The following is a 96,342-nucleotide window of genomic DNA, read 5'->3' as shown; positions in this document are numbered from 1 at the left end:
GGCTCTTCGGACATCTGGTGGGGTTCAGGCGTTGAGGCCGCCGGCGGCGAGGAGCATGCGGAGTCGGTAGTTGTCGCGGTTGCGGTAGCCGCGGGCGATGCGGCGGTGGAGTTCGATGATGCCGTTCACGGCTTCGGTGCCGCCGTTGTTGGCGCGGTCGGTGGTGAAGTAGGCCAGAAACGCTTGTTGCCAGCGGCGCAGGGTCCGTCCCAGGCGGGCGACCTCGGCGATGGGGCAGGTGTGGAACGAGGCCAGGATCTTCTCGGCGCGGCGCCGTCCCTCGGCGGTGTCCTTGGTGCGGTAGGCCGCGCGCAGGTCCTGGGCGCACCGCCAGGCGATGTAGACCTCCTCGTGGGCGTCATCGGCGGTGATCGCGACCTCGAGGCGGTGCAGCTGCTTGTCGGTCAGGTTCTCGGCGCCGGCGCGCAGGAGGGTCTGGATGCCGTACAGGGGGTCGCCCTTGCGGCCGCGGTGCCCGGTCGTGGCCTGCTGGACGCGGCGGCGGACTTCGTCGACGACCTGGGTGCCGAGCTTGACGACGTGAAACGCGTCCAGCACGGCGACCGCGTCGGCGAGCTCGGCGTCCAGGGCGGCCTTGTAGCCGCCGAAGGGGTCTAGCGCGGCGACCTGGACCCCGTCGCGGAAGGTGGCTCCGCGGTCGGTGAGCCAGTCGGCGTAGGCCTTCTTGGACCGGCCCGGGACCAGGTCCAGCAGGCGGGCACGGACCCGCCACCGTCCGTGTTCGTCCTGATGGCGGGTCAGGTCGACCATCCCGGTGAGCTCCTTGGGCCCACGTCGGCGGGTGTCGCCGTGATGCCAGATGTGCTCGTCGACGCCCAGAGAGGTGACGCCGGTGAACCGTGCCGGGTCCTCGGCCCGGGCCTGCAGCCGCGGCCGGACCGCGCGCCACAACGTCTTCCACGCCACCGCGAGCCGGCGCGCCAGACCCGACACGCAGGCGTGCTCGCGGCGCAGCTGGGCGATGGCCCAGGTCACCGCCCGGCACGTCAGCGACCCGCGGGCGGGGACCAGGTCGGGCAGCTGCTCGGTGAACGACCCGACCGGGCAGCCGGGGTCCGGGCACCGCCAGGTCCGCTGCCGCCACCGCAGCACGACGGGCACCTCGCCCGGCACGTCGTGCAGCACCCGGATCTTGCGGCCCCGGCCGACGGCGACGACGCCGCACCGCGGGCACCCCATCAGACCGGGCGGGGAAGAGACCGTCACCGTCAGCAACGTCGGTGATCGTTCGACGGCCTCGACCTGAACGACGTCCAGGCCCAGCAGCACGTCACATCGCGAACAGGGGTCGGTAGAAGGCGCGCTCGAGCACGCCGTAGCGTTGGACACGGTCGAGGTCTCCGCAGGGACGGTTTGCTTGGTCGCTGCTGATCCTCGGGGACCTCGACCCCCTCACCCCTGCACCTGACTCACCGGCGAGCCGTCACCCCCACCGGATGTCCGAAGAACCACCAAAGCAGGCGCGCCGGCCAACGAGAAGCACCAGCTCTGCTTCCGTGCCGAGCCCAGTCGTGCGACGACCGCCTTCACCGGCGCCGTCAGCCCATATTGCAGGCGGTCCCGGCGGCGTCTTGAGTACGCGTCGGCCAAGCTGGCATGAGCGAGTCACGTTGCACATGGCGGTGACGAGGGTCGCGCCGGACCCCCTTGCCACGCTCACAAGTGGTGCCATGATGCGCGGAACGGATCCATTCGAAACCGCATTGCGAGCCGATCGCAGTAGCGCGGTTCCGCGGCGCCTGTCTTTTGCGTCCGTCAACGTCCCTGTATCGCCCCTACTCCGAGCCGCTAGCAGCAGGGCTCGCGCCCGCCATCGTCGGCTATAGTCTTCGCGTGACCATAGTGGCGATCCCACACCGCATCACTGATTCGACTGTCGACTTCGATGCAGCGCGGATGTCGCCGGAGAGTCTCATCCTTGCCGTGCGGCACGCATCGGGCGATAGAAACAAGGTCGCAGCGGAAGAGTTCGAACTGAATCTCACTTTCGGCAACCGCTGGGCCGACGACCTCAGCGAACAGCCGCCACGCTTCTACTCGATCGATGGGGATGAATTAACCATTCCTCCTCGGTCTAGCGTGATCGTCGAATCGGCTGAAGAGATTGGCTTGCCCAATAACCTCTTCGGTCTCATCTTGCCGAAAGGCACGCTTTTCCAAGCACAAGGCGTCTATCCTTTACAGGCGAAGATCGATCCAAGATGGCGCGGACGATTGTGGTTGCTGATCATAAATTCCTCGAATGAACGTCGAGTCATCAAGCGTGGACAGGCACTTGCCGCCGTTCTCTTTCTCGAGACGAACCGCACGGTCAGAGGCTCCGAAGAGTTGCGCGACAGCGTGCCCGCTCCAAATCGGCCCGCGACGACTCGTCAGCGAGTCCTGAGGAGACTTTCCTCTATCCCCGTACCACTTTGGGCGGCGGCCATAAGCGCAGCAACCACGCTCCTGGTCAACCTGTTGGCAAACTAGATCGACCGTATAGGACCACCATCATGTTGATCGTTGGCGAAAACCTCCAGACACTCATGAACCAGAAGCAAATTGCGGCCGCTGCCTTGTACGATGTGACGTCGATTCGTGTGCAGCTTGGCGACTCTGTGTCGTGGCCAAATTCGTCTGGCGTTACGATAGGTCTTGACGACGTCGACTTCGACAGCCACTACGTCGAACAGGACATTTCCAGATCAATCCTGACCCTCGAGCCCGGCGCTGCTGTGCTCGCGTGCAGCCAGCACCGTTACACAATCCCACTCGGCTACTTCGGCACGGTGCACACTAAAGGCACTCTTGCGCGACTTTTTGTGTCGATTCACCAGAACGATCCGCAGGTCGATCCCGGCTACACCGGCCGAATCACCTTCGAGGTAGTAAATTCTGGACCGCTGACTGTAGCTATCAAACCTGGGGCCGATATCGGACGCCTCTCGCTATGGCGATGCAGTTCTGACAATTCGGCACCTTACGACGGGCGATACCAAGATGCGAACGGTCCCACGATCCCGCGACGCCCACGAACCTGAGATGACTGCCAAAAGCGACCTCGACTGGCCTGACTACTGTTGCGTTGCCGCGTTCTTGTCGACTTCGGCCTCTCGGCTCGGACTCAAGACGCCAGACCCGGCTCTGTTAGCTCGCACGTTGGGGACACAAGTACCGCGGGGTGAGCCGAATCCCTTTAGTCTTCCGACGGCGCCAAACGCCGAAGAGTCAGGGGTGCGACCAGAAGCGATCGGTCCACGCCTTCCCCAACTTCGGATCCTATTCGGTCACACGTTCGACTTTGAACACGTTCGTTTCAGTCAGGTTCCACTATTTGATTTTGAGGGTCAGTATGCATTGTTTCGCAAATCCAAATACACCGTCGGCGTCGGGGTAGATTGGTTAAGCCTTTTTGGACAGCCAGGGCACGCGTTGCATGTGGCGACGATACGCGCCTATAGTGACACTTCCGTGGTGATCGTAGATTCGCTAAACCCTCGGACGGATCCAGTGACCGTCGGTTCAGCACGGCTGGAGTCCAATGTTAGAAGTATCGACGACGGCTTCTGGGTCGTAAAGGGGTGACGCAGTGAGTCGGGACGAACATGTTCTCGTCGTACCGAACGGCGCGGCTGAGTTGCTGTTTGCAACTCTTACAGAGGAGGGGTTGTCGGCGGCCGATCGGGACGCTTACAGCTTCGTTAGTCGCATAAAGGCGGAGGTGGATCCGTCAATCCGGCAGGTAATCCCTTATGTCGCCATGCGGTTCGGGGACGAGGTGTTGGCATACACGCGTTTGGCGTCCGGCAACGAAGGTCGTCTGCACGGCAGAATTTCTATTGGTTGGGGCGGTCACGTCGGGCTCGTCGACGCTAAGCTCGATTCCGCCGGCCTGCTGGACCCTGGCGCCACCATCGGGGCAGCAGCACAGAGAGAGGTCGGCGAGGAGCTAGGGCTGCTTGCGCCCGCAAAAATTATTCCTCGCGGAGTGATTTTGCACAGCGATTCGGCGGTCGATCGTGTGCATGTTGGGCTCTTGATTGAATGGCAGTTCGATCAACGGCCAAAGTTCAGTGCAGATGCCTCCAGCGGTGATGTCGGCTGGGTTGCGTTACGCGATCTGCGCCGCACAGAGGCGCGTTTGGAGACGTGGAGTCGCTCCGCAGCACGCATTCTGAGTGAGCTCGCCGAGGAAGCCTCCAACACGTACTGCTAGTCAACCGTCTTTGGCAGCTTGTTGAGCGGAGCCTTCGGCCGCCGCAGGCGGTTCAGCAAAGTGTACAGCTCGCAGCCCAGGCACAGGCCGAAGGCGGCGTTGAGGAAGGCGGCCGCGAGCGCGCAGCCGACGGCGACGAGTCCGACGACGGGCGCGCCGAGCAGCAGGCCCGCGAGCCCGACGACCGCGAACACCAGGCCGACGCCCTGCGCGAAGCGCGGGGGCCGCGGGTCCTCGAGCTCCTCCGGCGGCGCGAGCCGCGGCCGCACCACCCGCCGGAACAGCCAGGAGTACGGCGTGCGGGTGATCCCGGCCAGCGCGCCGACGGCGAAGACGAGCGTCTGCAGGGCCAGCAGCCAGGCCCAGCCCGTGACGAGCACGACGGCCAGGACGACGGCGGTCAGCGCGGCGACGAACCGCGGACCGCGGGGGTCGATCCCGCCGGGGGCGCTCACGCCGCCACCCGCAGCGCGTCGAGGCCCGCCCGCAGCTCCGGCAGGCGCGGCACCCCGGACACCCGGTGCACCACGCGGCCGGCGGCGTCGAGGACGAGGACGGTCGGGGTGCGCAGCACGGACAGCCGCCGCGTGAGCGCCAGGTGCTCCTCGGCGTCCAGCTCCACGACGCGCACGTCCTCGTCGTCCAGCGGGGCGAGCAGGACGCGGGTGGCGCGGCACGGGGAGCACGCGACGGACGAGAACTGCACGACCGTGGCGCGGCGACCGAGCCCGCCGACCTCGTGGGCGGCGAGCGCGTCCGCGCCGACGACCGCGCGCACCCGGCCCGAGCGCCGCGCCCGCACGACCCCGGCCACCGTCGCCAGCGCCAGCACGGCCACGACGACCGCCAGGCCGACGAGCGGGTCGCCGGTCACGAGGCCCTCCGGGTGAGCGAGACGCGCGCACCGCGGACCCACGGCGCCAGCTCCTGCGCCATCTCGCGCAGCACCTCGCCCAGCTCGACGAGCTCGTGGTCCTGCGGGTAGCCCGCGCCCTCCGGGACGTCGAGGACGACGGACACCGCGCGCTCGCCTCCGGCCGCGGGGGCCACGCGGCGCAGGCGGGCGTCGTCGGGCAGGACCGCGGGCGCGACCCGGCGGGGCGACGGCACGGGGGTACCGGTGGGCCGGGGGACGGGGGTGCTGCTCATGGCGGGCTCCGGGGCGGGGCGAGGGGTGCCGCGAGGGCGGCGGGGACGACGGGCTGCGGGGGTCTGCGGGTGCTCAGCGAGACCGATGACAGCGCGTGCGGCGGGCCGTGGCGCGATAGGCCCCCGTCGTCGCGGGCGCACGGAGGCCGGCCATGACGGCGGCGATCGGCGTGCGCATGACGCCGATGATGCCGTCACGGCCGGCCCCGGGCCAACCGCATATCACGTGCTGGGCACCACACCGGGCCCGGCACGCGACCGACGCACCCGCCCTAGGCGCGCGTCACCAGGTGCTGCGCGTAGGCGGGGACGGTGAGGAAGGTCGGGAACTCCTCCCCCAGCGCGACCTCGCGGAAGAGGTCCGCCGCCTCCTCGACGCGGTCGCCGGCGCCGCGCGGGAGGCCGGACACCACGTCGGTGAGGACCTTCTCCACGTGCGTGCGCGTGATCCGGCTCCCCTCGGCCGTCACGACGCCGGCGTGCAGCCACTGCCACACCTGCGACCGCGAGATCTCGGCGGTCGCCGCGTCCTCCATGAGGTCGTCGATGGCGACCGCGCCCAGCCCGCGCAGCCACGCCTCGAGGTACCGCACGCCGACGCTGATGTTGGCGCGCAGCCCGGCGTCGGTCACCGCGCCCGGCTCGCCGCCCCCGGCGCCGCGCACGTCGAGCAGGTCGCGGGCGCTGACGTCGACGTCCTCGCGCAGGCGGTGCCGCTGGTCCGTGCGGCCGCCGAGCGCCCCGTCGAACACCGCGCGCGCCACGGGCACGAGGTCCGGGTGCGCGACCCACGTCCCGTCGAAGCCCTGCCCGGCCTCCCGCTCCTTGTCCGCGCGCACCTGCGCCAGCGCCCGCGCGGTGACCTCCGGGTCGCGCCGGTTGGGGATGAAGGCGCTCATGCCGCCGATGGCCTGGGCCCCGCGACGGTGGCACGTGGCGACGAGCAGCTCGGAGTACGCCTTCATGAACGGCACCGTCATCGTCACGCGGGAGCGGTCGGGCAGCGTGAAGCGGGACCCGCGGTCGCGGAACGTCTTGATGATGCTGAACAGGTAGTCCCAGCGGCCGGCGTTAAGCCCCGCGCAGTGGTCGCGCAGCTCGTAGAGGATCTCCTCCATCTCGAACGCCGCCGTGATGGTCTCGATGAGGACGGTCGCGCGGATGGTGCCGTGCCGCAGGCCGAGGTAGGCCTCGGTGAACCGGAAGACGTCGTCCCACAGCCGCGCCTCGCGGTGGCTCTCGATCTTCGGCAGGTAGAGGTACGGCCCCCGGCCTCGCTCGACGAGCTCCCGCGCGTTGTGGAAGAGGTACAGCCCGGCGTCGACGAGGCTCGCGGAGGCCGCGCACTCCTGGCCGCCGCGGTCGGTGACGACGAGGTGCTTCTCCGTCAGGTGCCAGCCGCGCGGGCGGAAGACGATCGTCGGCGTCGTCGCCCCGACGCGGTACTCCTTGCCCTCCGGGCTCGTGAAGTCCACCTGGCCCCGGATCGCGTCGTAGAGGTTGCCCTGGCCGGTGAGGACGTTGGCCCAGGTGGGGCTCATGGCGTCCTCGTGGTCGGCGAGCCACACCTGCGCGCCCGAGTTCAGCGCGTTGACGGTCATCTTGCGGTCGGTGGGGCCGGTGATCTCCACGCGGCGGTCCTCCAGGCCGGGGCCGGGGCCGGCGACGCGCCACGTGCGGTCGGCGCGGATGTGGGCCGTGAGCGGCAGGAACCGCAGGTCCTCGCCGTTGGAGACCGCGTCGCGGCGGCGCTGCCGGGCCGTGAGGAGCTCGTGCCGCGTCGCGGCGAAGCGGGCGTGCAGGTCCCCGAGGAACGACAGCGCCTCGTCGGTGAGGATCCGCGGCGTGTCGGGCAGGGCCGGGCCGACGACGGCGATGCCGACGGGTGCGGGCAGGCGGGTGCGCGTCCGGGAGGCGGTGCCGGTGCCGCTCAGGGTCGGGTCGGGGGACAGGCGGGGCGTGGTGGTGGTCATGGCGGGGCTCCTGGAGAGGTGCGGCGGTGCACGTGTCGGGGGCGCGTCGGGTGGTCGACGCGGACGGCGGGTCAGTGGGTGAACTGGGCCGTCTCGGTGGAGCCGGCGAGCGCGAGGGTGGCGCTGGCGGGGTTGAGGGCGGTGGCGACGCGGTCGAAGTAGCCCGTGCCGACCTCCCGCTGGTGGCGCGTGGCGGTGTAGCCGCGGGCCTCGGAGGCGAACTCGGCCTCCTGGAGCGCGACGTACGCGGTCATGCCCTCGCGGGCGTAGCCGTGGGCCAGGTCGAACATCGAGTGGTTGAGGGCGTGGAAGCCGGCCAGGGTGATGAACTGGAAGGCGTACCCGTGGCCCGCGAGCTCCCGCTGGAACCGCGCGATCTGCGCGTCGTCGAGCGCCGCCCGCCAGTTGAACGACGGCGAGCAGTTGTACGCGAGGAGCTTGCCGGGGAACCGCTCGTGGATGCGCTCGGCGAACTCGACCGCGAGCGCGACGTCCGGCGTGGCCGTCTCGACCCACAGCAGGTCCGCGACCTCGGCGTAGGCCATGGCGCGGGACACCACCGCGTCGAGCCCCGGCCGCACGCGGTAGAAGCCCTCGACCGTGCGCTCCCCCGTGCAGAACTCGGCGTCGCGCGGGTCGACGTCGCTGGTGAGCAGGTCCGCGCCGAGCGCGTCGGTCCGGGCGATGACGACCGTCGGCACGCCGGCGACGTCCGCCGCCAGCCGCGCCGCGTTGAGCGTGCGCACGTGCTGCGACGTGGGGACCAGCACCTTGCCGCCCAGGTGCCCGCACTTCTTCTCCGACGAGAGCTGGTCCTCCCAGTGCACCCCCGCCGCGCCGGCGGCGATCATCGCGTGCATGAGCTCGTAGGCGTTGAGCGGTCCGCCGAAGCCGGCCTCCGCGTCCGCCACGACCGGCGCCATCCACTCGCGCGTCGGGCGGCCGTTCTCCGCGACGTCGATCTGGTCGGCGCGCAGCAGCGCGTTGTTGATCCGGCGCACGACGGCCGGCACGGAGTTCACGGGGTACAGGGACTGGTCGGGGTAGGTCTGGCCCGACGAGTTGGCGTCGGCGGCGACCTGCCAGCCGGACAGGTAGATCGCCTCGAGCCCGGCCTTGACCTGCTGCACCGCCTGGTTGCCGGTCAGCGCCCCGAGGGCCGGCACGTGCGTGCGGCTGTGCAGCAGCTCCCACAGGCGCTCGGCCCCGCGGCGGGCCAGCGTGTGCTCCTCGCCGACCGACCCGCGCAGCGCGACGACGTCCTCCGCGGTGTGGGCGCGGCTGATGCCGGCCCAGCGGGGGTCGGTGTCCCACTGCGCCGCCAGCTCGAGCGCGGTCTGGGTCCGGTCACCGGTCTGCGTGCTCATCGGGTGCCTCCATCGGCTGCCCCGGCCTGGCCGGGTGGTCGTGTCCTGCACCGGCGTCGGTGCCGGCACGAGCAAGACTGGCTGCGGTTGCGCGGTTCTTCCCCGGCCTCGGCCGCGGAAGATCAGCCCTTCTTCTCCTCGACAGAAGGGGTGGCCGCTGCCAGCGTTGCGCCATGCCGACGACGACGACGCGCATGCCCGGCCCCGTGCCCACCACGACCCGGCCCGCCCCTGCGCAGCCCCCCGCTGGAGCCCCGACCACCACCGCCCGCGCCACCCGCGTCGCACGCCCCGCGACGCACGTGCCGCCCCCCGCGCCGGCCGCGCCCGGCCGTCTCACGGTCCCGACGCGGGGCCGCCCGGACCCGTCCTCCCCGCCCGCGGCCGGCCCGGCGCCCGACGAGCGCGCCGGGGCGCCCACCAGCCTCGACACCCTCGTGCTGGGCCGCCGGGTGCGGCACCTGCGGACCGCGCGCGGCATGACGCTCGAGGACCTCGGGACCGCCATCGGGCGCGCCCCGTCGCAGGTGTCGATGCTCGAGAACGGCCACCGCGAGCCGAAGCTGTCCCTGCTGCAGACCATCGCGGAGGCCCTCGGCGTCCCGCTCGCCGAGCTGCTGCGCACGGAGCCGCCGAGCCGCCGGGCGGCCCTGGAGGTCGAGCTCGAGCGCGCCCAGCGGGGCCCGCTGCTGTCCTCGCTCGGCGTCCCGCCCGTGAAGATCGGCCGTTCCGTGCCGTCGGACGCGCTCGAGGCCCTCGTCGCCCTGCAGGCGCACGTGAAGCGGCTGCTGACCCAGCGCGCGGCCACGCCGGAGGAGGCGCGGCGCGCGAACGCGGAGCTGCGCCGCCAGATGCGGGCCCGCGACAACCACTTCCCGGAGCTGGAGGAGCACGCCCGTCGACTGCTGGCGGCCGTCGGCCATGAGGGCGGCCCGCTGAGCCAGCGCGCGACCGCGGACATCGCCGCGCACCTGGGCTTCACGCTGCACCACGTGAGCGACCTGCCGCACTCGACGCGGACGGTCACCGACCTCGCGCACGGGCGCATCTACCTGCCGCAGCACGGCCTCGGCACCTCGGACTCGCGGTCGCCGCTGCTCCAGGCCCTCGCCAGCCACGTGCTCGGGCACGGCGAGCCCGACGGCTACGCCGACTTCCTCCGCCAGCGCGTGGAGGCCAACTACATGGCGGCCGCGCTCATGCTCCCCGAGGCGGATGCGGTCCGGCTGCTGAAGGAGCAGAAGGCCGAACGCCGGGTGTCCGTGGAGGACCTGCGCGACGCCTTCGCGGTGCCGTACGAGACCGCCGCGCACCGGTTCACCAACCTCGCGACCCGGCACCTGGACATCCCGGTGCACTTCATGAAGGTCCACGAGGGCGGCACGCTGCACAAGGCCTACGAGAACGACGGCGTGCGGTTCCCCAGCGACCCCTTGGGGGCGATCGAGGGCCAGCCCGTCTGCCGGCAGTGGACCGCACGCGTGGTGTTCACCCGCGAGGACCGCTTCAGCCCGTACTACCAGTACACCGACACGTCATCGGGCACGTTCTGGTGCACCTCGCGCGTGCAGCCGTCGTCGCAGGGCGCGTTCTCCGTGAGCGTCGGCGTGCCGTTCGCGCACGTGCGGTGGTTCCGCGGCCGGGAGACCCCGGAGCGCTCGGCCTCGCGCTGCCCGGATCCCACGTGCTGCCGCACCCCGCCCGACGAGCTCGCCGCCCGGTGGTCGGACCGGGCGTGGCCCAGCGCCCGCCCGCACTCCTCCCTGCTGGCCGCCCTGCCGGTCGGCGTCTTCCCGGGCGTGGACACCACGGAGGTGTACGAGTTCCTCGACCGGCACGCGCCGCGCCCGTCCTGAGCGGCGCCGGGTGACCCGGCCGGGCGGGGGCCCTCAGGCGCCGGGGGCCCCCACCGGTCCGCCCGACGAGGCGCGCGGCAGGAGCGTCGGCATCGTCCGCTCGATGCGCGGCGTGGCCCCGCCGACCAGCATGTCCAGCGCCGTGCTCGCGATGAGGTCGTAGGGCACGAGCACCGACGACAGCGGCACGGGCATGCGCCGGGCGAGCGGGATGTCGTTGTAGCCGACGACGGCCACGTCCTGCCCCGGCACGAGGCCGGCGCGGTGCGCCGCCGACATGACCCCGACGGCCAGGTTGTCGTTGGCGGCGAAGACGGCGGTCGGCCGCCGGTCGGGCGGCAGCGCGAACAGGCGCTCGCCGGCCGCGACGCCGTCGTCGACGCCGTAGGTCGCCGCGTGGCCGACCAGCCCGGGCGCGACCACCATCGGGCAGCTCTCCTCGGTGTTCGAGCCGCTCGCGGGCCCGGTCGGGACGTGGATCTTCTCGCTCGGCTTCTTCGCCGCGGCGTTCTCCGCCATGACCGCCAACGCCACCGCCGGCGGGACGATGCTGTCGGACGCCTTCGGGCACGGCGCGTCGGCCGGCACGAAGGCCGCGCGGACCTTCTCGGGCACGATCCTCGCGGTCGGGCTGGCCGTCACGGCCGTCTTCCAGGCCTCGCCCGTGCAGCTCATCGTCATCGCGCAGTCCCTCACGGTCCTCACCGCGCCGGTGCTGTGCTTCCTGCTGGTGTTCATGGCGACGCGTGCCGACTTCATGGGCCGCCTGCGCAACCGGTGGTGGCAGGTCGCCCTCGGCGTGGTGGCGTTCGCGGTGCTGGGCGTGTTCTGGGTCCAGCTCGTGATGGGGCTGGTGTCCTGACCCACGGCTGACGACGACGGGCGGTGGGCGCCACAGGGGGGTGCCCACCGCCCGTCGTCGTGCGAGCTGGAGGTCAGAGGTAGCCGCCGGGCAGCGTCCCGCCGTCCGTCCCGGCGGGTGCCGGACGGGTCGGGCGCCCCGTCGCGTCGTCGGACGCCGCGTGCGGGGTCGGGACGGCGGCGGGGGCCGCCGGCGCGCTCGACGGCGCCGCGGGCAGCGGCTCGGACGGCGGGCCGTCGAGCAGGAGACGGACGGGCTCGCCGTCGCGGGCCACGGCCAGCCAGACCCGCGCCGTGACCGGGCACCGCACCGCCCGCACGACGAGCCCCGCCAGCGCGGCCGCCCCCTCCACGGCGGGGCCGAGCACGACCCGGGCGGGCCGCAGGTGACGTGCGGCGTAGGCCTGCGCGGACACCCCGTCGAGGACGGACCGCTCCCAGCAGGTGCACACGAGCGCGGCGTCGTCGTCGCCCGCGAGCAGGCCCACCGGGTCGGCCACCGGCAGGCGCGGGCCGCGGGTGCCGGGGCGCAGGCGTCCGAGCGCCCGCTCGTCGGCGTCCCTGTGCCCGAGGAGGGGCCCGGCCAGCGGCCCCAGCACGAGGGTCCACGGCGTGGCCGGCACCCAGCGGGCGACGACGGCCGCCCAGGCGGCGCGGTCCGGCACACGACGCGCGGTCGCGGCGACGAGCAGGGCCGCACCGGGCGCGTCGTCCCGCGCGGACAGCCGGGCGGCCCCCTCGGCCACCATCCGGACGCGCTCGGCGACGGTCAGGTCCGTCTCGGCGACGACCTCCGCCGCCACGCGAGCGGCCTCGGCGACACCCGCGACGTCCCCCGCCGGCCGCGCGGACAGCACGGCGACGAGGAGCCGCACGAGGACGGGCGTCGACCGCACGCCGTGCTCGCGCACGAGGGCCCGCCACGCCTGGTCCGCCAGCTCGTGCTCGGCCCGCTGCTCCGCGGCGGCACCCACCAGCCACACCCACTCGCGGGCCGCCTGCCCGTGCAGGGACGAGCCCGCGGCCAGCAGCCGCGGGAGCGCCGAGGCGTCCGTGCCGAGCGCGGCCACGGCGGCGAGGTCGACGAGCCCGGCCCAGTCGGCCGGCGGCACCGCGACGGCGTGGCCCGCCCCGCGCAGCGCCGCCCGCGCCGCCCCGGGGCGTCCGGACAGGACGTCCGCGCGGGCGCGCAGCACCGCCGCGTCCGGGTCGGCGGCACGCAGGACCGCGACGAGCTCGTGGTCGCCCGCCGTGACGGCGCCGGCGGACCACGCGTCGAGCTGCGCGGCGCCGGCCATCGCGGTCGCGGCGTCGGGGCCGGTGGTCAGGACGTCGGTCACGCCCGACCCATCGGGAGCGGAGCCGTCCGAGTGAGGTGCCAGCACCCAGACCACCCGCTGCGGCGGCGACCGTGGGCGACCGTACGCCGCCCCGGCGCGACGGGCGGAGGACCGAGGACGGGCAGGTCACGGGCCGGTCACGATCGGTGGTGATCGTGTGCAGAGGGGGCGGCGGCCGGACGAACCGGTCCCGCGCGCCCGGGGCGTTCCCTACACTCGGCCCGTGATCTTCAAGGCGGTGGGCGACGGGCGCCCGTACCCGGACCACGGCCTGGAGACGGTCAAGCAGTGGGCGGCCGTCCCGCCCCGCCAGGTGCGGCTCGACGAGCTCGTCACCACGAAGCGCACGCTCGACCTCGACGCCCTGCTCTCGGAGGACTCGACCTTCTACGGCGACCTGTTCGCGCACGTCGTGCAGTACGGGGGCGTCCTGTACCTCGAGGACGGCCTGCACCGGGCGGTGCGGGCGGCGCTGCAGCAGCGGCCCGTCCTGCACGCGCGCGTCCTGGTGGTCGGGTGAGCACCCCCGAGCGCGCGCGCCAGCTGCGCCGCCGGCACATGCACGAGCGGCAGGCGGCCATCTTCGGCGTCCTGGTCGCCGCGCTGGCGGTCGCGGGGCTCGGCTCGGCGGCGGTCTACACGGGCACCGTGACCCTCGGCTGGCTCGACCGGCCCTTCTCGACGCCCACCCCCTCGGCCTCCGCGGTCGCCGCGGTGTACTGCCCGCCGGCCGGCGCGCTGCCGGTGCCCTACGGTCAGGTGACCGTCAACGTCTACAACGGCACGGGCCGCACCGGCCTGGCCGCCACGACCGCGCAGGAGCTGACGGCGCGCGGGTTCGTCGTCGCGACGACCGGCAACTCCGACACGGTGACCAACGCGGCTCGCATCACCTACGGCGCCGCCGGCTCCGCGGCCGCCTACACCCTCGCCGCCCAGCTCGACGGCGAGTCCATGGTGCTCGACGCCCGCGCCGACGGCACCGTCGACCTCGCCCTCGGGCGGGAGTTCGAGGCGCTGGCCGACCCGGCGACGATCGTGCTCGACCCGGCCGTGCCGCTCGTCGGGCCCGAGGGCTGCGTGCCGCTCGAGCAGGCCCTCGTCGGGCCGACGCCGGCCCCCACCCCCGCGCCGACCGCCTGACGGGTGGCCGCCCTCCTCGGCTCGCGGCGCGCCCTGTGGGCGGCGTTCGGCCTCGTGCACGGCTGGCTGCTGCTGCTCGGCGTCGTCCTCGTGCCCGACCGGGCCTTCTGGGACCTCTCCCTCTACCGCTACTGGGTCGGCACCGGGCTGGCCGGCGGCGCGTGGCCCGTGCTCGACGACCCGTGGGTGTACCCCGCGGGCGCGCTGGTGCCGATGCTCGTCGCCGCGCTCGGCGGGACGGGCGACGGGCCGGGCTACGGGCTCGCGTGGTCGCTGATGGTGACCGCGCTCGACGCCCTGGCCGTGCTGGCGCTGCTGCGCGTGGGGCGTCGTCGCGCGACCGGCCTTCGTGGCGCCTGGTGGTGGGTCGCGTTCCTCGCGCTGCTCGGGCCCGTGGCGATGGGGCGGCTCGACGCGGTCGTCGCCCCGCTCACCGTGCTGGCGCTCGTCGGGGCCGCCCGGGCACCCGGGGCGGCGTCGGCGCTGCTCACCGCCGGCGCCTGGGTGAAGGTGACGCCGGGGGCGCTGCTGCTCCCGCTCGTGCTCACCGTCCGGCGGCCCGTGCGGCAGGTGGTGCTGCCGGCGCTCGCGGCGTGCGCCGTCGTCGTCGGGGCGGTCGCGGCGGGCGGCGGGCTGCCGCGGGTCGCGACGTTCCTGTCCGCGCAGGACGGCCGCGGCCTGCAGCTCGAGGCCGTCGGCGCGACGCCCTGGGTGCTCGCCGGCCTCGTCACCGACGCGGTGCACCGGTACATGGACCAGGGCCTGGTCACGTGGCAGCTCGAGGGTGGAGGGGCGGAGGCGGCGGCGGGCGCGCTCGGCGTCCTCATGGCCGTGGCGGTGGCCGCGGCCGCCGCCCTGCTCGTGCGGGCCCGGCGGCGGAGCGGGGACGCCTTCGCCCACGCGCGCGTGCGGCTGGCGTTCGTCCTGCGCGGGTCGATGCTGCTCACCCTGCTGCTCATCGTGACGAACAAGGTCGGGTCGCCGCAGTACGTGGGCTGGCTCGCGGCACCCGTCGCGGTGGCGCTGACCGTGGGCCTGCCGCGGTGGGGGCGGACCGCGGCGGTGCTGCTGGGCACCGCCGCGGCCACGCAGGTCGTCTTCCCGTGGGTCTACACGTCCATCACGCAGGGCGCGGTGGCCGGCACCCTCGTGCTCGCCGCGCGCAACGTCGCCCTCGTGTGGCTGACGGCGGAGACAGCTCTCGAGCTCGTCGCGGACGTGCACCGGGCGCGCGGCCCCGGCGCCCTCACCGCAGGTGCGGCGCCACCTCCGCGGCGACGAGCTCCAGGTGCTCCCGGTCCGTCAGGTCCAGCACCTGCAGGTACGCCCGGCTGATCCCCTGCTCGCGCAGGCCGGCCAGCCGGTCGACGACCTCGGCCGGCGTGCCGGCCAGGCCGTGCTCGCGCAGCTCGTCGGGCTCCCGGCCGATCGCGGCGGCCCGGCGCGTGAACTCGGCCTCGTCGGACCCCACGCACAGGACGAGCGCGATCGACTCGACGAGCGTGCCCGGGTCGCGGCCGATCTCCTCGCACGCCGCCCGGACGGTCCGCAGCTTCTCCTCGACGACGCCGAGCTCCGGGAAGGACAGGTTGAACTCGGCCGCGAACCGCGCCGCGAGCGCCGGCGTCCGCCGCGGGCCCAGGCCGCCGACGATGACCGGCACGCCCGCGCGGGACGGGTCGAGCGGTGAGGTCTGCACCGGCTTGGGCAGCGCCGGGGAGTCCTCGAGCGTGTAGTGCGCGCCGTGGAAGGAGTAGCGCTCCCCGATCGGCGTGCCCCACAGGCCGGTGACGAGCTCGAGCTGCTCCGTGAGCAGGCCGAAGCGCTTCTCGGGGAACGGGATGCCGTACGCCGCGTGCTCGGCGGCGAACCAGCCCGCACCGAGCCCCAGCTCGACGCGCCCGCCCGACATCTGGTCCACCTGCGCCACCTGGATCGCCAGCACCCCGGGGTGCCGGAACGTGGCGGAGGAGACGAGCGTGCCGAGCCGGATGCGGGAGGTGTCGCGCGCCAGACCGGCGAGCGTCGTCCACGCGTCCGTCGGGCCGGGCAGGCCGTCGCCGCCCATCGTCAGGTAGTGGTCGGAGCGGAAGAACGCGTCGAAGCCGAGGTCCTCGGTGGCCCGGGCCACCGCGAGGAGGTCGTCGTACGTCGCGCCCTGCTGGGGCTCGGTGAAGATGCGCAGCTGCATGCGGCCAGCCTGCCAGGTGCCGGCCGCCCCGCCGCCGTCGGCGCCGTCACCAGGGGACGTACGACGTCCCGCTCGGGTCCCACTCCTCCTCGGGCAGCTGCAGCAGCGTCGCCCGGAAGTGGATCGCGCCGACGGCGGCGGACGCGCCGTCGCACTCGTCGGAGAAGAAGGTCAGGGACTTCTCGGGCACGCCGTCGTTGCTGCGCCGCTTCAGCGTGAGGCTCGCGGTGCCCCCGCTGCCGACGAAGGGCGTGCTGTCGATGGTCACGTCGACCGGCGCGGCGTGCAGGTCCTCGAAGGGCAGCTCGTCCTCGAGGTCCGTCATGACGAACTCCACGACCGGCGACTCGATGAACGCCGCCCCGAGCAGGCCCTCGTTCGACGCCGTGGTGTAGCCGCGCCACGTGCCGCCCGTCGGGCGCAGGAACACCTTGAACAGGGTGAAGGACAGGCCCAGGTCCGTCCCCGGGATCTTCGCGCCCTCGCCGCCGAACACGAACTTGCCGTCCATGACGTGCTCCTCGCCGCCACCTGCGTGGCCGTCGTGCCGGCGGCCCTGCGCCACCGGCTCACGACCCCCAGGAGCGGGCGGCGGCCGTCCTGATACGTCCCGGCGTCAGCGCAGGTGCGGCACCCGCAGGTCGCCGTGGGCGTCCTCCGCGGCGCGCAGCACGTCCGTGATCTCGCGCCCGACGAGCTCGTGCCGGTCCAGCAGGGCGTCGCGCAGCGCCTCGACGAGGTGGCGGTGCTCGGCCAGCAGCCGGCGCACGGCGGTGCGGGCGTCCTGCAGGACGGTCTCGAGCTGCTCGCGCGCCTGCGGGTCGGCGAGCACGGCCGGCACGAGGTCCTGCCCGGTCGCGGCGAAGGAGACGAGCGTGCCCGCCATCCCGGCGGCGCCGACCATCTCCGCGGCGGTCCGCGTGGCCGCCGCGAGGTCGGAGGCCGGCCCCGTCGTCGTCTCGCCGAAGAACAGCTCCTCGGCCACCCAGCCGCCCATCGCGATCTCAACGAGCGCGCGCAGGTCCGTCCGCGAGCGCGTCCACACCTCCTCGCAGTCGTCGTGCGCGAGCAGGCCGAGGGCGCGTCCGCGCTTGACGATGGTGAGGACCTCGAGCGTGCGGTTGGGGGCGACGAGCCAGGCGACCGCGGCGTGCCCGGCCTCGTGGGTGGCGATGAGCCGCTGCTCCGCGAGCGTGTACCCGACGGGCTGGCCGAGGCCGACGAGCTCCGTCAGGCGGGCGGACTCGACGTCGGCCGCCGACATCGCGCGGGCGCCGCGGCGCAGGGCGGCGACGAGCGCCTCGTCGAGCAGGTGCTCGACCATGACCGGCGTCCAGCCGTTCGTGGCCGCCGCGACGCGGTCGCGCGCGCGGGGGTCGTCGAGCGTCGCGTCGTGCGCCCGCCGGGCCAGGAAGTGGTCGACGAGCGCGCGCCGCCCCGCAGCGTCCGGCGGGTCGAAGGTGAGGCGCCGGTCGAAGCGGCCGGGGCGCAGCAGCGCCGGGTCGAGGTGGTCGGCGCGGTTCGTCGCCGCGATGAGCAGCACCGGCACGCGCGGCGGTCGACGGAGCGGCACGCGCCGGTGGGACGGCAGGAACCGGTTGAGCACGCCCAGGGCGGCGTTGGCGACGCGGTCCGCGCCGGTCGGCTCGTCGAACGACTGGAGCTGGACGAGCAGCTCGTTGACCACGCCGCCCGTGCCCTCGCTGATGGCGCGGGCGACGACCGCCCCGCGGGAGGTGCCCGTCGCGGACGCGAGCAGGCCGCCGCGCGCCATGGCGATCGCGTCGATCTCCTCGATGAAGCCGATCGCCCCGCCCTCGGCCCGCGCGGTGCGACGCAGGGCCCGGAAGTACGCGCGGATCTTCTTCGCGGTGGCGCCGTAGTACATGGACTGGAACGACGTGGCCGACACGAACAGGAACGGCACCCCGGCCTCGGCCGCCATCGCCTTGGCCGTCAGCGTCTTGCCGGTGCCGGGCGGCCCCTCGAAGAGCAGCCCCCGCCGCGGCGTCCCGCCCATCTCCGCCGCGAACTGCCGGTGGGCGTGGAACAGGTCGAGCGAGCGCCGGACGTCCTCGACGACCGGGTCGATGCCGATGACGTCGTCGAGCCGGACGTCCACCTGGTCCGGGCGGTACACCACGTGCGGCGAGCGGGACGTGCCGACCTGGGTGAGGACGAGGACGCCCAGCAGGGCGACGAAGAACAGGACCGGCACGGCCACCAGCGGGTCGATCGTCGGCAGCGCGGGCAGCACCGGCCGGCCGGTGAGCTGGCGGCTGACCACCCACGCCTCGGCCGCGACCACGGCGAGCAGCAGGCGCACCACCCGGCGCCGGCGCAGCCGCTCGCGCTCGAGCGCGACGTCCTGACCGCCGAGCAGCCCGACGAGGGCGGGTGCCGCGAGGGCGTGCGCACGGGCGCCGGCGCCGCGCAGGGCGGTCACGGCAGGCGAGTCGGCGGGGTCGCGATCGACGGGCATCCGCCGATGCTCGTCGGCAGCGAGCGATCCGGACAATGCGGGACGACCCGGACCACCCGTTCGGCCCTGCTGCCGGGCGTCCGGCACCCGACGCGCGGGCGGGACGTGGCGCGACGAGGATCGCGGGGTGAGCACCCCTGCCGGTCCCTGGTCGATGGACGACGCGATGGCCTACGGCCGCAGGCTGCTGCGCGGCGAGCAGGTGACCCTGCGGCCGACGGCGGAGGAGGACCTGCCGGCCCTCGTCGCGTTCTGGACCGCCCCCGACTTCGCGGTCCTGCAGACCGGTCCGTACCGGCCGCGTCCTACCGCCGCGACGGTGGCGCAGTTCCGTACGTGGAGCGCCAACGAGAGCCCCGCGTCCGTCGGGTTCAGCGTGGTGACGGACGACGACAGGCTGGCGGGGCACGTGACGCTCAGCGGGCTCGAGCTGCCGACGCGGATCGTCACCCTCGGCGTCGTCATGGGCGCCGAGCACGTCAGCCACGGCATCGGCACGGACGCGGTGCGCGTCGCGGTGCGGTACGCCTTCGCGGAGATGGGCGCGCACAAGGTCGAGCTGCAGGCGTGGGCGTTCAACGACCGGGCGCTCGCCGCCTACGAGAAGGCCGGCTTCGTCCGCGAGGGCGTGCGCCGCGCCGCCGTGCTGCACGACGGGCGCTTCCACGACGAGGTGCTCATGGGCCTCCTCGCAGAGGAGTGGTCCCCGGCCTGAGGGGCCGCCCGCCACCGTCAAACACGCCGCCGCGCACGCGGGGCTGGCGCTCCCCCGGCTCACGGGGGCGCTGACGCTGCGGCGGCGGCTCGTCGGGTTCGTCCTCGCGCTGGTCGGCGGGCCGGCGCTCACGTGGGCGCTGGCCGGGGCGCGCGACGAGGGGTCGCTCGCGGGGGACGTGCTGGCCTACCAGGTCCTCGTCGTGGTGATCGCGCTGGTCGGCGGGCTGTGGCCGGCGCTGTTCACCGCACTCATGTCGGGGCTGACCCTCAACTACGTGTTCGTCGAGCCGGTCGGCACGGTCACCGTCGCCGAGCCCGCCCAGGCCGTCGCGCTCGGGCTCTACGTCGTCAACGGTGCCCTCGTCAGCCTCGTCGTGGACCAGGCCGCGCGGCGCAGCCGGATGGCCCAGCGCGCCGCCGCGGAGTCCGAGCTCCTGCTGGCCGTGGCCGGCGGGGTGCTGCGGGGGCAGGACGCGCTGGGCGCCCTCGTCGCCCGGACGCGCGAGGCCTTCAGGCTCTCCGCCGTGCGGCTGCGGACCGGCGGCACGACGCGGGCGGAGGAGGGGCAGGTGCCGGCGGGCACGGGTCCCGGCGCCGTGAGCGACGACGTGCCGGTCGTCGTCCCCGTCGGCGACGACGCCGCGCTCGAGCTGTGGGGGCCGCCGCTGGACCGGTCCGCGAGCCGCCTGCTGCCGGTCGTCGTCGCCCAGGCCGCCGCCGCCCTCGAGCACGAGCGGCTCACCGCGGCCGCGCGGGAGGTCGCGCCGCTGCTCGAGACGGACCAGGTCCGCACGGCGCTGCTGTCCGCCGTGGGCCACGACGTCCGCCGTCCGCTCGCCGCCGCGACGACGGCCCTCACCGGCCTGCGCTCGCGCGACGTCGAGTGGTCGGCCCAGGACCGCGACGAGCTGCTGGCCACCGCGCACGAGAGCCTGAGGGACCTGTCGTCCCTGCTCACCGACCTGCTCGACGTCAGCCGGGTGCAGGCCGGCGCGCTCGGCGTCTCCCTCGCCCCCACGGACGTCGAGGGGGTCGTCCTCCCCGCCCTCGACGAGCTGCGGCTGGGCCCCGACGACGTCGACCTCGACCTGGACCCGGACCTGCCGCCCGCGCTCGCCGACCCGGCGCTGCTGCGGCGCGTCGTCGTCAACGTGCTCGCCAACGCCGTCGCCGTCAGCCGGGACCGTCCCCGCCCCCGCCTGACGACGAGCGCCTTCGCCGACCGCGTCGAGATCCGCGTGGTCGACCACGGGCCGGGGGTCGACCCGGCGCGGCGCGCGGAGATGTTCGTGCCCTTCCAGCGGCTCGGCGACACGGACAACACGACGGGGCTCGGGCTCGGCCTGGCCCTGTCGCGCGGGTTCACGGAGGGCATGGGTGGCACGCTGACCCCCGAGAGCACGCCGGGGGGCGGGCTGACGATGGTCGTCGCGCTGCCGGTGGCGCCCGGCCACGTGCGCGGACCAACCGACGACCACCGCGAGGACCCGGCCGGCGAGCACGCCGACCGGACCGGCGACCGGACCGCCGACCGGACCGCCGACGGGAGGGGGACGCGCGCGTGAAGATCCTCGTCGCCGACGACGACCCGCAGATCCTGCGCGCCCTGCGGATCACGCTGCGCGCCCGCGGGTACACCGTCCTCACCGCGACGGACGGCGCCGACGCCCTCGCGCAGGCAGCGGCCCAGCGCCCCGACCTCTACCTCGTCGACCTGGGCATGCCGCGGCTCGACGGGCTCGGGCTCATCCGGTCCCTGCGGGGGTGGACGCAGGCGCCGGTCCTCGTCGTGTCCGGGCGCGCCGGGTCGGACGACAAGGTGGAGGCCCTCGACGCCGGGGCCGACGACTACGTCATCAAGCCCTTCGACCTCGACGAGCTCCTGGCCCGCCTGCGCGCGCTGGCCCGCCGCTCGGCACCGGCCGAGGGCGACGCCCCCGTGGTGACGTTCGGCGACGTCACGGTCGACCTGGCGCTGCGGCTCGTGACGCGGGCGGGCGTCGGCGCGGTGCACCTGACGCCGACGGAGTGGCAGGTCCTGGAGATCCTCGTCCGCAACCCCGGCCGGCTCGTCACCCGGCAGACGATCCTCACCGAGATCTGGGGCACCCAGCACCAGACGAGCGCGGGGTACCTGCGGCTGTACCTGTCGCAGCTGCGCAAGAAGCTCGAGCCCGAGCCGTCCGCGCCGCGCTACCTGCTGACGGAGCAGGGCACGGGCTACCGGTTCCGGCCCGACCCGGCCTGACGGCCACGCGGACGGCCACGCGGTCGGCGCGCGTCAGGGCACCGGCAGGGGCGCCGTGCTGCTGCCCGGACGCAGGTGAACCTCGACGTAGGTCCCGGCGGTCGCGTCCGGCAGACCCTCCACCGCGCGCAGGCAGGCGTCCACCGCGGTGCGGGCCATGAGGTCGTGGTCGACGGTGAGCGTGGTGAGGGCCGGGTCGAGCATCCACAGGAGCGGGTCGAACCCCGTCACCGACAGGTCGGGGCCGACCACCAGGCCGGCGCGCGCGCAGGCCCGGTAGACCGGCACGGTCGCCGCGTCGCCCGGCGTCACGACCGCGGTCGGCCGGTCCGGCCGTGCCAGCAGGTGCGTCGCGACCGCCTGCAGCTCGTCGTCGTCCCCGGAGGCCACCCAGCCCGGCGGGACGGGCAGGCCGTGGCGCGCCATCGCCGCGCGGAAGCCGTCGACGCGCTCCGCCCACCAGTAGTGCGACCGACCCGGCCCGAGGTAGGCGATGCGGCGGTGCCCCAGGGCGACGAGGTGGTCGACGGCGAGGCCGATGGCCGCGGCGTTGTCGATGTCGACCCACCGCTGTGGGAGCGCTCCCGACGTGCGGCCGATGGAGGAGAAGGGCATGCCCACCGAGTCGAGGTAGCGCGCGCGGGGGTCGTCGACGGCGGAGTCCGTGAGCACGAAGCCGTCGACGGCGTGCGCCGCGACGAGGTCGGCGTAGCGGCCCACGGGGTCGGTGCCGCCCGTGAACGTGACGACCTGGCACCCCCGTTCCTCCGCCGCGTGCAGCAGCGGCTGGAGGTAGGCCAGCCCCACGGGGAAGTGCGCGTCGAGGTTCTCGTCGGGGACGTACAGGCCCAAGGAGCCCGTGCGCTGCAGCCGCAGGTTCCGGGCGAGGCGGTTGGGACGGTACCCCAGGGAGGCGGCCGCCTCGAGCACCCGCGCGCGCGTGCCCTCCGGGATGCCCGAGTTGGGGCGGTCGTTGAGCACGAAGGAGACCGTGGTGCGCGAGACGCCGGCGCTGCGCGCGACGTCGTCGAGCGTCGTGCGGCCCCTCGTCGTGCCCGCCGCCGGTGGCAGACCTGCTCCCCCCATGGGGCGAGGGTACCGCCGAGCCTGCCGGCGTTACCAAAACGATATAGCGCCGGCTTGACGCGCCTGACCAGGCGCGCGAGGGTGGGACTAAATCGGTGTAGTCGCAGGCCGGCGCGCAGGGACGCGCGCCGCGGCGGGCAGCCCACCGAGCCGGCACCACCACGAGCACGGACCCGTCCCGCGCGACGCAGCGCCCGACGGGATCTCCTCAGCGACGATCGGAGATGCACGATGCGGTTCCGCACACCCTTCCTGGCCACGACGACGGTCCTGGCCGTCGCCGCCCTGACGACCGGATGCCTCGCGTCCGAGGGGGACGGCGGCGGTGGCGGCGGTGGCGGGGGGAACGCCGGCGGTGACGGCGGCGACAACACCGTCGAGATCATGCTCGGCTTCACCGGCGCCCAGCTCGAGAACTTCCAGGCGTCCGTGGACCCGTGGGCCGAGGAGAACGGCATCACCATCGAGTGGTCGCCCTCGGACAACTTCAACCAGCTCATCAACACGCGCGTGCAGGGCAACGACCTGCCCGACATCGCGATGTTCCCGCAGCCCGGCGTGCTGATGGACCTCGTCGACCGCGGCTCGGTGCTGCCGCTCGACGACGTCGTCGACGTGCCGGCGCTCGAGGAGGTCTACACCGCCGGGACCCTCGACGTGGGCACCCGCGACGGCAGCCTCTACGGCCTGCTGGTCTCCATGAACGTCAAGAGCCTCGTGTTCTACCCCAAGGGCCCGTTCGAGGAGGCCGGCTACACCGCGCCGGAGTCCATCGACGACCTGCTGGCCCTCACCGACACCATCCGCGAGTCCGGCACCGCCCCCTGGTGCCTGGGCATCGAGTCCGGCACGGCCACGGGCTGGCCCGCCACGGACTGGATGGAGGAGCTCGTGCTCAAGTACGGCGGGGTCGAGCAGTACAACCAGTGGCTGACGAACGAGATCAAGTTCGACTCCGACCTCGTCCGGCAGGCCGCCGCGACCTTCGAGCAGATCGCCTTCACCGAGGGCAACGTGCTCGGCGGGCGCCAGTCCATCGCCTCGAACAACTTCGGCACCGCCGGCAACCCCATGTTCGAGACGCCCCCCGGCTGCATGATGTACAAGCAGGGCAACTTCATCGCCGCCTCGGGCTTCTTCCCCGACGACGTGCTGGCCGACATCGACAACCGCGTCGGCGTCTTCGGGTTCCCGCCGGCCGAGGCCGGCGGCGACAACCCGGTCGAGGGCGGTGGCGACCTCGCCGCGATGCTCGTCGAGTCCGACGCGGCGAAGCAGGTCATCGAGTACATGAGCTCCGAGGGCTTCGGCGCCGAGGCGGCGCAGGCCGGGTCGTTCATCTCCCCCCGCACCGACTTCGACCCGAGCAACTACCCCTCGCAGACGGTCGCGGACATCGCGCAGGTCGCCTACGACGCGACGGCGTTCGCCTTCGACGGCTCCGACTCCATGCCGGGCGCGGTCGGGTCCGGCTCGTTCTGGCGGGACATGACGTCCTGGATCAGCGGGCAGCAGGACCTCGACACCACGCTGACCAACATCGACCAGAGCTGGCCCACCAGCTGACGGCACCCGCCGGGGCCCGGAGCGCGCACGCAGACGCCGCCGCGCCGGGTCCCGGCGTCCGTCCGTCCCCACGTCCGAAGGGAGGCGCCCTGTGACCATCAAGATCATCAACGCCCTGCTCACCGTGATCTACGGCATCGGTGGCGCGCTGGTCCTGTACTACGTCCTCAACAAGATCGCGGAGCTGCTCCCCGGGAAGTGGGAGCACCGCGTCAAGCCGTACCTGTACATCCTGCCCGCGTTCGCCGCGATCGGGCTGTACCTCATCTACCCGACGGTCCAGACCATCGTGTACAGCTTCGCCAACGCGAGCTCGACGCAGTTCGTCGGGCTCGACAACTACACGAACCTGCTGAGCAGCAACGCGTTCCGCAGCACCCTGCTCAACACGCTGCTGTGGATCGCCTTCGCACCCGTCATCACGATCATCGCCGGCCTGCTCATCGCGGTGCTCACCGACCGGTTCCGACCACGGGCCGAGAAGAGCGCCAAGACGATCTTCTTCCTGCCGATGGCCATCAGCGCCGTCGGCGCCGGCACCATCTGGCGGCTCATGTACGCCGCCAACCCGCCCACCCAGGACCAGGTCGGCCTGCTCAACGGCGTCGTGACCGCCTTCGGCGGCACGCCGGTGGCCTGGCTGCAGCTGTCCCAGGGCCGGCTCAACAGCTTCCTGCTCATGGTGATCTTCCTGTGGGCGCAGGTCGGCTTCTCCATGGTCCTGCTGTCGGCGGCCATCAAGGGCGTCCCGGGCGACACCCTGGAGGCGGCGCGCATCGACGGCGCGAGCGAGGTGCAGGTGTTCTTCCGCGTCGTGGTGCCGCAGATCTGGGGCACCGTCATCACCGTCTACATCACGGTCCTCATCGGCGTCATGAAGATCTTCGACATCGTCTACGTGATGACGAACGGCAACTACAACACGAACATCATCGGCACCCAGTTCTTCAACGAGCTGTTCACGAACTTCAACAACGGCCACGCCGCGGCGATCGTCGTCATGCTGCTCGTGGCGATCCTGCCCGTGCTCGTGTTCCAGATCCGCCACGCCCGCAGCGAAGGAGCGACCCGATGAGCACGACCGTGCAGGTCCCCCCGCGGCTGCCCGACCAGGTCCGGCGCGGCGGAACCGCCCGCCGGCAGCGCCGCTCGAAGGGCGGCGACGAGCAGGGGCGCGCCAACCCGCTCGCCAAGCTCGCGGTGCTGGTGCTGGCCCTCGCGTGGTTCGTCCCCGTCCTCGGGCTGCTCATCACCTCGTTCCGCACGCGGGACGCGGCCAACAGCAGCGGCTGGTGGACGGTCTTCCTCGACCCGTCGACGTGGGGCGCGTTCACGCTCGACAACTACGCCCAGGTGCTCGACCAGGCGAACCTGGCGCGGGCGTTCACGAACAGCTTCGCCATCGCGCTGCCGGCGACGATCATCCCGATCCTCATCGCCGCGTTCGCCGCCTACGCCTTCGCGTTCATGGAATTCCCGGGCCGGGACGTGCTGTTCTTCGTCATCATCAGCCTGCTGGTGGTGCCGAACTTCGTCGCCTTCGTGCCGCTGCTGCGCCTGTACGGGGAGCTCGGCATCAACGGCACGTTCCCCGCCGCGTGGCTCGCGCACATCGGGTTCGGCATGTCGTTGGCGGTCTACATCCTGCGCAACTACATGGCCACGCTGCCGCGGGAGGTCATCGAGTCGGCGAAGATCGACGGGGCCAGCCACTTCTCCACGTTCTGGCGGCTCATCCTGCCGATGTCGGTGCCGGCGCTGGCGTCCTTCGCGATCTTCCAGTTCCTCTGGGTCTGGAACGACCTGCTCGTCGCCCTCGTGTTCCTCGGGTCGGGGGAGAACGCGCCCATCACGATCGCGGTGAACAGCCTCATCGGGCAGCAGGGCCAGGGGTGGCAGCTCGTCACCGCGGGCGGCTTCCTGTCGATGATCGTGCCGATCCTCATCTTCCTCACGATGCAGCGGTTCTTCGTCCGCGGCCTCACCGCCGGCGCGGTCAAGGGCTGACGCCCCGGTCGCTGCCGCACCACGACGGCGCCGGTCCCCGCGGGGGCCGGCGCCGTCGGCGCGTCGGGGGTCAGCCGCGCAGGAGCGCCCGCAGCGCGGCGACCTCGTCGTCGGACAGCCCGAGCCCCTCGGTGAGGTACCCGTCCGCCGTGCCGTACCGCTCGGCGCGCACGGCACGCGCCGTGTCCAGGTACTCCTCGCGCACCTCGACCATGGGGGCGACGAGCGCCGGGTCGAGCCCGGCCGCCGCCACGCGCTCCAGCAGAGGCGCGAACATCGTCGCGACGGCGGGCCGCACCGCCAGGTACTCCTCGAGCACGCCGGCCTCGTCGACGCCCGCGAGCTCGAGCACGAGCGTCACCGCCCACCCCGTGCGGTCCTTGCCGGCGGTGCAGTGCACCAGCACCGGCCGCCCGTCCGCGCCGAGCAGCGTCCGCAGGAACGCCGCGTAGCCCCGGCGCGCCGAGCCGGACAGGACGAGGTCGCGGTAGGTCTCGCGCATGTGCGCGGCGGCGTCGAGGACGACCGGCTCGGCGGGTGCGGCGCCCGGGGCGCCCAGGAGGTGCGCGATCTGCGCGGCCGCGTCGCCCGGCTGGTCCGCCAGCACGTCGAGATGCGTGCGGGCGACGCCGGCGGGCACGTGGTCCGGGCGCTGCGCCACCTCGGCGGCCGTCCGCAGGTCGACGACGACCGCCAGCCGCAGCGCCGCCACGGCCTCGTCGGCGGCCACGCCGGGGTCCGCGAGCTCGCCCGACCGGAACAGCAGACCGGTAGGGACCGCGCCGCCCCCCGCCGTCGTGCGACCGCCGACGTCGCGCAGGTTCGGCACGGTGGCGCTGGTGCGGGCGTGCGGGTCCGGGGCGGGCGATGTGCTGGTCACGCGCCCAGGCTGGCACAGGACCAGAGGAGGCAGTCCCTTGCCGACGGGTCACGTCGCACGTCTCGCACCCGATGGGTCGACCGTGCCACCCCGCCTGCGCCTCGCGCCCGTCGCTCTCGCCGTCCTCGGCGTGCTCGCCCTCGTCGCGCCCGTGGCGGCGCTGCCGGCGAGCGCCGAGCCCGACGGGGCCGGCCCGCCCGCCGTCGCGGGGACGTCAGCCGACGTCGTCGCCACCACACCGGCGGTCGTCGGCAGCACCCTGGTGGGACGCCGTGCCGAACGGCGGTGGACGACGGCCGGCGGCCGCGCACTCCGGGCGCCGCGCTCCGCGACGGTGCAGTTCGCGCTGCCCGAGGACCTGCACACCCTGCCGGTGGCCGGGCCGGCCCCCGGTCAGGTCCGCGTGCTCGGGGGTCAGCACCCCACCCTCGAGGGGGCGCGTCGGGAGGACTGGACCGTCGTCGTCGACCTCCCCGCCGCGCTGGCGGACCTCGCCCGGTACGGGACGCCGACGCCGAGCAGCGTCCAGGTCGACGTCCGGCTCGCCGACGCGACGGGGTCGTGGACGGTCGATCTCGTCGTCGACGTCGTGCTCGAGGCGGCGACGGCGCCCGCCGTGGTGGACCGGGCGCTCCCGGCTCCCGACGTGGTCCGGGACAGCGCGGCGCTCCGGGTGCCCGACGTGCCGTACGGGACGGACGCCGTCCTCGTGGCCCCGCCCGGGACGTGGACCACTCGCCTCCGAGCGCCGCTGCTGGTGCAGGGCTGGAACGTGGGCGGCGGGTCGTCGGAGACCACCCTCGGCACGGGGCCGCGGACGTCGCCCGACGGCGCCCGGCTGGAGGTCCCGACGACGGGCTGGCAGGTGGGCCCGCCCGGCTACCTGACGGTGGAGGCGGCGCTCACCGACGGGACCTCGCTCGCCGTGCGCGCAGCGGTCGTCGCGACCGCCGACTCCCGCGCCCGTGCCTACGTGCGCGCCGTGTACCTCGCCATCTTCCGCCGGGACGCCGACGAGGCGGGCCTCGACGGCTGGGTCCACGCGCTGCTCGGCGGGATGACGCCGAGCGCGGTGGCCGACGGCCTGACCGCCTCCGACGAGTTCCGGACCCGGCTCGTCCGTCAGGCGTACGGGCACTACCTCGGCCGCGAGCCCGACGACCCCGGTACGGCAGGGTGGCTCCGGGCCATGCGGTCCGGCATGCCCATCCAGCAGATGGAGTCCGGCTTCATCGCCGCACCCGAGTACCACCTGCGCGCCGGCGGCACGGACGCCAGCTGGGTCCGCGCCCTCTACGAGGACGTCCTGGGTCGTCCCGCGCGGGCCGACGAGGTGCAGTGGTGGACCGCCGTGACGGCCCGCGCCGACCGGTCCGAGGTCGCACGGGGCTTCCTCTACTCCACCGAGCACCTCACCGACGTCGTGGACGGGTACTACCGCGAGTACCTGCACCGACCGGCCGACCCCGCCGGAGCGGCGGGTTGGGTCCGCGCGATCCAGGCCGGCGAACGCAGCGAGCGCATCATCGCGGGGATCCTCGCCAGCCCTGAGTACCGCGCGACGGTCGCCGACATCTGAGCTCCGGTCGGCACCGTCGTACCGGGCCTGGACCGTCAGGGCGCTCCAGGCCGAGGGCGTGCGGCGGCCAGGACCGGCCCCGCGAGGCGGACGAGGACGGCGGCGGACACCGCCTCGGCCGCGAGCATCCCGGCGAGGACGAGCACCTGCAGCTCCGCCGCCTGCCACGGGCTCGCGCCGCCGAGCAGCAGCCCGACGAACGCGCCCGGCAGGGTGACGAGGCCGGCGCTGCGGGTCTGGTCGACGGCGGGCACGAGCGCGCGCGCCGCGGCCCGGCGGGCGAGCGGGGCCACCGCCTGCCCGGGCTGCGCCCCCAGCGCCAGCCAGCCCTCGACCTCGTCCCACCGGTCGCGGACGTCGTCGCGCAGCCGCTGCCCCGCCAGCGCCGCGGCGACCATCGCACCGCCGATCACCTGCGCCGCGTAGGGCAGCAGCGTCGGGGCGTCCAGCGGCACCTCGCCGGTGCCCACGGCGACGACCACCACCACCGCGGCACCCGACACCACCGCCGCCGCGACGTGCGGCGCCAGGGTGCGACCGTGCCCGATGCGCCGCGTGGCGGTGGCCGTCGCGACGACCACCATGACGAGCAGGTACGGCGCCACCGCACCCGGGTGGCGGAACACCCAGCCGATGACCGCCGCGACGAGCGCGAGCTGCGCCGCCCCGCGCACCACCGCCACGACGAGGTCGCGGACACCGCCCGTACGGGCCCCGATCGCCGCGGCCACCGCCACGAGCAGCAGCAGTGCCGTCGTCCCGGCCAGCCGCAGGACCTCCGGAGCGGGCACACGCCCATCCTGCCGCGCCCGGGGTGGCGCCGGCTCGGCGGCCTCCTGTGCGCCGATCCCCCGAGGGCCTGACGCCCTGCCCGGTCTCGCGTGCCGGATGGCGTGCCGGGATCGCCCGACCGGGCGATCCCGGCACGCGGTCGTGGTGGCGCCCGCCCCTCCCCTCAAGTCCCGGCGGCCCGGCGGTCGATAGGTGGTCGCAGGGGGTGCGACGGGTGCGCGGTACGGGACGGCGGTGGCGCCGGGGACCGGTGGCGGGGGTGGCGGCTGCGGCCGTGGCCCTCGTCTGCCTGTGCCTGCTGCGCTGGCGCGTCGGCGCCGGGCCGGCCGGGCTCGCCCTCGACGCCGGCGCCGCCGTCGTCGCGGTGCTCGCCGCGCTCGTGGCGTCCCGCCGCGCCGGTGGGCCGCGCAGCCGCAGCGCCTGGCAGGCCAACGCGGTCGCGAGCGCGGCGTGGCTGCTCGTCCCGGTCGTGGCGGCCGCCGGGTGGCCGGCCGCCCTGGCCGCCGTCGGCGCGGTCGCCTTCCCCGTCGGTCACGCGGCGGCGTGGTGGCTCGCCTCGCACGCGAGCAGCACGCTCACGCGGGTGCGCCTGGCGGTCGACGGCGTCGTCGGGGCGGCCAGCGTGTTCGTCGTCGCCTGGGCGGCCGTGCTCGGCGGGGTGTGGCCGACGCCGGACCACGGGATCCCTGGTCTGCCGGCGCTCCTGGGGGCCGCCTTCGGGACCGTCGCCGCGGCGTCGATGTGCGCCGGCGTGGCGCTGAGCGAGATGCCGCCGGACCGGCGCCTCATGCCCGCCCTGACGGCCGCGGGCATCCTCCTCGTCGGGGCGGCCGGCGTCGCAGGGCTCGTCGGGGCCCCCGCGCTCGGGGCGGCGCCCGGGTTCGCCCTGCTGGCGCTGGCGACCGTCGTGTACGACGGCACGAGCACGCGCCACACCGTCAGCACGACGCGGTCGACCGTCCTGTACACGCCCTACGTCCTCATCGGGCCCGCCGCGGTGACCCTCGCGGTCCAGGAGTGGCGCGGCACGGTGCCCCTCCCCGAGGCCGTGACCGCCGGCGTCGTCGTCGTCCTGGTCCTGCTGCGGCAGAGCCTGACCCTCGCCGAGAACCGCGCCCTCGTCCGCCGCCTGGCCGCGACGGAGGCCCGGCTGCGGGAGCAGGCGTGGCACGACGCCCTCACCGGACTCGCCAACCGCGAGCGCCTGCGCGAGCGCCTGGCGGCCGCCCTGGAGGCGCACGGGACCGACGGACGCGCCCTGGCCGTGGTCTTCCTCGACCTCGACGACTTCAAGGACGTCAACGACTCGCTGGGCCACGCCGCAGGCGACGAGGTGCTCGTCGACGTCGCCGGACGCCTCCGCGCGGTGCTCGCCCCGCACCGGGGCGACGCGACCCCCGTGCGGCTGGGCGGCGACGAGTTCGCCGTCCTGCTCCTCGGGTCCGCCGCCCGCGACGCCGTCCGCACGGCCCAGCGCGTGCGCGAGTCCCTCGCCGCGCCGTTCTGCGTCGGCGGCCGGCGCCTCGCCCTCGGCGCCAGCGTGGGCGTCGCCCTGCTCACCGGCGACGAGGCCACGCCCACGACGACGGAGCTGCTGCGCGCGGCGGACGTCGCGATGTACGCGGTGAAGCAGCACGGCAAGAACGGCGTCGAGGTCTTCAGCCCGGCGCTCCGGCAGTCGACGTCGGCGGACCTCGAGCTCCGCGCGGCCCTCGTCGTGGCGCTCGACGAGGGCCAGGTCGAGCTGGCGTACCAGCCCATCGTGCGCGTCGCGGACGGTGCGCTCATGGCGTTCGAGGCGCTGGCGCGGTGGGACCGCCCCGGCGTGGGGCCGGTGCCGCCGACGGTCTTCGTGCCCGCGGCCGAGGCGGCGGGGCTGTCGCGGCGCCTGACCGACGCGGTGCTGGAGCGGGCGTGCGCCGACCTGGCGGGCTGGGTCGCCGCGGGACCGGTGCCCGAGCGCATCCGCGTCGGCGTCAACGTCGCGGCGTCGGAGCTCGCCGACGAGGGCCTGGCGGGGCGGGTCGAGGCCGCCCTGCGCCGGCACGGCCTGCGCGGCGACCGCCTGGCGGTCGAGGTCACGGAGACCGCGCTGGCGCAGGACGAGGGGCCGGCGGCGCGGGAGGTGGGGCGGCTGGGCGCGCTCGGCTGCCGGATCGCCGTCGACGACTTCGGGACGGGGTACTCCTCCCTGTCCCGGCTCGGTGCCCTGCCCGTCGACACGGTCAAGATCGACATGCTCTTCGTGCGCGCCGCGGTCACGCCCCAGGGCCGGGAGGTGCTGGACGCGGTCGTCGCCCTCGCCCGTGCCTTCGGGCTCGTCACCATCGCCGAGGGAGTGGAGACGGAGGCGGAGCTGGCCGCCGTCCGCGCCTCCGGCTGCGACCTCGCCCAGGGCTACGGCATCGGCCGCCCGACGATCGCGGCGCACGCCGGCGGGCTGGTCAGGCTCGCACTGCGGCGAGATCTCGTGTCGACGGTCTCACCTAGGCCATGACTCCGTCCTCGGGCGGTACAGGCGGCTCGGCGCCAGAGCGCGACGACGTCAGGACAGGGAAGTTGATGCGGGCGTAGATACCAACCCCCCTCATGGCCGTGACGTTGACGCCGGCTCCGACACCCGCGCCGACGAGCGGGATGAAGCGAGCGAGGTTGATCACACCCCGGGTGCCGAACTTAGTGAGGAGTCGGAATCCGACGGCCTTGTTGATTTCGATCAGGACCTTGCCGGGCAACTTCTTCAGAGCCGCGATCGCCGCTTTGGTACCGAGTTGCACCCCGAGGTCGGCCACGATCGACGCACCCGCTGAGCCAAGGAGCGTGAGAAGGACGACGGATCGGACTTCGTCGGAGTTGATGTCGTACCCCCGGAGAGCGGCCACGGCAGCCGCGCACCGCGCGGCGTTGACGTAGAAGGCCGTGACGTCGGCGGGGATCGTGACAGCCGCGACCGTGATCCCGCCGAACCCTGACGCGAAGCCGGTCGCGGCAACGATGCGTGTGTGGGTCGCGATGATGCGTCGGATCGCTACCTCTGCGTCGCCGTGCGTGGCGAGGTGCTCGTCCGCGATCTGCTGCGCGCCCTTGATGGGGCCGAGCCCGTCTACTCCCCATCCGATGATCTGGTCGAGGATCTTCTGGACGACGGCCTTGTCGTCGGGGGTCTGGCTCATAGTTCCTGCTCTCGTCGGAGGGACAGTGGGACGGTAACCGCGAGAGACGGTTCCGATGCGGGGCTCGACCGGGTGATTCCTGAGCGTGCGGCCCGCCCCCCTGCGGCAGGCCGCACGCGGATCAGGTCACTGCTTGACGAAGGTGCCGCACCCGTTCTCGAAGTCCTGGCCCTCCGCGAGCGTGACCGTCGGGTGGCCGCCGTTGACGATGTCGTTCTGCAGGATGTCCTCGCCGTTCGTCCCCGAGCGGTAGATGCCCCAGTAGCAGGTGCTCGTCACGGGCTCCGCCGTGCGATAGGTCCCGGGCTCCAAATCGACGCCGACGGTCCAGGTGCCGATGCCGATCTGCGAGGCGGCGACAGTCTGCTCGATCTGGACGACGGCGTCCTCCCGCGCGTGGAGCGCGGCCTCACGGGCATCCAGCTCCGCGGACCGCTCGCCCAGCGCGCCCTGCTCGTCGGCCGTCGCACCCTGCGCGTCCTGCACGGCGGCGGTCGCCACGGCGAGCTGGTCCTCGAGGTCGTCACGTTCGGCGACGACCGCGTCGTATCGGCTGGCGCTGACCCCGGCGTCGCCTCCACCGATGCTGATCCCGACGACGAGGCAGAGGACCGCTGCTGCCGGCCAGAGCCACCGCCGCCCGCGGCGGCGGGAGGGCGCACGTCCGCCGCTCTCCGGCGAGGACGGTGCGTTGTGGTGCTGGGTCATGGCGCGCTCCTCGATCTCTCGGCTCTCGATCACGAAGGAAGCGTGGTGCAAGTGGACTGCCGTTGTCAGAGGATGGTTGATAGACCCCCTTATCGGTCCTACGACACTGACGAGCACCATGCAGCGCTATCGTCGCCGCGCCATCAAGGAGGTGAGCGGATGCCGGACCTGCAGCAGCTGGTGACCATCGCGGACGTCGCGCACCTTGCCCGCGTGCGCAGGCCCGTGGTGTCCGTGTGGCGCACCAGGCACGCCGACGGCTCGATGCCTTTCCCCTCCCCCGCCGGCCGTCGCCAGGGGCGCGACGTGTTCGCGCTCGACGAGGTCGTCGCGTGGCTCGAGAGCACGAGGCGTGGCAACAACCCCGAGGTGCGGCAGGACGCCGCAGGTGATGCGGCGCTCGACCTCCTGCCCGACGAGCGCCGGGGCACCGACGTCACGGGCCTCCTCGCCCTGCTGACGCTGCGGTCGACGGTCGGCGCCGCACTCGGCGCGCGGAGCACCGCGGACCTGCTCGACCTCGCCGACGAGGTCGACCCGGACGACCGGCTGCTGTACCGCGAGCTCCGCGCGCTATGCGACGACCTGCCGCAGTGGGCCGCGCACGCCGACGCGCTGACGACCGCCCGTTACACCGCCCCGGCGGCGGCCCACGCCCTGGTGGCGTCGCACCGCCGGCTCGGGCTGGACGACGTGACGGCGCACAGCCCGTCCCCGGCCGTCCTCGACCTCGTCGCGCGCCTGGTCGTGGACCTGCTCGATCCCGACGACACGCCCGTCCTCGCGGCGCCGTTCGGCGAGAGCGACCTCCTCCTGCCCCTGAGCAGCCGGCTGCGCGACGACCGGACGGTGGCCCTCCCGCCCGACGACTCCCCCGCCGCCCGCCACGCCCGCCGCCTGCTGGTGCTCGACGGCTGGCTGCTGACGGACGCGACCGTGGACGACGACGGCCTCGTCGCCCCTCCCCCCGGCGCGACGAGCCTGGTCCTGCTGCCGAGCACGACGAGGCCCGACGCCCGGGTGGCCGAGCTGGTCGACGCGCTCGCCGCGCTGGAGTCGACCCTGCCGCGTGAGGCGCGGGCGGTCGTGCTGGCGCCGGCCGCCGTCCTGTGCGACCGCCTCCCTCGCGCGCTGCAGTCGGCGCGTGCGACCCTCCTGCGCTCCGGCCGGGTCCGCGCGGTCGTGCGCCTGCCGGCCCGGTTGCGCCCGACGCAGCCGAACCAGCGGCTGGGCCTGTGGCTCCTTGGACCGGGTCCGTCCGACGTCCGAGCCCCCGACCACCGCACTGCGATCGCCGACCTCCCGGGGACGCACCTCGACGCCGCGGCGGCCGAGGACCTGGTCACGGACCTCGTTGCCGCCGACCCGACCGGGACGGGCGCACGGGGGCACGCGTTCCGCTTCACGCGCCTGGTGCCGACGCGGGACGTCCTCGCCACTTCCGGCGCCCTCGTCACGGCGCGTCCGGTCGTCGCCCGTCCCCGCAGCGACCCCGCCGCCCAGGCCCACGAGCTCGCCGCTCTGCTCGCGCAGCTCGCCGCCGACGAGCGTCACCAGCCCGCGTGGGCACCGGTCCCAGGAGCGCAGGGCGGACCCGCCGTGGTCACCCTCGGCACGCTCCTGGCTCGCGGTCACGTGCGCCTTGTCCGCGGCACCCGCATGGAGGCCGACGACCTCGGCGACCACCCCGGGATCGTCGTGCGGACCGCGACCTCGCTCACGACGCCGGCGGAGGTCGGAGCACGCACGGCCGTCGACCGCCTGGTGCTGGCCCGCTCCTACCCCCGCAGCCGGATGACCGAAGCCGGTGACGTCGTCTTCTGCACCGCGCCGCGGCCGGCCGCGATCGTCGAGCCCGAGGGGCTGACCGTCCTGGCCGCGCCCGTGCGCGCCCTGCGCCTGACGGACGACGCCCCGCCCGGCCTCGTTCCGCACGTGCTCGCGCACGCCATTGCCGGCGCCACCCGCGGGCACCGCTGGCAGGACTGGCCGGTCCCCCTCCTCCCGACGGGCCAGGCCGCGGCCGTGGCCGCCGCCCTGGCCGACCTCGCCGCCACCCGCGCCGCCACCGCGGCACGGCTGCGCACCATCGACGCCCTGACCGCACGCCTCGTCGAGGCGACGACGACGGGCTCGGTCCACCTGCTCACCACTGACACCTCCCCGATGGAAGGCTGACCCGTATGCCACCCCGCTCCCGGCGTCCCGACCCGTCCGCACCGATGACGATGAAGGAGCTCAAGGACACGCTCTGGAAGGCCGCGGACAAGCTGCGCGGTTCCATGGACGCGTCGCAGTACAAGGACGTCATCCTCGGTCTGGTCTTCCTCAAGTACGTCTCGGACGCGTTCGACGAGCGCCGCGAGCAGATCCGCACCGACCTGGCCGCCGAGGGCTTCCGCGAGGACCAGATCGAGAGCCTGCTCGACGACGTCGACGAGTACACCGGTCACGGCGTCTTCTGGGTGCCGGCCACCGCCCGCTGGGGCTACCTGGCCGAGCACGCCAAGGGCATCGCGGCGTCGGCCGGTCAGCCGTTCCAGCCGATCGGCGAGCTCATCGACGGCGCGATGTCGCACGTCATGGGCGCGAACCCGAGCCTCGCCGGCACCCTGCCGCGCATCTTCAACCGCGACAGCGTCGACCAGCGGCGCCTCGGCGAGCTCGTCGACCTGTTCAACGACACCCGCTTCCGCGGCAACGGCGCGACCCGCGCCCGCGACCTGCTAGGCGAGGTCTACGAGTACTTCCTCGGCAAGTTCGCCGCCGCGGAGGGCAAGCGCGGCGGCGAGTTCTACACGCCCCCGGGGGTGGTCCGCGTGCTCGTCGAGGTGCTCGAGCCGTACGCCGGGCGCGTGTACGACCCGTGCTGCGGGTCGGGTGGCATGTTCGTGCAGACCGAGAAGTTCCTCGAGCGGCACGACGCCGACACGCAGGCCATCGCCGTCTACGGGCAGGAGGCCAACGAGCGCACCTGGCGCATGGCCAAGATGAACCTCGCCGTCCACGGCCTCAACGCCAACCTGGCGTCGCGCTGGGGCGACACCTTCGCCCGCGACCAGCACCCCGACGTGCGCATGGACTACGTGCTGGCCAACCCACCCTTCAACATCAAGGACTGGGCCCGCAACGAGGACGACCCGCGCTGGGTCTACGGCGTCCCGCCGGCCGGCAACGCCAACTACGCCTGGATCCAGCACATCCTGTCCAAGCTGGCACCCGGTGGCTCGGCCGGTGTCGTCATGGCCAACGGCTCGATGTCGACGACGAGCGGCGGCGAAGGCGAGATCCGCGCCCGACTCGTCGAGGCCGACCTGGTGACCTGCATGGTCGCCCTGCCGACGCAGCTGTTCCGCTCCACCGGCATCCCGGTCTGCCTGTGGTTCTTCGCGACCGACAAGTCTGCCGGCCCGAGGGGCGCGACGGACCGGCGCGGCGAGGTGCTCTTCATCGACGCCCGCGAGCTGGGCCACATGGTCGACCGCGCCGAGCGCGCCCTGTCCGACGAGGACATCGCCCGCATCGCCGACACGTTCCACGCGTGGCGCGGCACCCCGTCCGCCCAGGCGGCGGACCTGACGTACGACGACGTGCCGGGATTCTGCCGCTCGGCGCCGGTGTCTGAGATCAAGGAGGCCGGCTACGCCCTGACCCCGGGCCGCTACGTCGGCGCGGCAGCCGCCGATGAGGACGCCGAACCCCTGGAGGCGAAGATCGACCGCCTCCGCACCGAGCTGCTCGCCGCCTTCGACGAGTCCGCCCGACTGGAGCAGGTCGTGCGCGAGCAGGTGGAGCGCGTACATGCCTGAGTGGCGATCAACGACGCTAGGAACCGTGTGCCACATCGAGCACGGTTGGCCATTCAAGAGCTTGGAATACACGGACGAAGCCGGGTATCCGATCGTGACCGCGATCGGGAACTTTGACTATTCTGGCGGGTTGCGATTACACTCGTCCCGCATCAATCGATATCGCGGCGACTATCCGTCATCCTTCCGACTCTCGCCGGGCGATCTGCTGCTTGTTATGACCTGCCAGACCGAGGGCGGCGAGATTCTCGGCATCCCGGGTTTGGTCCCGGACGATGCCGAAACCTACCTGCACAATCAGCGTATCGGCCGCGTCGTCATCGATCGTCCGGACGAAGTTGATCGAGATTTTCTTTTTCAGTATGCGCGCACGTCGCTCTTCAACAGGCAACTCGTTCTGACCGCGACAGGATCGAAGATCCTACACACCTCACCTAGAAGGATCGAATCAACCGTCGTTCGATTACCCCCCCTGACCGAGCAGCGGGCGATCGCCGAGGTGCTCGGCGCCCTCGACGACAAGCTGGCTGCGAACGTTCGTCTCATGAGGGCCGCCCACGCCACGGCACAGCTTCTCGCCTCGCGGACCACCACCACCGTCACACTCGACGCGGTAGCGGTCACGACTCGCACCATGGTGGACCCTGTGTCGCTAGCGGCCGACGCCGTGCGCCTCTACAGCCTCCCTGGCTTCGACGCGGGAGGAGGGCCAGAGTTGGTGGATCCAAAGACGATCAAGAGTGGCAAGTTCAGGATCACGAGCCCCGCGGTGCTCGTGTCGAAACTGAACCCGCGCATCCCCCGCATATGGGAAGTGCCAAAGGTCGGCGACACGTCGGCTCTCGCCTCCACCGAGTTCGTGGTCCTTGCGCCGACCTCGTGCTCGACCGCGCTGCTGTGGTCGCTGCTCGCGCAACCTCGGTTCAGCGACTCGTTGCAGTCGCAGGTTGCCGGCACGTCGGGCAGCCATCAGCGCGTGAAGTCGGGCGACGTCCTGTCGGCGCAGATCGGGGACCCAGCCACGCTGCCTGCGAGGGTGGTCGCAGAGATCGATGCTGTCGTCGCCCGCGCGCACGCCGCGTCCGCCGAGAGTCAGTGCCTCGCGGCCACACGCGACGTCCTCCTCCCCGCGCTCATGTCCGGCCGCCTGCGCGTCCGCGACGCCGAGCGCGTGATGACAGAGGCGCTCTGATCGATGACCAGGCCGATCGCGCCCCAGGTTCGCGTCTCCGAATCGACTGCTGTGCCGGCGGATCGGCCGCCACGCACCGCGCTACGCCCGGTGCTGTGTGGCTCGCCGCTACGCCGGACGGTGGACGAGGGCTGGAACGGGCCGCAGACGAGTAGCGAGCGTGGTAGCGTGCCGGGAACCAGATCCCCCTCGCCTCTCCACGATGCGCACTAGGGGGATTTTTCTATGGTGAACCGCGCGCCGCGCCCTCGTGGCACGAGTCGCTACACCAAGCCGGCGCTGACGCACGACCTGCTCGTCGAGCGGCTGCGCTCCCGCGGCCTGGTCGTCCCCGATCAGGACCGCGCCCTCCGCTACCTGCAGGCCATCGGGTACTACCGGCTCTCGCCCTACTTGATCCCGTTCCAGGTACGGCAGGGTGACCACACGCTGAGGCCGGGGACCTCGTTCGACGACGTCCTGCGGCTCTACGTCTTCGACCGGCGGCTTCGCCTGCTCGTCATGGACGGGTTGGAGCGCGTCGAGGTGGCCGTGCGGGCCAACCTCACGGACACGATGGCGCTGATCGGCGGGCCGCACTGGTACGTCGAGCCGCAGTGGTTCTCAGCAACCAAAGAGCACGAGGGGTTGCTCGCCGCCGTGCGCCGGCAGTGCGACGACCAGAGCGGCAGGCGCGCGGAGACGCCGAGCGACGTCGTGGTGCACCCCTCAGCGCTGGAGCACTACCTCACCCACTACGGCGAGCCGGAACTGCCCCCGTCGTGGGTCATGGTCGAGCTCCTCACGATCGGCCAGCTCGAGCGCGTCGTCCGCAACCTCCGCGAGCGCGCGCACCGCACAGCCGTCGCCGCGGGTCTCGGGATCAAGGAGCCGCTGCTGGCGTCGTGGTTGCGGACCTTCACGCGGGTGCGGAACGTCTGCGCGCACCACGGCCGGCTGTGGAACGTCGGCCTCGGCGTCTACCCGAAGCTGCCCGCGGCGCGGGACGTCGCCTGGCTGCACGACCGGGACGAGCTGTCGGCGCATCCGGAGCGCGCGCAGCGCCTCTACCCCGCCCTGGTCGCGATCCAGAGCGTCCTCTCCACGGTCTCCCCGGGCAGCAGCTGGTCCAGCAGGCTCGTCGAGCTGGTGCGCGAGCACCCCGAGGTGCCGTTGCAGGGCATGGGCATGTTCGAGGGTTGGGCCGCCGATCCGTTCTGGACCAGCGGACGGACCGGCTGACGCTTCGATCGCAAGAGCACCGGCCAGCACGAGCACGCGCGCAGAGGAGCAAGCATGACGACGCAGTACGGCTGGAACTCGCCGCCCACGTGGCCGACACCGCCGCCGGGGTGGTACCCGCCGGAGGGCTGGCAACCCCCGCCCGAGTGGCCCCCAGCTCCGGATGGCTGGCAGTTCTGGCTCCCGGTCAACGTGCCGACGCCGGCCCTGCCCGCTCCGCCGACAACTGTGCCAGCACCGCACCTCGTCGCCGACGCCTCACCCGCACTCTCAGAGGCGACCAGGCGCGCAGTCCCTCTGTTCGGTGCCCGGCGGAAGGCTCGGGAGCTGGCTGGGGAGGCCGACGTCCTGCGTGCCGAGCTGGCGCGCGTCGGTGCGCTCGATGCCGTCACCCTCGAGGAGGAGCGCCGGGCGGCGCAGGATCGGCTGGACAACGACGTCGTCGCGCACAAGCAGGCACGCAACGCGCTCGACCGCGAGCTCGCGGACGTGCGGCGCCAGCACGAGGCCGAGGCGGCGCGGCTCGAGGCCGAGCGCACGGCACTCTCGGCTGAGATCTCGGAGCTGCGCGCCCGGGTCGTCGAGCTGGAGGAGACGGCCCTGCTGCAGGAAGTGGGCCTGTACGTCTACCAGCACCCCTTGGCCAACGCAGAGGCCTACAAGGAGCGCCTCGGTTCGCTGCGGGCTCGTATAAAGCAGATGGGCCTCAAGGACGGCGGCGCCATCGAGGCAGCGACGGGCTGGACGGTGAACGGTTCGGCAGCGGAGGGCCGCCGGATGGTGAGCCAGACGTCGAATCTCATGCTGCGTGCGTACAACGGCGAAGCGGACGCCCTCGTCCGCGGCCTGAAGCCGCACGCGCTGGTTCGATCCGTCGAGCGGCTGGAGAAGACCGCGACCGCTATCGAGAAGCTTGGCAGGTCGATGAGCATCCGCATCGCCCCGGCGTACCACCGGCTGCGCATCCAGGAGCTGGAGCTGACCGCCGACTACGTGGCGAAGGTTGCTGCCGAGAAGGAGGCCGAGCGCGCCGCGCGGGAGGCGCTGCGTGAGCAGCGCAAGGTCGAGGCCGACATCGCGCGTGAGCGGGAGAAGCTGGCCAAGGAGCGCGAGCACTACCTCAACGCGCTGGCAGCCGTGCGAGCCACGGGTGACGCGGGGGCCATCTCGCGGCTCGAGGCGCAGCTCGCCGACGTCGACCGGGCCATGGACGAGGTGGACTACCGGGAGGCCAACCAGCGGGCCGGCTACGTCTACGTCATCTCGAACATCGGTGCCTTCGGTGAGTCGATGATCAAGGTCGGGATGACGCGACGCCTGGACCCGCTCGACCGCGTCCGGGAGCTCGGGGACGCGTCCGTGCCGTTCGGCTTCGACGTGCACGCGCTGTTCTTCGCCGACGACGCGGTGGGCATCGAGTACCAGATGCACCAGCGCCTCGCGGACCGCCGCGTCAATCGCGTGAACCTGCGTCGCGAGTTCTTCTACGCGACGCCGGACGAGGCGCTCGTCCACCTGCGCGACCTGGCCGGCGACGTGCTGCAGTACGAAGCCGTGCCGCAAGCTCTGGAGTACCGCCAGAGCAGGACGATGGCCGGCACAGCAGGTCCCGAGCCTCTGATGAACCCCGCGGAGCCGCCCATCATGGATCGACTGCCATAGGTTTCCCGCGGGAAACCTATGGCTTCCGCTCGACACCGGCACGAGGCATGGGTTTCGTGCCGCACCGAGGAGGACAGATGACCGGCACGATGTCCGAGGACGAGTGGGAGCAGCTCGCGCTCGAGGACCTCGGGGAGCTCATGTGGCGCCCGCTGCCCGGCGCGGCCATCGCGCCTGGCTCCGGGGAGCGCGAGAGCTGGGACGAGCTGGCCATCCCGGCACGGCTGCGGGCCGCGCTGCGGTCGCTCAACCCGACGGTCCCGCACGAGTACCTGGAGCAGGCCGCGGCGGAGATCCTGGCGCCCCGCTCGCAGGACGCGGTGACGGAGAACCACCGCGTGCACGGCTACCTCACCGAGGGGTACCGGGGCATCACCTACATCGACGGCGACGGCCAGGAGCAGACGCCGACGATCCGGCTGGTCAGCACCGAGCCCGCCGAGAACGACTGGTTGGCGGTCAACCAGGTCACGATCGTGCGCGGGGACCGCGAGCGCCGCTTCGACGTGGTGCTCTACCTCAACGGGCTGCCGGTCGCGATCATCGAGCTCAAGCGCGCCGGGTCGGCGGGGGCCGACGTCGCCGCCGCGCACGCCCAGCTGCAGACGTACCTGCGCGAGTTCCCGCTGGCGTTCCGGTCCTGCGTCCTCGTCGTGGCGACGGACGGCATCGCCGCGCGCTACGGCACCCCCTTCACCCCGCTGCATCACTTCTCCCCCTGGAACGTCGACGACGAGGGCGTCCCCCACGACCCGGCCGCGACGGCCGACGGGACCACCGCGCTGGACCTGCTCCTGTTCGGGGTCTTCAACCAGCTGCGCTTCCTGCAGCTCATGACCGGGTTCGTGGCGTTCGACGAGGGCGACGACGGCCTCACCAAGCGCATCGCCAAGCCGCACCAGTACTTCGCCGTCACGAAGGCCGTCGGGTCGACCGTGCAGGCGGTCGCCAGCCACAGGCGCGCGGGCGTCGTCTGGCACACGCAGGGGTCGGGCAAGTCCATGGAGATGGAGCTCTACACCAACCTCGTGCTGCGCCACCCGCGCCTGGCGAACCCGACGATCGTCGTCGTCACCGACCGGACCGAGCTCGACGGGCAGCTCTTCCGGGGCTTCGACCGGAGCCTCCTGCTGCCGGAGAAGCCGGTGCAGGTGACCCGACGTGCCGAGCTGCGCACCGAGCTCTCGGGCCGGAGCTCGGGCGGCATCTACTTCACGACCCTGCAGAAGTTCGGAAGGACCCTCGCGGAGCGGGAGGCGGGGACGGGGCATCCGCTTCTGTCCGACCGGCACAACATCGTCGTCGTGGTCGACGAGGCGCACCGCAGCCACTACGACGACCTCGACGGCTACGCCCGGCACCTGCGGGACGCCCTGCCGCACGCCACGCTCATCGCCTTCACCGGCACGCCGATCTCCTTCGCCGACCGGAACACGCAGGAGGTGTTCGGCGACTACATCGACGTCTACGACCTGACGCGGGCCGTCAAGGACGGCGCCACCGTGCCCGTGTACTTCGAGTCGCGGCTGGTCAAGGTGACGCTCGCCGACGACGTCACCGAGGACCTCATCGACGCGGCGGCCGACGAGGCGACGGCAGGCCTGGACGACATCGAGCGCGACCGCATCGAGCGGTCCGTCGCCGTCGTCAATGCGGTATACGGCGCCCCCGCCCGCCTCAAGGCGCTGGCCGCGGACGTCGTCGCCCACTGGGAGACCCGGAGGGCCGCGATGGCCGCGGCGCTGAGCACGGCCGACCGGCCGCAGGTGCACGGCAAGGCGATGATCGTCGGCGCGACGCGCGAGATCTGCGCCCGCCTGTACGACGCGATCGTCGCCCTGCGCCCGGAGTGGCACTCGGCGGATCTCGACGCCGGCGTCATCAAGGTCGTCTACTCCGGGACCGCGTCCGACGTCCCGCCCGTCGTGGACCACGTGCGGCGGGATTCCGACAACGCCGTGGTGAAGCAGCGCCTCAAGGACCCGGACGACCCGCTCGAGCTCGTCATCGTCAAGGACATGATGCTGACGGGCTACGACTCGCCGCCGCTCCACACGCTCTACCTGGACCGGCCGCTGCGCGGCGCCCTGCTCATGCAGACGCTCGCGCGGGTCAACCGCACCTTCCGCGGAAAGCAGGACGGGCTCCTCGTGGCCTACGCGCCGCTCGCCGACAACCTGGCGAAGGCACTGGCGGAGTACTCGCCGACCGACCAGGAGACGCGGCCCGTCGGCAGGAGCGTCGAGGACGCCGTCGCCCTGGTGCACGAGCTGCTCGGCCGGATCGGGGCGCTGCTCGAGGGGTACGAGTGGGAGGCGGCGCTGGCGCGGTCCGGCCCGCGGGCCTACGTGCAGGCGGTCTTCGGCGCGGTGAACCACCTCCGGCAGGTCAAACCCGAGGAGACGGCGGGTGACGACGCCCCGGCCGAGACCGTCGCCGTCCGCTACCGCGTCGAGGCGGGCAGGCTGTCGCGGGCGTGGGCGATCGCGGGCCAGTCCGACGAGCTCGCCGCCGTCCGTCCGCAGGCGCAGTTCTTCGAGGAGGTCCGCGTCTGGATGGCGAAGTTCGACGCCGAGGACCGCCAGGCGCGCGGCGAGGCCATCCCCGAGGAGGTGCAGCGCGTCCTCAACGCGCTGGTCGCCGGTGCCGTCGTGTCCGGCGAGGTCCTCGACATCTTCGACGCCGCCGGCATGCCGCACCCCGACCTCAGCGCCCTCGACGAGGACTTCCTCGCCCGTGCCCGCGAGGCCGAGAACCCCCAGCTCGCCGTCGAGGCGCTGCGCGCGCTCATCGAGTCCGAGAGCCGCGGCGCGACGCGGCACAACCTGGTCCGCCAACGGGCCTTCAGCGAGCGACTCCTCGAACTCATGCGCCGGTACACGAACCAGCAGCTCACGAGTGCGGAGGTGATCGCCGCGATGATCGAACTGGCCCGTGAGGTTGCCCACGAGAAGAACCGGGGCGCGGACTTCCAGCCGCCGCTCGACAGCGACGAGCTCGCCTTCTACGACGCCGTGGCGACCAACGAGTCCGCCGTCGAGGCGCAGGGCGACGAGGTCCTGGCGGCCATCGCCCGCGACCTGGTCGCCATCATGCGCCGGGACGTCAAGACCGACTGGACGGTGCGGGACGACGTGAAGGCGAAGCTCCGCTCGTCGATCAAGCGCCTGCTCATGAAGTACGACTACCCCCCGGACAAGCAGCCGACGGCGATCCGCTTGGTCATGGACCAGATGGAGTCGATGGCCCCTCGCCTCGCTGCTTGAGCACGGACACCCGAGACGGCCGACGGACACCGAGGACACGACACGTGAACTTCCCGAGCTACGGCGAGATACAGTTGATGCACTACAACCTCCGTGCCAGCAGCATCGCAGCGGCTATCACGAAGGCCCGACCGGGACTGACACCTCTGGTCAACCTCGCGGATGGCGTGAGGGCTCGAATCGAGGTCCCGGACGCGGACCGTCGCGTCGTGTGCGGCATCGGCAGGTCTGGCGACGTCGTGGGAGTGATCATCGCCGGCGCGACGACCACTCGGCTCGTGCACACTGTCTGGCCGCTTTCGACGGACGACGAGATTATTGCCTCGAGCGCCATCGACATGTGGGAGCACTGCGCTCACGGGACACCCCTCTCGTCGCCCCTGAAGTGGGGCGAGGAGACGACTTCGCTAGCCGTCCAGTTGGCCGACTCGCTTCTCCAAGCCGGCGTGGCAGTGGAGGCGGTGGCCGCGGGTAGCGGCTTCGTCGAGAAAGGTGTTCCTGGTGGGCCGAAGACGAGGCTCTTGCCCTCACGGGCGAGTGCCGCAGTCCTGGTGTCGACGGAGGACCACACTCTCACCTTCTGGGAGTCCGATGACGCGACCTGGCATCTCGACGCCTGCGACTACCTCGATGCCTATCGCCTACGACGGCTCCGTCCGGCTCAGATCGAGGCGCTGACGAGCGCCTGCCTCGGGGCGATCGCGGCTTCCAGGAGTATGAGCGCGCCGTCGCTGCTGACGGCTGACAACGGCAGGGATACTGCAGACGCCGCCGTCGAAGTCGCCCTCAACCTCCTAGGCCTGGAGACGAGGTGGGACCACGAAGGAACGCTGTGGTCGGTTCTCGATCCGCTGACCGAGCAGACACCCGCCCGCGTGCATCGCGAGGGCGAACGCCAGATCTCTCTATCCACTCTTCGCCGACGCGGCCGTGGCCCGTCACGGTCTGCTCGTCTTCGGGTGGTGCTCGGAGCCGGCAGCGAAGTGGCTGAGTGCAGCGGGCGTACCGGTGTTCGGGCATCGAGTAGTTGACGACTACCGGGTCATGGTGACCGGCCGCAACGACCTCGGACGCATCCTCGAGCCGCTCGCTCTCTAGTCACGGCAGCAGGCAGGATCCCGTACAGCGAGACGCCCCGCCCGGGGGACCCGGGCGGGGCGTCGGTGGCGGTAGCGGTGGGATTTGAACCCACGGTGGACTTTCACCCACACACGCTTTCGAGGCGTGCTCCTTAGGCCGCTCGGACACGCTACCTCGGCGCGCGATGCTACCCGCTCGGCGACGCCGGGCCGAATCGGACCTGTGGGACCCGTGCGCGACCTGCCCGTCGACACCGCGACGGGATCGGTGAGCGTTGCTACGGTCCGTGCTGCGACGTACAGTCGCGAGCAGCGTGGCAACGATGCCACACGTCGGCGTCGACCGGGCCACCATCCCGGGCCCGCTGGACGCGGTGACCCGTGCGAGGAGGCCCGATGACCGAGCTGAAGGCCGACGCCACCACGACGTCGGCGACGGACCGAGGGCGGGTGGCGGCCGGCGCGACGCGGGCGGCACCGCTCCCGGAGCGCGGCCGTCGCAAGGGGCGCTGGGGGCGCCACGGGCAGTACGACCGCCGCGAGGCGATGGCGGGCTACCTGTTCATCTCGCCGTGGATCGTCGGGTTCCTCGTCTTCACCGCCGGGGCGATGATCTACAGCCTCGTCATCTCCTTCAGCCGCTACAACCTCGCGACGAACGTCGCCACGCCGATCGGCACGCAGAACTACGAGAACCTGTTCACCGACCCGCGGGTCGCGACGTCGCTGGCCAACACGTTGTTCTACGCGGTGCTGGCCGTGCCGCTGGAGATCGCCTTCGCGCTGTTCCTCGCGTCCCTGCTGAACCGGGCGACGAAGGGCGCGGGCTTCTTCCGGACGCTGTACTACCTGCCGAAGATGACCCCGGCCGTCGCCACCGCGGCGGTGTTCTTCCTGCTGCTCAACGGCAACACCGGCGCGATCAACCAGGGGCTGGGGCTCATCGGCATCCGGGGGCCGCAGTGGCTCGTCGACCCCGACTGGGTCAAGCCGTCCATCGTCCTCATGACGCTGTGGGGCGTGTCCGGCACGATGGTCATCTTCCTGGCGGCGCTGAAGAACGTGCCGCGCGAGCTCTACGAGGTGGCCGAGCTCGACGGCGCCGGCACGTGGCGCAAGTTCCGGTCCATCACGCTGCCGATGATCTCCTCCGCGATGTTCTTCAACGTCATCATCCTCACCATCGCCGCGTTCCAGATCTTCGACCAGGCGTACCTGCTGTTCTGGCGCGACCAGTCCAACGCCTCCCCCGAGGCGTCGCTGTTCTACGCGATCTACCTGTTCCAGCAGGCGTTCCGGCAGTTCAACTTCGGCTTCGCGGCGGCGATGGCCTGGCTGCTGTTCGTCATCATCATGATCATCACGTTCATCCAGATGAAGTTCGGCAACCGCTTCGTCTACTACGAGGGGGACAGGGACTGATGGCCGTCATCGGCAGCACCACCCCGCTCCAGCCCGTCCCGGGCACCACGAAGGACACGCGCGGCCGGACGGCCCGGGACCGCACCCGCGGGTCGGCCTCACGTCGCCGCGCGGGCCAGGTCGTCGTCTACGTCCTGCTCGGCCTGTTCTCCCTGCTCTTCCTCTACCCGTTCGTCTGGCTGCTGGCCGCGAGCCTCAAGGGCCGCGGGCAGGTCTTCGACAACAGGCTGTGGCCGGAGACGTTCAACTGGAGCAACTACGTCCAGGTCTTCGACGAGCTGCCCGTCACGAGCTGGATGGTCAACAGCGTCCTCATCGCGGTGCTCGCGGCGGTGACGGTGGCTGTGTCGAGCTCGCTGGTCGCCTTCGGGTTCGCCTACTTCCGCTTCCCGGGGCGCAACATCCTCTTCGGCCTCGTGCTGGCGACGATGATGCTGCCCGGCGCGGTGACGATGATCCCGATCTACCTCATCTGGAAGGAGCTCGGGTTCCTCGGCACGTGGGTGCCGCTGTTCGGCGCGAACCTCTTCGGCTCGGCCTTCTACATCTTCCTGCAGCGGCAGTTCTTCCTCGGCCTGCCGCGCGAGCTGTTCGAGGCGGCGCGCATCGACGGCGCCTCCTACTGGCGGCTGTTCTGGAAGATCGCGATGCCGCTGTCGATCCCCTCGTTCATCATCGTCCTGCTCTTCGAGTTCCAGGCGTCGTGGAACAACCTGCAGGCCGCGCTCATCTACCTCAACGCCGGTCAGCCGAGCGACTTCACCGCGCCGCTGGGCATCGCGTACGCGATGACGCGCTACAGCCCGACGGCCGGCGGGCAGGGCGACTACCAGTTCGTCATGGTCGCCTCGCTGCTGGTGACGCTGCCGATGCTGGCGCTGTTCGCCTTCGGGCAGCGCTACTTCATCGAGGGCGTCGCGACGCAGGGCCGCAAGGGCTGAGCCCGTCGTGACGGCGACGCCCGGTCGTCGCCGTCACGACGCCGGCGGCGGCGCCGTGGACCCCCGCTCGGCCACCCGGGCGGCGAGCATGACGGTGCGGGCCGGCGCGTCGGCCTGGTCGATGCGCTCGAACAGCGCGGAGACGGCCGCCTCGCCCAGCGCCACGACGTCCTGCGCGACGGCCGTCACGCCCGGACCGACCATGCTCATCCAGGCGGCGTCGTCGAACGAGACGAGGCTGAGGTCCTCGGGGATGCGGCGGCCGAGGTCCTGCGCGGCGCGCCACGCCCCCTCCGCCAGGACGTTGTTCGCGGCGAACAGCGCGGTGGGCGCGGACGGCCCCTCCAGCAGCGCGCGCACCCGCTCGCGCGCCTCCTCCACGTGCCAGCCCGCGCGCACCACGAACGCCTCCACGGGCCGGCCCGCGTCGTCGACCGCGCCCGCGAAGCCCGCCGCGCGGTCGCGGCCCGTCGTCCAGTCGGCCTCGTCGATGAGCAGCGCGATGCGCACGTGCCCCTGCGCCAGCAGCCCCTCGGTCACCCGCCGCGCGGCGCCGCGGTTGTCGACGACGACGGCGTCGCAGCGGCCGGGGCAGAACTGACGGTCCACCTCCACGACGGGCACGCGGTGCCGGTGCAGGTACTCCGACACCTCGGCGGACAGCGGTGTGAGGATGACGCCGGCCACCCGCAGGGCGACGAAGGCCTCCGCCGCCTCGAGCTCGCGCTCCGGCGAGCCGTTGTCGTCGCTCAACATCATCGCGTAGCCGCGCCGCCGGGACTGCTGGCCGACGCCGGCCGCGAGGTCCGCGTAGAAGGAGTTGCGCAGGTCGGAGACCAGCACGCCGACGGACCGGCTCACCTGCTGGCGCAGGTTCCGGGCCCCGGCGTCGGGGACGTAGCCGAGCGCCTGCGCGGTGCGCCGGACGCGCTCGCGCACGCCCGGCGCGACGTAGCCGCGACCGGTCAGCGCGCGCGAGGCGGTGGAGCGGGAGACCGCGGCGCCCTCGGCGACGTCCTTGATGGTGGCCCGGCGGCCGGGCGGCAGGGCCGGCAGGTCCGGCGCGTCGGGCGCGACGGTGAGGCGTTCCATGTCCGGGCCTCTCAGTCCTGGTCCTCGGCGGGGCCCGCGACGACGTCGACGAGGGCCTCCGCGTGCTGGCCGAGCCGCAGCGACCCGAGGGTGACGTCGACGGCGAGCCGCTGCCGACGGGCCGGCGGTCCCGCCGGGACGACCTCGAGGACGACGTCGCACCGCCCCCGGGCCGGGACGTCGACGACGACCTCCCCCCGGGGTGCGCGCCAGCCTAGTGGCAGCACCGGGACCACCCGGGCGGCGCTCACCTGGTCGAACGGGTTGTGCACGGCCGCGGTGAACCGGACGGGCGCACCCGCGCTCGCCCGGGAGAGGTAGGGCGTCAGCCGCACGAGCTGGGAGTCGGCCGGCAGGTCGAGCGCGTCCAGCGGCAGGAGCTCGCGGTGCAGCCGGGCGACCTCCTCGCCCGCGTCGGCCACCATGTCCAGCCACGCCTCGTCGACCCAGCGGGGCTCCCAGTGCCCGGTCACCACGACGCCCGGCGCGACGCGGCGGATCAGGGCGGCGCTCGCGCGGTAGTCGTCGACCCGGAAGAGGTTGCGGTACTGGTAGTTGAGCACCTCGCGCCGGACGCCCGGGATGCCCATGCCGTCCTCGAGGTCCCCCGTGACCAGCACCGTCACGCCGTCCACGTGCAGCTCGTACCCCGCGTGGTGGAGCGTGTGGCCGGGCAGGTCGTGCACCGTGATCTCGTGCTCGCGCCAGCGGAAGGACTCCCCCAGCGGCAGCACGCGGTCCACCGGCACGGGGTCGTACCACTGGCACGGCAGGTCGTGGACCATCGGCGCCTCGAGCACCGGTGCGACGTTGGCCGGCGCCCACACCTGCGTGCCCTCCACGTCGCGCAGCAGGTTCAGGCCGGCCACGTGGTCGTCGTGGTAGTGCGTCGGCAGCGCGACCTCGATCTCCGTGACGCCGAACTGCTCCCGCAGCGCCGGCAGCGACGCCAGCCACGGCCGCCGGGACGCGCGCCCGCCGCCCGACGGGATGCCCGTCGTCATGTCGTAGCCGTAGTCGATGACGAGGGCGGGGCCGTCGTCGCTCACCAGCACGTAGCTCGTCGAGAGGCTGGAGAGGTTGATGAGCAGGTGGTCGGTGATGCGGGCGTAGGGCTCGGTGAGGCGCGTGCGCAGGTCCCACGGCTGGGGGCGGCGCGAGTCGACGTAGGCGCGCATCCGCGTGGCCAGCAGGCCCAGCGCGTGCTGCGGGTCGTCCATCGGCTCGCCGTGCGACGGCAGCAGGAGGTCCAGGTGCTCGGCCATGAGCAGGTAGCAGGACAGGACCGTCATGGCCGGCCCCTCGTTCTCCGTGTAGCTCCACTGCGTGGCGGCCAGCGACCACACCTTGCCCGGCGAGTGGACCAGGTCGCCCGTGAAGGCCAGGCGCCGGCCCCCGCGCTCGACGAGGTACGTCACCGACCCGACGGTGTGCCCGGGCGTGGGCAGCGTCCGCACGTCCACGGCGCCGTACGTGCGGGTGCGGTACTCGGCGACGACGTCGTCGACCGGCACGGGCTCCAGCAGGGAGAACCGGTCCTGACGCAGGTCGTAGTCGTTGACGACCGTGCGGGTGCGCCACATCTCCCCCACGTCCTCGACGAGCTCGCGCTCCACCGGCGGGACGTGGACGCGCACGCCGGCGGCCACCGCGCGCGGCAGGCCCTGGGCCTGGTCGCGGTGGTGGTGGGTCAGCAGCACGTCGGTGAGGACGTCGACGCCCATCGCCGGCAGCGCGTCCAGCACGTCGCCGGAGCCGAAGTCGATGGCGACGCCCGTCCGGCGGCCCTCGTCGTCCGGGGCCTGGGCGCGCACCACGTAGACCGCGCACGTGTCGTCGACGCGGAAGACCCCGGGCGCGACCTCGACGACGGCGCTCACGCGGCCCGCCCCCGCCCGGCCAGCGCCGCCTGCAGCGCGACGACGTCCACGGCCTGCACGTCCCGGCCGTCGGCGGCCGCCAGCGCGGCGGCCACCCCCGCGGCCTCGCCGAGCATCTGGTACTGCGGCTCCATGCGGACCGACGAGAACGCGACGTGCGAGGCGGACAGGCACATGGGCACGACGAGGTTCGTCGCGTCCTGGGCCCGGGGCACGAGCGCCCGGTAGGGGATGGGGTACGGCGGGACGGCCACGCTGTAGTAGCCCTCGGTGACCACCTCGGCGACGGGGCGCGGGTGCTCGGGCAGCCAGCGCCAGGTGCGCTGCACCTCCCGGACGTCGAGGTGGTAGGAGCCGTGCGCGACCGTGTCGTGCTGGTGCGCGGGAGCGCGCAGGTCGTGCTCGGCGAGCACGTGCGCGCCGACCATGCGCCGCCCCTCGCGGACGTAGAGCTGGTGGGGCAGGTGCCCGGTGTCGGCGAACTCGTCGTGCGGCAGGCCCCAGCGCCGCAGGTCGCGGCGGACGGACGCGGGCACGAGCGGGTCCGTGGCCAGCCAGCGCAGGAACCCGGCCGCGTGGTGGCGGTGGTGGGCGCGCAGGGCCTCGCGCTCGTCGAGCCCGGCGCCCGGGAAGGCCCACGCGGACCCGTCGAGGACGCTGAGGGAGAAGGGGCCGAGGGAGTTCGCGTCGCACTTGCCGCCGGGCAGGTTCGGCTCGAGGCCGAGCAGCTCGCCGGCCGTGGGCGTGGTGCCGGTCCGGGCCCAGTGGTGCAGCAGGCGCCGGCCGAGCTCCCACGCGGGGCCGTCGCTCGCGTACGACGCCGGCACCTCGAGGTCGGCCAGGTCGAGGCGGTCGGCGGCGGTGGTGAGGCACACGCGGTAGCCGTAGGACATGACGCCGCCGTCCCCGGTGCCGACCTCGGCGAGCGGCACGTCGCGCACGCCTGCGAGCACCGGCCCGGGGACGAGGCCGGCGGGGTCGTCGACGAACGGGGAGAGGCCCGCGGGCATCGCGTGCCGCCCGGGCAGGACCTCGCGACGCCCGGCGAGGGTCTCGCCGTGCAGCGCGCGGTCCTCGCGGCCGGTGCGGGACGGCACCCCGGCGGCGGCCAGGAGGTCGCCCTCGTAGGTGGCGTCGACGACGACGGCCGCCTCGAGGGCGGAGGGTCCCGCGCCCGCGGCCGGCCCGACGCCCGGGACGGGTTCGGCTCCCGTGCCCGTGCGGCCCGCGGACGGCTCGACGAGCAGCGCCGTCACCCGACCGTCCTGCCGCCGCACGCCGACGAGGCGCTCGCCGAGGCGCACCTCGATGCGGGGGTGATCCAGCCACGAGCGCAGGATCTCCTCGGCCACGTGCGGCTCGGGGCCGGCCCACCGCCTGACGGCCACGCCGTACCGGTCGGCGACGGCCCGGCGGAAGCGGGCGGCCGCCCCGCGGACGACGCGCTCGTCGCCCAGGTCGGTGTACCCCAGCCCGCCGGACGTCATCCCGCCGACCTGACCGCCCGGCTCGACGAGGACGACGCGCGCGCCCGCCTCCGCCGCCGCGACGGCCGCGCAGACGCCGGCGGCGGTGGCGCCGAGGACGGCGACGTCGGCCGCGCCGCTCACCAGGCACCACCGGCGGGAGCCGCTGCTCGTGGTGGTCGTGCTGCTCGTCGCGACGCCCGGTACTCCGCCCAGGTCCGGGCGACGAGCGCGAGGTCGTCCGCCGTGAGTGGCTCGCCCGAGCGGTCGATGCGCTCGGCGTAGTAGAGCGCGTGCACACCGAGGCCCGCCTGCGCGGCGACGTACGCCCGCCACTGCGCGCGGTCGAGCATCGGCCACTGGTCGGTGTCGACGAGGTGGTGCGGCAGCACCGCGGCGACGACCGCGGCGCGCGCGCGGAGCTGGTCGGCCAGCGGCGCGACCGCCCCCGCGGGGTCCCGCTCGAGCACGTCGTTGAGCCGGACCATGTCGGTCACGTCGGCGAACCCGGGGTGCGGGGTGTGCGTGACGAGCAGGGCGTCGGGTTTGGCGGCCTTCGCGGCGTCGTGCAGGAGCGCCAGCAGCGCGTGCAGACCGGCGACGCCCCACGGCGCGTCGGGCCCGACGCCGGCGGCGCGGCGCAGACCGTGCCCGGCGGGCGACCGCTGCGTGAAGTCGACCTTGAAGCCGTCCGCGTCGACGCCGTCGGGGCCGAGCAGCGCGGCGACGGTGGCGCGGACGCGCGCGGCGTAGGCCGGCGACGAGGGATCGGCGGCGACGGCCCGGCCGCGGGCGTCGGTGACGCACTCGTCGACGGGCAGCCCCTCGGGGTCCCACGCCTTCCACCACAGCAGCACCCGGCGGCCGGCGGCGTGCTGCCCGGCGACCCAGCCCCGCAGGTCGGGCCACCGGTCGGGGTCGGGCTCGGCGGTGCCGTAGGCGGCCTGCCACCGGTCGTCGACGACGACCGTGCCGGGGTCGACGTCGTGCGCGGCCAGGTGCGCGAGGAGCTCGTCGTACACGTCCTGGCGGGCCAGGTCCGGCGCGACGACAGCCCCGGGCGGGACCACCTCCGGGCCGAGGGCGTCGAGCGTCGTCGGGTGGAGGGCGGGCGCGCCGGGCAGCGGGGCCCGGGCGCACTGGGCGCCCCATCCGCAGAACAGCGGCTCGGACCACCAGTCCACCGGGGGCGACGAGGGTCCGGCGGGCGCCCACCCGCGCACCACGTGGTCCTCGCGGTGCTGCCGCAGCGCCGCGACGGGGTCGGGCACCGGCCGCAGGTGCAGCTCGGGGCTCGTCCACGTCCCGTCGACGTGCGTGTGCCCGTCGTGGTCGAGGACGAGGTGGAAGCCGTCGTCGAGCGGCTCGTAGCGCAGCTCCGTGAGGCGCAGGTCGACGACGGGGGCGACGAGGCCGACCGACAGCCACTCCTGCCCAGACGTGGCGACCGGCACCTGCGTCGGTCCGGCCGGCACCGCGCGCCCGAGGACGAGGCACAGCGGCGGCGGGGAGAACACGGCGTGCAGGCGCCCAGCGGTGGCGTCCCCGACGACCCCGAGGCTCGCGGCCGCGGTGGCAGCGCGCACCACCTGCACCGGTTCCGTCGGGGTCGGGACGTAGACGCAGCGGTGCTCCCCCAGAGACCGGAAGGACCCGCACGCACCGGTGTCGAGGACCGCCCGCCCGCCGAGCAGGCGGACGTCGGCGAGCGTGCCGCGTCCCTCGACGGTCACCGTGAGGACGAGGTGGTCCTCGTGGCAGCGCAGCCGCACGCGCGTGCGCTCCCAGGCGGTCGTCGCGACGACGAGCTCGACGTCGACGACGTCCTCGTCACCCGGCCCGCCCGCGGCCGCCGCGACGACGTGCTGCCGCACGGTCGGGGCCCCGACGGCGAGCGACTCGTCGACGAGGTCCGTCCGGTCGACCGACGCGAGCAGGCTCAGGTGCGCCCAGATGCGCCCGTCCGTGCCGGCCAGCACCGCGCGCGGCGGGTGGGCGCGCACCTCGAGGAGGTAGGCGGCGGCGGTGACACGGTGGATGTCACGGTGGGTGCCGGGGCCGGGCTGCACGTGCACGGGGGCCTCGTTCAGATCTGGTACGGAGCGTCTGGCATCGATGCCACATGCTCACGCTGTCATCTTCTCCGGGTCCGCGTCCACCGATCAGCACGGCGTCGGCTACGGAGCGGCGCGGGCCAGGTCCGCGACGGAGGCGTACGTCGTCGGGGTGCCGTCGGAGGTGGTGACCTCGACGTGGAAGCGCGGGGCGCCCGGGGTGCCGTCGACGGTGCACACCGCCGTGTGCGGGCCGGACCGCCAGCTCAGCTCGAGGCCCGACGGGCCGGTGGTCCGGCAGCCGAACGTGCCGTCGAAGGCCGGATGCGCGCGCAGTGCCACCAGGGCGAGCTGGGCCCGGGTGACGTCGGACGTCAGGGCCGCCGCGACCTCGTCCGGCGTGCAGTGGTGCCGGTTGAGGTCGCGGCCCTGGCCGGTGCGCGCGTGCAGGGCCACGTCGTCGTGCCCGCCGAGCAGGCCGACGTAGTAGAGCTGCGGCTCCCCGGGCACGAACACCTGCACGCACCGGGCCAGCAGGAACGCGGTCTCGTCGCCCCCGAGCACGTCGAGGAACGTCGCGTTGACCTGGTGCGGCAGCCGCAGGAACGCCGGCACACGGACGCGGCCGCCGAGCGGCCGCCGGTCGCGACGGCGGCGCGCGCGAAGATCCCGGCCATCTCCTCCTCGTCGAGCAGGCCGGGCAGGTCGCCGGACGGCCCCGCGTCGACGACGCCGATGCCGTCGTGCGTGTCGAGCACGGTGACGGCGTTCGCCGGACGGATCCGCAGCCAGCGGTCGAGGCGGTCCACGGTCCCGGTGCCCAGCGCGTGCAGCAGCAGCGGCGGCAGCGCGAAGTCGTAGACGAGGTCGACCAGCGGCGCGACCGCGAGCTGCTGCGTGTGGTGGGCGTGCACCTCCACCAGCACGCGCAGGCCCTCGTCGTGCGCGAGCGCGGCGGCCTCGGCGACGAACGCGAGGGTCTGCGGCGTCATGAAGGAGTCGGTGCCCGGCGTCTTCACGGCGTAGCCGACGGCGTCCATGCGCACGGTCCGCACGCCGCCGGCCGCGAGCGCGCGCAGCACCCGGCGCAGGTAGGCCCGTGCGACGGGGTGCTGCACGTCGAGGTCGACCTGGCTCGGCATGAACGTGGTCCAGACCAGGCGGCGCGTGCCGTCCGCCCGCCGGACGGCGGTGAAGGGCAGCCCCGGGCGCGGCCGGTAGAAGGCGGTGAGGTCCTCCTCGCGCGCGCCGTCGGGGAACACCGTGCCGTAGGTGAGGAACATCCCGTCGTGCGGGGAGGCCGGCCCGCGCTCCAGCCAGTCGACGAACTCCGCGGAGCGCGCGGAGACGTGGTTGACGATGAGGTCCGCGGTCACCTCGAGCCCCGCGTCGGCGAGCGCGCGGACGTCCGCCCACGTGCCGAGCCGCGGGTCGACCGTCGCGTGGTCGACGGGGTCGAAGCCCGTGTCGTCGCCGTCGAAGGGGACGAAGAACGGCAGCAGGTGCACGCCGGCGAACCCCCGCAGGGGGCCGTCGACGAGCAGCGCCCGCACCTCGGCCAGGTCGCCGGCGAGCCGGTCGGCGTAGGTGAGGAGGGTGACGCCCGCGGCCACGGGTCAGCCCTCGCCCCGGCGCGCGGCGGCGACGAGGTCCGCGACCCCGCCGGCGGGCGACGTCAGCACCGGCACGTCCACCTGGGCGCGAGCGGCCGCCCCCGCCATCGACGCCTGCGCGAGGACGACGACGTCCGCCTCCTGCGCGGCCTCCCCCACCGCGGCGGCGACGAGCGCGTCGGCGCGGTCCTCGTCGCCCGCGGCCCGGGCCTCCGCCGCACCGGCGACGACCCGCGCGTCGACCACCACCCCCGACCCGAGGTCGGCGCCGGCCGCCGTGCGCTCCACCAGCCGGCCCGTCGGCCCCAGCGTCGAGGCCAGTGTGGCGAGCACCGCCACCCGCCCTCGCGCGCCCGGCGCCGATGCGCGGGCGACCGCCTCGCGCGCCATCGCCGCGTCGACGCGGACCACCGGGACGTCGACCGCCCCGGCCGCCTCCTCCGCGGCCTCGCCGATCGACGAGCAGGTGACCAGCACCGCCGCCGCTCCCCGCGCGACGAGGTGCGCCACGTGCGCCCGCATCGCCGACCGGACCGCCGGGGTGACGCCGCTCACGACGGCGGTCGCCAGGAGGTCCGCGTCGACGACGTGCACGCGCGGGGTGCCGGGCAGCGCCCGCTCGAGGTCCGCGTCGAAGCGGGCCGCGAGCGCGGGCACGGTGTGGAGCAGGCCGACCGGCGCGCTCACCGCCGTGCCCACGGCGTCGCCTCCGCGTCGACGACCTCGACGAGCCGCTCCAGCCGCGCCACCGACACCGCACGCAGCGCGGCCGGCACGTCTGGCCGACCGACGACGTCCGACCACAGCGCCCGCCCCGCGAGGAAGCCGCTCGCGCCGCCACGGCACGCCGCCCGGACCGCGCCGAGGAAGGCCTCGTGCCGCACGCCCTGGGACAGCACCACCCACGGCCCGATCACCGCCTCCCCCAGCGCGACGCACGCGCGCTCGAGGTCCGCGACCTCCCCCCGGCCCTGGCTCGGCACCTGCGCCTTGTACAGGCTCGGTCGCAGCGGGGACAGCTCCCGCGCGGCCTCGCGGATCGCCGCGTCGAGGTCCCACGTCCCGGCGGCCGTCTCCTCGGGCGTCGCCCGGACGACCGGCTCGAGGACCGACAGCACGCCGCGCCGCGCCGCCACCTCGACGAACCGCCGGGCGAGCTCCACGCGGGCCTCGCGCCGGTCGTCGCGACGCCACACGACGAGCAGCTTGAGCGCGACGGCCCCGGCCAGGTCGGCGTCGGGGGCGACGACGAGCTCGTCGAGCCCCGTGTCCTCGACCGGTCCGCCCGGCTCCTGCTCGAGCGCGTCCGCCGCCAGCACCAGCCCGCACGTCGCGGGCAGCAGGTCCCGGAAGCGCCCCGGCTCGTGCTCGCGGTCGACGAGGAAGCCGCTGGCGAGCGGGCCCAGCGCACGGGCCACCTCCGTCTTGAACGCCACCATCCCGGCGTGGTCGACGTCGGTCCCCGCCTCCACGAACATCGTGCGCAGGCTCTCGCGCTGGTCCATCGCGACCATCGCGAGCGTGCCGCCGGGGCGGGCCAGGGCGTCGAGGGTGGGAGCGGGAGCGGGAGCGGGCGTGGTGCCGGGCGCGGGCGTGGTCATCGGACCTCCATCGGTCGGTCGAGCACGGTCGTCGGGTCGTCGTCGGGCACGGGCGCCTGCGCCACGGCCACGAAGCGGTCGAGCGCCGCGTCCTGCACGGCGCGGGGCAGGGGCGGGCCCACCGGGCGCGTGGGCACCGCGGGGACGGGCCCGCCGACGCCGGCCCGGTGCAGCGCGAGCAGGGCGGCGCCGACGGCCACGGGCTCGGCGACGTCGGCGACGCGCAGCGCGGCCGGTGTGAGCCGCGCCTTCGCGTCGAGCCAGCCGGCGTTCGACGCGCCCGCGCCGCCGAGGACGACGACCTCGTCGGCCGGCACGCCCGCGAGCCGCCCCTGCTCCCGCAGCATCCACGCGGCGTGCAGCGCGAGCCCCTCGAGGACGGCCCGCGGCAGGTCGGGCCCGGGGTCGCCGACGACCCGCACGCGCGCGGCGGGGTCGCCCGCCGGGCCCTGCCGCCCGGCGGGGTAGGGCAGGACGACGGCGTCCACCGGACGGGCCGGACCGCCGTCGGACGCGGCGGCGACGCCAGACGTCCTCAGGTCCACGCCGCGCTCCTGCGCCCACCACCGCACGACGGCCCCGCCGGCCGCGCCGGCGACGAGGCCCGGGAGCCCCTCGACCGTGCGGACGGCGCTCATGCCCGCGGCCGCCGCGGCCAGCGGGTCGACGGGTGCCGCCAGGACCGCGCACAGCGCCTCGGCGGTGCCGAGGGAGTCGGCCGTCGTCCCCGGCGTGCGCACGCCGGCACCCCACGCCCCGACCGGGTGGTCGTGCCCGGCGACGACGACGGGCGTGCCGGCCCGCAGCCGGGGCACGGGTCCGCCGGTTCGCACGGTGCCGGCGACCTCCCCGGGCCGGGCCACGCGCGGCAGCGCCTCCGGCCGCAGCCCGACCTCCGCCAGCAGCGCGGCGTCGAAGCCGGCGGGCAGGACATGGTCGGCGCCGGGCAGGAGGTACGCGCCGGTGCGTCCCGCGAGCGTGTGGTCGGTGACGAGGGCGCCGGTGAGGAGCAGGGCGACGAGGTCCGCCACCCCTGACCAGCGGTGCAGGGCGGCCCACCGCGCGGGGTCCTGCGCCCGCAGCCGCTCGAGGGCGACGAGGGGCACCTTCGCCGCGAGCCGCACGCCGGTGGCGGCCGCGAGCGCCGGCGCGCCGACGCGCAGGGCGAGGCCGCCCACGGGCGCCGCCGCCCCGGCCCGGTGCCCGTCCCACCGCACCCACCCGCCGACGGGCCGGTCGTCCGCGTCCAGCGGCACGCCGGTCTCCGCCATGGAGGCGATGCCCACCACGTCCGGGTCCGCACGGCGACCGCGGAGCGGCCCCTCCGGCACCTCGGCCGCGTCGAGCACGCGGTCCACGAGGTCGCGCAGCGTTGCCGCGAGCCCGGCCGGGTCGGGCGTCGACGCGGCGGCGCCGGCGAGCACGACGACGCGCCGCCCCGGGGCCGGGGCGCCGGACGCCGTCCCGTCGTCGGGTGCGTCGTCCGTCACCGCGACGAGCACCGCCTTCGTGTTCGTCGTCCCCACGTCCAGGCCCAGCGCGAGCGGGGTCCCCGGCGGCAGGGGCGGCGTCGTCGATGGCGGCGTCGTCGGTGGAGGCGTCGTCGGTGGCGGCGTCGTCGGTGGCGGCGTCGTCGGTGGCGGCGTCGTCGGTGGCGGCGTCGTCGGTGGCGGCGTCGGATGCACCCCCCAACTGTGTGCGACGTCGCGCACTTTTTCTACGGACTGCGGCCCCTGTGTGCGGCCCGGCACAGCCCTGGTTGACTACGGCCCGTGCGCTACTCCGCCGCCCCGGCCCGCCGCGAGGCCCTCTTGCGTCAGCTCGCGGAGAGCGGCTACGTCTCCTCCAGCGGCGCGGCGGCGGCCATGGGCGTGTCGGAGATGACGATCCGGCGGGACCTGTCGCAGCTCGCGGCGGAGGGCCGCGTCCGGCGCGTGGTCGGCGGCGCGAGCCTGGCGACCGGCCCCGAGGGCGGGCCCGGCGACGAGGCCGGCAGGGGCACGGGCGATGACGTCCCCGGCGTGCCCTTCGACGAGCGCCGCACACGGGCGACCGAGGAGAAGAGGGCGGTGGCCGCGGCGGCGGTGCCCCTCGTCGCCGGCGACGCGGTCCTCGCGCTCGACGCGGGGACGACGGTGGCCGCCCTCGCGCGCGCCCTGCCCGCCGGCGTCACCGTCGTCACGCACTCCCTGCCCGTCCTCACCGCCTGCGCGGCGCGCGAGGACCTCGACGTCATCGCCCTCGGCGGCGCCTACCACCGCCAGACCCGCTCGCTGACCGGGCCGCTCACGCGCGCCGCGCTCGGTGACCTGGCGGTCGAGGTGGCCGTGCTGTCCGCGACCGCCGCCGGACGCGCCGGGGTCTTCTCCGCCGACCCGTGGGACGCGGACACCAAGCGCGCGATGGCAGCGATCGCCGCGCGCGTCGTGCTGCTCCTGGACCACTCGAAGCTCGAGGCCCGTGCGCCGATGCGGGTGCTCGGGCTCGACGAGGTGCACACCGTCGTCGTCGACGACCGGGCCAGCGCCGAGCAGCTCGCCCTGCTGCACGACCTGGTCGCGCACGTCGTCGTCGCCCCGACGCCCGGGACCGCGGGGTAGGACCCCGGCAGAGGGGCGCTCAGCCGGCGGGGACGCCGCGCCGTGCCCCGACCCGCCCGGACTGCGCGTGGGGCAGCACGAGGGAGCCGCCGAACTCGCGGCAGTGCCGCGCGACGGCGTCGAGCGCCGCGCGCCCCGCCTCGTCGGCCACCTCGAGCTCCGTGGCGTCGACGACCACGCCGCCACCGGCCGCGACCACCAGCGAGCGCAGGGTCTCGCGCAGCGTCGGGCACGAGTGCACGTCGAGCACCCCGCGGACGGCCACCGCGGTGGGCCGGTCGCCCCGGCCGAGCCCGATGACCACGTCCACGCCCCGCAGGAGGGGGCCGACCGCGGTGTCGCTCACCCGTCGCACGCTAGACCGCTTCTCCCGGGGTGCCCAGCCGTGCCCGACGCCCGACCGACGACCTCGACCGACGACCTCGACCGACGACCTCGACCGACGACCTCGACCCCTGGTGTCCGGCGACGAGCAGAAGTTTGCGTGCCGCAGCCGACGACGTGCGGAGTCGAACACCGACGGCGCGTGCCGGCCGATCCCGAGGAGCGCCCCCGTGCACCGCAACCTGACCGAGCAGTCCGCCCGCACCACCCGGGTCCCGACGCAGCGGATCGTCCCCGCCACGTGGTCCCACCGCACGCCCCTCCAGGTGACGGTCACGCACCTGCCGGGCGAGCCCGAGCCCTTCGCCGAGGCGGTCCGGCGGCCGTTCGTGCCGACCGCCGTCGGCGAGCCGCGGGGCCGTCCGTGGTCCACCTCGTGGTTCCACCTGCGCGGCCGGGTTCCGCAGGAGATGGCGGGGCGGCGCGTCGAGCTCCTCGTCGACCTCGGGTTCACGCACGGCGGGCCGGGGTTCCAGTGCGAGGGCCTCGTCTGGACGGCCGACGGCGTCCCGCTCAAGGGCGTCGAGCCGCGCAACGCCTGGGTGCTCGTCGCCCGCGAGGCCCAGGGCGGCGAGGAGGTCGACCTCTACGTCGAGGCGGCGGCCAACCCGCACATCCCCGGGCCGGCGCCCACCGACCTCGGCGACCCCGCGACCCTCCCGACGGCGCCGCTGTACCGCCTCGCCCGCGCGGAGCTCGCGGTGCTCGAGGAGGACGTCCACGGCCTCGCGCTCGACGTGCAGGTGCTGCACGGGCTCGCCGCGACCCTGCCCGAGCACGACCCACGGCGCGCCGCGCTCGAGCGCGGTCTCGGGCACGCGATCGACGAGCTCGACGTCGCCGACGTCGTCGGCACGGCCGGCAAGGCCCGCGCGCACCTGGCCGACCTGCTCGCGCAGCCGGCCACCGCCAGCGCCCACCGCGTCTCCGCCGTCGGCCACGCGCACATCGACTCGGCGTGGATGTGGCCGGTGCGCGAGACCGTGCGCAAGTGCGCCCGCACGTTCTCCAACGTCGTGTCCCTCGCGCAGGACTACCCCGAGCTCGTCTTCGCGTGCTCGTCGGCGCAGCAGTACGCGTGGATGGCCGAGCACCATCCGGCCGTGATGGACGGGATCCGCCGCACGGTCGCGACCGGGCAGTGGGTCCCGGTCGGCGGCATGTGGGTGGAGTCGGACACGAACCTGCCCGGCGGGGAGTCGATGGTCCGCCAGCTCGTGCAGGGCACCCGGTGGTTCGAGCGCGAGCTCGGCGTGCGGCCGCGCGAGGTATGGCTGCCGGACTCCTTCGGGTACTCCGGCGCCCTGCCGCAGCTGTTCCGGCTCGCGGGGGCCGAGGCCTTCCTGTCGCAGAAGATGTCGTGGAACGCGACGAACCGGTTCCCGCACCACACCTTCTGGTGGGAGGGCATCGACGGGACGCGCGTCTTCACGCACTTCCCGCCGGCCGAGACCTACGGCTCGACGCTGTCCGCCGCGGAGCTGGCGCACGGGGTCCGCACCTTCGCCGACCACGGCGGCGCGACCCGCAGCCTTCTGCCGTTCGGCTACGGCGACGGCGGCGGCGGGCCGACGCGCGAGATGCTCGAGGTGGCCCGCCGCGTCGCGGACCTCGAGGGCTCTCCGCGCGTGCGGATCGAGAGCCCGGCCGCCTTCTTCGCCGCGGCGCGCGAGGAGTACGCCGACGCCCCCGTGTGGTCCGGGGAGCTGTACCTCGAGTTCCACCGCGGGACGTACACGAGCCAGCACGCGATGAAGGCGGGCAACCGCCGCACGGAGCACCTGCTGCGGGAGGCGGAGCTGTGGTGCGCCACCGCGGCCGTCCGCACCGGCGCGCCGTACCCGCACGCGGCGCTCGACCGGGCGTGGCAGGACGCCCTCCTGCTGCAGTTCCACGACATCCTGCCCGGCTCGTCCATCGCCTGGGTGCACGCCGAGGCCCGCGCCACGTACGCGCGCCTGGCCGCGGAGCTCGAGGCCCTGGTCGACGCCGCCCAGACCGCGCTCGCGGGGACCGGGGACCTGCCGCTCGCCTTCAACGCCGCCCCGCACGCGCTCGACGAGGTGCCGGCGCTCGGAGCCGCCCCCGCGCACCCCGTCACCGCCCCCGTGGCGGTCCGGGCGCTCGACGACGGCGGGTTCGAGCTCGACGACGGCCTGCTGCGAGTGCGCGTCGACGGCGACGGCACGATCGGCGCAGTGCGCGACCTCGTCGCCGGCAGGGAGGTCCTGCCCCCGGGCACGGCCGCCAACGTCCTGCAGCTGCACCCCGACCAGCCCGTGCGGTTCGACGCGTGGGACGTCGACGAGCACTACCGGCACCGGGTGCGCGAGCTGCGCGCCCTCGAGTCGGTCCGCCTCGACGCCGCCGACCCTGCCTGTCCGCGCGTCGTCATCGAGCGGCGCGACGGCGCCTCCCGGTACGTGCAGACCGTGGCGCTGCCGGCCGGGCGGCGCCGCGTCGACCTCACCCTCGAGGTGGACTGGCACGAGCGCGAGCACCTGCTGAAGGCGGCGTTCCCGCTGGCCGTCCACGCCGACCGCTCGACGGCCGAGACCCAGTTCGGCCATGTCCACCGCGACGCGCGCACGAACACCTCGTGGGACGCCGCCCGCTTCGAGGTCTGCGCCCACCGGTGGCTGCACGTCGGCGAGCCGGGATACGGGGTCGCGCTCGTGAACGCCGCCACCTACGGCCACGAGGTCGTCCGGCCCGGGCCCGGCGACGCCCGCGGCCCCGGCGCGACGACGGTCCGGCTGTCGCTGCTGCGCGCGCCCCTGTTCCCCGACCCGGGCACGGACCAGGGCCGGCACGTGCTGCGCTACGCGCTCGTGCCCGGCGCCGGCATCGACGACGCCGTCGTCGAGGGCTACCGCGCGAACCTGCCGGTGCGGACCCGGCGCGGTGCCGCGCCGGTGGCGCCGCTCGTCGTCGTCGAGGGCGGCGGCGCGGTGGTGGAGGCCGTGAAGCTGGCCGACGACGGTTCGGGCGACGTCGTCGTGCGGCTGTACGAGTCCCTGGGCGGCCGCGGCCGGGTCGTGGTGCGTCCCGGCTTCCCGACGAGCGGCGCCCGCGTGGTGGACCTGCACGAGCGCGACGAGCCTGCCGTGGCGGCGCTGTCCCCGCTGGAGCCGGTGGACCCCGCAGACCCGGCCCGCCGGGCGGACGAGGGGGCGGTCGCGCTGACGATGCGGCCGTTCCAGGTCGTCACGCTGCGGCTGGCGCGCGCCTGAGGGCTGGGCTGGACGGGCGCCGAGGCGTCAGGCGGGGTCGACCCGCTCGCGCCGCTCGAGCCGGGTGGCCCCGGTACCCGGTGCGGCGGGCGACCACGTGCTCGGCGTCCCGCGCGCCGAGCGCAGCGTGACGACGGTCGTCGTCGCCAGCACCAGACCCGTCACGACGAGGATCGTGCCCGTCACCGGGCTCCACACGGTGTCGAGCGGGCCCTCGAGCAGGGGCCACGCGACGTCCTCGACGAGCACCATGAGCGTGCCGACGACGACCATGCCGAGCGCGAACACGAGGCTCGCCCCGGTGCGCACCGGCGAGGCGACCGCGGCCCGCTGGGCCTCCTCCGCCTTGTCCTTCGCGCGCACGAGCAGCCGCCGCGCCCACACGTACTCCGAGGCGAGCACCGCCAGACCGGCGACGATGCCGAGGATGCCCGGGCCGGGCAGCACCATCATGGCCAGCCCGAGGAGGAGGAGGGCGGCACCCACCAGGGTCACCGCGAGGCGTCGCACCATCTGCACGCACGGAGCGTAGGAGGCGCCGCGACCGGGCGCGCGCGCTGGGCCCCGGGGGTGGCGGAGCCCACGCGGCGGGTCTACCGCCGACGCCCGCCGGGGAGGACAGTGGCGGCGTGGACGCCACCGGGCCGGACCGCCGCAACGCCGAGGCGGTCGCGCTCTTCGACCGGGTCGCCGGCACCTACGACGCCGTCGGCGTGCCGTGGTTCACGCCCATCGCGCGGGCGCTGGTCGCTCTCGCGGCGCCGCGCCCCGGGCAGCACGCGGTCGACCTCGGCACGGGGCGCGGGGCGGCGCTCGGACCGCTCGCGGAGGCCGTCGGGCCGACGGGGACCGTGCTCGGGATCGACCTGGCGGCCGGGATGGTGGCGGCGACCGCGCGGGACGTCGAGCGCCGGGGGGTGCACCACGTCCGGGTGGTGCAGGCCGACGCGACGGACCCGCCGGTGGCCCCCGGCACGGCGGACGTCGTCGTCGCCTCGCTCGTCCTGGTCTTCCTGCCGGACCCCGCCGCCGCCGTCCGGCGCTGGGCGGCGCTGCTGGGCCCCGGCGGCACGCTGGCGGTCTCGACGTTCGGTCCTCGCGACGCCGCGTGGGAGCGGCTCGACGACGTCTTCACGCCGTGGCTGCCGCAGGGGCTCCTCGACGCGCGCACGGCCGGGACGCGCGGTCCCTTCGCGACCGACGACGGCGTCGCCGGGCTCCTGGCGGACGCGGGCCTCGTCGACGTCCGCACGGAGCACCACGCGCAGGCGCTCGACCTGCCCGACCTGGCGACCTGGGAGCGCTGGACCCGCTCGCACGGGCAGCGGCGCATGTGGGACCTCGTACCCGCGGACGAGCGCGACGGCGTCCGCGCGGCGGCCGCCGCGCGCCTCGAGGACGCGCGCACCCCCGACGGCGGCTACCGGCTGGTGCAGGACGTGCGGCTCACGCGGGGTCGTCGGGCCGCGCGTCGGTCGCGTCCGGCGTCAGGGGCGGCGTCACGCCCGGCAGCGTGAACAGCGCCCACACCGTCTTCGACGACCTCTCGCGGTACCAGCCGACGTCGGCGGCGAGGCGCTGCGCCAGCAGCAGCCCGTAGCCGCCCTGCCCGGGTGCGCGCGTGTCGGGGATCGCCGGCGCCTCGTCGAGGTCGTGGTCGAGCACCTCGAGAACGAAGGTGGACCCGTCGGTCCGCAGCCGCACGAGCGTCGGCGGCAGGGCGTGCGCGAGCGCGTTCGTCGCCAGCTCCGTCGCGACGAGCGCGAGGTGCTCCGGCACGTCGTCGAGCGGGACCTCCTCGTCGCGCCCCGCGGCCTCGTTGATGGCCGACCGCAGCCCGGCCCGCAGACCGCTCAGCCCGCCGAGGGAGTCGAGCCGCCACTGCGCCGCGGTCGGCAGCTCCGCCGCCGGGGTCGAGGGCGCCGCGCCCTGCTCCAGCCCCGTGCCCATCCGCCGCCCCCGCCTGCCGTGCCCGCGTACCGGCGCCCTACCGCACCCGCATCCCTCCTGCCCGAGGGTGGCACCACCGTAGGCGGCGGTGCCCCCGGGCCGCGACCGATGGACAGGTTGTCCCCGGTCGCACAACCGTCGTGCTTGATGTGCAGGGACGGACATTTGATGCCCGGCGGACTTGCGCTCTCCCGCACAACCTGGGAACGATTGCACCTGAGCGGACCGGTCCCGCGCGAGGGCGCACAGGGCGACGCACGAGGAGCGACATGGGCAGCGCAGCGGTGGCGTCGGCATGACCGGCCCCGACGACCGACCGGTGGGCGGCACCCGTCGTCCGAGGGATGGGACCCGGCGCGGGCCGGTCGGCGGCGCACCGCGGAGCGCGCCGGTGGCCAACGCGCCGGCGGGCCGCCAGCCGGCCGACCTCGGCGACGCGCCGCGCCCCGTCGCGACGCCGGACCGGACCATCCACATGATCGGCAACTCCCACATCGACCCCGTGTGGCTCTGGCCGTGGCAGGAGGGCTACCAGGAGGCCCGCGCGACCTTCTGGTCCGCCATCCAGCGGATGGACGAGTACCCGGACTTCGTCTTCACGTGCGACCAGGTGGTGCTGCTCGCGTGGGTCGAGGAGTCCGACCCCGACCTCTTCGCGCGCATCCGGCAGCGGGTGGCCGAGGGGCGCTGGGTGAACGTCGGCGGCTGGTGGGTCGAGCCGGACTGCAACATGCCCATGGGCGAGTCCCTCGTCCGGCAGGGGCTCGTCGGGCAGCGGTGGCTGCAGTCCCGCTTCGGCCGGCCCGCCACCGTCGGCATGAACGTCGACCCCTTCGGCCACAGCGCGTCGCTGCCGACCGTGCTGCGCGGCCAGGGCATGGACTCCTACCTGTTCCTGCGCCCGGGGCCGCACGAGTCCGACCTCGACGGGACGCTCTTCTGGTGGCAGGCGCCCGACGGCTCGCGCGTCCTGGCCTACCGCATCCCCTTCGAGTACGGCAGCGCGCCCGGACCGGTCGACTTCCAGGTCGACAAGTCGCTCGGCCAGCTCGACCGCTCGCTGGGCGACGTCATGGTGCTCTACGGCGTCGGCAACCACGGCGGCGGCCCCACCATCGCGAACATCGAGTCCATCCACCGGTTCGACCGGATGGGCTCCTTCGGCCGCCTGCGGATGTCGGACCCCCGCACCTACCTCGACACGGTCCTCGCGCGCGGCCCGGAGGCGCTCGACGCCCTGCCCGTGCGCGCCGACGACCTGCAGCACCACGCGCCGGGCTGCTATTCGGCGCACTCGGGCATCAAGGCCTGGCAGCGCCGCGCCCAGCACGCCCTGCTCACCGCCGAGCGCTGGGCGGCCGTCGTCGCGGTGCACGACGAGGTGCCCTACCCGCGCGCCGAGCTCGAGGGCGCGTGGAAGCAGGTCCTGTTCAACCAGTTCCACGACGTGCTGCCCGGCTCGGCGATCGAGTCGGCGTACGACGACGCCCGGGACCAGCTGGGCGCGGCGGTGGCGGTGGCCAAGCGCGTCGTCGTCCGCGCCCACAACGTGCTCGCCCGGCAGGTCGACGTGCCGTTCGAGGAGGCGTCGCAGCCCGTCCTCGTGCTCAACCCGCACCCCTGGCCCGTGTCCGCGGACGTGGAGCTGCACCACGGCTCCGTCACCGGCGCGGTGCACGTCGTCGACGACGAGGGCGCCGCCGTCGTCTCCCAGCCCGTGCAGTCGCGGGCGACGACGAACCAGACGGGCCGTGGCGCGCTCGTCTTCCGCGCCGAGGTGCCCGCGCTGGGCTACCGGCTGCACCGGGTCCGGTTCGCGCCGGAGCCGGCCGCCGGCCCGTGGAGCGCCGGTCCGCCGCAGCCCCTGCACGTCGACGAGGGCGTGCTGGAGAACGACCTCGTGCGCGTCGAGCTCGACCCCGTCACGGGCTGGCTGCGCTCGTACCTCGTCAAGGCGACGGGCCTGGACGTCGTGGCCGGCACGGCCGGCGCCCCGCACACCCAGGTCTGCGCCGACCCCACCGACACCTGGGGGCACCGGGTCGTGTCGTACGCCTGGCCCGGGGAGGACATGGCGACGACGCGCGTCGTCGTCCGTGAGCGCGGCCCCCTGCGGGCCCGGCTCCGCGTGGAGCGCGCCTGGGGCGGGTCCACGCTCGTCGAGGAGCTCGTGCTCGACCACGACTCCGCGGTGCTGCGCGTGGACGCCACCCTGGACTGGCACGAGCCCGCGCACCTGCTCAAGCTCCGCTTCCCCACCGCGCTGGCGTCCCCGCGGGCCCGGTTCGGCATCCCGTTCGCGGAGGTCGAGCGTCCCGTCGACGGCGCGGAGGAGCCCGCGCAGGGCTGGGTGGACCTGACGGGGACGCTCGACGGCCGACCCGCGGGGCTCACCGTCGTGATGCGGGACAAGCACGGCTGGGACGTCTCCCCCGGGGAGCAGCCGAGCATCGGCGTCACGGCCGTCCGCAGCCCCGTCTACGCCTGGCACGACCCCCGCCTCCTGCAGGGGGAGGACGTGTACACCTACCAGGACCAGGGCGTGCAGCGGTTCGCCTACGAGCTCGTCCCGCACGACGGGGACCGGCACGCGGGCGACCCCGCCCGCCGGGCCGAGGAGCTCGGCCAGTCCGTGCGCGCGCAGCTCGAGTCCTTCCACCCCGGTCCGCTGCCGCGGCGGCGCTCGTTCGCCTCCGACGGCGGCGGCGCCGTCATGGTGACGGCGCTCAAGGGCACCGAGGACGCCACGGACGGCCCCGGCGGCACGGACCTCGTCGTGCGCGCGCTGGAGACCCGCGGCACGACCGCGCACGCGCGGCTGGAGCTGCCCCTCGTCGGGCGGACGATCGAGGCGGACCTGACGCCGTACGCGGTGCGGACGTGGCTCGTGCCCGCCGACCGGTCGCGGGACGTCGTCGAGGTGGACCTCGTCGAGCGGCCGCTGGGCACGGCGCCGGGACCGGACGGCGACGACCCCGCCGGTGACCGCGCCGCCGCCCGGCGGGACGCGGCGCCGCCCGGGGAGGTCCCCGACGACGCGGGCGCGCTGAGCCTGTCCGAGCGGGTGCTCTCGGGCGGCGTCACGGACCCGGCGGACCGCCGCGACGGCGAGCCGGCCCCCGTGCCCGACGCGCCCCTCGCCTGAGGCGGGCGCGTCGGGCACGGCCGCCAGCCTCAGGGCGTGTACTGGCCGACGACCTGGACGACGACCCCGGCGCGCACGTCGACCCAGAACCACGACGACCCGAGGCGGCTGCTGCCGCCCTCGCCGCACCCGTCCGCGGCGTCGAGTCCGTCGGCCAGGGCGGGCAGGGAGGTCGCGACGAGCTCCATGCCGCCGCCCCCGGGCTCGCACACGCCGGTGACCACCACGTCGGGCGCGAGCGGCAGCGTCCGGACGCGCTCGACGTCGTTCACGATCTCGAGCCCGTTCGGCGCGTACACCTCGGCCGGGTCCGCGCCGGGCGACGCGGCGCGGGCCCGGTCGTCGGCGTCCTGCCCGGCGTACAGGATCGCGATGTCGACGTCGATCGTCCCGGCGGCCTCGTCGAAGGACCTCACCATGGCGAAGAAGTCGCCGTCCTCGAGCACGTCGCCGGACGCGGGCGCGTCGGAGGTCAGCGCGGTCCTCCTGTCGGTGCGCATGACGAACGGGTCCTGCAGCGGCCGCGCGGCGATCGCCTCCTCGACGGTGGGCGGCGGCGGGGCCGCAGCCGTGGTGGCCGGCGCCGCGGGAGCCGCCGCCGTGAGCTCGACCGGCACCGGCGCGCTCACGAGCGTCCCGGCCGGGTCCGCCACCACGAGCACGAGGTCGTACCGACCGGCCGGCAGCGGGTCGGCCCCGGCCGGCGCCCCTGACGAGGCGCAGGCACCGAGCCGGACCTCCGACCCGGACCTCGCCGCCGTCCCCGAGCCGGCTGCCCCGAGCGCGCCCCGCGCGTCGCCGGTCCCGACCACGGCGCCCCCCTGCAGCGCCACGAGCGTGACCGACGACGGCGCGGGCACCCCGGTCCCGGACGCGGGCGTGCCCGCCACCCGGACGGGCTCCCCGGCGACCGCGGTGCCGGGTGCGTCGAGGACGAGCGCACCCCCGGGCGTGGCCGTCGGCGCGGCGTCACCGCACACCGGCGCCCCCGTGGCCGCGCTCGCCGTCGGGGTCGGGTCCGCCGGCGCGACGGTGCTGGGCCGCCCCGCGAACGCCAGACCCGTGACGACCATCGCGCCCACAGCGACGCCCGTCACGGCCGTCACGGCGGCGGCCCGCCCGGCCCGTCGCCGCCGGCGCCGCGCGAGGACCCGGTCGACCGGCAGGGGTGCTGCGGCCGCGGACGCGTCGTCGGCCAGCTCGCGCAGCGCCCGGCCCAGGTCGCGGCTCATGCGCGGCTCCTCTCGTCGTCGTCGTCCTGGGCCGTGGGCGCCAGGGCGCCGAGCTGCTCCTCCAGCCGCCGGGTCCCCGTGTGCAGGTACCGCTTCACCGCACCCTCGCTGACGCCCAGCTCCCCGGCGATCTCCGGCACGGACAGGTCCTCGTAGAACCGCAGGACGACGCACGCGCGCTCCCGCCGCGGCAGCGTGGCCAGCGCGGCGCGGACCGCCACCTGGGCGGTGACGCGGTCCGCCGCGTCCGGGGCGGGCCGGTCGCTCCCGGCGCCGAGCCGCGGCAGGAGGTCCTGCCACCGCCGCCGGCGCCGGTGCCCGTCGACGAAGGTCGTGAGGATCGCGCGCCGGACGTACGCCTCGGCGAGGTCGAGGTCCACGCCGTCGCGCGCGCGGACCACCGTCTTGACGAGCGCGTCCTGCACCACGTCCTCCGCCTCGCCCATGCGGCCCGTGAGCAGGTAGGCGTACGCCACCAGCCCGCGGCCGCGCTCGCGCACGAGCGCGGCCACCACCTCGTCCCCCGCGTGCACCCGTCCCCCTGCTCCCGACCGCTCGCCCGTCCCACCACCCACGTGCGCGCCGCTCCGCGCGCGGACCCTACGACGCCGACGTGCTCAGCAGCCGCAGTAGCGGCCCTCCACCACGACGGAGGAGAAGTTCGCCGTGTCGTCGAACAGCACGAGCCAGCCGCCCCCCTCGAGCACGAGGAGCATCTCGTGACCCGAGGGCACCGAGGTCGCCGACTGCCACAGGGGCGTGCGCCCCGCGGCGTCGTAGACGACGACGTTGCCGTCGCGCTGCAGCACGGCGTAGGCGCCGGGGTGCCCGGCGGTGCCGGACTGCCAGTACGGGCGTCCGTCGAGCGTGAGGACGAGGTTGCCGTCGCCCTGCATCGTCAGGGACGAGTCGTGCGCCTGGGGATCCGGGCCGGACCGTCCGACCTCGACGCCAGGACGACCACCGGACGCGGATCGTTGTACGGCCCGGCCCGCCGGCGCCGCGGTTCACCCGGTCGGCTCAGCGGGGTGGGGTCAGCACCACGTCCGCGAGGCCGTGACCCGGCACCTCCACCGCGTGGGCCGGGCCGTCGGCCCACCGCACCGTCGCCGCGACGGGCGCGTCGCCCGGCGCCCGCAGCCGCACGCGCACGGACCCGTCGGGCAGCGGGCGCAGCTCCGTGTGCACCTCGTCGGCGGGCGCCACGACGAGCCCCGTCGGCCCGACGAGGGCCGGCGCGGCGTCGACCGCCCGGGCCTGCAGCGGCAGCGCCAGGTCCCGTCCGTGGTCGGCCACGTCCACTGCCGTGAGCCCGTCCTCCGCGACGGTGAACCGGTAGCGGTAGGCGCGCGTGGCGTCCTGCGTCGCCTGGAAGTTCGTGAAGTGGAGGTTGTTCAGCAGCCAGGAGTACAGGTGGCCCGGGCCCCGGTCGAGGTCCGCCACCCATTCCCCCGTGCGGATCCGCCCCAGCTGCACGAGCGGCGCGTCGACCGTGCCCCACAGCACCGCCGGCCCGGCGCCCGCGCGGGGCACCACGCCCACCGCGTGCTGCACGGAGTACCAGTCGCGGCTCGTCGCCGGCAGCTGCTCGTCGCCCGCGGTGAACACGGCCCCGGCCGTCTCGCAGCGGAACGCGGCGTCGGGCACCGCGAACGGGAACGCGACGTGCAGGCTCTCCGGCCCGGTCACGGGCGGCTTGGTCAGGGCGACCTCGAGGTCGACGAGGTCCGTGCCCTCGTGCAGCACGAGGCGCACGCGGGTCGGCGGCAGCCCCGCCGGCAGCCCGGGCGCCACCGCCGCGAGGTCGAGCGCCCAGGCGATCGCGGCCCAGCCGTCGCCGCGCGTCACCTCGGGCTCGCCGGTGCAGGGGACGACCACGCGGTCGAAGGCCGGTCCGGGGTCCTCCGGGCGGAACCGCTTCGGCTCGCGTGGGAACGGGTGCGCGGACCCCACCGGCAGCCGCTCGACGACGAGCGCGCCGAGCGGGGCGGGCGCGGTGTCGTCGACGAGCTCCGTGCCCGTCGGCCCGTGCCGCAGCGACACGACCCCGCCGCGGCCGGGGTCGACCTGCGCGTGCCAGGAGCCCAGCGCGACCGCCCGCGCCGGCCCGACGACGACGGGGTCGGCGGGCACGGGCAGCGCCGCGACGCCGAACGCCGGGACCGTGACGACGGCCCGCACGCGCCGCGCGCCCGCCACCTCGACCTCCACGGGCGCGGTCCGCTCCCGCTCCACGGGGTTGACGACGACGAGCCGTGCGGCGTCGCCGGCGGCCTCGGGCGCGGCCGGGGCCCCGTCGACGTCCCCGGGCTCCGCGGGCGCGGCGGCCAGCAGCCGGCCCAGGCCCTCGACCGCCAGGTCGCGCGCGAGGTCCCACGCCTCGTAGACGAACGCCTGCTTCGCGGTCCACGCGGAGTGGCTCAGCGTCGAGGCGGGCTTCGAGAAGGACTCCCACGAGCCCCACGTGTGCTCGTCGAACAGGAGCAGGTCCTCCTCCACCAGCGCGAGGTCCCGCTCCACGTGCGCGGCGTCGCGCAGCCGCCACGGCAGCCGCCGGTAGCCGACGACCTCCGCCGGCACGGGCGCCGGGCCGCCCCGCAGCCTCGCCAGCCCGTGGCTCGCCCCCGCCGCGAGCGCGAAGGTGCGCGCCTCCCGGTGGACGCTCAGCTCCCGCGCGGTCGACCCGTGGCCGTGCGCCCACCAGTCCGACCACTCCCCGTGCAGCACGGGGACCGCGTCGCCCGCCGCCCGCGCCTGGGCCTCGAGCACGTCGAGCGCCTCGTCGACGGTCGCGGTGCGCATGGGCACGTCCGGGTGCCGCGCGTTCCAGTGCCGCACGACGTCCGTGAAGCGCGCGGTGGGCCACCGGTTGTCGTTGCCCGCGTGCACGAGCGCGGTGGTGAAGGGGTGGTCCCCGCGGGCCTCGAGCCCGGCGACGAAGGCCGTCACCGCCGCCTCCGCCTGCTCCACGCGCCCGTCGACGATTCCCCACTCCTCCCCGACGCCGTAGTGCGTCGACAGCCAGACGAGCACACGCGCGCCGGAGACGCCCTCCCACCAGAACGCGGACGGCTGCGGCAGCGGCGGCCGTCCGTGGTCGGGGTTGAGGGCCATGAGCAGACGGGTCAGCCCCGCCCGGCGCATGCCCTCGACCACGCCCCACGCGATGCCGTTGACGTCGCCGTGCTGCTCGGTGCGCACGTCGATCCCCGCGGCGCGCAGGGTGCCGAGGGCCTCGTAGCCGGCGTCGAGCTCGGCCGCCGACGGCAGCGTCGTGGCGTTGAGGTAGCCGCCGGTCACGCCGACGCGACCCGCCCGGACCAGGCGCCGCAGCCGCGCCACGTCGCGCTCGTCTACACCGGCGACGAACCGCAGCACGGGCCGCGCCACCTCGAACGTCCAGCGGAACGCGTCGGGCGCGCCGGGTCGGGCGGGGAGGTCGTGCCCGGCAGGGAGGTCCGTCTCGGCGAGGTCGAGCACGACGCCGACCTGCTCGAGGTGCGCGGCGTCGACGAGACGAAGACTGTGGGTGTAGCCGACGTCGTGGTGGGTGTGCGGGAGCAGCAGGACCTCGCGGATGCGCATCTCGTCGTCCTCCGTCGTCGCCGCCGCGCAGGGGTCCGGCGAGGGCTCGTCGGCCCGGTCGTCGCACCCTCGGTGTGGCATCGATGCCACACCCACCGTACCCACCCCTGTGGGCCCGTCGCGAGGACGAAAGACGTCATGACAGGCGTGACCCACCCGTGACCGCTAGCGTCTTGTCGGGCCCAGGACCGGGCACTAGCGTCGAGCGATGTGGGATGGTTACCACCCTCCCGGCCTCGACGACGACCGCGGGGCCGGCCGGTGACGGTGACGACGCCGGCCGCCTGACCGTTCGAAGGAGAACGCTGATGAGGAAGAGCGCACGCGCCGCGATCGTGCTCCTGCCCGTGACCGCCCTCGTGCTGACCGCCTGCGGCGGCGGCGACGCGGGTGAAGGCGGCGGGGGCGGGGGCGGCGGCTCGGCCGAGTTCACCGACGCCGCGCCCAGCGGAGCGCTGAACGCCTGGGGCTTCGAGAACGCGGACGACGTGGGCCAGTCCCGCCTCGACCACGCCGAGGAGCAGCTCTCCGACGTGGACATCCAGCTCGACGCCACCGCCTTCGACGCGCAGAAGTTCACCACCCGCATCGCCAGCGGCGACGTGCCGGACGTGGTGCAGATGGACCGGCGCTACGTCACCACGTACGCCGCGCAGGACCTCATCGTCCCGCTGGACCAGTGCTACGAGGCGCGCGGCGTGGACCCGCGGGAGCAGTACTACCCCTCCGTCGTCGACGACGTGACCTTCGAGGACCAGGTCTGGGCGGTGCCGCAGTTCTACCAGCCGCCGGCGATCATCCTGAACAAGCGCGTCATGGACGCCGCGGGGGTCACCAACGAGGAGATCGACACCTCGCAGCCGGAGGTCCTGCTGGGCGCGATCGAGAAGATGTACGAGGAGTCGGGCGGGGTCCCCACGACGCTGGGCTTCGACCCCGTCGCCACCGGCCAGGGCGGCCTGTGGGTGCTGGGGCAGGGCGGGCGGCTGAACGACGAGGCGGGCGTGCCCACGCTGGACGACCCGGCGAACGTCGCCGCGCTGGAGTACCTCAAGCAGATCACCGACGCCCAGGGCGGGTTCGCCCAGGTGAAGAGCTTCACGGACTCCTTCGACACCTTCGGCGACAACAACCAGTTCGTCACCGACCAGGTGGGCGCCCAGGTGAACGCGCAGTGGTACCCGAACGTCCTCGGCCCGTACGCCGACCAGATCCAGATCGAGGCCGTGCCCTTCCGGGACAAGGACGGCAACCCGTTCTCCGTCGCCTCCGGCACCGCCTTCGTCATCCCCGCCGGCGCGCAGAACCCCGACGCCGCGTGCGCGTGGATGATCAACCTGACGTCCCAGGACGCCTGGCTGGCCGCCGGCGAGGCGCGCGCCGCGACGCTGGAGGAGAACGGCGGCATCAACACCGGCCTCTTCACCGGCTCCCCCGCCGCCGACCAGGCGATCCGCGAGCAGTACGTCGGCGAGAGCGGCAACGCGAACTTCGACCAGGTCATCGGCACCTACTACGAGGTCGTCGGCGACGGCAAGACGTTCGGGTCCTCCCCCGCCGGGCAGGACATCCAGAACGAGCTGAACAACGCCATCACCGCGACGCTGCTCGGTGACAAGACCGCCGAGGAGGCGCTGGCCGACGCGCAGGAGGCCGCGCAGCGCGCCTTCGACAACGTGGGCGGCGGGTCCTGACCGGAGCCTGACCCGTCGGGGCACCGGCCGCCCGGTGTTCCGCGCGACGACGAGGGGCGGGACCGTACGCACGGCGCGCGGGTCCGCCCCTCGTCGCGTCCGGGCCCTCGTCGCGTCCGGTCCCTCGTCGCGTCCCGGCCCTCGTCGCGTCCGGGTCCGGCGGCCGACGTACGGTGGTCGGGTGCGACAGGTGCGGACGAGCGCGGGGCGGCCGGTGCCGGACGTGCCGTCGCCCGTCGCGGGCACGTTCGACGACGTCGTCGAGGTGCTGACGGGGCGGCGGACCGCGGTGCTCACGGGCGCCGGCGTCTCCACCGACTCGGGCATCCCCGACTACCGCGGCCCCGGGTCGCCGCCGCGCAACCCGATGACCTTCCAGGACTTCGTCGGGGACCCGGCCTACCGGCGGCACTACTGGGCGCGCAACCACGTGGGCTGGCAGCACGTGGGCCGCAAAGCGCCGAACGCCGGGCACCGCGCCCTGGCCCGCCTCGAGGCGCGCGGCGTGGTCACGGGCATCGTCACGCAGAACGTCGACACGCTGCACGAGGTGGCCGGGTCGCGGCGGGTGATCGACCTGCACGGCCGCTACGACCAGGTGCTGTGCCTGCGCTGCGGCACCCGGTACGCGCGCAGCGAGGTCGCCGAGCGGCTCGAGGCGCTCAACCCCGGCTTCGCCGCCCGCGTCGCGCCGTCCGACCCGGAGATCGCCCCCGACGCCGACGCCGTCATCGAGCAGACGGAGGGCTTCCGCGTCCAGGACTGCTGGGCGCCCGACCCGGACGGCGGCCCGGGACCCTGCGGCGGCATGCTGAAGCCGGACATCGTCTACTTCGGCGAGACGGTCCCCCGCCCACGGGTGGACGCCGCCTACGCGCTCGTCGACGCCTCGGACGCGCTGCTCGTCGCCGGGTCGTCCCTCGCGGTGCAGTCGGGGCTGCGGTTCGTCCGGCACGCGGTGGCCGGAGGGCTGCCCGTCGTCGTCGTCAACCGCGGGGCGACGCGCGGCGACGCCCTGGCGACCGTGACGCTGCACGCCGGGACGAGCGAGACGCTGGCCGGGCTCGACGCGGTGCTGCCGACGCCGACCTGACGCCCGACGACCACCGGGGCCGCCGCTCCCGCCCGGGCCGGGAACACGTGCGGGCCCGGCCGGTGTTCGCCCGGGCATGAGCCTGCTGTTCGAGCCCCTGACCCTGCGCGGCACCACCCTGCGCAACCGCGTGCTGCTGCCCCCCATGTGCCAGTACTCCGCCACGGACGGCGTGCCCGGCGACTGGCACCTCGTGCACCTCGGCGCGCGCGCCGCGGGCGGCTTCGGCCTCGTCATCGCCGAGGCCACGGCCGTGGTCCCCCAGGGCCGCATCAGCCCGCAGGACACGGGCCTGTGGGACGAGCGGCAGGTCGAGGCGTGGGCGCGAATCACGCGGTTCGTCGCCGACCGCGGCGCCCGGTCCGGCGTCCAGCTCGCGCACGCCGGCCGCAAGGCCTCGACCTACCGCCCGTTCGGCGAGGGCGACGGCAGCGTGCCGGCGTCCGCCGGCGGCTGGCCGACGGTGGGCCCGTCGGAGGACCCGTTCCCCGGCTACGCGGCACCGGCCGCCATGACCGCCGACGAGGTGCGGGCCGTCCCCGCCGCGTTCGCCGCCGCGGCCCGGCGCGCCGACGCGGCCGGCTTCGACGTCGTCGAGCTGCACGCCGCGCACGGGTACCTGCTGCACGAGTTCCTCTCGTCCCTGTCCAACCACCGCACGGACGCGTGGGGCGGCAGCCTCGAGAACCGCGCCCGCCTCGTCGTCGAGACGGTGGACGCCGTGCGCGACGCGTGGCCCGACGCCAAGCCGCTGCTGCTGCGCGTGTCCGCGACGGACTGGGTGGAGGGCGGGCTGACGCTCGACGAGGTCGCCGAGACCGTGCGCGTGCTGGCCGACCACGGCGTCGACCTCGTCGACGTCTCGACCGGCGGCAACGCGCCGGCGAGCATCCCGGTCGGCCCGGGCTACCAGGTCGAGCACGCGCGGGTGATCCGCGAGCGGTCCGGCCTGCCCACCGCCGCCGTCGGCCTCATCACGACGGCGGAGCAGGCCGAGAAGGTGCTGGCGGAGGGCGCGGCGGACGCGGTCCTCGTCGGGCGGGCGGCGCTGCAGGACCCGTCGTGGGCGCTGCGGGCCGCGCACACGCTCGGCGTCCGCCTGGGCACGCTGCCCCACACGGGCGACGCGGCCGTCGTGACCGACGACAGCCGGACCGGCTGGCCCGTGCAGTACGAGCGCGCCGCCTGGCGCTGACCCCCCCGGTGACCGGGCCGGGTGGCGCTACCCCGCGCCGCCCGGCCTGCGGTCGACCAGCACCTCGTCGACCAGCACCTCGTCGACCGGCACCTCGTCGACCGGCACCTCGTCGACCGGGCGGTCCGGCTCCTCGGGCCCCGCACCGCGGTGCGCGTCGAAGAACGCGCGCAGCAGCTCCGCGGACGCCGCCTCGAGCACCCCGCCGACGACCTCCGGCCGGTGGTTGAGCCGCCGGTCCCGCACGACGTCCCACTGCGACCCGCACGCCCCGGCCTTCGGGTCCCACGCGCCCAGGACGACCCGGTCCACGCGCGCCAGGACCGCCGCGCCCGCGCACATGAGGCACGGCTCGAGCGTCACGACGAGCGAGCACCCCGCCAGCCGCCACTCGCCGGCCGCGGCTGCCGCCGCGCGCAGCGCCAGCACCTCGGCGTGGGCGGTCGGGTCAGCGTCGGCCTCCCGCCGGTTGCGCCCGCGGCCGAGGACCGTGCCGTCCGCCGCGACGACGACCGCGCCGACCGGCACGTCCCCCGTCTCCAGGGCGGCCCGGGCCTCGTCGAGGGCCAGCGCCATCGCGGCCTCGTCGGCAGCCGTGGCGAACGGCGGGCGCGCGACGGCTCCGGCGACGGCGGGCACGGGCTCGGGGTCCGGCGCGGGCACGGGCACGGGCACGGGCACTGTCACGGCGACGAGCATGCCACCGGGACCGCTCAGCACCGCCCCGCACAGGCCGCCCCGCACCGGCCCGCCCCGCCTCGCCCCGACGGAGCCCTAGGGTGGGCGCATGCGCCTGCACGTCGCGGACCACCCGCTCGTCGCCCACAAGCTCACGGTCCTGCGGGACGCGTCGACGTCCTCGCCGACCTTCCGCCAGCTCGTCGACGAGCTGGTGACGCTCCTGGCCTACGAGGCCACGCGGGACGTCCGCGTCGAGCCGGCCGACATCGTGACGCCCGTGGCCCCGACCACCGGGGTCCGCATCGCCGACCCGAGCCCCATCGTCGTGCCGATCCTGCGCGCCGGGCTCGGGATGCTCGACGGGATGACGCGCCTGCTGCCCACGGCGGAGGTCGGGTTCCTCGGGCTGCGGCGCGACGAGGAGACGCTCGAGGCGATCACCTACGCCAACCGCCTGCCCGACGACCTCTCGGGCCGCCAGGTCTTCCTCCTCGACCCGATGCTGGCCACCGGCGGGACGCTCGTCGCCAGCATCGACTACATGCTCGACCGCGGCGCCCGCGAGGTGACGGTGGTCTGCCTGCTGGCCGCGCCGGAGGGGCTGGCGACGCTGGAGGCGGCCGTCGGCGACCGGGCCGAGGTGTCGGTCGTGGTGGCCGCCGTGGACGAGCGGCTGAACGAGAAGGCCTACATCGTGCCGGGCCTCGGCGACGCCGGCGACCGGCTGTACGGCATCGTCTGACGGCCGCCGGGGCTGCCGGGGTCCGCCGAGGGACGTCCGGCGGGCCCGGGGCGCCCCGACCTGCCGCGTCCCTGCCGGGATCAGCCCCAGGTGGTGACGGTGACGACGCCGAGCAGCACGCCGTCGTCCCCGCCCTGCGCGACGAGCGTCGCGGTCGCGTCCCGGAGCGGGACGTCGGCGAAGGTCCGCACGTCGACGCCGAGACTGTCGTGCTCCGGCCGCCCGAGCACCGTGCCGTCGAACACGTCCTGCGCGGAGCCCGGCCCGGCGGGGCCGAGCGGCACCAGCGGCGTCCCGGCCAGCGACAGCCCGTCGCCGCGCCCGCGGTCGCCCTCCCAGGCGACGACGCCGACCCGCGCCGCCCCGCCGCGCGTCCCCGCGAGGGCGAGCACCGGCTCGCTCGCGCCGCGCCCGACCCACGCGCCGCCGTCCTCGACCGTGACGGTGCCGCGCGCGTCGGGGTCCGCGTGCACGACGACGAGCGCCCAGCCGCCGTAGTAGGACGGCGAGGGGTCGGTGCGCATGCCGGACAGCGCCGCGTCGGCCAGCGACCACGTGCCGCCGCCGCCCGCCCGGACGAGCTCCGTCACGTCGACGAAGCTCTGGTACAGCCGGCGGCCGGCCTCGTCCCGCACCGTCCGCAGGTCCGCCTCGTCGGCGGTCACGCGCGTCCAGTCGCCGGAGGGACCGCGCAGGGAGGCCGTCCGCAGGCTCCCCGTGAACTTGTCCTCGGGGCCGGCACCCGCCGACCAGTACAGGCCGGCGAAGGCGATCTCGCGGCCGGCGGGCACGTCGATCGTCGTGCTCGACGAGGGCGTCCGGCCCGCCTCGGCCAGCGGGACCAGGCCCAGGCCGTCGTTGGTGCGTCGGTCCCCGGAGGCGCCGGTCGCGCTGATCTCGCGGCACACGGCGTCGTCCGCAGCGCAGCCGAGCAGCGGCGCGCCCGCCTGCAGCACCGACCAGCCCGGCCCGGCGCTGAACCGCGGCGCCAGCCGGGAGGCGGAGACGGTGCCCGTCCCGCTCGCCACGGCCGGTGCGGCGCCCGCCGCCCGCAGCTGTGCGCGCACGGGGCCCGCGTCACCCGTGCGCACGACGTGCACGAGGGCCTCGACCCGGCCGCCGGCGGCCACGGTGCCCACCGCGCACGTCACGTCCTGCGTGCCGTCGGCGGCCGGCGTGCCCGCCGTGCAGCCCGGCGTGTCGGGACCGGCCCCCGGAGCGGCGCGCAACCCGGCCGGGAGCGTCAGGACGGCGGTCGTGCCGGCGGCCGCGGACCCGCTGCCGACGCGGCCGGACACCGTCACGGTGCCGCGCCCGCGGTCGTCGAGCAGGACCGCCAGCGCCGAGGCGTCGAGGCCGAGGACGGGCGGGAGCACGGTCAGCGGCGCGGAGCCCGCGGCGCCCGCGGCACCGTCCGCACCGGCCCGGACGTCGAGGGCGGGCAGGTCGCCCACGACGCCGACCTCCGGCGTCAGGGAGGCCACCAGCACGGCCGCCTCCCCGGGCGCCAACGTGCCGCCGGTGGAGCAGGTCACGGCCGTCCCGGCGGGACCGCCGGCCGAGCACGCCCACCCGTCGGGCACCCGCGCCCATGCGAGCGCGACGGGAGCGGCCAGCCGGACGGACGCCCCGGTGGTCGGCACGCTGCCGCTGTTCCGGACGGTGATCGCCACGTCGGTGGCGACACCCGCGCGCAGCGCGTCCGCGGCGACGGCCACCGACACCTGCGGGGCGGGCTGCACCACGACAGGCACGGTCGTCGTCGTGCTGCGGGCGCCGGCCGAGGCGGTCACGGACAGCTGCGGCGGCACCCCGGTCGCGGCGTCGCGGGTGGCCGTGAGGCCCAGCACGAGCGGCGACGAGAAGCCCCCGGCGAGGACGTCCTGCGTGCACAGCAGCTCGCTCGCGCCCGAGCCGTCCCCCGCGGCCGCGGGCGGGCCGCAGGTCCACGCACCGGCGTCCGCCACGTCCACGACGAGCCCGTCGGGCACCCGGACGAGCACCGCCGCCGGCTCCGCCGCGGAGGTCGTCGACCGCCCCCGGTTGGCGGGCACGATCGTGACCGTCCCGCGCTGCCCGCTGACGAGCCGGACGGGACCGACGTCGGCGACGACGAGCCGCGGCGGCGAGGAGATGCCGAAGGCGACGCTCGGCCGCTGCGACGCCAGCCCGTCCCCGCGCACGTCGAAGTCGACGACGCCGGCGTCGACCTGCACCTCGTCGGAGACGGTCAGGCTCAGCACGAGGACCGCGGAGCCGCCCGCGACGAGCTCGTCGAGGGAGCAGCGCAGCCCGTCGGTCGCGCCCTCGCAGGTCCACGCCTGCCCGCCGGAGGGGGCGAACGTCCCGCTCACGACGGAGCCGGCGAACGCCGTGAAGTCGCCCAGCGTCACGCCGTCCGGCAGCGCCATCGTCACCACGACGTCCGTGGCGGACCGCGTCCCGACGTTGCGCACGACGAAGGTCGCGCTCTGCTCCGGCTCGCCCGCGGTGAGGACCCAGCCCTGCGACGGCCCCTCGACGACGATCTGGGGCGCCCCCGCGAGCGGTGAGGTGGCCGCTCCGGCGGGCGGCAGCGTCGGGTCCTCGACCGGCAGCGCCGCCGGGTCCGCGCCGAGCGGAGGCAGCGCGGAAGCGGGGTCGAACGGGCCGATGCCGCCGCCCCCGGTCTGGGACGGCACCTCCGGCTGCGTGATCTCCGTCGGGGGCGGCGCGGTCGCCGCCTCGGTCGGGGCCGTCGCCGCCAGGACGCCGGCGACCGTCACCGCGCCGACCACCACGGTCAGCGCCCCGGTCGCCACGGCGGCCACCGGCACGGCCGCCACGGCAGCCAGCGCCCCGGCGGCGGCCGTGCCCGCCGCCGCGGTCGCCCCGACGGCACCCACCGTCGCCGCCGCCGTGCCCGCCGCAGCCGCCGCGCCGGCGGCGGTGGTCCCGGCCGCCGCAGCACCGACGGTGGTCGCCGCCGTCGTTGCTGCCGTCGTTGCTGCCGTCGTCGCACCCGCCGTCATGCCGGCGGTCACGCCCGCCGCGGCCGCGCCCGTACCACCGGCGGCTGCGGTTCCGGCTGCCGTGCCAGCCGCGGTGCCGGCCGCCGACCCGAGCAGACCCGTCCCGGCTCCGGCCTGTGCCGTCGCACCGAGCGCCCCGGCAGCGCCCACGGCCTTCGCCGCACCCGCCGCGCCCGCCGCACCGGCGCCCACGGTCCCCATGCCGGCGCTCGACGCCCCGGCACCCGTCCCGACGAGGGCGCCGGCGCCCCCGGCACCGCCCGCACCTGCTCCGAGACCGGCGCCCGTTGCCCCGGCCGCGCCCGCCGTCCCGGCTCCGGCCGCCGTCCCCGCGGCACCGGCGGTCGACGCACCCGCCACCCCCGCACCCGCGGTCCCTGCACCGGCCGCGCCCGCCCCCGCCGTGCCGGCACCAGCCGCACCCGCCGTGCCGGCACCAGCCGCACCCGCCGTGCCGGCACCAGCCGCACCCGCCGTGCCGGCACCAGCCGCACCCGCCGTGCCGGCACCAGCCGCACCCGCCGTGCCGGCACCAGCCGCACCCGCCGTGCCGGCACCAGCCGCACCCGCCGTGCCGGCACCAGCCGCACCCGCGCCCGCGGTCCCGGCACCAGCCGCACCCGCCGTCCCCGCACCGGCACCAGCCGCACCTGCCGTGCCCGCACCGGCCGTCCCGGCGCCGGCGCCAGCCGTTCCGGCACCGGCGCCAGCCGTCCCGGCACCAGCCGCGCCGGCGCCGCCAGCAGCCCCGGCCCCGCCCGCACCCGCCCCGGCGCCCGCACCTCCGGCGGCCCCGGCACCACCCGCGCCCGCCGAGCCTGCACCGGCGGCAGCCGCGCCGCCCGCGCCAGCAGCACCTGCGGCGGACCCGGACAGGGCCGCGACGCCGGCTGCCAGACCACCGCCGAGCGGGAGCACGTGCGCGAGGGCCCCGACGCCGAGGGCACCCAGGACCAGCGGCGCCACGACGGCGCGCATGCCGTGGCTGACGTCCCCGAGCTCGAGGGCGAGCGCGCGGCAGCGGTCGCACGTCTCGAGGTGCGCCTCGATCGTCGCGTTCTCGCGCTTGCCCAGCCCGCCGCGGACGAAGGCGCCGAGCTTGCCGGCGATCCCCCGGCACGCCGCGTCCGTCTCCCCCTGCAGGTGCTCCTGCAGGTAGGCCTGCCGCAGCCCCTCCCGGGCCCGGTAGGCGAGGGCGGCCACACCGTTCGCGGACAGCCCGAGCACCGGCGCGACCTGCGCGGGGCTCATCCGCTCGACCTCGGTGTGCCACAGGACGGCCTGCCACCGCTCGGGCAGCGACCGGAAGGCGCGGGCGACCATGCCGCGCTCGGCGCCGGCCATCGCCCCCTCGTCGACGCCGGGCACCGACGGCGCCGCCGCCTCGAGCACCGCGGCGTCGTCGGTCGGCTGGGTGCGCAGCTGCGCCTTGCGCCGGGTGTTCGCCGTGTTCCGGACCGCCGTGAAGAGGTAGGCGCGGAAGGCGGCCTCGGGCCCGGCCCCGTTGGTCAGTGCGTTCCAGACCGCCGCGAAGGCGTCCGACACCAGGTCGTCGGCGTCGGCCTCGGACCGGCTGTACTGCCGCGCCACGACCCAGGCGGCGCCCGCGTGCCGCTCGTAGAGCGCGCCGAAGGCCGCCGCGTCCCCTGTTCGGGTCGCAGCGATGAGCTCGGCGTCACTCAGGACACCGTCGAGCTCCACCCCGTCCACGCACGTACCCCCCGTTCCGCTACAGCGTCCCATAGTGGGACGACACGGAGGATCGAACCGAAGCGGAACGGGTGAATTGTGTCAGGTGGCGTCACGATGCCGCGACGGAGCACTCTCTTCCCCGTGACGACCACCCGTGCCCGCGATGCAGCCGCCGTGCTGCTGCGCGAGCGGTGGCGTCAGGCGAGCCTCGGCACGGTGTGGCGCCGGGTCGCCGACTGGTCCGGTCCGGAGGTCGAGGAGCTGGCGGCGGCGGTCTCGTCGGGGGCGTGCCCGGTGGGGGCGGCGGAGGACCTGGGCCGCGCGCGGGGGTACGACGGCGTCGGCATCGGGGAGGCTCTCGACGATCTGACCTGCCTCTTCGTCGCCGCCGGGCAGGTCGCCACGCCCCCTGCGGTCGTCCGCGCGTTCTGCGTCGCCTGGTCCGACGCCCAGGCCGACGCCCTGGCGGTTGGCGCGAGCACCGACCCCGAGACGGGCCTGCCCCGCCAGGAGTACCTCGCGGTCCGCCTGGAGGAGACGTACCTGACGGCAGCCCGTCGGGGCCGGTCGGTGACCGAGGAGCACTGCCTCGTGCTCGTCGACGTCGCGGCCGGGGACCTGCCGCCACTGGCCCGCGCGGCCCGGTCCGCGGTGGCCGGTGACGCCCTCGCACGTGTCTACGGTCACGGTCATCCGATGGCCACCCTCGGCGGCGGGCTGTTCGCCGTCCTCGACGACCGCGACGGCGTCGAGGACCGCGTGCACCGCACCCACCACGCGGTCTCGGCGCTCTGCGCGGGGCTCGAGGCGGCCGTCGGCGTCCGCGTCCCGCCGCACGTGTGGTCGGTGCCGCTGCCCGCGACGCACGACGAGGCCGTCCGCCTGCTCGGCCGGCACGCCCGCCAGCCCTGACATGCCGACGGCCCCGCAGCGAGGGCTGCAGGGCCGTCCGAGGCGCGCTCGCGCGTCGTGCGCGTGCGCGCTCAGCGCGGGGCGTACGTGAGGCAGTCCGCGGTGCTCATGCCGGCGCCGACGCGCACGGAGTCAGCGGTGCACTCGAGGCTCGCGTTGTGCGTGCACTCGGCACGCTGGCAGGCGCCGACGTGCGAGACGACCTTGTCGAGGCCGCCCTTGACCCCGAGGGGGATGAACGTGCCGCACGCCGACCCGGTGATGGTCACCGCGGCGGCATGGCAGTGGTCGTGGGTGTTGTACGAGCAGCCGGCCACGGAACAGGTGGCGACCTCGGGCAGATCCATCAGGGTGCTCATGACGCGTCCTTCCGCAGGCGGTCCCCGGCCGGCGGGACGACCCACCGGCTGGGCTCGACCGTTCCGACGGTAGCCCTGCCGCCGGTGCCGCGCCAGACCTGGCTCGGACGAAACCGCAGGTCAGCGGGGTGTTGAGGTAAGGCTGCCCTCACCAGGGCCCCGTCGCTCCCCGCCCTTGGACGGCACGAGGGCCCGGCCGTGGCGCACCACGACCGGGCCCTCGTCGAGCGGCACCGGGGTCAGAACTCCCAGTCCTCGTCCTCGGTCACGACGGCCTTGCCGATGACGTAGGACGAGCCCGAGCCGGAGAAGAAGTCGTGGTTCTCGTCGGCGTTCGGGGACAGCGCGGCGAGGATCGACGGGTTGACGTCGGTCTCGTCGCGCGGGAACAGCGCCTCGTACCCGAGGTTCATCAGCGCCTTGTTGGCGTTGTAGCGCAGGAACTTCTTGACGTCCTCGGTGAGACCGAGGTCGTCGTAGAGGTCCTGGGTGTACTCCACCTCGTTGTCGTACAGCTCGAAGAGCAGGTCGAAGGTGTAGTCCTTCAGCTCCTGCCGCTCGGCCGTCGTCAGCTGCTCGAGGCCCTTCTGGTACTTGTAGCCGATGTAGTACCCGTGCACGGCCTCGTCGCGGATGATGAGGCGGATGAGGTCGGCCGTGTTCGTGAGCTTGGCCCGGCTGGCCCAGTACATGGGCGCGTAGAAGCCCGAGTAGAAGAGGAACGACTCGAGCATGGTCGAGGCGACCTTGCGCTTGAGCGGCTCGTCGCCCCGGTAGTAGTCGAGGACGATCGCGGCCTTGCGCTGCAGGTTCGGGTTCTCCTCCGACCAGCGGAACGCGTCGTCGATCTCCCGCGTGCTGATGAGCGTGGAGAAGATCGAGGAGTACGACTTGGCGTGCACCGACTCCATGAACGCGATGTTCGTGTAGACGGCCTCCTCGTGCGGCGTGATCGCGTCGGGGATGAGGCTGACCGCGCCGACCGTGCCCTGGATGGTGTCCAGCAGCGTCAGGCCCGTGAAGACCCGCGTCGTCATCGTCTTCTCGACGTCGGTCAACGTGGCCCACGACTGGATGTCGTTCGAGACCGGGACCTTCTCGGGCAGCCAGAAGTTGCCGGTCAGGCGGTCCCAGACCTCGGAGTCCTTCTCGTCCTCGACGCGGTTCCAGTTGATCGCCGAGACCCGGTCGATCAGCTTCAGCTTGGGCGACGGGCTCATGTCGTCTCCGTACCTCTCACGAATGGTGCAGCAGGTGGTGCAGCAGGGCGGTGCACGACTAGTTCACAGGCTTCTCACAGCATGCAGCTGACGCAGCCGTCCACCTCGGTGCCCTCGAGGGCCATCTGGCGGAGGCGGATGTAGTAGATCGTCTTGATGCCCTTGCGCCAGGCGTAGATCTGCGCCTTGTTCAGGTCGCGGGTCGTCGCCGTGTCCTTGAAGAAGAGCGTCAGCGACAGGCCCTGGTCGACGTGCTGCGTCGCCTCGGCGTACGTGTCGATGATCTTCTCGTAGCCGATCTCGTACGCGTCCTGGTAGTACTCCAGGTTGTCGTTCGTCATGAAGGGCGCCGGGTAGTAGACCCGGCCGATCTTGCCCTCCTTGCGGATCTCGATCTTGCTCGCGATCGGGTGGATCGAACTCGTCGAGTGGTTGATGTACGAGATGGAGCCCGTCGGCGGGACGGCCTGCAGGTTCTGGTTGTAGATGCCGTGCAGGCGCACGGACTCGGCCAGCGCGGCCCAGTCCTGCTGGGTCGGGACGACCACACCCGCCTCGTCGAACAGCCGGCGGACGCGCTCGGTGCGGGGCTCCCACGCCTTCTCGACGTACTTGCGGAAGTACTCCCCCGACGCGTACGTCGAGTCCTCGAAGCCGTCGAACGCCCGCCCGCGCTCCTGCGCCAGCAGGTTCGAGGCGCGGATCGCGTGGTACGCGACCGTCATGAAGTAGATGTTGGTGAAGTCCAGGCCCTCGTCGGACCCGTAGAAGATCCGCTCGCGCGCCAGGTAGCCGTGCAGGTTCATCTGGCCGAGGCCGATGGCGTGGCCGCCGGCGTTGGCCTTCTTCACCGAGGGCACCGACTCGATGCTCGTCTGGTCCGACACCGCCGTCAGGGCGCGGATGGCCGTCTCGACCGTGCGGCCGAGGTCCGGGGAGTCCATGGACAGCGCGATGTTCATCGAGCCGAGGTTGCAGGAGATGTCCCGGCCCACCGTGTCGTAGGACAGGTCCTCGTTGAAGGTCGACGGCGTGGAGACCTGAAGGATCTCCGAGCAGAGGTTCGAGTGCGTGATCTTGCCCTTGATGGGGTTGGCACGGTTGACCGTGTCCTCGAACATCACGTACGGGTACCCGGACTCGAACTGCAGCTCCGCGAGCGTCTGGAAGAACTCGCGCGCGTTGATCTTGGTCTTGCGGATCCGCGGGTCGTCGACCATCTCGTGGTAGGTCTCCGACACGTTCACGTCCGCGAACGGCTTGCCGTACACGCGCTCCACGTCGTACGGGGAGAACAGGTACATCGGCTCGTTCTTGCGGGCCAGCTCGAACGTGATGTCCGGGATGACGACGCCGAGCGAGAGCGTCTTGATGCGGATCTTCTCGTCCGCGTTCTCGCGCTTCGTGTCGAGGAAGCGGTAGATGTCCGGGTGGTGCGCGTGCAGGTACACCGCACCGGCACCCTGGCGGGCGCCGAGCTGGTTGGCGTAGGAGAAGGAGTCCTCGAGCAGCTTCATCACGGGGATGACGCCGCTGGACTGGTTCTCGATGTGCTTGATGGGCGCGCCGTGCTCGCGGATGTTCGACAGCAGCAGGGCGACGCCGCCGCCGCGCTTGGACAGCTGCAGGGCGGAGTTGATGCCGCGCGCGATGGACTCCATGTTGTCCTCGATGCGCAGCAGGAAGCAGGACACGGGCTCGCCGCGCTGCGCCTTGCCGAGGTTGAGGAACGTCGGCGTGGCGGGCTGGAAGCGACCCGAGACGATCTCGTCGACGAGGCGGCGCGCGAACTCCTGGTCGCCCTCGGCCAGCGCGAGCGCCACCATCGTCACGCGGTCCTCGAACCGCTCGAGGTACCGCTTGCCGTCGAACGTCTTGAGCGTGTACGAGGTGTAGTACTTGAACGCGCCGAGGAACGTCTGGAACCGGAACTTCTTGGAGTACGCGTACTGGAACAGCTCGCGCAGGAACGCCCGGTCGTACTGCTCCAGCACCGCCGGGTCGTAGTACTTGTTCTCGACGAGGTAGTCGAGCTTCTCGTCGAGGTCGTGGAAGAAGACCGTGTTCTGGTTGACGTGCTGCAGGAAGTACTGGCGTGCCGCCTCGCGGTCCTTGTCGAACTGGATCTCGCCGGACGGCCCGTACAGGTTCAGCATCGCGTTGAGGGCGTGGTAGTCCAGGCCCGCCGTCGGCGTCTCGATCACGCCGGGGTCAGTGATGACCGTTGCCACAATCGTCCCAATCCGTCACGGACGCGGGTGACGTCCTCGCTGGTTCCCATGAGCTCGAACGCGTACAGGTAGGGCACGCCGCACTTGGCGGCCACGATGTCCCCGGCGATCCCGTACGCCGCTCCGAAGTTGGTGTTGCCGGCCGCGATCACCCCGCGGATGAGCGACCGGTTGTGCGGGTCGTTGAGGAACGCCACGACCTGGCGCGGCACCGCCCCGCCCTCGTTGCCCCCGCCGTACGTGGGCACGACGAGGACGTAGGGCTCCTCCACCTGCAGGGGCGGGTCGGTCCGGCGCAGCGGGATCCGGTGCGCCGGCAGGCCCAGCTTCTCGACGAAGCGGTGCGTGTTCTCGGACGCGGAGGAGAAGTACACGAGGGCGGCCACGACGCACCCCTCCCCGCGGTCCGGTCCGGTCGGAGCCGCCGTCAGGCGACGGCGGTGGCCAGGCGCTCGGCCAGCGCCTTGATGCGGTCGGGGCGGTAGCCCGACCAGTGGTCGCCGTCGACGACGACGACGGGCGCCTGGAGGTGCCCGAGCGACATGACGTAGTCACGCGCGTCGGCGTCCTCGCTGATGTCCACCACGGTGTACTCCGCGTCCAGCTTGTCCAGCGCGCGGTACGTCGCCGTGCACTGCACGCAGGACGGCTTGCTGTAGACCGTGATCGTCATCGTCGCTCCCATGACTGGTGTGCCGCTGCCGCGTGCGTGGTGGTGTCCCGAGGGGGCCGGACGGGGTCCGACCGGGGCTGGACGGGACCGGCGGGCGTCCGCCGAACTCGTCGAGTCGACACTACACCTAGTGGTGCCATCCGCAAGCAGCCACTAGGTCTGGTGTTACACGGATGTGCTTCGCGGTCACGAGGCCCGCCGCCGGCAGCGTAGACCTGTGCACCGACACGGCCCCTCACCTGGGCTCCCACGAGGCGGCCCACCGCCCGTCCACAGACGCCGGGGACGCCGTCGACAGCGCCGTGCGCGGCGTCAACAGCGGCCGCGCAAGCCGTCCCCGGACCCGCACCCGACGTCCACAGCCGGAGGGCCGTCGGCCCCGTACGACGAACAGGGCTGTCCACACCTCTGTGGACAGCCCTGTTGACGACCGGCGACGACGTCGGCGCGAGAGGGTCTCAGCGGTCGCGCGCACCCGGGCGCCACAGCACGAGGGCGCCCTCCTCGGACCGGCCGACCGACAGGTCCGTCGCGGACCTCGTCCGCCGTGACCCCCGCCGCACCGCGACGACGTCACCCGTCGGGTGCGCGGTGAACACGCGCCGCCCGGACTCGGTCAGGCCCCGCAGGAAGTCGACCTGCGCCTGCAGCCGCTCGACCTCACCCTGCAGCGCCAGGATGCGCTTGATGCCCGCGAGGTTGATGCCCTCCTCCTGGGAGAGCCGCTGCACCTCGCGCAGCGTGGCGATGTCCCGCAGCGAGTACCGCCGGCCGCGCCCGCGCGTGCGGCCGGGCTGCACGAGGCCGAGCCGGTCATACTGACGCAGCGTCTGCGGGTGCATGCCAGCCAGCTCGGCCGCGACCGAGATGACGAAGACCCGCGCGTTCTCGTCCACGTGCCGTCCTCCCTCCGTCGCCCTCACCGCTCACGTCGTGCGGCGCGTCGGCTCAGGTGCGCGCCTGCGCCCGCAGGTCGGCTCGCGGGTCCTCCCCCGCCGTCGCCTCCGCGAACGCCTCCACGGCGTCGCGCGCCGCGCCCGACAGCCGCTGCGGCACGACGACCTGCACCTGCACGAGCAGGTCGCCCGTGCCCTGCGCGGTCGTGATGCCCCTGCCCTTGACCCGCAGCGTCCGGCCCGAGGGCGTACCCTCGGGGACCTTCACCCGGACGGTCCCGCCGTCCAGCGTCGGCACCTCGACCTGGGCGCCGAGGGCGGCCTCGTCGAAGGACACCGGCACGGTCACGCGCACGTTCGTCCCGTCGAGGGCGAAGACCGGGTGCGCGCCGACCTTCACCGTGATGACGAGGTCGCCGGCCGGGCCGCCGTTCTCGCCCGGGCGGCCCTTGCCGCGCAGGCGGATCTTCTGGCCGTCGCGGACACCGGCCGGCACGCGGGCCGTGATCGTCCGCCCCTCGACGGTCAGCGTGACCGGCGCACCCTCGGCCGCCGCACGGAAGGGCAGCGTCGTCGTGGCCGCCAGGTCCTGGCCCTGCTGGGGCCCGCGCGCGCCGAAGCCCGCACCGCCCCCGCCGAACAGCCCGCCCAGCAGGTCCTCGAACCCGCCGGCGCCGCCCGCGTTCGTCGAGTAGCGCACCCGCCCGCCGCCGGGGCCGGGACCGCCCGCGCCGAACATGCCGCCGAAGACGTCCTCGAAGCCGGCGCTCCCGCCGGCACCCGGACGCCCGCCGGCGGTGAACCGCGGGCCGCCCGCCATGGCGCGCAGGCCGTCGTACTGCCGGCGCTGCTCGGGGTCGGACAGGACCGCGTAGGCCTCGCCGATGTCCTTGAACCGCGCCTCCGCCTGCGCGTCCCCGGGGTTCTGGTCGGGGTGCAGCTGGCGGGCCATCTTGCGGTACGCCTTCTTGATGGCGGCCGCGTCGGCGTCCTTGGGGACGCCGAGCGCGGCGTAGAAGTCCTTCTCAAGCCAGTCCTGGCCGGTCACGACGCCTCCTCCCGGTGCGCGTGGCGCCCCCGCGGCGCCGGGACGCCGCGGGGGCTGCCGCCCGGGGTGCGGGCGGCGGTGGATCGGTGGTCGGGCACCCGGGGCGTCAGGCCTCGGGGTCGGCCACGGCCACCCGGGCCGCGCGCAGGATGCGCTCGGCCGTGCGGTAGCCGGGCTGGAGCACCATCTGGACGGTGGGCTCGGTGACCTCCGTCGAGTGCTGGTGCATGAGCGCCTCGTGCACGGCGGGGTCGAAGACCTCCCCGACGGCGCCGTAGCGCTCGACGCCGAACCGTCCGAGCGTGGACTCGAGCTTCTCCGCGATGGAGGCGAACGGCCCCGACAGGTCGCCGTGCTGGCGGGCCAGCTCGACGTCGTCGAGCACGGGGACCAGGGCCTCGGCGACCGCCGCGACGCCACGGCCGTGGGCCGCCGACGCCTCGGTCCGCGAGCGCTTCACGAACGAGGAGTACTGCTGCTCGAGGTTGTACAGGTCGGCCTTGGCCCGGGCCAGCTCCTCGGTCAGGCGCTGGACCTGCTCGCTCTCGCGACCCAGCTCCTCCTCGGCGCCGGAGGCGATGGCCTCGGCGTCGGCGAGGACCTGCTCCTCGGGCGTGCGGACCTCGTACGTCTCGGGGTCGATGCGTCGCTTGTCGGTGAAGCGCGGCGTCTCGTCCTCGCCGCGGCCCTCGGGCCGGCCGCCCTGGGGGCGGCCGGCGTCCTCGGACGTCACTTCTTCTCGCTCTCGTCGTCGACGATCTCGGCGTCGACGACGTCGTCGTCGGCCGCCTGGCCGCCGGCGGAGGCCGTCGGCTGCTCGCCCGTCGTCGGCGCCTCGGACTGGCCCGAGGCGTAGAGCGCCTCGCCGATGCGCTGGCTCACCGTGAGGAGCGCGGAGTGCTTGGCCTTGACGGCCTCGGCGTCCGTGCCCTCGAGGGCGGTGCGGAGCTCGGCGACCGCGGCGCGCACCTCGGTCGTGACGTCCTCCGGGAGCTTCTCCGCGTTGTCCGTGAGCAGCTTCTCCGTGGAGTAGACGAGCTGCTCGGCCGAGTTGCGCGTCTCGGCCTCCTCGCGGCGCTTCTTGTCCTCGGCGGCGTGCTCCTCGGCCTCGCGGACCATGCGCTCGATGTCGTCCTTCGGCAGCGACGAGCCGCCGGTGATCGTCATCGACTGCTCCTTGCCCGTGCCGCGGTCCTTGGCGGACACGTGCACGATGCCGTTCGCGTCGATGTCGAAGGTGACCTCGATCTGCGGCACGCCACGCGGCGCCGGCGCGATGCCGGTCAGCTCGAACGTGCCCAGCGGCTTGTTGTCCCGCGCGAACTCGCGCTCGCCCTGGAACACCTGGATGAGGACGGACGGCTGGTTGTCCTCGGCCGTGGAGAAGATCTCGCTGCGCTTCGTCGGGATGGCCGTGTTGCGCTCGATGAGCTTGGTCATCACGCCGCCCTTGGTCTCGATGCCGAGGGACAGCGGGGTCACGTCGATGAGCAGGACGTCCTTGCGGTCGCCCTTCATGACGCCGGCCTGCAGCGCGGCACCGACGGCCACGACCTCGTCCGGGTTGACGCCCTTGTTGGGCTCCTTGCCGCCCGTGAGCTCCTTGACGACCTCGGTCACCGCGGGCATCCGGGTGGAGCCGCCGACGAGCACGATGTGGTCGATGTCGCCGACAGAGATGCCGGCGTCACGGATGACGGACTGGAACGGCGCCTTCGTCCGGTCGAGCAGGTCCTGCGTCATCTGCTGGAACTGCGCGCGCGTGAGCTTGGAGTCCAGGTGGACCGGGCCGTTCTCGCCCATGCTCAGGTACTGCATGGAGATGTTGGTGCTCGTCGCGGACGAGAGCTCCTTCTTGGCCTGCTCCGCCGCCTCGCGCAGGCGCTGCAGGGCGATCTTGTCCTTGCTCAGGTCGACACCCGTGGTGTTCTTCACCTCGGTCACCAGGTGCTCGACGATCCGGTTGTCCCAGTCGTCGCCCCCGAGGTGGTTGTCGCCGGAGGTCGCGCGGACCTCGATCGTCGAGAACCCGTCGTCGTCCTTGCCCACCTCGAGCAGGGAGACGTCGAACGTGCCGCCACCGAGGTCGAAGACGAGGATGAGCTCGTCCTCCTTGCCGCGCTCGAGCCCGTAGGCGAGGGCGGCCGCGGTGGGCTCGTTGATGATGCGCAGGACGTTGAGGCCGGCGATGGTGCCGGCGTCCTTCGTCGCCTGGCGCTGGGCGTCGTTGAAGTACGCGGGGACCGTGATGACGGCCTCGGTCACCGGCTCGCCCAGGTACGCCTCGGCGTCGCGCTTGAGCTTGCCGAGGATGCGGGCGCTGATCTCCTGCGCGGTGTACTTCTTGTCGTCGACGGACTGCGACCAGTTCGTGCCGATGTGCCGCTTGACCGACGAGATCGTCCGGTCGACGTTGGTGACGGCCTGGCGCTTGGCGATCTCGCCGACGAGCACCTCGCCCGTCTTGGAGAACGCGACGACCGACGGGGTCGTGCGGGCGCCCTCGGCGTTGGCGATGACGGTCGGCTCGCCGCCCTCGAGGGTGGCGACGACCGAGTTGGTGGTGCCGAGGTCGATGCCGACTGCTCGTGCCATGTCTGTTCCTCTTCTTCCCTGTGGTGCCTGAGCCTGCCCGGGCCGAGGTCTTGAGCCCGCTGCGCTCAAGTCTGCTGACCGGTTGCGGATCGCGCAACCCGACGTCACCGTTCTTGAGCCTGTCACGCTCAACCTCTGCCTCGTACGGCTCATTCCCGGAAGCGGGAACGGCGGACGGCGGCCGCAGCTGTGGGGTCCCGTCCGAGTTGGCCAAATCCCACGAAGTTGGCCACGGCGTGTCCGAATCCCACCGAGTTGGCCACGCGGGATGCTCGGCGCGTGGAGCCGCACGCGGCCCGGGCCGCGTACCTGACATCCGAGGGCGTCGAGCTCGAGAGCGACCTCGCGGACGTAGACCTGCGCGCGGTGGCCCAGGGGATGCCCGTACGCCTGCCGCCGTCGTACGCGGGCCAGCGGAACTATCCGGGCCTGTTCTGGTCGTCGACGAACGGCAGGCACGTCGTCTACGAGAGCTTGCTCGAACTCGCCTGGCTGTGGCTCGCGGACTTCGACGCATCGATCGTCCGAGTCTCCGCACAGCCGCTCCGCATCGTGGGATGGGACGGCGGACGTCAGCGAGTCAGGTATCCGGACTTCCTCGCTCTCGATCACTCAGTACGGGCGCGGGTCGTGGACGTGAAGCCGGCTGATCTGCTGGACGAGCCTGAGGTGAAGGCGTCGCTGTCGTGGACGTCGAGCACCATGCGCTGCGCGGGCATCGACTACTCCGTCTGGTCTGGAGCTCCCGCGACGGTGTTGCGCAACATTCGCCTCGCGGCATCTGCGCGTCGGCCCGGGCTCGTCCCCGATGACGCGGTCCACGCAGCCGTCACGCACTGCCCTGCCGGAGGGTGCGGCATCGGGGACCTGGAGGCGCGCATCCGCCAGACATCGACGTGGAGCTCCCCACGGACCGCGATCCTGGCGGCGTTGTGGCAGTCGCTGCTGCGCTGCGACATGAGCCGTCCGATCACGGCGGACTCCCACGTGGAGGCAGCGGCATGAGCGCACCGGCGACGGTCCAGATCGCTCCGGGAGCCCGGGTGTGGTGGAGCGGCGCCATGTGGCACGTCGACGCCGTGAGCGCGCACGACGTCGTCCTGCGGCGCGACAGTGAGATCGCGCGCGTCTCTCCTTCCGAGATCATCGGCAATGTGATGCCCCTCAACGAGGGGCCCCCGAGTTCCGACGACGCCCCGTCGAGGCTCGGCTCGGTCATGCTGTCGCAGCTTCCTGGTAGGACACGAGCGCAAGTCGAAGCGGAGGCGGGCGTCATCGCCCGCGCGCTGGCTCGCGAAGGATCGGCCGGCGATCGTGTCCGCTGGGCGGCCAAGGAGCTCGGCATGAGCGAGCGAACAATGCGTCGGCGGGTCGAAGCCTTCCGCCGCGCTCGAATCGATGGCCTCGTTGACCGTCGGGCCACTCCTAGCCACGCAAGCAAGGTCGACGCTCGGTGGGACGCGACCTTGATGACGGTCCTGAAGAGCTACACGGACGCATCCACGCCGTCGATCCTCGCTGTGATCGATGAGACGAACCGTCAGGTCGTCGCAACTCACGGCACCGACATCGACCTCCCTGCACGTACCACCGCCTACCGGCGAGTGGAGGCGCTGAGCAAAGGACGCCACACCTTCGGATCAGCCAAGGCACGGCGGTCGGTTGCCAAGCGGCCACCCCGGGCGCTCGGGCGACTGCGCGCCGATCGCCCCGGCGAGTACGTGGTGCTCGACACGAACTCGCTGGACGTGTTTGCCATGGAGCCCGTGACCGGGCGCTGGGTCCCGGTCCAACTGACCGTGGCGATGGACCTCTTCTCGCGCTGCATCCTGGGGCTTCGCCTCACGCCTGTCTCGACGAAGTCCGTCGACGTGGCAAACGTGCTCTTCCAATGCCTCTTGCCGCAGAGCGGCGCGCAGCACGGCTGGCCCTACCACGGGGTGCCTGCGAACCTCCTCGTAGGGACAGAAGAGCCCGATGGCGTGCATCAGGAACGTGCCGGCGGTCTTCCAGCGGTCGTGCCCTACACGATCGTGACGGACCACGGCAAGCAGGGCGGATTCAACCGGTGGTCGCAACACCTGCGGGAGTGTCAGATGAACGGTGGGCGGGGCCCGGCGTTCTCTAGATGCTCGAGGGGTTGATGCGTCCCTCGAAGGTGATGGCGAAGGCGTTTAGGGCTGCCTTCCACCGGATGACCCATCGTGCCCGTCCCTTACCCGTGGGTCCAGTGACCGCGTCACCAGGTACAGGCACTTCAGCGCAGCCGCGTCGTTGGGGAAGTGCCCGCGCGCCCGGACCGCGCGCCGGTAGCGGGCGTTGAGGGACTCGATCGCGTTGGTCGTGCAGATGATCGTGCGGATCTCGACGTCGTAGTCCAAGAACGGCACGAACTCGCTCCAGGCGTTGCGCCAGAGCTTGACCGCCGCCGGGTACTTCCCGGTCCACTTGTCCGCGAAGTCCTGCAGGCGGACCGCGGCCTGCTCGGCGTTGACGGCGGTGTAGATCGGGCGCAGGTCCTTGGCCACGGCGTCCC

General features: G+C 74.2%; 79 protein-coding genes, 1 tRNA gene and 1 pseudogene. 36 read left to right on the top strand and 45 right to left on the bottom strand.

Going from position 1 to position 96,342, the window contains the following annotated elements; all coding sequences use genetic code 11:
• Positions 1 to 24: 24 nt before the first annotated feature.
• Positions 25 to 1,350: an ISL3 family transposase gene (locus BM048_RS14825; RefSeq protein ID WP_239079078.1), complete on the bottom strand. Its 1,326-nt coding sequence runs from the start codon at positions 1,348 to 1,350 to the stop codon at positions 25 to 27.
• A 504-nt stretch (positions 1,351 to 1,854) separates the two neighbouring features.
• Between BM048_RS14825 and BM048_RS14820 the strand changes: the two genes are divergently transcribed.
• The 3 genes from BM048_RS14820 to BM048_RS17955 all read left to right on the top strand — a co-directional run bounded on the left by BM048_RS14820 (position 1,855) and on the right by BM048_RS17955 (position 4,219).
• Positions 1,855 to 2,493 (top strand): dCTP deaminase domain-containing protein, encoded by a 639-nt coding sequence (locus BM048_RS14820; protein ID WP_090034217.1) that lies wholly within the window; start codon positions 1,855 to 1,857, stop codon positions 2,491 to 2,493.
• 23 nt (positions 2,494 to 2,516) lie between these two features.
• Positions 2,517 to 3,044, top strand: a complete 528-nt coding sequence (locus tag BM048_RS17960; protein WP_139224478.1) for a dCTP deaminase domain-containing protein — start codon at positions 2,517 to 2,519, stop codon at positions 3,042 to 3,044.
• 548 nt (positions 3,045 to 3,592) lie between these two features.
• Complete coding sequence (locus tag BM048_RS17955; protein WP_139224477.1) at positions 3,593 to 4,219, top strand: NUDIX domain-containing protein; 627 nt, start codon at positions 3,593 to 3,595, stop codon at positions 4,217 to 4,219.
• Here the strand turns inward: BM048_RS17955 and BM048_RS14815 are convergent.
• From BM048_RS14815 to aceA, 5 genes are all read right to left on the bottom strand, one after another.
• The gene (locus BM048_RS14815; RefSeq protein ID WP_203708894.1) at positions 4,216 to 4,674 is read right to left on the bottom strand and encodes a DUF4395 domain-containing protein; all 459 of its coding nucleotides are present in this window, start codon (positions 4,672 to 4,674) and stop codon (positions 4,216 to 4,218) included. The two genes, BM048_RS17955 and BM048_RS14815, sit on opposite strands and share 4 nt — an antisense overlap.
• Positions 4,671 to 5,093 (bottom strand): thioredoxin family protein, encoded by a 423-nt coding sequence (locus BM048_RS14810; RefSeq protein ID WP_090034216.1) that lies wholly within the window; start codon positions 5,091 to 5,093, stop codon positions 4,671 to 4,673. The genes BM048_RS14815 and BM048_RS14810 overlap by 4 nt, the downstream gene beginning before the upstream one ends.
• Complete coding sequence (locus BM048_RS14805) at positions 5,090 to 5,368, bottom strand: hypothetical protein (RefSeq protein ID WP_139224476.1); 279 nt, start codon at positions 5,366 to 5,368, stop codon at positions 5,090 to 5,092. Before BM048_RS14805 ends, BM048_RS14810 begins: the two co-directional genes overlap by 4 nt.
• A gap of 272 nt (positions 5,369 to 5,640) precedes the next feature.
• On the bottom strand, positions 5,641 to 7,341 hold the full coding sequence (aceB, locus tag BM048_RS14800; protein WP_090034214.1) for a malate synthase A: 1,701 nt from the start codon (positions 7,339 to 7,341) through the stop codon (positions 5,641 to 5,643).
• Between the two features lie 71 nt (positions 7,342 to 7,412).
• Positions 7,413 to 8,708, bottom strand: a complete 1,296-nt coding sequence (aceA, locus tag BM048_RS14795; protein ID WP_090034213.1) for an isocitrate lyase — start codon at positions 8,706 to 8,708, stop codon at positions 7,413 to 7,415.
• A gap of 173 nt (positions 8,709 to 8,881) precedes the next feature.
• Here aceA and BM048_RS14790 point away from each other — a divergent pair, with 173 nt between their 5' ends.
• Positions 8,882 to 10,564, top strand: coding sequence for a helix-turn-helix transcriptional regulator (locus BM048_RS14790; protein WP_239078894.1), 1,683 nt, complete (start codon positions 8,882 to 8,884; stop codon positions 10,562 to 10,564).
• Between the two features lie 33 nt (positions 10,565 to 10,597).
• Here BM048_RS14790 and BM048_RS14785 read toward each other — a convergent pair whose 3' ends face one another.
• Complete coding sequence (locus BM048_RS14785) at positions 10,598 to 10,990, bottom strand: substrate-binding domain-containing protein (RefSeq protein ID WP_239078893.1); 393 nt, start codon at positions 10,988 to 10,990, stop codon at positions 10,598 to 10,600.
• Between the two features lie 16 nt (positions 10,991 to 11,006).
• On the opposite strand from BM048_RS14785, the gene BM048_RS14780 reads away from it, so the two are divergent.
• Complete coding sequence (locus tag BM048_RS14780) at positions 11,007 to 11,426, top strand: divalent metal cation transporter (RefSeq protein WP_239078892.1); 420 nt, start codon at positions 11,007 to 11,009, stop codon at positions 11,424 to 11,426.
• 73 nt (positions 11,427 to 11,499) lie between these two features.
• Here BM048_RS14780 and BM048_RS14775 read toward each other — a convergent pair whose 3' ends face one another.
• Positions 11,500 to 12,765: a hypothetical protein gene (locus BM048_RS14775; protein WP_090034211.1), complete on the bottom strand. Its 1,266-nt coding sequence runs from the start codon at positions 12,763 to 12,765 to the stop codon at positions 11,500 to 11,502.
• A gap of 223 nt (positions 12,766 to 12,988) precedes the next feature.
• On the opposite strand from BM048_RS14775, the gene BM048_RS14770 reads away from it, so the two are divergent.
• The 3 genes from BM048_RS14770 to BM048_RS14760 are packed head-to-tail and all read left to right on the top strand — an operon-like array spanning position 12,989 to position 15,243.
• Positions 12,989 to 13,285, top strand: coding sequence for a type II toxin-antitoxin system VapB family antitoxin (locus tag BM048_RS14770; RefSeq protein ID WP_090034210.1), 297 nt, complete (start codon positions 12,989 to 12,991; stop codon positions 13,283 to 13,285).
• The gene (locus BM048_RS14765) at positions 13,282 to 13,908 is read left to right on the top strand and encodes a LytR C-terminal domain-containing protein (RefSeq protein ID WP_090034209.1); all 627 of its coding nucleotides are present in this window, start codon (positions 13,282 to 13,284) and stop codon (positions 13,906 to 13,908) included. Before BM048_RS14770 ends, BM048_RS14765 begins: the two co-directional genes overlap by 4 nt.
• A gap of 3 nt (positions 13,909 to 13,911) precedes the next feature.
• The gene (locus tag BM048_RS14760; RefSeq protein ID WP_239078891.1) at positions 13,912 to 15,243 is read left to right on the top strand and encodes a hypothetical protein; all 1,332 of its coding nucleotides are present in this window, start codon (positions 13,912 to 13,914) and stop codon (positions 15,241 to 15,243) included.
• Here the strand turns inward: BM048_RS14760 and BM048_RS14755 are convergent.
• The 3 genes from BM048_RS14755 to BM048_RS14745 all read right to left on the bottom strand — a co-directional run bounded on the left by BM048_RS14755 (position 15,155) and on the right by BM048_RS14745 (position 18,581).
• On the bottom strand, positions 15,155 to 16,099 hold the full coding sequence (locus tag BM048_RS14755) for an LLM class F420-dependent oxidoreductase (RefSeq protein ID WP_090034207.1): 945 nt from the start codon (positions 16,097 to 16,099) through the stop codon (positions 15,155 to 15,157). The two genes, BM048_RS14760 and BM048_RS14755, sit on opposite strands and share 89 nt — an antisense overlap.
• 46 nt (positions 16,100 to 16,145) lie before the next feature.
• Positions 16,146 to 16,610 (bottom strand): hypothetical protein, encoded by a 465-nt coding sequence (locus BM048_RS14750; protein WP_139224475.1) that lies wholly within the window; start codon positions 16,608 to 16,610, stop codon positions 16,146 to 16,148.
• A gap of 105 nt (positions 16,611 to 16,715) precedes the next feature.
• Entirely contained in the window at positions 16,716 to 18,581 is a 1,866-nt protein-coding gene (locus BM048_RS14745; protein ID WP_090034205.1) for an AAA family ATPase, read from the bottom strand.
• A gap of 127 nt (positions 18,582 to 18,708) precedes the next feature.
• On the opposite strand from BM048_RS14745, the gene BM048_RS14740 reads away from it, so the two are divergent.
• From BM048_RS14740 to BM048_RS14730, 3 genes are read left to right on the top strand one after another with little or no spacing between them, the layout of a single operon-like run.
• Complete coding sequence (locus BM048_RS14740; RefSeq protein ID WP_139224474.1) at positions 18,709 to 19,296, top strand: GNAT family N-acetyltransferase; 588 nt, start codon at positions 18,709 to 18,711, stop codon at positions 19,294 to 19,296.
• Between the two features lie 43 nt (positions 19,297 to 19,339).
• Positions 19,340 to 20,863: a sensor histidine kinase gene (locus tag BM048_RS14735; RefSeq protein ID WP_090034202.1), complete on the top strand. Its 1,524-nt coding sequence runs from the start codon at positions 19,340 to 19,342 to the stop codon at positions 20,861 to 20,863.
• Positions 20,860 to 21,546, top strand: a complete 687-nt coding sequence (locus BM048_RS14730) for a response regulator (protein ID WP_090034201.1) — start codon at positions 20,860 to 20,862, stop codon at positions 21,544 to 21,546. Before BM048_RS14735 ends, BM048_RS14730 begins: the two co-directional genes overlap by 4 nt.
• 33 nt (positions 21,547 to 21,579) lie before the next feature.
• Here BM048_RS14730 and BM048_RS14725 read toward each other — a convergent pair whose 3' ends face one another.
• The gene (locus BM048_RS14725) at positions 21,580 to 22,632 is read right to left on the bottom strand and encodes a LacI family DNA-binding transcriptional regulator (RefSeq protein ID WP_090034199.1); all 1,053 of its coding nucleotides are present in this window, start codon (positions 22,630 to 22,632) and stop codon (positions 21,580 to 21,582) included.
• Positions 22,633 to 22,863: 231 nt separating this feature from the next.
• Here BM048_RS14725 and BM048_RS14720 point away from each other — a divergent pair, with 231 nt between their 5' ends.
• From BM048_RS14720 to BM048_RS14710, 3 genes are all read left to right on the top strand, one after another.
• Entirely contained in the window at positions 22,864 to 24,198 is a 1,335-nt protein-coding gene (locus BM048_RS14720; protein ID WP_090034198.1) for an ABC transporter substrate-binding protein, read from the top strand.
• Positions 24,199 to 24,289: 91 nt separating this feature from the next.
• Positions 24,290 to 25,273: a carbohydrate ABC transporter permease gene (locus tag BM048_RS14715; RefSeq protein ID WP_090034196.1), complete on the top strand. Its 984-nt coding sequence runs from the start codon at positions 24,290 to 24,292 to the stop codon at positions 25,271 to 25,273.
• Positions 25,270 to 26,205, top strand: coding sequence for a carbohydrate ABC transporter permease (locus BM048_RS14710; protein ID WP_090034195.1), 936 nt, complete (start codon positions 25,270 to 25,272; stop codon positions 26,203 to 26,205). The genes BM048_RS14715 and BM048_RS14710 overlap by 4 nt, the downstream gene beginning before the upstream one ends.
• A gap of 70 nt (positions 26,206 to 26,275) precedes the next feature.
• Here the strand turns inward: BM048_RS14710 and BM048_RS14705 are convergent, their stop codons facing one another.
• Positions 26,276 to 27,085 (bottom strand): tyrosine-protein phosphatase, encoded by an 810-nt coding sequence (locus BM048_RS14705; protein WP_090034231.1) that lies wholly within the window; start codon positions 27,083 to 27,085, stop codon positions 26,276 to 26,278.
• 82 nt (positions 27,086 to 27,167) lie between these two features.
• Here BM048_RS14705 and BM048_RS14700 point away from each other — a divergent pair, with 82 nt between their 5' ends.
• A complete protein-coding gene (locus tag BM048_RS14700; protein ID WP_175499568.1) occupies positions 27,168 to 28,664 on the top strand; it encodes a DUF4214 domain-containing protein in 1,497 nt (498 codons plus the stop codon).
• A gap of 35 nt (positions 28,665 to 28,699) precedes the next feature.
• On the opposite strand, the gene BM048_RS14695 is transcribed toward BM048_RS14700, so the two are convergent.
• Positions 28,700 to 29,455, bottom strand: a complete 756-nt coding sequence (locus BM048_RS14695) for an ABC transporter permease (RefSeq protein ID WP_090034191.1) — start codon at positions 29,453 to 29,455, stop codon at positions 28,700 to 28,702.
• 275 nt (positions 29,456 to 29,730) lie between these two features.
• On the opposite strand from BM048_RS14695, the gene BM048_RS14690 reads away from it, so the two are divergent.
• The gene (locus BM048_RS14690) at positions 29,731 to 31,953 is read left to right on the top strand and encodes a putative bifunctional diguanylate cyclase/phosphodiesterase (RefSeq protein ID WP_139224472.1); all 2,223 of its coding nucleotides are present in this window, start codon (positions 29,731 to 29,733) and stop codon (positions 31,951 to 31,953) included.
• Here BM048_RS14690 and BM048_RS14685 read toward each other — a convergent pair.
• Positions 31,943 to 32,629, bottom strand: coding sequence for an EcsC family protein (locus tag BM048_RS14685; protein ID WP_090034188.1), 687 nt, complete (start codon positions 32,627 to 32,629; stop codon positions 31,943 to 31,945). The two genes, BM048_RS14690 and BM048_RS14685, sit on opposite strands and share 11 nt — an antisense overlap.
• A gap of 126 nt (positions 32,630 to 32,755) precedes the next feature.
• The gene (locus BM048_RS14680) at positions 32,756 to 33,370 is read right to left on the bottom strand and encodes an Rv1352/Rv1906c domain-containing protein (protein ID WP_139224471.1); all 615 of its coding nucleotides are present in this window, start codon (positions 33,368 to 33,370) and stop codon (positions 32,756 to 32,758) included.
• A 126-nt stretch (positions 33,371 to 33,496) separates the two neighbouring features.
• On the opposite strand from BM048_RS14680, the gene BM048_RS14675 reads away from it, so the two are divergent.
• The 7 genes from BM048_RS14675 to BM048_RS14645 all read left to right on the top strand — a co-directional run bounded on the left by BM048_RS14675 (position 33,497) and on the right by BM048_RS14645 (position 45,518).
• Positions 33,497 to 35,515: a hypothetical protein gene (locus BM048_RS14675; protein ID WP_090034184.1), complete on the top strand. Its 2,019-nt coding sequence runs from the start codon at positions 33,497 to 33,499 to the stop codon at positions 35,513 to 35,515.
• Between the two features lie 5 nt (positions 35,516 to 35,520).
• Positions 35,521 to 37,146, top strand: coding sequence for a class I SAM-dependent DNA methyltransferase (locus tag BM048_RS14670; RefSeq protein ID WP_090034182.1), 1,626 nt, complete (start codon positions 35,521 to 35,523; stop codon positions 37,144 to 37,146).
• Positions 37,139 to 38,338 (top strand): restriction endonuclease subunit S, encoded by a 1,200-nt coding sequence (locus tag BM048_RS14665; protein ID WP_090034180.1) that lies wholly within the window; start codon positions 37,139 to 37,141, stop codon positions 38,336 to 38,338. Before BM048_RS14670 ends, BM048_RS14665 begins: the two co-directional genes overlap by 8 nt.
• 225 nt (positions 38,339 to 38,563) lie before the next feature.
• On the top strand, positions 38,564 to 39,559 hold the full coding sequence (locus tag BM048_RS14660) for an Abi family protein (RefSeq protein ID WP_090034179.1): 996 nt from the start codon (positions 38,564 to 38,566) through the stop codon (positions 39,557 to 39,559).
• A gap of 54 nt (positions 39,560 to 39,613) precedes the next feature.
• A complete protein-coding gene (locus BM048_RS14655) occupies positions 39,614 to 41,221 on the top strand; it encodes an SNIPE associated domain-containing protein (protein WP_090034177.1) in 1,608 nt (535 codons plus the stop codon).
• Positions 41,222 to 41,298: 77 nt separating this feature from the next.
• Complete coding sequence (locus tag BM048_RS14650) at positions 41,299 to 44,487, top strand: type I restriction endonuclease subunit R (RefSeq protein WP_090034176.1); 3,189 nt, start codon at positions 41,299 to 41,301, stop codon at positions 44,485 to 44,487.
• A gap of 44 nt (positions 44,488 to 44,531) precedes the next feature.
• Entirely contained in the window at positions 44,532 to 45,518 is a 987-nt protein-coding gene (locus tag BM048_RS14645; protein WP_090034174.1) for a hypothetical protein, read from the top strand.
• Between the two features lie 133 nt (positions 45,519 to 45,651).
• Here BM048_RS14645 and BM048_RS14640 read toward each other — a convergent pair.
• Positions 45,652 to 45,741, bottom strand: a tRNA-Ser gene (locus BM048_RS14640).
• 371 nt (positions 45,742 to 46,112) lie between these two features.
• Between BM048_RS14640 and BM048_RS14635 the strand changes: the two genes are divergently transcribed.
• Together BM048_RS14635 and BM048_RS14630 are read left to right on the top strand one after the other, a co-directional pair.
• A complete protein-coding gene (locus BM048_RS14635; RefSeq protein ID WP_239078895.1) occupies positions 46,113 to 46,988 on the top strand; it encodes a carbohydrate ABC transporter permease in 876 nt (291 codons plus the stop codon).
• Positions 46,988 to 47,929 carry a carbohydrate ABC transporter permease gene (locus BM048_RS14630; protein WP_090034171.1) on the top strand — a complete coding sequence of 314 codons (942 nt, stop codon included), beginning with the start codon at positions 46,988 to 46,990 and terminating at the stop codon, positions 47,927 to 47,929. Before BM048_RS14635 ends, BM048_RS14630 begins: the two co-directional genes overlap by 1 nt.
• 33 nt (positions 47,930 to 47,962) lie before the next feature.
• On the opposite strand, the gene BM048_RS14625 is transcribed toward BM048_RS14630, so the two are convergent.
• The 9 genes from BM048_RS14625 to BM048_RS14595 form a co-directional block, all read right to left on the bottom strand.
• Positions 47,963 to 49,021 carry a LacI family DNA-binding transcriptional regulator gene (locus BM048_RS14625; protein ID WP_090034169.1) on the bottom strand — a complete coding sequence of 353 codons (1,059 nt, stop codon included), beginning with the start codon at positions 49,019 to 49,021 and terminating at the stop codon, positions 47,963 to 47,965.
• A gap of 11 nt (positions 49,022 to 49,032) precedes the next feature.
• Positions 49,033 to 50,901: an MBL fold metallo-hydrolase gene (locus tag BM048_RS14620; protein WP_090034168.1), complete on the bottom strand. Its 1,869-nt coding sequence runs from the start codon at positions 50,899 to 50,901 to the stop codon at positions 49,033 to 49,035.
• Positions 50,898 to 52,511 (bottom strand): FAD-dependent oxidoreductase, encoded by a 1,614-nt coding sequence (locus tag BM048_RS18835; protein ID WP_139224470.1) that lies wholly within the window; start codon positions 52,509 to 52,511, stop codon positions 50,898 to 50,900. The genes BM048_RS14620 and BM048_RS18835 overlap by 4 nt, the downstream gene beginning before the upstream one ends.
• Positions 52,508 to 54,442 (bottom strand): hypothetical protein, encoded by a 1,935-nt coding sequence (locus BM048_RS18830; protein ID WP_139224469.1) that lies wholly within the window; start codon positions 54,440 to 54,442, stop codon positions 52,508 to 52,510. The genes BM048_RS18835 and BM048_RS18830 overlap by 4 nt, the downstream gene beginning before the upstream one ends.
• Positions 54,443 to 54,544: 102 nt before the next feature.
• A complete protein-coding gene (locus BM048_RS18825) occupies positions 54,545 to 54,763 on the bottom strand; it encodes a hypothetical protein (protein WP_239078890.1) in 219 nt (72 codons plus the stop codon).
• A 32-nt stretch (positions 54,764 to 54,795) separates the two neighbouring features.
• Positions 54,796 to 56,034: an alpha-amylase family glycosyl hydrolase gene (locus tag BM048_RS14610; protein ID WP_239078889.1), complete on the bottom strand. Its 1,239-nt coding sequence runs from the start codon at positions 56,032 to 56,034 to the stop codon at positions 54,796 to 54,798.
• Positions 56,035 to 56,037: 3 nt separating this feature from the next.
• Entirely contained in the window at positions 56,038 to 56,721 is a 684-nt protein-coding gene (locus BM048_RS14605; protein WP_175499566.1) for an aspartate/glutamate racemase family protein, read from the bottom strand.
• The gene (locus BM048_RS14600; RefSeq protein ID WP_090034166.1) at positions 56,718 to 57,635 is read right to left on the bottom strand and encodes a hypothetical protein; all 918 of its coding nucleotides are present in this window, start codon (positions 57,633 to 57,635) and stop codon (positions 56,718 to 56,720) included. Before BM048_RS14600 ends, BM048_RS14605 begins: the two co-directional genes overlap by 4 nt.
• A complete protein-coding gene (locus BM048_RS14595; RefSeq protein WP_175499565.1) occupies positions 57,632 to 59,320 on the bottom strand; it encodes an FGGY-family carbohydrate kinase in 1,689 nt (562 codons plus the stop codon). The genes BM048_RS14600 and BM048_RS14595 overlap by 4 nt, the downstream gene beginning before the upstream one ends.
• 87 nt (positions 59,321 to 59,407) lie before the next feature.
• Between BM048_RS14595 and BM048_RS14590 the strand changes: the two genes are divergently transcribed.
• Entirely contained in the window at positions 59,408 to 60,235 is an 828-nt protein-coding gene (locus BM048_RS14590) for a DeoR/GlpR family DNA-binding transcription regulator (protein WP_090034163.1), read from the top strand.
• Between the two features lie 19 nt (positions 60,236 to 60,254).
• On the opposite strand, the gene BM048_RS18280 is transcribed toward BM048_RS14590, so the two are convergent.
• Entirely contained in the window at positions 60,255 to 60,581 is a 327-nt protein-coding gene (locus tag BM048_RS18280; RefSeq protein WP_175499564.1) for an STAS domain-containing protein, read from the bottom strand.
• A gap of 208 nt (positions 60,582 to 60,789) precedes the next feature.
• Between BM048_RS18280 and BM048_RS14580 the strand changes: the two genes are divergently transcribed.
• Complete coding sequence (locus BM048_RS14580) at positions 60,790 to 63,852, top strand: alpha-mannosidase (protein ID WP_239078888.1); 3,063 nt, start codon at positions 60,790 to 60,792, stop codon at positions 63,850 to 63,852.
• Between the two features lie 27 nt (positions 63,853 to 63,879).
• On the opposite strand, the gene BM048_RS14575 is transcribed toward BM048_RS14580, so the two are convergent.
• A complete protein-coding gene (locus BM048_RS14575) occupies positions 63,880 to 64,365 on the bottom strand; it encodes a PGPGW domain-containing protein (protein ID WP_090034161.1) in 486 nt (161 codons plus the stop codon).
• Between the two features lie 116 nt (positions 64,366 to 64,481).
• Between BM048_RS14575 and BM048_RS14570 the strand changes: the two genes are divergently transcribed.
• On the top strand, positions 64,482 to 65,369 hold the full coding sequence (locus BM048_RS14570) for a class I SAM-dependent methyltransferase (RefSeq protein WP_090034160.1): 888 nt from the start codon (positions 64,482 to 64,484) through the stop codon (positions 65,367 to 65,369).
• On the opposite strand, the gene BM048_RS14565 is transcribed toward BM048_RS14570, so the two are convergent.
• Positions 65,299 to 65,802 carry an ATP-binding protein gene (locus BM048_RS14565; RefSeq protein WP_090034159.1) on the bottom strand — a complete coding sequence of 168 codons (504 nt, stop codon included), beginning with the start codon at positions 65,800 to 65,802 and terminating at the stop codon, positions 65,299 to 65,301. The two genes, BM048_RS14570 and BM048_RS14565, sit on opposite strands and share 71 nt — an antisense overlap.
• Positions 65,803 to 66,193: 391 nt before the next feature.
• Between BM048_RS14565 and BM048_RS14560 the strand changes: the two genes are divergently transcribed.
• Positions 66,194 to 68,947, top strand: coding sequence for an alpha-mannosidase (locus BM048_RS14560; protein WP_239078887.1), 2,754 nt, complete (start codon positions 66,194 to 66,196; stop codon positions 68,945 to 68,947).
• Between the two features lie 29 nt (positions 68,948 to 68,976).
• On the opposite strand, the gene BM048_RS14555 is transcribed toward BM048_RS14560, so the two are convergent.
• From BM048_RS14555 to BM048_RS14540, 4 genes are all read right to left on the bottom strand, one after another.
• Positions 68,977 to 70,179: a hypothetical protein gene (locus tag BM048_RS14555; RefSeq protein WP_090034155.1), complete on the bottom strand. Its 1,203-nt coding sequence runs from the start codon at positions 70,177 to 70,179 to the stop codon at positions 68,977 to 68,979.
• Positions 70,176 to 70,712: a SigE family RNA polymerase sigma factor gene (locus tag BM048_RS14550; protein ID WP_090034154.1), complete on the bottom strand. Its 537-nt coding sequence runs from the start codon at positions 70,710 to 70,712 to the stop codon at positions 70,176 to 70,178. Before BM048_RS14550 ends, BM048_RS14555 begins: the two co-directional genes overlap by 4 nt.
• A gap of 84 nt (positions 70,713 to 70,796) precedes the next feature.
• Positions 70,797 to 71,075, bottom strand: coding sequence for a hypothetical protein (locus BM048_RS14545; protein ID WP_090034152.1), 279 nt, complete (start codon positions 71,073 to 71,075; stop codon positions 70,797 to 70,799).
• Positions 71,076 to 71,199: 124 nt separating this feature from the next.
• Positions 71,200 to 73,845, bottom strand: coding sequence for a polysaccharide deacetylase family protein (locus tag BM048_RS14540; protein ID WP_239078886.1), 2,646 nt, complete (start codon positions 73,843 to 73,845; stop codon positions 71,200 to 71,202).
• Between the two features lie 227 nt (positions 73,846 to 74,072).
• Here BM048_RS14540 and BM048_RS14535 point away from each other — a divergent pair, with 227 nt between their 5' ends.
• From BM048_RS14535 to BM048_RS14525, 3 genes are all read left to right on the top strand, one after another.
• A complete protein-coding gene (locus BM048_RS14535; protein ID WP_090034149.1) occupies positions 74,073 to 75,458 on the top strand; it encodes an ABC transporter substrate-binding protein in 1,386 nt (461 codons plus the stop codon).
• A 190-nt stretch (positions 75,459 to 75,648) separates the two neighbouring features.
• On the top strand, positions 75,649 to 76,551 hold the full coding sequence (locus BM048_RS14530) for a Sir2 family NAD-dependent protein deacetylase (protein ID WP_373308437.1): 903 nt from the start codon (positions 75,649 to 75,651) through the stop codon (positions 76,549 to 76,551).
• Between the two features lie 76 nt (positions 76,552 to 76,627).
• Positions 76,628 to 77,746 (top strand): NADH:flavin oxidoreductase/NADH oxidase, encoded by a 1,119-nt coding sequence (locus BM048_RS14525; protein ID WP_090034146.1) that lies wholly within the window; start codon positions 76,628 to 76,630, stop codon positions 77,744 to 77,746.
• Positions 77,747 to 77,773: 27 nt separating this feature from the next.
• Here BM048_RS14525 and BM048_RS14520 read toward each other — a convergent pair whose 3' ends face one another.
• Positions 77,774 to 78,322 (bottom strand): nucleoside deaminase, encoded by a 549-nt coding sequence (locus tag BM048_RS14520; RefSeq protein WP_090034224.1) that lies wholly within the window; start codon positions 78,320 to 78,322, stop codon positions 77,774 to 77,776.
• A 211-nt stretch (positions 78,323 to 78,533) separates the two neighbouring features.
• Here BM048_RS14520 and upp point away from each other — a divergent pair, with 211 nt between their 5' ends.
• Entirely contained in the window at positions 78,534 to 79,169 is a 636-nt protein-coding gene (gene upp / locus BM048_RS14515; RefSeq protein WP_090034145.1) for a uracil phosphoribosyltransferase, read from the top strand.
• Between the two features lie 80 nt (positions 79,170 to 79,249).
• Here upp and BM048_RS18975 read toward each other — a convergent pair whose 3' ends face one another.
• Positions 79,250 to 83,890 (bottom strand): sigma-70 family RNA polymerase sigma factor, encoded by a 4,641-nt coding sequence (locus BM048_RS18975; RefSeq protein WP_175499562.1) that lies wholly within the window; start codon positions 83,888 to 83,890, stop codon positions 79,250 to 79,252.
• Positions 83,891 to 84,013: 123 nt separating this feature from the next.
• Between BM048_RS18975 and BM048_RS14505 the strand changes: the two genes are divergently transcribed.
• The gene (locus tag BM048_RS14505; RefSeq protein WP_090034142.1) at positions 84,014 to 84,784 is read left to right on the top strand and encodes a hypothetical protein; all 771 of its coding nucleotides are present in this window, start codon (positions 84,014 to 84,016) and stop codon (positions 84,782 to 84,784) included.
• A gap of 71 nt (positions 84,785 to 84,855) precedes the next feature.
• On the opposite strand, the gene BM048_RS14500 is transcribed toward BM048_RS14505, so the two are convergent.
• From BM048_RS14500 to dnaK, 9 genes are all read right to left on the bottom strand, one after another.
• On the bottom strand, positions 84,856 to 85,143 hold the full coding sequence (locus tag BM048_RS14500) for a DUF1540 domain-containing protein (protein WP_090034141.1): 288 nt from the start codon (positions 85,141 to 85,143) through the stop codon (positions 84,856 to 84,858).
• A gap of 239 nt (positions 85,144 to 85,382) precedes the next feature.
• Positions 85,383 to 86,363, bottom strand: coding sequence for a class 1b ribonucleoside-diphosphate reductase subunit beta (gene nrdF / locus BM048_RS14495; protein WP_090034139.1), 981 nt, complete (start codon positions 86,361 to 86,363; stop codon positions 85,383 to 85,385).
• 74 nt (positions 86,364 to 86,437) lie between these two features.
• Positions 86,438 to 88,567, bottom strand: coding sequence for a class 1b ribonucleoside-diphosphate reductase subunit alpha (gene nrdE / locus BM048_RS14490; RefSeq protein WP_275407363.1), 2,130 nt, complete (start codon positions 88,565 to 88,567; stop codon positions 86,438 to 86,440).
• On the bottom strand, positions 88,564 to 88,980 hold the full coding sequence (gene nrdI, locus BM048_RS14485) for a class Ib ribonucleoside-diphosphate reductase assembly flavoprotein NrdI (RefSeq protein ID WP_090034137.1): 417 nt from the start codon (positions 88,978 to 88,980) through the stop codon (positions 88,564 to 88,566). Before nrdI ends, nrdE begins: the two co-directional genes overlap by 4 nt.
• Positions 88,981 to 89,021: 41 nt before the next feature.
• The gene (gene nrdH / locus BM048_RS14480; RefSeq protein WP_090034221.1) at positions 89,022 to 89,267 is read right to left on the bottom strand and encodes a glutaredoxin-like protein NrdH; all 246 of its coding nucleotides are present in this window, start codon (positions 89,265 to 89,267) and stop codon (positions 89,022 to 89,024) included.
• Between the two features lie 458 nt (positions 89,268 to 89,725).
• Positions 89,726 to 90,163 (bottom strand): heat shock protein transcriptional repressor HspR, encoded by a 438-nt coding sequence (locus BM048_RS14475; RefSeq protein WP_175499561.1) that lies wholly within the window; start codon positions 90,161 to 90,163, stop codon positions 89,726 to 89,728.
• 52 nt (positions 90,164 to 90,215) lie between these two features.
• Complete coding sequence (locus tag BM048_RS14470) at positions 90,216 to 91,211, bottom strand: DnaJ C-terminal domain-containing protein (protein WP_090034136.1); 996 nt, start codon at positions 91,209 to 91,211, stop codon at positions 90,216 to 90,218.
• A 106-nt stretch (positions 91,212 to 91,317) separates the two neighbouring features.
• Positions 91,318 to 91,944, bottom strand: a complete 627-nt coding sequence (locus tag BM048_RS14465) for a nucleotide exchange factor GrpE (protein ID WP_090034134.1) — start codon at positions 91,942 to 91,944, stop codon at positions 91,318 to 91,320.
• Positions 91,941 to 93,806, bottom strand: a complete 1,866-nt coding sequence (gene dnaK, locus BM048_RS14460) for a molecular chaperone DnaK (RefSeq protein ID WP_090034132.1) — start codon at positions 93,804 to 93,806, stop codon at positions 91,941 to 91,943. The genes BM048_RS14465 and dnaK overlap by 4 nt, the downstream gene beginning before the upstream one ends.
• Positions 93,807 to 94,085: 279 nt before the next feature.
• Here dnaK and BM048_RS14455 point away from each other — a divergent pair, with 279 nt between their 5' ends.
• Both BM048_RS14455 and BM048_RS14450 read left to right on the top strand, forming a co-directional pair.
• The gene (locus BM048_RS14455; RefSeq protein ID WP_090034130.1) at positions 94,086 to 94,811 is read left to right on the top strand and encodes a TnsA-like heteromeric transposase endonuclease subunit; all 726 of its coding nucleotides are present in this window, start codon (positions 94,086 to 94,088) and stop codon (positions 94,809 to 94,811) included.
• Positions 94,808 to 95,950 (top strand): helix-turn-helix domain-containing protein, encoded by a 1,143-nt coding sequence (locus BM048_RS14450; protein WP_090034129.1) that lies wholly within the window; start codon positions 94,808 to 94,810, stop codon positions 95,948 to 95,950. Before BM048_RS14455 ends, BM048_RS14450 begins: the two co-directional genes overlap by 4 nt.
• Here BM048_RS14450 and BM048_RS14445 read toward each other — a convergent pair.
• Positions 95,931 to 96,342 (bottom strand): annotated as a pseudogene (locus BM048_RS14445) (transposase); the annotation flags it as partial. The gene BM048_RS14450 and the pseudogene BM048_RS14445 overlap by 20 nt on opposite strands.

The sequence above is a fragment of the Cellulomonas marina genome, assembly GCF_900111925.1.
Lineage (GTDB): Bacteria > Actinomycetota > Actinomycetes > Actinomycetales > Cellulomonadaceae > Cellulomonas > Cellulomonas marina.
This window is presented reverse-complemented; position numbering and strand designations above follow the sequence as displayed.

Bases quoted from the DNA above. Each gene is read 5' to 3' on its own strand.
- BM048_RS14575 (WP_090034161.1), bottom strand. From the start codon at position 64,365: ATGGTGCGACGCCTCGCGGTGACCCTGGTGGGTGCCGCCCTCCTCCTC.
- BM048_RS14665 (WP_090034180.1), top strand. From the start codon at position 37,139: ATGCCTGAGTGGCGATCAACGACGCTAGGAACCGTGTGCCACATCGAG.
- BM048_RS14655 (WP_090034177.1), top strand. From the start codon at position 39,614: ATGACGACGCAGTACGGCTGGAACTCGCCGCCCACGTGGCCGACACCG.
- BM048_RS14525 (WP_090034146.1), top strand. From the start codon at position 76,628: ATGAGCCTGCTGTTCGAGCCCCTGACCCTGCGCGGCACCACCCTGCGC.
- nrdF (WP_090034139.1), bottom strand. From the start codon at position 86,363: ATGAGCCCGTCGCCCAAGCTGAAGCTGATCGACCGGGTCTCGGCGATC.
- BM048_RS14540 (WP_239078886.1), bottom strand. From the start codon at position 73,845: ATGCCACACCGAGGGTGCGACGACCGGGCCGACGAGCCCTCGCCGGAC.
- BM048_RS14805 (WP_139224476.1), bottom strand. From the start codon at position 5,368: ATGAGCAGCACCCCCGTCCCCCGGCCCACCGGTACCCCCGTGCCGTCG.
- BM048_RS14555 (WP_090034155.1), bottom strand. From the start codon at position 70,179: ATGAGCCGCGACCTGGGCCGGGCGCTGCGCGAGCTGGCCGACGACGCG.
- BM048_RS17960 (WP_139224478.1), top strand. From the start codon at position 2,517: ATGTTGATCGTTGGCGAAAACCTCCAGACACTCATGAACCAGAAGCAA.
- BM048_RS14545 (WP_090034152.1), bottom strand. From the start codon at position 71,075: ATGCAGGGCGACGGCAACCTCGTCCTCACGCTCGACGGACGCCCGTAC.
- BM048_RS14675 (WP_090034184.1), top strand. From the start codon at position 33,497: ATGCCGGACCTGCAGCAGCTGGTGACCATCGCGGACGTCGCGCACCTT.
- BM048_RS14660 (WP_090034179.1), top strand. From the start codon at position 38,564: ATGGTGAACCGCGCGCCGCGCCCTCGTGGCACGAGTCGCTACACCAAG.
- BM048_RS14750 (WP_139224475.1), bottom strand. From the start codon at position 16,610: ATGGACGGCAAGTTCGTGTTCGGCGGCGAGGGCGCGAAGATCCCGGGG.
- BM048_RS14710 (WP_090034195.1), top strand. From the start codon at position 25,270: ATGAGCACGACCGTGCAGGTCCCCCCGCGGCTGCCCGACCAGGTCCGG.
- BM048_RS14520 (WP_090034224.1), bottom strand. From the start codon at position 78,322: ATGGCGCTGGCCCTCGACGAGGCCCGGGCCGCCCTGGAGACGGGGGAC.
- BM048_RS14630 (WP_090034171.1), top strand. From the start codon at position 46,988: ATGGCCGTCATCGGCAGCACCACCCCGCTCCAGCCCGTCCCGGGCACC.
- BM048_RS14670 (WP_090034182.1), top strand. From the start codon at position 35,521: ATGCCACCCCGCTCCCGGCGTCCCGACCCGTCCGCACCGATGACGATG.
- BM048_RS14745 (WP_090034205.1), bottom strand. From the start codon at position 18,581: ATGCCCGTCGATCGCGACCCCGCCGACTCGCCTGCCGTGACCGCCCTG.
- BM048_RS14720 (WP_090034198.1), top strand. From the start codon at position 22,864: ATGCGGTTCCGCACACCCTTCCTGGCCACGACGACGGTCCTGGCCGTC.
- aceA (WP_090034213.1), bottom strand. From the start codon at position 8,708: ATGAGCACGCAGACCGGTGACCGGACCCAGACCGCGCTCGAGCTGGCG.
- dnaK (WP_090034132.1), bottom strand. From the start codon at position 93,806: ATGGCACGAGCAGTCGGCATCGACCTCGGCACCACCAACTCGGTCGTC.
- BM048_RS14635 (WP_239078895.1), top strand. From the start codon at position 46,113: ATGGCGGGCTACCTGTTCATCTCGCCGTGGATCGTCGGGTTCCTCGTC.
- BM048_RS14535 (WP_090034149.1), top strand. From the start codon at position 74,073: ATGAGGAAGAGCGCACGCGCCGCGATCGTGCTCCTGCCCGTGACCGCC.
- BM048_RS14565 (WP_090034159.1), bottom strand. From the start codon at position 65,802: ATGGGCACGGGGCTGGAGCAGGGCGCGGCGCCCTCGACCCCGGCGGCG.
- aceB (WP_090034214.1), bottom strand. From the start codon at position 7,341: ATGACCACCACCACGCCCCGCCTGTCCCCCGACCCGACCCTGAGCGGC.
- BM048_RS14650 (WP_090034176.1), top strand. From the start codon at position 41,299: ATGACCGGCACGATGTCCGAGGACGAGTGGGAGCAGCTCGCGCTCGAG.
- BM048_RS14725 (WP_090034199.1), bottom strand. From the start codon at position 22,632: ATGGGGGGAGCAGGTCTGCCACCGGCGGCGGGCACGACGAGGGGCCGC.
- BM048_RS14600 (WP_090034166.1), bottom strand. From the start codon at position 57,635: ATGACCACGCCCGCGCCCGGCACCACGCCCGCTCCCGCTCCCGCTCCC.
- BM048_RS14755 (WP_090034207.1), bottom strand. From the start codon at position 16,099: ATGCAGCTGCGCATCTTCACCGAGCCCCAGCAGGGCGCGACGTACGAC.
- nrdH (WP_090034221.1), bottom strand. From the start codon at position 89,267: ATGACGATCACGGTCTACAGCAAGCCGTCCTGCGTGCAGTGCACGGCG.
- BM048_RS14450 (WP_090034129.1), top strand. From the start codon at position 94,808: ATGAGCGCACCGGCGACGGTCCAGATCGCTCCGGGAGCCCGGGTGTGG.
- BM048_RS14785 (WP_239078893.1), bottom strand. From the start codon at position 10,990: ATGGTGGTCGCGCCCGGGCTGGTCGGCCACGCGGCGACCTACGGCGTC.
- BM048_RS14500 (WP_090034141.1), bottom strand. From the start codon at position 85,143: ATGAGCACCCTGATGGATCTGCCCGAGGTCGCCACCTGTTCCGTGGCC.
- upp (WP_090034145.1), top strand. From the start codon at position 78,534: ATGCGCCTGCACGTCGCGGACCACCCGCTCGTCGCCCACAAGCTCACG.
- BM048_RS14685 (WP_090034188.1), bottom strand. From the start codon at position 32,629: ATGAGCCAGACCCCCGACGACAAGGCCGTCGTCCAGAAGATCCTCGAC.
- BM048_RS14790 (WP_239078894.1), top strand. From the start codon at position 8,882: ATGCCGACGACGACGACGCGCATGCCCGGCCCCGTGCCCACCACGACC.
- BM048_RS14625 (WP_090034169.1), bottom strand. From the start codon at position 49,021: ATGGAACGCCTCACCGTCGCGCCCGACGCGCCGGACCTGCCGGCCCTG.